We start from the raw sequence: 115,343 nt of genomic DNA, 5'->3' as shown, positions 1-115,343 counted from the left end.
GCTCGATCTCCCCGAGGCGGTGGACCGGCAGGTAGAGCTTGTCGGTGCCCGCGAATTCCAGCTGCACGAAGTCGCCCGGCACGCCGGAGAGCACCAGCTTGCAAAGGCCCGCATAGCGGCTCACGCCATGGGTCACGTGCACCACGTAGTCGCCCACGGCGAGCTGCGACAGGCTCCCCAGCCCCGTGCGGGGGCGGCGGGCCTTGTTCGCCTTGCGGGTGATCTTGCCGAACAGGTCGGCCTCGGAGAGCACCAGCAGGTGGTCGCCGGGCGAGGAGAAGCCCGCCGACAGCTCGCCCGCGATCACCTGCACGCGGGTGGGTCCGCGCGCGGGGCCCTGGAGCGACAGCCCGCTCCCGGTCTCGCTCACCGTTCCGAATGCTTCGGCCGTACGCCGCGGCGGGTCGAGCCGCAGCCCGTAGCCGCGCAGCAGGCTGGTCAGGCGCTCCGCATGGGTGAGGTTGGGCGCGGCGAGGATCACCGACCACGGCTGGCGCAGCTCCCCGTCCTCGTCGCGACCCAGACGGCGCACGTGGTCGATCAGCGGGCGCAGGAGCTCGCCGCCCTTGCGGCTGCGGGCCGCGTCCAGGGCCGCGCGCAGCGGGAGGTTGGCCTCGACCGACAGGCGGATCACCGGGCGTTGGTCGCTGCGTGCCGGGTCGTAGAGATCGGCGCGGGACATGACCACCGGGCACGTCTCGAGCCGCGCCCGCAGCTGCCCCGCATCGACCGAGAACGCGTCCGGTGGCGCCACCAGCCGCAGGTCGGCCACCGCCTTGGCGTGCTCCTGCACGCGCTCCTCGTCCAGGCGCTCCGCCAGCAGGCACAGCGACGCCGGATCCTCCACCAGCCAGCGTGCGTCGTCGGGCAGGTGCGCCCACAGCGGGGCCATCGCGTCGTGGAAGATCGGGGCGAGCGCGTCGATGCCGAAGAAGTCCAGCCCCGCCGCGAGGTTGTCGAGCACCTGGCGGCTCTTGGACGTGGGCACGTTGCCCGCGTCGGCCAGGGCGAGCACACGGCTGCGCAGCCATCCCGGATCGCCGAGGCGGTCCGACGCGGTGGGAATCGTCTCGCGCACCGGGTGCACCGCGCAGGACTCGATCGTCCGGAGGCTTCGCTGCGAGTCCGGGTCGAACAGCCGCAGGCGCTCGATCTCGTCGCCGAACCACTCGAGGCGCACCGGAAAGCGGAGCAACGGCACGAACACGTCCATCACCCCGCCGCGCACCGCAAACGTGCCCGGGTCCTCGACCACGTCGGTGCGGCCGTAGCCCGCCGCGAGCAGGTCCGCGATCGCCTCCTCGCGCGGCCACTCGTCTCCCACCGCGAGGTGCCGGCACAGCCCGGCGAACGCAGCCGGGGGGATCGTGCGACGGACCAGGGCCCGAATCGACGCGATCACCACCCGTGGGGGCGCCACCTCGCCCGTCCCGTTCGTGCGATGCGAGCCTCCCAGTCGGTAGAGCGCCGCGAGGCGACTGCCCACCACCCGCGGATCCGGGGAGAGATCGGCATAGGGGGAGACGTCGACCTCCGGGACGACGAGGATGGGGTCGTCGACCGGAGCCGAGCCGGCCTGGACGTCTTCACCGAGGAAGAACGCCGTATCGGAGGCTACAGTTCTCGCGGTCGCATCATCGGGGACGAGGAAGACGACCGGTCCCGGCTCGGGGCTGCGGGCCGCCGCGGCCAGCAGCAGGCCACGCAGTGCCCCTTCGGCTCCGAGCACCCGCATCGAGCGGCCCTCGGCGAGGGCCTGGGTGACCACGACAGTCGCTTCTCGAGCGGAGGGGTGGGAGGACGGCACGGTGCGCTGGCCAGTCGATGGCGAGGCGGAGGCTAGGCGACGGGTCGGCCAAGAGCCAGACGAAAGCCGGGGGCCAAGCGGGAGCCAGGACGGGAACCGGACCAGAGCTGGACGAGAGCCAGCCGGAAACCACGCGAGCCGCTCCCGACCGACCAAAGCTCGCAAACCCGGATTCGTCCCCTGCCACCGGTGTGACGTGGCCACTCAGTGATAACCCTGATATGGAAGCCCATCATGGGCCGCTCGGGCATCCATGTGACCATCCTTCGAGTAGTTGACTATCCAGGGCGCTTTCACACATGATGGAGTGGTCTCTTCCGATCCGGCCGCCCACCCATGGAGAAGGGTGACGATGGTGGCGAAGTGGCCATGGCCACACGGGTGAGACGACTGACTTGGACTGAGCGAGAGAGAAGACCACCCCAGCACCGCATTCGAGGAGTCGATGGCGGACGAGCTGGGCGCTCGAGGGAAAGAAGAGATCGAGCCAAGCGGACCTCCGGGGGGAACAAAGGTCCGACCGAGCTTGAAGGGTCAGGGGGGGAACGATGATACGCGAGTACTTTGCGCGCCAGGCGAACATTGATCTGGTCGAGCTATCGGTGATGTTCGAGCAGGCATTTGCCTGCGTCGTTCCCACCGATGAACCCAGGTCCACGTCCAAGCTCCATCAGGCCATGCGGCATGCCGCCCAGAACGGAGGCAAGCGCATCCGGCCCCGGCTGCTGCTCGCCACGGCGGTGGCCGCCAACGGAGGTGCACTCAACGAGGACATGGCCGAGCTCACGATCCGAGCCGCCATGGCGGTGGAGTTGATCCACGCCGCATCGTTGGTCCACGACGATCTCCCGTGCTTCGACGACGCCGATCTGCGCCGCGGGCAGCCCACCGTGCACCGGGCCTACGGCGAGGCCTTGGCCCTGCTCACCGGTGACGCCCTCATCACCCTCGCATTCGAGACCCTGGCCGGCTACGACGGTCTGCGACAGCGGCATGCCATGCGGATCGTCCGGATGTTGTCGCAGGCCACGGGCTCCTCCCGAGGGATCATCGGCGGCCAGAGCCTCGAGTTGGCTGGGCCAACGGCGTGGAACGTGCGTGCGATCGACTTCGTCGAGGACTACCACGCCAAGAAGACCGCCGCCCTGTTCGACTACGCCACCCGCGCGGCAGCGATGGCGGTTGGGGTGGATGCCACCGAGCAAGAGCGGTGGGGCGACGTCGGTCTCAAGCTCGGGCTCGCGTTCCAGCTCATCGACGACCTCTACGACATCCACGCGTCGGAGGAGGAGACCGGGAAGACCACGGGAAGGGATCGGGCGCTGCAGCGCCCGAACGGGGCGATCATCGAGGGATCGCAAGGGGCGGTGAAGCGACTGTCGGAGCTGATCGACCAGGCCTGCGAGGGCGTGTTCGGGGTCGCGCGAAAAGCGGAGCCCGTGCTGCGACTGCTGCAGAGCTTCGACACCCTGCTCTGCGGACTGGATGTCGGAGAAAGCTCACTGAGTGCGACGGAGAGCGGGATCTTCTCGTCCCGGGTGCTGGCGATGGGGGTCGCGTGAGATACGCCCAACGGACTGGGTAGGGCTTCCGAGATCCCTTGCACAACCTGACGACGAGACATCTCAACGGATGAGACTGTGGGTCATCGTATCCGCGGCCTTGGAGCTGGCTTGCGGACGCGAAACCATGTCGATAATCTCCAGATTAGGATCCCCATGCGAGACCAGCTCTCACTGGACATCATCAAACAGCCAACGGACGTCCTGTCGTGGGGCACCTGGGGCGAGCTCATGATCACGTTTGCAGTCGAGGGAGAAATGCCCGAATCACGACTCGTGAGCATGCTCGACCGTGTTAGAGATGCCTCCCCCAAGCGCGTGATTGCCGCGAGCCTGGGGCGCTACAAGATGACGAGCGTCCAGCGCAAGCAAACGAGGGAAGCCTACGGCGAGCTGGACCGAATCGCTACTATTACGGACGATCCCATTACTCGCGGCATCATCACGGCATTCGGTTGGCTTGGCATGAATATCAAGAGCTTTCCCTGGACCAACCTTCGGGAAGCCTGCGACTACATCGCTCCTTCTGGCGCCACGGGTCAAGCAGTCTTTGATTCCTTCTCGCACATACGCGAACTCCACATGGCGATCGTCGAGAAGTCGAACCCAAACAACAAGAGCAAAATCTGAGAACGAATGATTTCGTCGCAAGCCAAGCAAGATTGAAAAACTACTGACACAACGGACAACAGAGCAGTCGCTCATGAATCTCGACCTTCTGCATCAAGAAACTGCAACTCTGCTACGACAAGACCTCGGTGACGTGGGACATTCGGAGTACGATGCAGCCTGGGTCGCTCGAGTGCCTCGAACAGACCAGCGCAACATGCCCGAGTTCCCGCGGGTTCTGGAAGAGATTCTTCGGCGCCAATCAGATGACGGCGGCTGGGAGAAGGATGCACGGTACGTCTCCACTCGCATTCAGACGACCCTGGCATCCTGTCTTGCCCTGCTCCAATTCCCCCTGGAGCCGCACTATCTAGAGCGTGCTCGCCACGGTGCTCATTTCACGCAGAAAATGTGGGAGAGACTCCCGCAGGACCCCGAGCCAGCACTTGGATTCGAGTTGGTGGTCGCATCTCTCATCGAGGAGGCGTGCCGAATGGGGCTTCCGCTCTCCCACCTCCGTCAGGACAGTCGCGACATTCAGGCACGGAAGCTAGCGAGAGTCACTCCGGACTTGATCTACAGCCCAAGGCTCAGCATTGGATTCTCGCTCGAGTTCATGCTCGATGATCTGGATGTCGAGAAGGCTCTTCACCTGCGGGTAGCCAATGGAAGCCTTGGCGACAGCATCGCCGCCACCGCACATCATGCGAGACTGTCTGGGGACCCAACCTCCTATGCCTTTCTTCGGCGAATCGTGAACACCTATGGGCCCGCCAGAATCCCATATGCCGAGGGCAATCTATGGGGCACGATTTGGACCCTATACAATCTTGACCTAGCCGGATTACTATCGACACACAAGGACCTGGCGGCACCTCACATCGCGCAGATCGAACAGCACATCCATGACGAAGGCATCTCCTGGTCATCTCATGTAGCCTATGGAGATGGTGACGATACCGCCATTGGCTTCCACGTATTGGACAACTGGGGATCCGAGGTGAACTGGGACCTCCTCAGGCAGTACGAACGAGACGAGGGATTCATCACTTTCCGAGCAGAATCCCACCCCTCGACCAGTACCAATGCCAACGTCCTCACCGCCATCTCCAAGCACCCCTATGACGGAAGCCGGGAGACATCTGAAAAGATCATCCGCATCTTGTTGTCCTGGCGCAACGCGGATGGCTTTTGGACGGACAAGTGGCATGCATCCCCATTCTATCCCACGTCCCGAGCAATGCTCGCGATCATTCGTGCAGAGCGCGCAAACCTACCAGATCTGGTTCCCACGATCGAATGGCTACTGCGCAACCAGCGAGACGACGGTTCGTGGGGCTTCTTCGAGAGCGGCACGGCTGAAGAGACCGCGTATGCCGTGCAAGCATTGACTCATGTCTTCCGCGCGGGATACGATATTCATGACTCGGTGTTCTTGGCTGCCGAGCGCTACCTCATCAGAGCCAATCAACATGGCTATGACGATCACCCCAAGCTATGGATCGCAAAGAGTCTCTATGGACCCATTAGCGTAATCCGCTCGGCGGTCATCAGCGCCCTTGCGCTGATTCAAGGGATTGGATCGAGCGCATCCGCCTAACATCCAATGTCGAAGCAACCAAAGGTTTCCGCAGAGTATCTCGCAGCAATCGATGAACTCACGGACATCGCGCTTGCTCACGAGATTCGTCTGAAGAGGAGCTCTGCAAGGGAGCTTCTCATTCGCCTTGCTCCAACCAATCAAGACCTGACGATAGGACCCATGGCGAATTCCTCCCGGGTCCACGCCTTTCGCATCAAGAGTCTGATAACCCTATGGAACTTCTCGTTGGATGACGAGATCGACGACGCACGAAGCAGTGAACAACTCGATGCCTCCATGCTGGCGATCCGGCAGCGAATACGCCAGGAGAGAACCAGCACGAGAGGTGCAAGGGGCAGCACGGCAGCCCTACTTCATGCATTCGAACTCATCGACCAATTGGCGGGAGCAACCGCAGCCAGAGCCATCGCGACGGACCTCTGGGAGCACGCGATCGGCTTCGAGTACGACCACATCACGAATACTCATCACGAACACTTGCACACATCGAGCTATTTGAGATTCGCAGTACTGAATGCAAGCCCCAAGCCTTTCGTGGCCATCGACCTATCATTGAGCAATCGACCTCTGGCAGGACGGGACTTCATGCTACTTCGCACGGCAAGCGACTTGTTCGCAATGGCCCTGAAGTATGCATCCGACACGGGAACCCACTCGAGGGATCTCCGAGAACACACGGGGAACATCATCGAAATTCGCGCACGGGAAGACGCTCGCGACGATCCCGAGTCTCTGTTCGAGGAAGTTCAAGGAGCCGCGCTCGACACCTTCGAGCAAGGCTTGGCGATCCTACGGGAGGTATCTTCGGATTACGAAACGGACTCATTCATTGCCGCGACGCGCCGCCTGCTTCATCTATACATCCTCCACGACTACTCACTCATCGAGCGCTCCACTCAGCCACAAGACTGACGACATCTGCGGATGCGCCGCGATTCTCTCACCGATGCATCTCCGGAGCGATCACGATGCCAGAGATCATTCCCAACACGAGCAATTTGCCCATCCTTGGCGCACTGCCGAGCTTTCTCTACGATCCAATGGCATTGCTTCGGCGATCTCAGCGGCTCGGTGACATCTCCCGTCTCAAGCTCGGAATGCTCGATGCTGTAGCGCTACACCATCCGGACCATGTAGATCATGTTCTTCGTGAGCATCACCGGCGATACACCAAGGACGGACCCTTCTGGGCGCAACTGCGGGAGATGCTAGGCAATGGATTGCCCACCTCGACGGGTGACGAGTGGCGGCGCCACCGGCGCATGATCCAGCCGCAGTTTCACCGCCAGCGGCTGGAGAGCTTGACCGACATGGTGGTGGAGGTCCTCGCAGAGGCGCTAGACTGGCATGACGTGACTTCGTCGTGGCAGGTCATCGATGTCGGCGCACGCATGCCACACCTGACAATGAGCGTGGTTTCTACCGCGATCCTCGGCTCGCAGGGCTCGAGGGCACGAGCACGAACAATTGCCCAGCAGGCGACTGTCGTCACGGAATACAGCTTTTGGGCGATGATCACTCACCGTTTGCCGAGTTGGCTGCCGTTTCCCGGTAGGGATCGGTTCGCTCGAGGCATGGCCACGATGCGCCGCGAGGGCCTGAAGCTAATAGAGGAGCGCCGGCTGAGCCGTGAAGAAGGGGATGATCTACTCGCGTTGCTCATCGCGGCCACCGATGAAGAGACGGGTGAAGGGATGTCGGACGCCCAGCTCCTCGACGAGACGATGAGTCTGCTGCTGGCCGGCTATGACACGACCTCCAACGGCCTCCAGTGGTCGCTTCATCTCTTGGCCGAGCACCCACGAGCATGGGAACACCTCCGAGAAGAGTGCGATTCGGTACTCCGTGATGCCTCCCCTCGAGCGGAACACCTTCCGCGGTTGCGTTACGCACGTTGGGTGATGCAAGAAGCTCTGCGTCTCTATCCCCCCGCTTGGTGGCTTCCACGATTGGCGACTCGAGACGACCACATTGGAGACCACGCCATCGCCAAGGGCACCATCGTTGCCCCCATGATGTTCACGGTGCATCGCCATGCTGATTTCTGGCCCGAACCCGAGCGCTTCGATCCCGAACGCTTCGATCCCGGGCGCTCGGTGGGGCGTCACCCGATGGCATGGGTCCCATTTGGCGCAGGCCCACGCAAGTGCATTGGCCAAGAGCTTTCACTGATGGAGTCCACACTCGCGCTCGCCATGTTCACCCAGCGCTTCGAACTCCAGTCCGTAGGGCATACCGTGCGCCCGAGGTTCGACACTGCGTTGCGGCCGGGCAATGGCGTGCGTCTCCACGTTCGCCGAAGACGCCCAATGGAGGAAAGCAAGCGTGGGCCTTGCCAAATCTAGTCACGTATCGGTCTGGTCCAGTCCGACCCTAGATGATGCTCCATGCAAACTCGGCATGGTAGCCTGACCCACAATAGGGTTCCGACCAATGCAACCTGCCCGCGACGAAGCCCTCAAGGTCCTGACCCACGACCTCGTCCTCGCCGTCCGCTGGTACGACATCCCTCAGCTCGAGTCCCTCCGCCGCTTCCGTGCGCTCCAGTCCGCCCACTTCGCCCGCACGGCCCCCGCCAAGTCCCTCGTCATCTCCGTCTCCAACGCGTCCGGCGAGCTGCACTTCGACTCCGGCTCGCGTGACCTCGTGCTCGCCCTCGTCGACGATGCCAAGACGCACCTGCTGGGCATGGCGCAGATCGTCACCGGCGAGGGCTTCGGAGCCGCCAGCGTCCGCTCGGTCCTCTCGGGCATCCAGCTCACCGCACGGCCAGACTACCCGGTCAAGGTCTTCAGCGACACGCAGTCGGCCCGCCCTTGGCTCGAGGATCTCCTCCGCGCCGCCAGCCGCCCGGACCTCGCCGACGCCATCGGCACGACCCTCCTCCCCCAGCTCGAGCCCGGTCGCAACCCCGCCCCCTGAGGCCCCTGCGGCCGCCACTGCGCCATCCACCGGCCGCCACCCGGCCGCCCATCGCAAAAGCCGCGCGATCTCCCCCACTTCCGCCCTACCAGTCCCCCGGTGTAGCCCCCCTCACCCCACCCAGCTACGCTACCCCCCGTGCGTTCCCAGGCTCGTCCCGCGGCGAGGGTCGGGCAGGACCGACGGCTGCGCTCCGCCCTCGTGGCCCTCGCGCTTCCCCTCGGCTGCCAGCTCGCCCCCCCGCCGGCGTCCGTCCCGCCTTCTCGCGCGAACTCCGCAGCGCCGGATGATCAGCGAGCCGCGGACCCTCCGGCCCCCCGTCCGCCGAAGAAGGACCCCACCCCCGCCAAGGGCTGGCTCGACGGTGCGACCGCCCAGGCCGAGGCCGATCGCATCCTCGCCGAGATCTCGGCCACCCGGAACCTCCCCGTGACCGCCCCCGTGAACGTGGACGTGGTCGACAAGCCGGGCATCCGCACGTTCGCCCAGCGCTCGATGTACGAGCACGTGACGCGCGAGGAGATCCAGCTGATGGGCCGCATCCAGGCCAGCCTGGGCGTGATGCCACGCGATGTCGACCCCGAGCAGGTGATCCTCGACCTGCTCGAGGACGGAGTCGCGGGCTTCTATGATCCCAAGGAAAAGACCCTGTTCATCGGGGACTTCGTAGACAAGGGCACCCTGAGCATGGTGGTGGGCCACGAGATCGCCCATGGCCTGCAAGACATGCACTTCGACCTGAACAAGCACCAAGAGCCCCTGCGGCACCGCAGCGACGAGGAGAGCGCGAGACGCTTCCTCATCGAGGGCGAGGCCCAGGCGACGTACCTGGCGTGGGTCAGCCGCGGCGGAGGGCTGTCGTCGATCGATGACGCGGTGCTCGACGCGATGGGCAACCAGGTGCTCGATCTGGCGGCCATGACCTCCACCTACCCCGTGCTGGTGCGCTCGTTGCAGCTGCCCTACGCCGACGGCACCGCCACCGTGACCCGGCTGGTGCGCGACAAGGGCTGGGAGGCGGTCGACGCCCTCTACGCCGATCTTCCCCGGTCCTCCGAGCAGATGCTCCACCTCGACAAGCTGCTGGCCCGCGAGGCGCCGATCCCGACCAGGCTCGATGCCGCCGGTCTGCTGGCGATGCAGCCGGGTACCACGGTGGTCTGGCACGACACCCTGGGCGAGGCAGAGCTGCTGGCCATGCTCGCAGATGCCCAGCGCTCCACGGTGGCTCGCCGTGCGGCCGCCGGCTGGGGCGGGGATCACTACGTCGCCATGGAATGGGGCGGCGACCGTCAGGGAACCAATGGGCTCGGCGTTCCTCTGGTCGTGGGCGTGACCGTGTGGGACACCGAGGACGACGCCGAGGAATTCGAGGAGGTCTTCGGCGAGTACCTCGACGCGGCCGTGCCCGATCACGCGATCGACCGCCGCAACGACATGGTCCTGTTCGCCACGGGGATCCCGGCGCAGGTCGACGCGAACAAGCTGGTGTCGACCGCGTGGAAGGGCGTACACGTGGACCGCGACCGCAAGGGCAAGCGCCGGCGCCAGCGAAAGGGGCACGACCCATCATGAGCGGCCCCATGAGTCGGCTGGAGCAGCTGCTGGCCGCGGTCCGTCGACGGCAGCGCATGGCCGACGCTGCGTGGGGTCTGGCCCGCGTGGCCCTGCCCGCGGGGCTGTGGCTGGCCGCGGTGGCGCTGGTGGCGGTGCGACGGCTGGGGCTGCCGGCGGAGCTGCTGTGGGTCACGGCGGTGCCCGTCCCGGCCGTGCTGCTGTGGGCCGGCCTGCGTCGCCGGCCGTGGCGCGAGACGGCGCGGCGCATCGACGAGCACTACCGGCTCGACGATCAGCTCGGCAATGCGCGGGAGCTTCGCGGAGGGTCGGGCCGCACCGGCACCGCACGGGCCGCGGGCGAGGACGAGAATCCCCGCACGGCCGAGATCATCGCGCTGATGCAGGAGCGCGCGCAGACCCTGGCCGCAACCCTGGATCCTCGCCCGGTGGTCCCGCTGCGCGTGCCGCCTCCACGACCGCTCGACGGGGTGGCCGCCGCGGCCGCGATCGCGGCGATGTTCGTGCCGCCACCCGATCCACCCGTGAGCTTCGTCGACCCCGATCCGATCGTGATCGAGATCGACCGCCTGGTGCAGCACCCCAAGCTCGATCTGGCCCTGGCCGAGCCCCTGCGCGAGAACCTTCGCGACCTGGCCGCGACCCACCAGGACACGCCGGCCGAGCTGGCCGAGGCGATCCTCGACGTGCTCGATGCGCTCGAGAAGGGTGAGATCGACCGCGCCACGGCACTCGAGCGGCTCGAGGCGCTCGAGGAGCAGCTCGCCGAAGCGGAGGAGCGCTGGGAGGCCGAGCTCGAGGAGGACCCCGCGATGATGGCCGAGGCCATGCGCGACGTGGCGGCCGCGCTCGAGCAGCAGGAAGTCACCGAAGACGCCGCCAAGGCCCTCGACCGCGGCGACGGCGACGAGGCCGAGCAGGCGCTGAACGAGGCCGCCGAGCAGGCCGAGGCCGACCAGAGCGCCCGCGAGCAGCTCGAGAAGGCACTGCAAGAAGCCGAGCGCCGCCTGCAGAAGGCGGCCGACGCCAAGACCGACACGGACGAGAAGCTCGACGAAGCCGAGCGCCGCCTGCGACGCGAGCAGAAGAAGGAAGCCAAGACCCCGCAAGAGCAAGAGGAAAAGGAGCGCCGACTCCAGCGCATGAAGGAGACGGTCGACCGCCTGCGCCGCCAGCAGGAGCGCGAGCAGAAGGCCCGCGATGCGCTCGACAAGCTACGCCGCCAGGCCAAGGACGCGGCCAGCAAGGGCAGCTCGTCGCAGCAACGCAAGCAGCAGATGCAAAAGCTCGGCCGCGGGGTCAACCAGGCCAGCCGCGCCGGGAACAAGTCGCAGCGCATGGGCCAGGCCCGCGACAGCCTCGACGAGGCCAAGAGCATCATCCGACGCGCCGGTCAGCAAGGCGAGGGCCAGGATCGCCGCCGCCAGCAGATGCGCAAGTTCTCCCAGGCCGCCAAGGGACAGCGCGGCGACGAGGGCAAGCAGGGCGAGGGCAAGGGCAAGGGCAACAAGTCCACCCTGCTGGTCGAGGGCAAGGTCGGCGAGGGCGAGCCCCAGTCGTTCATGGAGATGCCCGGCGAAGGCGAAGGCCAGGGCGAGGGACAAGGCGACGGCGACGGCCAGGGCGAGGGCGAGGGTGACGGCGAAGGTCAGGGCGAGGGCGAGGCCGGCGAAGGCAGCGGCAAGGGCCAGGCCTCGGCCGGCGATGGGATCGGCGATGGCTCGATCGATCCACTGGGCCAGGACTCGACCATGCAGACCAACAAGAAGAACGTACGCGTGCGCGCCAAGGAGGGCCGCGGCGTGAGCCGAGCCGAGGTGATCCGTGACGCCAGCCAAGAGGGATTCGCCAACGAGACCTACAAGGACGTGTACAAGGACTACCGTGGCCATGCCCAGAGCGCGATCGACAACGAAGCCCTCCCCGCGGTGGCACGGCGCCGCATCAAGCGCTACTACCAGATGATCCAACCTCGGGAGTGAGGCCAAGAGCAGGCCCCGCCAAGAGGGCCTCGAGCGCTCTTCCCCCCGCCGTTTCCCCCCGCATTCCATGTCCAGCACCGACTCCTCCGCCGACACCCAACGTGCCCTCGCGGCCCTCCAGCAGGATCTCCAGCGCCTCGTCGCCGAGGTCCAGCGCGTGATCGTGGGCCAAGACCGCGTGATCGAGGGCGTGGTCACCTGCTTGCTCGCGGGCGGCCACGGCCTGCTCGAGGGCGTGCCCGGGCTCGGCAAGACCCTGCTCATCCGCACGCTGGCCCAGGCGGTGCACCTCGACTTCGCGCGCATCCAGTTCACGCCCGACCTCATGCCCGCCGACATCGTGGGGACCTCGGTGCTGGTGCAGGGCGAGGACATCGGCGCGGGCAGCCGGCTCGAGTACCAGCCGGGCCCGATCTTCGCCAACATCGTGCTGGCCGACGAGATCAACCGCGCCACCCCCAAGACGCAGAGCGCCTTGCTCGAAGCGATGGCCGAGGGCACGGTGACCGCGGGCGGACAGACCCGTCGCCTGCCCAACCCGTTCCTGGTGCTCGCCACCCAGAACCCGCTGGAGATGGAGGGCACCTACCCGCTGCCCGAGGCCCAGCTCGATCGCTTCATCTTCAAGATCCGCGTCGACTTCCCCGGCGAGGACGAGCTGATGAGCATCCTCGACCGCACCACCGGCGCTGCACATCAGGAGGTCCGGCCGGTGCTCGATGGCCCGCGCCTGCTGCAGATGCGCGAGCTGGTGCGGGCCATCCCGGTGACGGAGAGCCTCACCCGCTACGTGGTCCGCGTGCTGCGGGCCACCCACCCCGACGATGGCAACGCACCCGAGCTGATCAAGCGCTTCGTTCGCTTCGGCGGCAGCCCGCGTGGGGCCCAGGCCATGCTGCTGGCCGCGCGCGTGCGATGCTGCCTGCAGGGGCGGCTGTCGCCCTCCATCGAGGACGTACGCGCGGTGGCGCCCCAGGCCCTGCGCCACCGCGTCATCCTCAACTTCGAGGGCGAGGCCGAGGGCGTGAGCATCGACCGCTGCCTCGAGCAGGTGCTGGCTGCGGTGCCGACCGACTGATCCAACCCCGACCCACCCGATCCAAAGACCGACGAGCACGAGGGACAGCATCCGTGGGTTGGGCCGATAGGCTACTGGCGCGCAACGAGGGCACGGGGGGCCCTGCCGAGGCCGAGCTGTTCGACGAGGCGTTCCTCGCCCGGCTCGAGCTGTTGCAGGTGATCGCGCGCCGGCTGTTCCGCGGCCGCCAGCGCGCGGAGCGAAAGACCCGCAAGGTCGGCAGCGGGCTCGAGTTCGCCGATCACCGCGAGTACTCCCCGGGCGACGACATCCGCTACCTCGACTGGACGGTGTGGATCCGCCTGCATCACGCGCTCATCCGCCTGTTCGAGGAGGACGAGGATCTCCCCATTCGCATCGTGATCGACGTGAGCGACTCGATGCGCACCAAGGACGGGGCCAAGCTGCGCTATGCGATGCAGGTGGGAGCGGCGCTGGCCTACGTGGGCCTGGCCAACCTCGACCGGGTGGGGATCACGTGCGCGTCGGGCAAGCACCACGGCACGCTGCCCGCGGTGCGCGGCAAGGGACGGATCTTCCGGGTGTTCGAGTTCTTGCGCTCGGCCCCCCGCGGCGGGCCCACCGACATTCGGGCCATGTGCACGCGGGTCGCGGCCGAGAGCCGCCAGCCGGGCCTGACGGTGGTGCTCAGCGACTTCTACGACCTCGAGGGCGCGTTCGAGGGGCTCAACATGCTGCGCTTTCGCAAGCACGAGCCGGTGGCGGTACAGGTGCTCGATCCACTCGAGGCCGATCCCACCGCCTCCGGCCTGCGCGGTGACGTGCGGCTGGTCGACGTGGAAGGGGGCTCGGCGCGCGACGTGACGCTGTCGCCGCGGGCGCTGAAGGCCTACGCGGAGGCCCACCAGCGCTTCTGCGAGCACCTCGAGCAGAGCTGCCGCTCGCGTGGGATCTACCTGGCCCGTGCGCCGATCGACGTGCCGTTCGACGACATGGTGCTGCGGCTGTTTCGACAGGGAGGGATCCTGCGATGAGCTTCGCGGGCCTGTCCCTCGCCCAGCTGTGGCCGCTGTTCGCGGCCGGGGGCGGTGCGATCACGGTGCTCTACCTGCTGCGGATGCGACGTCGCCAGGTGGTGGTGCCGTTCGCGGCGCTGTGGGAGCGGGTCACGCGGGAGAGCGAGAGCCGGCGGCTTTGGCGAAGGCTGCGGCGGCTGCTGTCGTGGCTGCTGCAGATGCTGGTGCTGGCGCTGGTGTGCCTGGCGCTCGGCGACCCGCGACCCGAGGTGTGGCTGCGGGATCCGATCAGCCTCGCCATCGTGATCGATACCTCGGCCAGCATGGCGGGCCCGGCCGCCGACGAGCCCGACACCACGCGCCTCGACCTGGCGCGGCGTCGCGCCGAGCAGGAGATCCTCGCGCTGGGGCCGGCCGATCGCGCGGTGGTGCTGGAGGCCAGCGAGGAGCTCGGAGTGGTGGCGCCGCTGTCGAGCGATCCGGCCAGCGTGGTCCCTCGCCTGCAGCGCCTGACACCGCGCTTTGGTGAGGCCGATCTGCCGCGCGCGCTGGCGCTGGCCAGCCACGCGGTGGGCGAGCGCCCGGGACCGCGGATCCTCGTGCTCACCGACGGCGCGCTCGATCCCGGAGCCGTCGATGCGCTGCGCGCCTGCACCGAGGGACCGATTCCCTGCGAGGTGGCTCGGGTCGGAGGCCCGGCGGAGAACGTGGCGATCACCGCGTTTGCGGCGCGCCGCTACCCCTATGCGCGCGATCAGATCGAAGTGCTCACGGAGGTGCGCAACCTGGGCGACACGCCGGTCAAGGTCGTGCTGGAGATCGAGGCCGACGATGCCGCCGTGGGCAAGCGAACGCTGCACCTGCCCCCCGGCGAGAGCAAGCGCGAGGTGCTGGCCCAGCTCGACGCCGCACGCTCGCGCTTCGTGGCCCGCCTGCGGCACGAGGACGGCAGCGACGCACCGTTCGGCCTGCCCCATGATGACGAGGCCCATGCAGTGGTGCCCCCGCTCAGCCCGCTCGACGTGGTGCTGGTGACCGATGGGACCAACCTGTTCCTCGAGGCGGCGCTGCTGGTGCTCGACGACCACGTGCGCCTGACGGGCATCTCGCCGCAGGAGGCCCGCGAGGGCCGGCGCCCCGAGCTCGCCGAGGCCGACGTGGTGTTCTTCGACGTGGGGTCCGACGTGCTGCCCTCCACGCTGCCCGATGCACACGTGGTGATGTTCGACCCGTGGCGCCACCAGGACCAGGCCGCGCCCTGCCCCATCGCCAAGAAGGCCGACGTGGAGCGGCCGTTCCTCACCGAGCAGGACCGGGACCACCCCGTGCTCGACCACGTGGTGCTCAAGGACGTCAACCTCGCGCGGGGGACCACCTTCGACGTGATCCCGGGCGACGAGATCCTGGTGCGCACGCTCGGCGATCCGATCGCGGTGCTGCGCGAGGGCGAGCACGCGCTGGTGGCGTTCGGCTTCGATCCTCGGCAATCGGATCTGCCGATGCGCACTGCGTTCCCGATGGTGGTCGACAACCTCGTGCGCTACTTCGAGCAGCGCGAGGCCGGGTTCGTGGCCAGCGTCCCCCTGGGCGCCCACCGGGAGCTGGCGCTCGCCGATCTTGGGCTCGCCCCCGAGGGCGTGACGCGGGTGACGGTGCGCGGGCCCGGGCCGGCCACGGACGGGGCCTCTGGCGACGGATCCGCCGGCAGCGAGTTCCCGGTGGAGCGCGGCCGCTTCCGCCTTCGCGCGCTGGTGCCGGGCTTCTACACCATCACCGCCGTCGATGGCCCGCTGGCGGGCTCGTCGGTGGAGCTGGCCGTCAACCAGGCCAGCGTCCACGCATCGGATCTCCATGATGCCCTGCAAGCGCTGGAGCTGCCCGAGGCCGCAGTGGCCGACGCACCGCCCGAGCCCACGCCGCTGCCCCAGGGTCCGCTGTGGACGCTGGTGATGCTGGTGGTCGCCAGCCTGGTGGCGCTCGAGTGGGCGAGCTACCACCGGAGGGTCACCGTATGAGCCTGCTTCGCCGGCCCGCCGTGCTCACGGCCCTGGCCCTCGCGCTGGGGCTCGGCTCGGCCATGGCGCTTGCGTGGTGGGGGCCGCTGCCGGGGGCGCTCACGGTGGAGCTGCCGTCGTGGCTGGCGCAGCGGCTGTCGGACTCGGGCGAGCGCCACGCGGTGCTGGCCCATCCCGAGGCGCTGTGGCTGATGCCGCTCGCCGTGGTGCCGATGCTGGTGGCGGTGCTCGCGAGGAGCCTGGTCGATCTCCCGCGCGTGCAGCTGGGCCTGCAGCTGCTGGCTCGCACCCTGCTGCTGGTGGCCGTGGCCATCGCGCTCGCGTTGCCCAGCCTGCAGAGCCCCATCCAGGGCAAGACCGTAGTGTTCGTGGTCGATGTCAGCGACAGCGTCGACGACGGCCAGCTCGAGCATGCCCGTGCGTTGGTGGCGGCAGGGCTCGATCAGGTTCGCCGCGAGGACGAGGCCGGCCTCGATCGCGAGGACCGGACCCGCGTGGCGCTGGTGACCTACGCCCAGCGTGCCCACGTGCACGAGCTCGAGGACCAGACGCAGCTCGCCCTGGCCCTGCAGCGACCCGATGCGGCCGAGGGCTTGGCCTCGGACCACGCAGGGGCGCTGCGACTCGCCGCCGCGCTGGTCGACCCCGACACCGAGGGGCGCATGGTGCTGGTGACCGACGCGACCGGAAGCCTGGCCGAGCGCGAGGACCTCGCCCTCGCCGCTCGCGAGCTGGCCGCCCGCGGGATCGCGCTGCACACCCGCAGCTTCCCGCCCGCGGCCCGCGAGGACGTGCTGATCGAGGGGGTGTTCCTGCCCGACGAGCTGCGCGTGGGACAGACCTTCGAGGTTCGCGTGGATCTCTCGTCGACCACGCCACGCACGCTCACCCTCGAGCTCGAGCACAACGGCAAGCCCAACGAGCTCGAGCCCTCGCGGCAGGTGGCGCTGCGTGGGGGTACGCAGCAGGTGACCTTGCCCGCGCGCGTGACCGAGGCGGGACCGGTGGTGTTCCGCGCCCGCCTGAGGACCGAAGGCCTGCCCGCGACCGCCAACCGCAGCCCGATGAACGACGAGGCCGCCGTGGCGGCGGAGGTACGCGGCCGCCCGCGGGTGCTCCTGGCGGGCGACACGGCGGGCTCGCCCCTGGCCCGAGCGCTGCGCTCCGACCACCTCGAGGTCGACGCCGTCGATGCCTCCGCGCTGCCTCGAACGGACGAGGAGCTGCGCCGCTACGATCTGGTGGTGCTGCACGACGTGGGCGCCAGTCGTGTGGCCGGAGACACCCGCCAGGCGCTGGTGCGCTACGTCGAGGAGCACGGCGGGGGCTTCATCATGATCGGCGGCGAGAATTCGTTCGGCGTGGGCGGCTTTGGGGGGACCACCCTCGAGCGGATCCTTCCCGTGCGCTTCGAGGGCGAGCGACAGCGCGAGCAACCCAAGCTCGCGCTGGTGCTGGTGATCGACAAGAGCGGCTCGATGAGCGCCGAGGACAAGCTCGACCTGGTCAAGGAAGCCTCCCGCGCGACCGCCCGCACGCTCGATCCCACCGACGAGATCGGGGTGATCGCGTTCGACTCCAAGCCCCACGTGCTGGTTCGAGTGCAGCCCGCTGCCAACCGCATCCGCATCGCGGGCGACATTCGACGCCTGACCTCCGGCGGTGGCACCAACGCCCTGCCTGCGCTGCGCGAGGCCTACCTGCAGCTGGCGGGCAGCAACGCGCTGGTCAAGCACGTGATCCTGCTGTCGGACGGCCAGTCGCCCGAGGGAGGGATCAATGCCCTCATCGGCGACATGCGCGACGCGGACATCACCGTGTCGAGCGTGGGCGTGGGCGCGGGCGCGGGCAAGGACCTGCTGCGCCGCGTGGCCAATCGCGGGCGCGGGCGCTTCTACTTCAGCCAGGACGGTACCGACGTGCCGCGGATCTTCAGCCGGGAGACGCGCGAGGTCACTCGCAACGCGATCGTGGAGCGCTCGCTGCTGCCTCGGGTCGCCAAGAACGTGCAGGCGCTGCGAGGCCTGGACTTCGCGCGCGCGCCCGGCCTGCGGGGCATCGTGCCGGTGAAGGCCAAGCGCATGTCGGAGATGCTGCTCAAGACCCACGAGGGCGATCCGCTGCTGGTCCGAGGCCGCCGTGGTCTGGGTCGCACCGCCGCGTTCGCCAGCGATGCCAAGGCGCGCTGGGCCGCGCGCTGGCTGACGTGGAGCGGCTTCTCCAAGTTCTGGAGTCAGGTCGCCCGCGACACGATGCGACAGGGGGCCACACTGCTCGGCGGGGCGCGGATCCAGCTGTCGTCGGCGGCCGAGCGCGGCACCTACCGAGCCGTGGTCGACGTCGACGCACCCGAGGGCTTTGCCAACGATCTCTACGGCGAGCTCGAGATCGTCGATCCCAACCTGGCCAAGGACGACCCCGCGCGCACCCACACGGTGCCGCTGTCGCTGTCGGCGCCCGGACGATACGAGGCCGAGCTCCGCGACATCGAGAGCGGTCAGCGCCTGGTCAAGGCCAAGCTCTACGACCAGACCCAGTCCCCGCGACGCCTGGCCGCCGAGGCGGTGGCCCAGGTCTCGGTCCCCTACCCCGCCGAGCTCTCGCCGGCGCAGCTGCGGCCCGATCCGCAGTGGCTGCAGACGGTCGCTTCCGCGACCCACGAGGGCGAGGTCGATCCCCTGCTCACCACCCCTGGCGAGGCCAACGGTCGCACGCGCGCCAAGCCGCTGTGGCCGTACGTGCTGTGGGGCCTGGTGATCCCGCTGCTCATCCTGGACCTGCTGCTGCGACGCGTGGCGCTGGGTCGCCGGCGTGTGCTCGCATAGGAGTCACGGTGATCCCTACGCGGTGATCCAGTGTCCTCGGCCACCGCAGATGCACACCTTCCGAGGATTGCAAGCCGCCAATGCGGACCAAGGTGGTCCTCCTACGAGCGCATCGCCGCTGGAGGATGCACAGTGTGACTATGCATGGACGCATTCCCCGGACTGGTGGTCTCCCGCTGCTCGGCGCGCTCCCGAGCTTCCTTCGCGATCCGCTCGCGCTCTTGCAGCGGTCGCAGCAGACGGGAGACATCGGTCACCTCGCGCTCGGCACCCTCGATGCCGTGGTCCTGCATCACCCCGACTACTTCGACCACGTGTTTCGCGAGCACCATCGCCGCTACGTCAAGGAAGGGCCGTTCTGGGAGCAGGTCCGCGCGATCCTGGGCAATGGTCTGCCCACGTCGTCGGGTGACGAGTGGCGACGCCATCGTCGGATGATGCAGCCGTCGTTCGGTCGACGGGGCCTCGAGGGGCTCACGTCCCTGGTGATCGGCGCGCTCGAGGATTCGCTCGACTGGGACGACGTGGGTTCGTCGTGGTCGGTGCTCGACGTGGGCGCTCGCATGCCGCACCTGACGATGAACGTGGTGTCGTCGGCGATCCTCGGCTCGAGCAGCTCGAGGGGCCGGGCGCAGCGAATCGCCGAGGGGATCGCCACCACGACCGAGCTGAGCCTGTGGGCCATGATCACGCATCGATTGCCGCGCTGGATGCCCCTGCCCGGCCGGGAGCGCTTCGCCCTGGCTGCGGCCTCGATGCGCCGCGAGGGGTTGCAGCTGATCCAGGAGCGCCGCCAGCGGCTCGAGGCTGGCGACGACCTGCTCGCGTTGATGATTGCAGCCACCGACGCCGAGACCGGCGAGGGCATGACCGACGACCAGCTCCTCGACGAGACCCTGAGCCTGCTGCTCGCCGGCTACGACACCACGTCCAACGGGCTGCAGTGGGCGCTGCACCTGTTGACCGAGCACCCCGAGCAGCTCGGTCGCCTGCGCGAGGAGTCCGACGCGGTGCTGCACGGGCGGACGCCTCGCGTGGAAGACGTGCGACGGCTTCGCTACGCCCGCTGGGTCATGCAAGAGGCGCTGCGCCTCTACCCGCCCGCGTGGTGGCTGCCCCGCATGGCGGCGCAGGACGACGAGATCGGTGGTCATGCCATCGCCAAGGGCACCATCGTGGCCCCGGTGATGTACACGGTGCATCGCCACCCCGATTTCTGGCCCGACCCCGCACGCTTCGACCCCGAGCGCTTCGACCCCGCTCGCGCCGCGGGGCGTCATCCCATGGCGTGGGTGCCGTTCGGCGCCGGGCCGCGCAAGTGCATCGGTCAGGAGCTGTCGCTGATGGAGTCCACCCTGGCGCTGGCGATGATCACCCAGCGCTTCGAGCTCGAGTCTTGTGGCCACGCCGTGCGCCCCAAGCTCGACACGGCCTTGCGTCCCGCCGAAGGCGTACGTCTGCGGATCCGCCGACGCGTGGCCAGGCCACGATGGATCTCGCTGCGCCCCAGCTCGTCCGACTCGTCGACCGCGATGTGTCTCTAGTGCCGCGCCCCCTGTCGGGGTGACCGTCGGGATGGTCGCCGTACCGGCGGCGCCTTGTCGCGCCCTGGCCCCCGTGCCAGGCTGCCGTGCATGCGCTCGTGGCCCCGTTCTGCCCTCGCTCGTGCTCCGAGGCTGTTGCTGCCGATGGCACTGGCCTGCGAGATCTCGTCGCCGCCGCCTCCGGTCGAGCCTCGCACGCCCCCGGCCGCGGACCCCAACGAGCAAGCCATCGTTCCCACGGCGGTCGAGCCCATCCCCGAGCCTCCGCCCGAGCCCCCCTGGCCGACCGCCGCGGGGCTGGCCTACCGCGAGGTGGTGCTGAACGCGACCGATCCCGAGCAGCCGCTGCCCATGATCGTCGCGCTCCACGGGCTCGGCGACGCGCCCGACAACTTCCGCCACGTATTCGACGACTTTCCCGAGCCCGTGCGCGTGATCCTTCCGCGTGGACTCGACCCCGTACCCGACGGCGGCTGGTCGTGGTTCCCCGTCCGCGCGCGCAATCCCGACGTGGAGGCGCTGTCGTCCGGCATCGCGCATGCGTCCGATCGGATCGCCGAGGGAATCCGCGAGCTGTCCCAGTCACGCCCCACGGTGGGCAAGCCGATCGTCACCGGGTTCTCGCAGGGCGGCATCCTCACCTTCACCCTCGCGGTGCACCACCCCGACGTGGTGGGCCATGCGGTGGCCGTGGCCGGCTGGCTGCCGCCGCCGCTGTGGCCCAAGGGCAAGGGCGACGGCCCCCGCCCGCCCCTCCATGCGCTCCACGGCACGGCCGACGTGGCCGTGCCGTTCGAGCCCACCAAGGCCGCCATCGACGAGCTCGAGGCGCTGGGCCTGCCCGCCTCGCTCACCGTCTACGACGGCGTGGGCCATGCCATCCCCCCGTCCATGCGCCGCGATCTCCACGATCGCCTCGGCGACGCGGTGCACGAGCAGAGCAAGAAGGCCAAGCCATGACCACCTCGACCAGTGGATCGAGAGCGGCGAGTGCAGCAAGGTGACCGGGCTCGAGCCGTAGCGGCACCGAACGTCGTTTCGAGCCCGATCTCACCGATGGCCCGTGCCGGCGCCAAGGGTCGCGGTGGTGCGTCGTTTCCACGGCCGCATGGAGCCACGGACCGGCCTCGGGTAGCATGCGGCCATGGGACGATGGAGTGGCTCGATCGCCGTGGTGCTGGCTCTGGGCTGTGGCAACGACTCCGAGCACAACCCGTTCCTCGACGGGAGCGCGTCGGCCTCGGCCTCGGCAACCACGACGACCACGTCGTCGACCGGCACCACCGCGGGCCAGGAGGCGGGCTCGATGACCGGAGGGCAGGACTCGGCCAGCGACGAGTCGGGCTTCAAGTTCGACACGCCCAGCGGCAGCGACATCGGCCTGCCCACGGGCGAGGGCTGCGAGAAGATCGACTTCCTGTTCGTGGTCGACAACTCGGGCTCGATGGCGGTGCACCAGGCCAACCTGGTGGCGAACTTCGGCCCCTTCATCGACACCATCGAGGCCAACGTGGCCGGGCACGACTACCACATCATGGTGGTCGACACCGACTCGTGCCCCACGATGGGCAACTGCACGCCGATGGGCTGCGAGGACACTCTCGGCGCGGGGGCGGTGCACGGCTGCCCGATGCCCCCCGAGCGCTACTTGACCTCGCAGATGCCGATCTCGGACATCAAGTCGTCGTTCGAGTGTGCGGCGGAGGTCGGCGACTTCGGCTCCGCGTCGGAGATGCCCATGGACGCGATGATCGCCGCGACCACCATCGAGTCGGCGGCGGGCGGCTGCAACCCCGGGTTCCTCCGCGACGACGCGGTGCTGGTGGTGACGATCATCAGCGACGATCACCCGGGCTGGTTCGGTCCCGACAACGCCACCAGCATCGGAACGCCCGGGGAGTGGTTCGATGCGATCGTCGCCGCCAAGAACGGCCACGTGGACCACCTGGTCGTGCTGGGGCTGCTCGCCACCCCGGGCGACGAGAGCTGCCTGGGCTTTTGCCCCTGCAACGCGGACAAGTTCATCGACTTCGTGGACATGTTCGGCGCGCGCGGCATCGTGGCCAGCGTGTGCCAGCCAGACTACGACCAGTTCTTCCAGCAGGCGGTCGAGCTCATCGACATGGCATGCGACGAGTTCGAACCGGCGGGGTGACGGGGGTGCCTGCGCCTACGGGCGTGGCCTCGCGATCCGGATGGCGCCCGCCATTGTGACCTGGAACAGCCCCGCCGCCACGAACAGGCCGGTGTAGTCGAGCGCCTCGAGCACGGCGGGCGCGGCCGGAGCCACGACCGCCCTCGGCAGGTTGAGCAGGGCCATCAGCACCGCGAAGTGGCTGGCCCGCAGCGCGGGCTCGGTGGCATCCATCAGCATCGCGTGCACGCCCACGAGGAACACGGCGGTGGCGAGCGCCTCGAGTGCGGCGAAGCCCACGACGAACGCGAACGCATCCCACAGGCCCGGCACCAGCCCAAAGCCCACCCAGAGCATGCCCAGCGCGATCGAGCCGAGCGCCGCCGCGCGAGCATGGCCGAGGCGATCGACGGTGAAGGTCGCCAGCCCATAGGCGACGAGGTTGACCACCAAGAGCAGCGGCGCGAGCTTCGTGCTGAGGTCCTCCACCGACCACCCGAGCCGCTGCACCCAGAACTGACCGCTGATGGTACCGGTGAGCACGTTGGCGGCCATCAGGAGCGCGGCCACCACCGCCACCGCGAAGGTACGGCGGCTCTGCAGCAAGGCCCGCAGCGTGCGACCGAGCGCCATCGACCCGACCGACCCGACGGGGGTCGTGCCCTCGCGACCCGGCCACCGGGGCAATGACAGCGGCAGGCCGGCCAGCACGAGCATGATGGCCGCCTGCCCCCAGAGCGCGGCCGAGAGCCCCTGCGAGGCGACCACCAGGCCCAGGCCCAGGCTCCCCACGCCCTCGGCCCCCAGGTGGTGGCCGCCCAGGAGCACGCCGTTGGTCAGGCCGCGCTCGCCCGGCGGGACGAGGTCCAGCGCCAGCGCATCGGTGGCGACGTCTTGCAGCGACAGCGCCACGTTGAGCAGCAGCCACAGCCACGCCACCGTGGCCGGCTCTTGCACGAGGCTCTGCCGACTGGCCAGCACGGCGAGGCTGCCCGCCATGCCGAGCATGGCCACGGCGGCGAACCAACGGGCTCGGCCGCTACCCACGCCCCCCAGTCGATCGAGCACGGGTGCCCAGAGGAGCTTGAGCACCCATGGCAGCCCGGCCAGCGCGAGGATCCCGGCCTGAGCCTCCAGCGCGACCCCGGCCGCCGCGAGGCTGGGCACCAGGATGAAGGTGCCGAAGCCGTAGACGATGCCCTGCGCGAGGTATAGACCCCCGAGCCCCACCAGCCGTCGCGCCGCCCCCTCGCTGGCCACCACGGGCACTATCCCGCATCGAGGACGGACGCGCATGCCGCCGTGCTATTCTCGAGGCGTCATGACCCTGGGCGCTCACGCCGAGGCGAGCCCCGCACGCCCGATGAGGCTCGAAGACTGGGAGCGGCTGCCCGAGGACGAGCCCGGCGAGCTCGTCGGGGGCGTGCTGGTGGAGGAAGAGGTGCCGAGCTATGTGCACGAGGCAACCGTGGTCTGGCTGATGGGCCTGATGCTGCCCTGGTGCCGCCAAAACGGTGCGCGCGTGATCGGCTCGGGGCTCAAGTTCGTCCTGCCCAACGAGAGCGGTCGCCTCCCGGACCTCTCGCTGTTCCTGCGCGGCGCCCCTCGCCCTCCCGCCCATGGGGCAGCTCGCACCCCGCCGAGCATCGCGGTCGAGGTGGTCTCGTCGACCCCGGCCGACGCCCGCCGCGATCGCATCATCAAGCTGTCGGAGTACGCCGAGTTTGGGATCTCCTGGTACTGGCTGGTCGACCCCGAGCTTCGCAGCGTGGAGATCCTGCAGCTCGATTCCCAGCGCAAGTACGTCCACGTGGTGAGCGCCACGGAGGGCACGGTGACCGAGGTTCCCGGCTGTCCCGGGCTTTCGCTTCCGATCGACGAGCTGTGGCGCGAGCTCGACGAGGCGATGGCCGAGGCCGCCGAGCCGACCGAGTAAGGAGGTCGTTGTCGCCGGTCGGTGAGGCCAACCGACACAGGCTGAGCGGACCTCAGCCGCGCCGGCGTCCCATCGCCCGCAGCCGTGACCACCAGGTGATCCCGGCCTCGCGAAGATCGTCGAGGAACGTGTACATCACCGGCACCACCAGCAAGGTGAGCACGGTGGAGGTGATCATGCCGCCGACCAGCGTCTTGCCGAACGGTCCGTAGGGAATGCCCTCGCCGGTGGGCTCGGAGAACGCAAGCGGGATCATGCCGCCCACGGTGGTCAGCGCGGTCATCATGATCGGACGAAAGCGCAGCCGCCCCGCCTGCACGAGGGCCTCGGTGCGCGACAGTCCCTGCGCGCGGGCTCCGTTGACGAAGTCGATGAGCACGATCGCGTTGTTGACCACCACGCCGATGAGCAACACCATGCCGATGCCCGCGAGCCCATCGATGTTCTCCCCGGTGAGATAGAGGAACCAGTAGACCCCCACGAACGACAGCGGGATCGAGGGCAGCACGGACAGCGGCAGCACGAACGACTCGAACAGAAAGCCCATCAGCAGCAGGATGAAGATGGTGCCGAGCCCCAGCGCACCGGTGAGATCGCGCTGCATCTCGTCGACGCGGCGGCTCTCGTGATCGGCGTCGAACGAGAGCCCCTCGGGCAATTGATAGCCCCGCAGCACCGTGCGCAGCCGATCGACGGTGGGCTCGCGATCGTCGGGATCGAGGTCGAGCCGCACCAGCGCGCTGACCCGCTTGTTGAACCGCTGCAGGCTGGCCTCGCCCTTGGTGACGCGACGATCGGCGAGCACCGCGATGGGCACGGTGTCGCCGGCCATGGTGGAGACGGGAAAGCTCATCAGCTCCCGCACGTCCTCGCGGTCGGCCTTGCGGTAGCGGATGCGCACGTCGACCTCGCGCTCGTCGGTGTGGTAGCGCGGCAGTGGAGCGCCACGGATGGTGTAGGCCACGGTGTTGGCCACCACGGTGGCGGGCACCCCGAAGCGCTCGGACATCTCGCGCGACAGGGTCAGCGACAGCTCGTCGCGGCTGCGATCCTCGGTGCCGGAGTCGTGCACCCCGATCACGCCCTCGACGCGCAGCAGCGCCTCCTCGAGCTCGTCGCGCGCCTTCTGCACCGACTCGTGATCGCTGCCGTAGAGCGCCACGCGGAAGCTGTCGTCGCGGGCGCCGTCGCTGTCGCCGAGCTGCGAGGTCTTGCGCCACCCCGGTCGCTCGGGCAGCGCATCGACGACCGCACGGGCCATGTCGTCGAACGAGGGCTGCCCGGGCTCGGGGTCGTCGAAGAACACCTGCACGTCGGCCCGGTCGGCGCTGTAGCCGATGTACTGCCCTTGAACGCTCAGCTCGTCGGCGCGCCGCTCGAGCATGGCCTCGACGGCGGAGAAGAACTCCTTGGCCTCCTCGAGCGTGGTGTCCGAGGGCATCGCGTAGCGCACGGTCACCCGGCGGGTGCCGAAGTTCTCGCCGTTGACGCAGCGCACGTTCATCGCGGGCACGACCATCGAGCCCATCGCGAACAGGGTCACCATCACCACGTCCATGCGGCGGTGGAGGGCACGCCGCAGAAGGCGCGCGTAGCCGCGGTTCAGCGCCCCGAACGTGGCCTCGTAGGCCCGCTCGAGCACCGCCTTCCACAGCGCGTCGGCGCGATGGAGCACGCCCACCACGCCGTCCTGCCGTCGCACCCGCGAGGCATCGTCGTCGCCGAGCGCCGTGACGCTGGCCAGCGGCACGAGCACCACCGCCACGAACAGGCTGGCCAACAGCGACACGCACACGGGCGTGACCATGCGGACCATGAAGAACTGGGTGGGGCCGTCCGACAGCAGCGCGGCGGGCAGGAACACCACGATCGTGGTCATCGTGGCCAGCGTGATCGCCAGCGCCACCTCGCCCGTGCCCTGCAGCGCCGCGGCATAGGGGCCCAGGCCCCGGCGCCGGAATCGACCGATGTTCTCGGCCACGACCACCGAGTTGTCGACCACGAGGCCGATGCAGATCATCAGGCCGATGAGCGAGACCAGGTTGATGGTCTGGCCCGAGAAGTACATCACCGGCAGCGACAGGAACAGCGACAGCGGGATCGCCAGCGAGATGATGAGGGTCAGGCGCAGTCGACGGAGGAAGAACAGCAGCACGAAGATCGCCAAGAGCCCCCCCTGCTTGCCCGAGTCGATCACCTGGTCGAGCGAGAAGCGAATGGTGTCGCCCTGGATGAAGATCTTCTCGATCGTGAACTGCTTGAGGTCGGGGTGGAGCGTGGCCTCCTCGATCGCGGCCTTGATGGCATCGCTGACCTCGACGGTGTTGGCCTGCGATTCCTTGACCACGGCCATGACCAGCGAGGGGTGCCCGTTGTAGCGATCGTAGCGCTCGACGTCGGGCGGGCGCATGTCGATCTGGGCGATCTCCCGTAGGCGCAGGCCCTGCGGGCTGACCACGACCTCGCCGATCTCCTCGACGCGATCGAACGAGGCCAGCGATCGCAGCAGGTACTTGCCGTCGCGATCCTGCACGGTGCCGCTGGCCATGGTGAAGTTGGCCTGGGCCAGCCGCTGGACCAGGTCGACCATCTCCACCCCGGCGGCGTCGGCCAGGGCTCGATCGACCTCGATGTAGACCTCGGGCTGGGTGCGGCCGAGCAGGTTGACGACCCCCACCCCGTCGATGCGCTCGATGGGCCGCGCGAGGTGCTTGTCGATGAGCGCGGCCGGGTCGGCGATCTCCTCGTCCCAGATGATCCCGTAGAAGGCCACCGGCAGGCTGGCGCCCGACTCCTTGCGGATGTTGACCACGCGCACGTCGTCGGGCAGGTCGGGCCGCACTCGCGCCACGCGATCGCGGACCTCCCGGTAAGCCACGTCCATGTCGGTCTTGGACTTGAAGGTCATCACCACGCGGGCATTGCCGGCGCTCGAGATGCTGGTGATCTCGTCGACGCCGGGCGTGGTCGAGACGGCGCCCTCGATGAGCTGGGTGATCTTCTCCTCGACGTCCTTGGCGGTGGCGTCGGCGTACGGGACGGTGACGCTCATGAACGGGGGCGAGAACCCCGAGGGGATGAGCTCGAGCGGGATCCGAGCCAGCGCCACGAACCCCAGCACGATGGCCGACAGCAGCACCATCACCATGGTGATGGGCCGGCGCAGCGACAGCCGCACGATGCCGCTGTCGGACAGCGCGGGGGTCATCGCGCCTCGCCCCCGGGCTCGGACTCGGGCTCGGGCTCGGACTCGGACTCGTCCTCGTGCTCGGGGGTGAGCTGCTCGGGGCGCACGGCGGCGAGCTCCTGATCGAGCCGCTCGGCCATCTTGCGTCCGGTGTCGGCGCTGCCGGTCACCCGATCGACGCCGGCGTAGAGCGTGGGGATCACCACCAGGGTGAGCACGGTGGACAGGCCCAGGCCCGCGATCACGGTGACGGCCAGGGGGGCCCGGATCTCGGCGCCGTCACCCATCCCCAGCGCCATGGGCAGGAGGCCCAGCATGGTGGTCAGCGTGGTCATGAGGATCGGCCGCAGCCGCACGCGACCGGCCATCTCGAGCGCGGCGGCCGTGGGCATGCCCCGCGCCTTGAGCTGTCCGGCATAGTCGACCAGGACGATCGCGTTGTTGACCACGATCCCGGCGAGCATGATGGCGCCGAGGAACACGACCACGGAGAGCGGAATCTCGAGCCACAAGAGCGCCCCGATCACCCCGACCAGGGCCAGGGGGATCGTGAACAGGATCAGCAAGGGGTAGATCAGGCTCTCGAACTGCGAGGCCATGATCACGTAGACCAGGAAGATCGACAGACCCAGGGCCAGGTAGAGCGAGCGCGACGAGGTCTCCCACTCCTGGCTCTGGCCGGTGACGGCCGTGGTCACGCTCTCGGGCAGCGAGAGCTCGCGCAGGGTCTCGGCGATGCGCCCGGCCACCGCGCCCAGGGCCGCGCCCTCGACGTTGGCGGTGACGACTCCGACCCGCTGCTGACCAATGCGTCGGATCTCGTTGGGCCCGCGCGACACGGTGATGTCGGCGACCGCATGCAGCGGGACGGGCTTGCCCAGGCCCGGGTTGACCACCAGCTCGCGCAGCTCCTCCACGGTGGCCTCGGCGGCGCCGGACAGCCGCACGCGGATGGGGACCTTGCGATCGCCGCGGCTGAGCCGCGTGGCCTCGGTGCCCTGGACCTCGTCGCGGATCCGCTCGGCCACCGTGCGCACGTCGAGCCCGAGGCGAGCGATCGCATCGCGGTCGTAGACGATGTGGATCTCGGGGCTGCCGGGGCGGATCGAGGCCTCGACGTCGCGCAGGCCCGGCACCCGGCGCAGGCGCTCGGCGACGGCGGTGGTGGCCTCGGCCAGCTCGTCCAGATCGTTGCCGCGCACCTCGACCTCCACCGGGGTCTTGAACGAGAACAGCACGGGGCGCGAGACGGTCACGCTGACGTCGGGTAGGCCCTGCAGCGCCTTGCGCACGGCGACCAGGGCCTCTTCTTCGCGCTCCTGGGCCTGCGCACGCGAGGTCCCGGTGGGCAGGCGAAGCCGGCTGCCCGAGGCGCCGGCTTCGGAGCGCGAGGCGTCGCCCTGGCCCTGGCGCTCGAGCGTGAGCCGCAGCCGGGCCGTGTGCTCGCCTCGATCGCTGCTGTCGCCCTCGTCGCGCTCGCTGCCGATGGCCACCGTCAGCGACTCGAGGTGCGGGACGTCCTCGAGCAACCCGGCCTCGACCGGAGCCACCACCGCGTCGGTCTCGGGCAGCGGAGTGCCCACGGGCAGCCGCAGATCCACGTTGAGCTCGCCCTGGTGCAGCTCGGGGATGAGCTCGGTGTCGAGCCTCGGCGCACCCTGGACGACCACGCCGAACGACGCGACGAAGCCCAGGTAGACCACGATGCGGTTGCGCAGGCACCAGCGGATGATGGGCGGATAGATCGCCTCGAGCGCGTCGATGATGCGAGAGAACACCCACAAGAGCGGACGGACCAGCAGCCCCACCAGCTTGCCGAGCACGAGCACCGTGCCGAGCACCACCACCCCGAACGCGACCGCCCCGGTGACGATGACCTTGCCCAGCAGTTCGAACACGACGTGCAGGCCAAAGCGCAGCAGCGCATAGGGCAGCCCGATCACCCGCCAGGGCCGGCGCCGCACGCCGCGGAAGTGCTCGACGAGCTCGGCGACCGACGACCAGCGGGCCCACGTGCGGCCGAGCCCTCGCACCACCCCGACCGCGGCCGCGCCCTCGCCCGCGGCGAGCCCGGTGCGCGAGGCCAGCATGGGGATGAGGAACAGCGCCACCGCGAGCGAGGCGAGCAGGCTGAACACCACGGCCAGGCCGAGGTCGCCGAACATCTGGCCGGCCACGCCCTCCACGAACACCATGGGGAAGAACACGGCGATGGTGGTGAGGGTGGAGGCGACCACGGCCGAGCCGACCTCGGAGGTCCCGCGCAGGGTGGCGGAGACGAGCTCGTCGCCTTCCTGACGACAGCGGTGGATCGACTCGAGCACGACGATCGAGTTGTCGACCAGCATGCCCACGCCCATGGCCAGACCGCCCAGCGACATGATGTTGAGCGAGACGCCGGCGATCGAGAGCGGGGCGAACGTGACCAGCACCGACACGGGGATCGAGGCGGCCACGATCAGGGTGCTGCGCAGGTCGCGGAGGAAGAAGAACAGCACCAGCACGGCGAGCAGGCCGCCCACGACCGCGGTGTTGCGAACCTCGGCGATGCTGGACTCGATGAAGCGCGAGCGGTCCGAGGCAACCTCGATGACGGCGCCGTACTGGTCCTGCAGGCGCGGCTCGACCTTGGTCTTCAGCTTGCTGCGCACCGCGTGGGCCATCTCGACGATGTTGGCGTCGGCCTCCTTGTAGACCTCGATCTCCACCGCCTCGCGCCCGTCGACACGGGTGATGACCTCGCGATCCTCGTAGCCGGGCTCGACCCGCGCCACGTCGCGCAGCCGCACGTCGCGGCCGTCGCGGCGCACCACCACGATCTCGCCGATGTCGTCGAGATCGCGGAACTCGTTGACCGTGCGCACCAGGTAGCGCGTACGGCCGTCGCGCATGGTGCCGCCCGCGAGGTTGATGTTCTCGGCCTCGAGCCGCCGGATGATGGTGTCGATGCCGACCCCGGTGCGCCGCAGCTTGCCCTCGTCGAGCTCGACGTGGACCTCCTCCTCGAGGCCGCCCTTGATCTTGACCGCGGCCACGCCCTCGACCGGCTCGACGAGGCGTCGGACGTCGCGCTCGGCGATGCGCCGCAGGAGCTTGAGACCGGCCACGCCCTCGAACCGCGAGCCCTCGCCGCCCAGCGAGAGCGTGAGCACCGGATCGAGGGTGGGGTCGTAGCGGAGGATGAGCGGCTGGTCGACGCCGTCGGGGAGGTTGGGCCGCACGGCATCGAGCTTCTCGAGCACGTCCTGGCCGGCCTCGTCCATGTCGGTGCCCCAGGCGAACTCGAGGATCACGTCGCTGTAGCCGGCCCGCGACACGCTCTCGATGCGGGTCAGGCCGGTGACCACGCCGAGCATCTCCTCGAGCGGGCGCGACACGTTGTTCTCCACCTCGCCCGGCGCCGCCCCGGCGAACTCGGTGCGCACGGTGAGCTTGGGATACGAGATGTCGGGCATCAAATTGATGGGCAGCAGGCGGATCGAGAACCCGCCGAACACCATCACGGCCAGGAACACCATGAGCACCGCCACCGGACGGGTGGTGGTGAAGTGGAGGCGCGAGCGCATGCTCCTGCCCTCGCTCGAGGGGGGATCCGAGGGAGGACTCGGAACCGGCTCGCGCGAGGAGGGAGGAGCCGGGCTCTGCGGGCTCATGCGCCTCCGTTGGAGGCCCCGGATTCCTTCTTGGCGCCCTTGGCCTTGGCCTTGGCCTTGCGAGGCGCGGTCCCGGCCTTCGTGGTCTCGTCGGCCGCCGCGGCCTCCGGGGGGGTGGGGGCTGCGTCGGGCTCGGCCGTGGTCGGCACGGCGGCGGCCGGCTCGGCTGGCGTGGGCGCCACGGCCTCGAGCCCCCCGACCGGCGTGCCGTTCTCGTCGACGCGCGTGACGAGCCCGCCGTCCTTGAGCCCGGCGTGGCCGGCCAGCACGATCTCGTCGCCCACCGCGACGCCCGAGACCACCTCGGCGTGATCGCGATCGGTCAGCCCCAGCTCGACCTTGACCCGCGCGACGCGGTCGTCCTTGGCCACGAACAGGTAGGGCTGCTCCTCGTCGTAGACCAACGCCTGCTTGGAGACCAGGGTGGCCTTGGGCCGCGTCTCGGTGGTGAGCGTGACCTCGGCGTACATGCCGGGCAGAAAGCCCGCGTCACCGCCGGTGAGCTCGGCCGGCAGCCCGATGGTGAGCTTGACGGTGCCGGTGGTGGCATCGACCACCGGAGCGATCCGCTCGAGCTTGCCGATTCCGGAGCGCCCCTTGGCGGCCTTGCCCATGACGAGGGCGTCTTGGCCCACGCGCAGGCGATCGAGCTCCTTCTCGGGCACGTAGACGCGCGCCACCAGGGTGTGGAAGTCGACGATGGAGAGGATCTGGGCCCCGGTGGTGACGAACGCCCCCTCGGACACGAAGCGCTCGGTGACCGTGCCCGCGAACGGAGCCTCGATGCGGGTGTTGCTGACGTCGCGCTTGCGATCGCGAACGTCGAGTTGGGCGGTCTGGTAGGCCAGCTCGGCTTGATCGAGCTCGGCCTGCGAGGCGACGCCGCGCGCGTGGAGCTGGCGGATGGTGGCCAAGTCGCGCTCGGCCTTGTCGAGCGAGGTGGAGGCGCGATCGAGTCCGCTGCGCTGCACGTCCTGCTTGATGCGGGCCAGCAGCACCCCTTCCTTGATCTCGTCGCCTTCTTCGAAGGTGATCGCGGTGATGCGCCCGGTGGACTCGGCATGCACCGTGACCATCCGCTCGGCCTCGATGGTGCTGGTGGCCCGGATCTCGGCGCGGATCTCCCCCTGCACCACGCGCCCGGTGACCACCGGGGTGGGGACTTCCTCGTCGTCCTGCTTGGCGTCGCGCTCGGAGGACTCGGCCTGGGCCATCGGGCCGCAGCCCGACAGCGGCACCGCCAGCGCACCCAGGCACAGAAGGCCGAGGCCAATGCTGCGACGGGTAGAGGATCGAAGGCGCATGCAGACCACCAGGGCTCGGCGCTGACATAGCACGAGCCGCGTCACGCGCCATCGTCATCCCGGCCGGGAGGCCCCGATGGTCGTGCGGCGGCTTGGACCCGGCTTCGGGGCTTCGGGTGTCAACCAGCGCCGCATCAGGGACGAGATCGCTCCCCGTGGAGGCAGAGCCCGTGGATCCACTGAACCATTGCATTTTACTTCACGGTTACCTCCCGAGCGCTCCGTGGCATCGCGCCAAAGCTCGAGGGGCACCTCGATGATCCGAGGCACGACAGCGCTTCGTCGTGCGATCGACCTCATTCGTCGCAATGGTACTGCGCTCGGTGTTGACGAAGACCTCGAGCGCTCACTAAACCATTGCGATCAGCTTCACGATCACCTCCTCGCTCCGTTCGCCCCTTCGGTCCGGCACCCACCCCTCCCCCGGCACGCGCCCATCGACCCCACCGCCTATCTCCGTCCGCCTCGCCTCGGCATCGCCAGCGGGCTATCGCTCTCCAAGATGCTCCTCGTCCGCGTGCCCAAGAAGCCGGGGCCGGCGGTGATCATGGCGGCCAAGGCCCTCGCGGCGACGGTCGTCGCCACCGAGGCCGACTGGAAGGTACGGGTCGAGCAACGGCCGGCCAGCAAGGCGCGAGCGGCCGATGTCCGCCTCGATCGCGCATGGTCGGTGGTGCAGCGCCGGCTCGTGGATCACGAGGCCTTCGCCGCCGACGATTCCGATCGCCTCCGCAGCACGGCGCTCGCCCTTCGCCTGTTCCCCGGCGGCCTGTCGTTCACGCAGCTCAAGTTCGTCGAGGAGCACGCGAAGCCACACATGACGATGACTATGCCCTGCCCGAGGATGCCCCGGCCCCCGACGCTCCGGTGCCGGCGGTGCCAGAGGAGTGAGCGACGAGGCCGACGCAGATCATGGCGGCAACGAAGGGCCGGGCGCATGCGCTCGGCCCTTCGTGCGTCCTGGCCATGCTCGATCCTGTTCGCGTAGCGAGGCGAGCTGGGTCGATGGCGCCAAGTCTCGTGATTGCTGCGCAGCGCTGGCGACGACTCGAACCCTCGCGTAACGGCGCAGAGGATGGTCAGCCGGCTTGCCAAGGATGGCCACACGGGTTGGCGGTCGAAACGGGCAAGTGCCCGAGTTCACGGAGCGCGAGTGTGCACCGAAAAAGTGACCGTTCATGTCTGTTCTCATTTGACCAGCTCATGAACGTGCCGTAGCCCGCCCATGGTCACTCGAGGGCGCTGTGCTCTCGAGCCGGCCCGCCAGATTCGTCATCCAGCGAAGCCTTCGTCGTGGTACGACGGGTGGTCTTTCGGTGTGCTCGTTGGAGGATCCATGCCGATTCGTTCTCTTGGCGCCACGCTCACGATCGCCACGCTCGCGCTGCTGTTCGCTTCGGCGTGCGGCGGTGGCCCCTCCGCGGTCGAGGTCGCGCCACGCGGAGGCGTGGCACCGCCACCGCCAGCGCCACCACCCCCGGTCACGCTCGCGGACGAGGTCGAGCAGCTTCGCGGGCAGGCCGTTGTGTTCGATCCTTCTACGGAGGTCGGCACGCTGCCCGGGCGCTCCGGGGTCACGCCGACCGGCCAGGCCGTCTACTCGATCCCGCTCGACGTCGCGCCGGGCGTGGGGTCGATGACGCCGGAGTTGTCGCTCGAGTATCGAAGCACCACGCAAGACGGTCCGCTCGGCGTCGGGTTCTCGCTTGGGGGGATCGCCCCGCCGATCCGTCGCTGCAACCGCTCGCTCGCGCTCGACGGTACGAATGGGCCCTTCGAATTCGAGCAGGCCGATCCGCTTTGTTGGGGCGACGAGCGCCTGGTGCTGGTTGCGGGCGTGCATGGCCTCGACGGGGCGGAGTACCGCACGCGTCGCGATCCCTTCGCCAAGATCGTCCAGCACGCCGATACCCACGCTCGCGACAGCTACTTCGAGATCTTCACCAAGGATGGCCGGATCCTCACCCTGGGCCAGTCCGGTGCCATGCTGTTTCACGAGATCGACGGCGATCCCGTGCCGTGGGTCTGGGCGCTGCGCCACACCGAGGATCGCTTCGGCAACGGCATCGAGTACCGATATCACGCTCCCAAGCCCGCCCGGGGGCTCCGATGCGTATACGTTGCGGCTCGACGAGATCGCCTACGCGGGCAAGGGCTCGGAGGCGAGCCGACGACACGTTCGCTTCGACTATGTCGCTCGCACCGATGTCTCGTGGGGCTACGTGGCGGGCGTGGTGCAGGGTCGCACCGAGCGGCTCGAGACGATCACCGTCGAGGGGCCCTACGCGCAGGTGATCGCGACCTACGTGCTGAACTACGATGTCGACCCGCTCTCCGGCCGCAGCCGGATCGAATGGGTCAAGAAGTGCGATACCGCGGGTGCATGCCTGCCCCAGACCACGTTCGAGTGGAGCGCTCCGGGCGGGGCTGCGGGTTCGCTCTCGATGAGCTTCGTCCCGTACGGCGTGTTCCTCGGGCCCGACGCCGAACTCGTCGACGATCCGGTGCCGTTCGCCAGCTCGCCCACGCGGCTGGTCGGCGACTTCGACGGCGACTCCGATCACGACCTGCTCTACTTCACCGACGCGGGCTGGAGGATTTGGGACGGCACCTCGCAGTTCGACCTGCTCGACACGCCGGTCGTCGTGTCGTGGCCCACGGTGCTGCCCGAGGGCGACGCGTACGTGGAGGCGCTCATCGAGGCCGAAGTGGACGCGGCCCTGGCCGCGGTGCCAGACGACGAGGAACTCACCGCCGAGGAGGAGCAGGCCCTCGTCGATGCCGCCGCTGCGGTGCACCTCGACCGGCTCCAGCCGGGGTTCTCGATCATGGTGATCGAGGCCAACGGCGATCTACGCGATGATCTGCTGATCCCCCGACGCGACCTCACGGGCGGGCCATGGGTCGACGCATGGGGGTACCGTTTCGCGCAGGACGTGGTCGTGGCCGTCGCCGCCACACCCGAAGGCGAGTCCGCCCCGCCCGGTTTCAGCGAGCCCGTGTCGTTCGTCGAGGAAGATGCAGGGCTCACGAGTGCGCCGATCTACACCGTGGTCCCGCTCGATCACGACGGCGACGGCCTGACCGATCTGTGGTTGTGCCAGGGCGACGGCTACAAGAGCGGGCGCTGGGTGCTCGCCAAGCGCGGCCCCGACCCGGCCGCGGCCTCGGGCCACTACCACTTCACCACCTACGACAGCGGCGTCGGCTGCTCGGTGCACGACGAGCTGCTCGTGACCAGCCTTCGGGGTGGTCGACAGGAGCTGTTGGTGGTTCCTGCCTACGCGACGGGTCCCGGCATGCCGGTCCCGGCCGACTTCGCGAGCCCGCAGGCGTATCACGAGGAGTACCTGCCGCTGTCCGAGGATCAGCGCACCGACTACCTCGCGCTCGCGTTCGAACCCGGTGGTCCTCCCGGCTCGCTGAAACCCACGGGGCTGCCGCGTGATCAATACCAGCGTTGGCACGACCGTCGCTGCCGCAACGGCCTGGCGGGCGCGGCCTTCGGTCGTCCGCTCGCCAGCGCGGGGCTGGGGCTCGACAAGCTCGCCGACGTCAACGGCGATGGTCTGGTCGACGTCGTGCGCTACGAGCTCGCGTCGGGCGACCACCCCGGCAACCCCGAGCTGCCCCTCGGCCTTCACGACGGCGCGCACTGGGACGACGGGATTCTCTGTGGCAGCGACGTGGAGGCCAACATCCCCACGGTGATCCGCCCCTACGTCAACACCGGCGACGGCTTCGTGCCGGGCTCGCCGATGCATGTCTTCCAGGGCAACCCGCACGCCAACCTGTGGCTCGGCTTTGTGGCCGCGCAGCTCTACGACTTCGATCTCGACGGGATCGTCGACCTCTTGCTGCCCTCGTCGGGCGCGGGCGGCGACTGGACGGCCGTGGTCTCCAACGGTGATGGCACGTACACCGATCATGCCGTGGGAGGGATCCCATCGGGGTGGCCCGCGTACACCGACGACGCCACCTGGCGCGAGCGGACCGAGGCGGCCACGCGGCTCCAGGTGATGACGCTCGCCCCAGCCGTCCACGAGCGCGCGCAGATCACCTTCCTCGGCTACGTCGAGGACAACCCCACCGACTGGCCGTACCTCATCAACACCTTCGCCACCAACTACAGCAAGCCGCACAACCGCGTCACGACGATCACCAACGGGCTCGGGGCGATCGTGGAGATCGACTACGAGACCGTCTCCACGACGGGCGCGCACGGCATCTCGGGCCCGCACACCTACCCGCGGACGGGCGCCAAGGGGGCGATGGCCGTGGTCACCCGGCATGCGACGCAGGCCAACCCGCAGGCCGACCTCGAGGTCGACCGCTACGCCTACCACGATGCCGTGGTCGACGCGTGGGGCCAGGGCCTGCTCGGTTTCGGCGAGGTCGAGCGCTGGCGCGAAGGGCAGCTCGAGCACCACACGTGGATCCGCTACGCCTACGATCGAGACGACCAGCACGCCGACTATCCCACGGCCGGTCGCCCGGTGGAGCAACTCGAGCAGCGCCGAGTCGTCGACGACGCGGGGGCGGTGCAGTACTGGCTCACCCGCACGCAGCAGCAACTCGAGACCGTGGTCGAGCCTCGCCTGGGTGGCGACACGCTATTCACCTACCCGGCACGCCAGGACGTGGACGTGTTCGTGCGGGACGTGAGCTGCACGATCGACTGCGAGTTCAGGCCCAGCGAGCGCTTCCAGTGGCTCACGATCGAGCAGGAGCGCGATGGCCTGGGCACGATCGTCTCCTCGACGACCACCAACGACGCCGAGCAGCGGATCTACGAGGTCGATGCGATGCTCGACGATCAGGCCGCGTGGATCGTGGGCCGTGCCGAGGCGTGGAGCGAGCAGAGCTGCGTGGGTGGTGGGTGTGTCGAGCGTGCTCACACCGCAACCTACGATCCGGCCACCGGGGCCGTCACCAGCTCGACCTTTGCTCCCAACGACACGGTGGCGCGGCTCGACACCACGTATGGGTACGACGGCCGTGGCAACGTGATCACGACCACCCTGACCAACCTCCAGGACGACGTTCGCACAACCACCACCACGTGGGACGCCGAGGGCGTGCATCCCGAGTCGATGATCAATGCGGCGGGGCACGAGAGCTGGGTGATCCACGAGCCCGGCACGGGGGTACCCGTCGCCGAGGTCGCCGCCGACGGGGTGACCTGGGTGCATCGCTACGACGGCTTCCTGCGACCCACCCGGCACGAGCGACGCGTGTCGCCGATGGGATTGCCCGATGGGCACGTGACCACGATCGAGTACGCGCTCGGTGGCCCGGTCCACGATGACACGTTCCAGATCGAGTCGGCGCTGCGCGTGCGGACGACCGCGCCCGATGGCCAGGAACTCACCACCGACTACGGCGCCACCGGTCACGTGATGCAAGAGGCGTGGTGGGGCATGCAGGCGCTCGACGAGGTGCCCATCAACACGGGCGGCCATGGGGATGAGGTCTACGTCAGCACACTCTACGACGGGCGCGGTCGCGTGCATCGTCGAAGCCTCCCCACCTGGGCCTCGGAGCAGCCGAGCGCCTACATCACCACCGAGTACGACGGCCTCGATCGGGTGACCGACGTCGAGCACCCCGACGGCGACCACGAGTACTTCGCCTACGGACTGCTGGCGAAGGGATTGCAGATCGCCCACACGGACGAGAGCGACGCGACCTCGCTGTTGCAGACGGATGCCGCCTCGAGAGTGGCGGTGAGCATCGATCCCCATGGGACGAGCACCTGCTTCGAGTACGGCGCCTTCGGGGTGCTCGGCGAGGTCCGTCGGGATTGCACCGATCCGCACACGCCCTGGGTCAGTACGTACGAGCACGACGTGGCGGGCCGGATCGTCGCCGAGACAGATCCATCGTTCGGCACCCGAACCCGCCTCTACAACGGCTTTGGAGAGTTGCTCGAGCAAAGCGACGGTGCCGGCGAGGTCATCGGGTTCGAGTACGACGCGCTCGGCCGCGTGCTCGAGCGCCATGACACCGACGGCGACACCACGCACACCTACGACGTCATCAGGCCCGGCCGACTCCACACGAGCGAAGGCCCCGACGACATCCTGACCACCTACGGCTACGACGCCTCCGGGCGCCTGGACACGGTCACGGTGTCCGACCTCATGCTCACGGTGCCCGGGGCGCTGGAGCTGCACTTCGACTACGGGCTCGGCGACAGGTTGCAGACGCTGCACTACCCGTCGGTGGATGGAGACCGTGGCCTGCGCGCCGACTATGATTACGATGGAGCCGGCTATCTGCGCCGAGTCAGGGTTGGCGGCGCCACGGTGCTGTGGTCGGCACTCCAGGCCGACGAGGCCGGTCGGCTCACGCTCGAACGCTTCGGCAATGGTCTCGAAACCACCCGGACCTACGAGCCGCTCACGGGCCTGCCCACCACCGTGCAGACCGACAGTCCCGGCAACCTGGTGCAGAGCCTGGATTACGACTGGCACCCGTGGGGCGAGATCGAGCAGCGCTCCGACCTCGTGAGTGGGCAGCAGGAGGCGTTCGAGCACGACGACCTGCGGCGGCTGACGCAGGCATCGGTCACCGCCGCGCTCGGGGGCAGCGTCGTCGACGTCTCGTACGACGACGTCGGCAACATCACCCACAAGACCGACGTGGGCAGCTACGTCTACGAGGACGGGCGGCTCTTCGCCTACGGCATCGGCGTGCCCGTGCTGATGGGCTACGACGCCCGCGGCAACGTCGTCGACCACGGCGGCCGCACGCTCACGTACACGCCGTTCGACAAGGTGCGGCAGATCGTCGATGGGGCCGAAACGCTCGACTTTCGCTACGACGCGCAGGGCAATCGTTTCTCGCGGCACTCGGCGCTCGAGGACGATCTGACGGTAGTGGTGCAGGGCCTCTACGAGCGGCGCGAGGTCGCGGGCGCGCTACGGCTGACGTACCGCGTGCCCGCGGCCGGGCGCACCGTGGCGCAGATCGTGCGAACGCCAGGGCTCGGGGGATTCACGGAGTTCGGGAAGCCGGCGGGATCCGGGGTGTGGAACGATGCGATCGAATTCCTGCACGACGACCACCTCGGCTCGACCGACGTGGTCACCGACGATACCGGTGCGGTGCTCCGCCGCGCGTCGTTCGACCCGTGGGGCCAGGCCCGCGACGCGGAGGACTGGACGCAGCCGATCGACGAGGACGTGCTCGATCTGCTCGGCGTGGGCTTCACCGGCCACCCCGCGCGGCTCGACGCCGGCCTGGTCGACATGGGCGGTCGCATGTATCACCCGCGGCTCGGGAGGTTCTTCCTCCCGACCCGCTGGTGGTCTCACCCCTCGACGGTCAGGCCTACAACCGCTGGAGCTACGTGCACAACCGGCCGCTCGTGGCCACCGATCCCACCGGCTACGCCGCGAGCTTCGGTGGCTCGGACGACGACGTCCGGGCGCTGCCGAGGCTGTGCGGCGCCGAGACCCACTGCTACCGCCCGATCGTCGTGCCCGATCCCAACTCCCCGAGCTCCGCACTGGACTCGTGGAACCGCGCCGTGGCGATGTTCGACGCGTACAACGGCATCGGCCAGGGCGGCCCGAGCCACAACCCACACACGGCCGGCCACACGCGTCACGGCAGCGACGCTGGCCAACCGGGAGGCACACCCGAATTCACGATCCGAGTGACCCCGGACATGTGTGCCGAGATCTCCGCGTGCTCCGGCAGCGTGACCAAGCGCGGCCCGGTCTACATCTGGGACGCCCCGATCGACGACTGGGCCCGCACCGCGGTCGACATCGGGACCGACTTCATCCCCATCGTGTCGACGCTGAAGTCGGTGTACGATGCCGTCCAGCGGCTCGACAATGGCGAGGACACTTTCGACGTGCTCATGTCCTCCGGGGCGGAGGGGCTACTCGGCCTCATCCCCGGCGGCAAGGCAGGCAAGCGACTCGGGGATGCCGTCGATGCGGCCGCGGACGTCGCAGACGCGGCCGGGGACCTGCGGAAGGCGGCGAGGGGCTCCCATATTACGAGTGGCGCCAAGCAAGGGCGCCAGAACCGCGTGGACTGGTTGGAGGTCAACGAGTTTGAGCCGACGCAGCCCAAGCATGTTCGCGGATGGTTGAAGAACGAGCGTAGGCGTATCGAGTCGGGCAATGGCTCGCCTCTACCGAGAAACCCTCCAGGCTACGTTCAAGCGCATGGCCGCTCCACGCCGGCGCGCGAGGGGTTCGACTACAGCAACTCCAGGCTCCAGCATACGGACTTGAACCGACTCGAAGAATCCGTTCGGCGGCGCACGAGGCGCCCATAGGGGAGACGAGCAATGTCCTGGCCCATTGGCATAGATGCGATTCGTGCGACGGAAGAGAACCTCGGAGTCCGGTTCCCCATCGACTTCGTTGTTGGAATGAAGAACCGAAACGGCGGTGAAGTACAGGCCCTCGACGACCTTTGGAGTCTTCACCCGTTCCTGGACACGAGCGACAGAAAGAAGATGGTTCGAACGTCCAACGACATCGTTCGTGAAACCATGAGCTTCCGAGAGATGGAGTGGTTCCCTCAAACCGGGGTCGTGCTCGCGAGTCTGAATGGAAGCTGCCTCCTTCTCTTGCCCGAAGAAGGCGACCCAACCCGGCTCAAGGACGAGGTATTCGTTTGGCGCATGGACGAGGATGGCGTCGAGACCGTCTTCCGCTCGACCGCCGAGATGCTCAATCGGAGAGAGTGACAACCACGGCTGCGGATGCCGCAGCGAACGGGTGGCTGCGAACGCTCTGGGAAAGGGCCCACTGATCAGTCACGGTCCGCTACGACGCCGAGGGCAATCGTTTCTCGCGGCACTTGGCCGAAACCCGGGCCCATTCCCCCGCACCAGCCCCCCGTCCCCCTCGCCACCGCCGAGCTCCGCCACCGCCTCCGGATGCACCTCGAGCTCCGCCACCCCCCCGGGAATCACCAGCGCTACCACCGGCGTCCCCTCGGGGGTCACCTTGCCATCACGATGGGTGATCACCGGCACCGGATGCTTCTGCTCGTGCGCCTCGAGCTCCCGCTCGAGCACCGCCTGCTCCGCCTCGTCGATGCTGCTCCACGCCTGACGCCCGCGGCACTTGGGGAACCTCGAGCACCCCAGCCACGGCCCTCGCTTGCCGCGGCGCAGGTTCAGCGGCGCCTCCCACTTGGGACACGCAAGCTCCGTGAGCAGCGGCGGAGGCACCGGATACTTGATGCCCCCCTTCTTGTCGAGGTTGATGACGTAGGTGGTCTTCGGATAGTCGACCGACGCGAGGAACGGACCGAAGCGACCGTTGCGGATCACCATGTCCGACCCGTCCTCGGGGCAGCGCATGTCGACCAGCTCGGGCAGCAGCGGCCACGGGATGTGGGCGGTCAAGGGGTCGGGTGAGGAGGGAGCCGGTAGGTCTGCCGACGATGGCGGGGTCGGGTGAGGAGGGAGCCGGTGGGTCTGCCGGCGATGGCGAGGTCGGGCGAGGAGAGAGCCGATCGGTCTGCCGACGACGGCGAGGTCGGGGGCAAATGCGGATGGTCGGCCTTCGACCCGACGCGGGGGTGGGGCAACGAGAAACGGGGGCGAGCACGGATCGACACCGGGGTCGGGTGCAGAGAGAGCGGGTCGAGCTTGGACCGACGCTGCGGTCGGGAGCCGAGCGAGCCGGCCGTCCGGGGGGTTGGGCACCGTCGTGTAGCCGCGCATCCTCCGCAAAATCGGCAAACGTGTGCCGATTTGGCGCAACCGCCGCATCCGCTGTGAGGGGGCGCCGAAGGATCGCGGGGAGTATTCGTCCGGGAGAGCATGCTTGCGTCCTGGAAATCGGGTGTCCTGCTCGATTCTCATTTGACCCGCTCAAGCGCGTACGTAGCCCGCCCATGGTCACTCGAGGGCGGTGTGCTCGTCAGCCGGCCCGCCAGATTCGTTGTTCAGTGAAGCCTTCAACCTCGTCCAGAGCCTGGGCTACGACTGGCACCCGTGGGGCGAGCTCGAGCAGCGCTCCGACCTCGTGCACGGGCAGCAGGAGGCGTTCGAGCACGACGACCTGCGGCGGCTGACGCAGGCATCGGTCACCACCGCGCTCGGCAGCAGTGTCGTCGACGTCTCGTATGACGACGTCGGCAACATCACCCACAAGACCGACGTGGGCGGCTATGTCTACGAGGATGGGCGGCTCTTCGCCTACGGCATCGGCGTACCCGTGCTGATGGGCTACGACGCCCGCGGCAACGTCGTCGATCATGGCGGCCGCACGCTCACGTATACGCCGTTCGACAAGGTGCGGCAGGTCGTCGACGGCGCGGAGACTCTCGACTTCCGCTACGACGCCCAAGGCAATCGGTTCTCGCGGCACTCGGCGCTCGAGGACGATCTCACGGTGGTGGTGCAGGGCCTCTACGAGCGGCGCGAGGTCGCGGGCGCGCTACGGCTGACGTACCGCGTGCCCGCGGCCGGGCGCACCGTGGCGCAGATCGTGCGAACGCCAGGGATCGGGGGATTCACGAAGTTCGGGGAGCCGGCGGGATCCGGGGTGTGGAACGATGCGATCGAATTCCTGCACGACGACCACCTCGGCTCGACCGACGTGGTCACCGACGACACCGGCGCGGTGATCCGCCGCGCCTCGTTCGACCCATGGGGCCAAGCCCGCGACGCGGAGGACTGGACGCAGCCGATCGACGAGGACGTGCTCGACCTGCTCGGCGTTGGCTTCACCGGTCACCCCGCGCGGCTCGACGCCGGGATGGTCGACATGGGCGGCCGCATGTACCACCCCGTGCTCGGGAGGTTCTTCTCGCCCGACCCGCTGGTGGTCTCGCCGCTCGACGGTCAGGCGTACAACCGCTGGAGCTACGTGCACAACCGGCCGCTGGTCGCGACCGATCCCACGGGCTACGCCGGGAGCTTCGGCAGCTCGGACGACGACGTGCGGGCGCTGCCGCGACTGTGCGACAGCGAGACCCACTGCTACCACCCGATCGTCGTCCCCGATCCCAACTCCCCGAGTTCCGCGCTGGACTCGTGGAACCGCGCCGTGGCGATGTTCGACGCGTACAACGGGATCGGCCAGGGCGGCCCGAGCCACAACCCGCACACGGCCGGCCACACCCGCCGCCGCGACGACTCCGGCCAACCGGGAGGCACACCCGAATTCACGATCCGAGTGACCCCGGACATGTGTGCCGAGATCTCCGCGTGCTCGGGCAGCGTGACCAAGCGCGGCCCGGTCTACATCTGGGACACCCCGATCGACGACTTGGCCCGCACCGCGGCGGACATCGGGACCGACTTCATCCCGGTCGTATCGACGCTGAAGTCGGTGTACGATGCCGTCCAACGGCTCGACAATGGCGAGGACACCCTCGACGTGCTCATGTCCTCCGGGGCCGAGGGGCTGCTCAGCCTCATCCCCGGCGGCAAGGCTGGCAAGCGACTCGGGGATGCGGTCGATGCGGTGGGGGACGTCGCTGACGCGGCGGGCGACGTCCATCGAGCGACAAAGGGGAACGTCCTCAAGCGCGATCTCACACAAGGGCCTCATGCGCCGGATACTCCGATTGGGAAAGTCATCGACCGTGCACAAAGCACGAAGAAGCCACAAGGGCGTTGGACATCCGTCGACGCCGCAGAGCGTGCCGCGGGCAGAGCGACTCCCGGTCAGAAGACCGTCCCAATCTCGCCTGGAGACGGGCAAGTCATCCATGCACTACCAAACGGAGGGGTCATGATTCGAGAGGCAACCCAGGCCATTACGGTTCCCAAGAAGGGCGGAAGACAACCTGTTTGGCACACGTACCCGATTGAGTAGGTCCAATGGGAGCCCCCCTGGTTGGAAACGCATTCACGGTCGCGTTCGACACGCGGGCGATCACTGCTGAGCACCCGATTACCATGTCGGGTCCAGAGATCATGGACCGGATGGTAAAGAAGGGCTTGATCGCCTTTCAGCTTTCCTGGGAGCGAGTGTTCGTAGCCCAGCTTGCCGTGGAGGACGACATCGTCTTTCTGTGTGACGCGCTAGACGACCTTCCCGGCCTTGTCGCAGGGCAATATCCGCATTTCGTGCACATCGGGGACGGAGAGTTGGAAGTTACGAGCACTCTCGTCCAGGACGAAGTTCGTATGAATGTCCTGCACACACCTCACCTGGACCGCCGATTCCTTCACCAATATACCTTTACAGCACTATTGAAGGATTATGTGTCTGCGTGGAGATCTCTTGTTCATCAACTCGAGATCCACGCGACGTAGCGAACTAGCAACGCCGTTATTGCCAGGTTCCCTGACCGCAATTTTCCAGGCATCGGCCCTGCGGCAGCGGAGTAGCTCGCACACTTGGTCTTCCCGGTCTGGGCAACGAATGTTCGCACGGGTGCCAGCTCGCAATACAAGGCCATCGGTTGCAGCGAAGGCGCAGCCAGGTGGCATCTGCAAGGCGGCAGCCTTGGTCAAGAGGGCGTCGCGAACATCAAGTACGAGATCCGCCAATAAACTCACCACGGCCGCGCGGACCCGTGGTATTCGATGCTCGCATGACCATGACCCAGGACGAGATGATCGCTGCCTTCGAGGCGCTCTGGCGTGATCTGGGGATCGACCCCGCCGCGGCCGCGGACGCCTCCGACTGGTGGTCGACCAACCTCGAGGGACGGACGGTCCAGGGCGGCGTCCACCACGACGACATCCGGATCTTCATCAGCGTCTCCGACGTCGACGTCGACGCCGACATCGACGCCCTCTACGCCGACATCGCCGCCAAGAATGCGGCCCTGCCCAAGAGCGCCAACGTCGGCTACGTCGAGGAGGACGGCTACATCCAGGTCCGCGGCCTGATCCCCCTCGCCGACGTCACGCAAGCGGGGATTCGCGCGCTCTTCAAGGCGTGCATGACCGTGGCCGACTCGGACGCGGCCGCGGCCCTCGGTGCCAAGTACCAGTCCTGGTGATCGGCGCTCGCTCCTAGAGCAGCTTCTCCAGCCCGATGTACTCGAGCTGATGCGCCTCGGCCACGGGTGCGCACACGCACGCGCCCTTGTACGTGTTCAGGCCGCGCGCGAGGTGCACGGAGGCCCGAGCCGCGGCCTCGACCCCGTGACCGGCCAGGGCCAGCGCCCACGGCAAGGTGGCGTTGGTCAGCGCGGTGGTGGAGGTCTGCGGGACGGCGCCCGGCATGTTGGCCACGCAGTAGTGGACCACGCCCTCTTCCACGAAGGTGGGGGCATCGTGCGTGGTGGGCCGGCAGGTCTCGATGCAGCCGCCCTGATCGACGGCGACGTCGACGACGACCGAGCCATCCTCCATCGAGCGCAGGTGCTCGCGGGTGATGAGCCTGGGCGCCGCACCGCCGGGCACCAAGACGGCACCCACGACCAGATCGGCCTGGGCCACCTCGACTTCGATGGCCCCCGGGTTGGAGTAGAGGGTCTCGATGCTGTTGCCGAACACGTCCTCGAGGTAGTTCATGCGCTCGGCGCTGACGTCGAACACCGTCACGCGTGCGCCGAGGCCGATGGCGATGCGAGCAGCGGCCGTCCCCACGACGCCGCCGCCGAGGATGACCACGTGGCCGCGACGCGTGCCCGGGATCCCGCCGAGCAGCAGGCCCTTGCCGCCCTTCTCGCGCTCGAGACAGGATGCACCGACCTGCGAGGCCATGCGGCCCGCGATCTCGCTCATGGGACGCAAGAGCGGCAGCCCGCCGGCATCGTCGGTGATGGTCTCGTAGGCCACGCCGGTGACCTTCTTGGCGAGCAGCTCGCGGGTGAGCTCGGGGAACGCGGCGAGGTGCAGGTAGGTGTAGAGCACCAGCCCTTCGCGGAAGAACCCGAACTCGGCGGGCAGCGGCTCCTTGACCTTGATCACCATGTCGGCCGCCCATGCGTCGGCCGCATCCTCGGCGATGGTGGCCCCGACGGACTGGAAGGTCTCGTCGGAGAAGCCGGAGCTGATGCCCGCGGTGCTCTGCACCTTGACCTGGTGCCCGGCCGCCACGAGCCGACGCACGCCTTCGGGGTTGATGCCCACGCGGTACTCGTGGGTCTTGATCTCTTTGGGGACGCCAATCAGCATGACAAACACCTGCCCGTCGCCACGTCGGCCCAACGGCGCGCGCAGACTACCGATGCAGCAAGGCGGCGGCTACCTCGAGGAAGCCCTCGGCCTCGCCGCCCTCAGTGACGTAAGCGGGTAGGAAACGAAATGCCGCCCGCTGCGACGGCACGTCGGCCGTGCCCACGGTGACCCCGAAGCGACCGGGGCGGAACAGCCCCTCGTCGTTGGGGGCATCGCCGATCGTGAGGATCGTCGCGGGCTCGAGCCCATGGTCGCTGGCGAACCGCAAGAGCCCCTGACCCTTGTCGGGCGGTTGGGGAGTGAGGTGCACGTGGACGCTGGACCAGATCATGCACACGCCCAGGGCCGCCGCCTCGTCGCGCAGGCGCTGCAGCTCCTCCTGGCCTCGACCGTCGCGCTCGTAGGCCACGTCGCCCAGCCGAAACGGGTGGTCGGGCGCCAGCCGCAGGCCAGGGTCGAGCCGCTCCCCCGCGGCGCGGAGCTGGGCCTGGTCGGTGGGCTCGGCCAGCCACCGGGGGGGGCGATCGGGGATCACCTCGAGCAGGCCGTTCTCCGCGATCGCCCGGGTCACCCCCGGCAGATAGCGGCACAGGCCCAGCACCTCGCCGGCGGGGCGGCCACTGATGGGCACGACCTCGACGCCGGCGGCCGTCAATGCGGCGATGACGCGAACGACCTCGGGGTCGAGCGCGCCGTGGCGGGTGAGGGTGCCATCGACGTCGGTGGCGACCACGCGGATCGGACCGAGCCGGCGGCCGCGCGTGGGGACGTCGAGGCTGGAGAGCGGGACGAGCACCGGGTCGGAGGAATCGAGGGCCATGTCGAGGTCGGGGATACGTCCCCCGGGCCGGAAGAACGCCCGGAGCCGGAAGAACGATGATAGGGTCGCGAACCGGGGCCCAAGAGGTACAGCACATGCCGCTCGATCTCCAGCCCGGGGACGTCTACGCCGGCAACATTCGGATCCATCGCGTGCTGGGGACGGGCTCGTTTGCGCACGTCTACGAGGTCGAGACCCCCGGCTATCCCGAGCGACTGGCGCTCAAGCTCACCCGCGAGCCGGTCAGCTCCGGTGAGCAGGCCCAGCGGGCGCTGCGGGAGATCACGATCCTGCGCTCGCTGACCAACCCGCACGTGGTGCGCACGTTCGACTGTGGGCTGCGTCCCGACGGGCACATCTACCTGCTGATGGACTTGCTGTACGGTCAGACCCTCGAGCAGGAGCACCGGTTCGACGAGCCGCTCGACCCCGTGCGCGCGGTGACCATCGTCCACCAGGCATGCCTGGGCCTGGCCGAGGCCCACGCGATGGGGGTGGTGCATCGCGACGTCAAGCCCGAGAACGTGTTCATCGAGCACGACGGCAAGGTCAAGATGCTCGACTTCGGGCTGGCGCGCTCGTGGGACGGCAGTCCGGTGGTCGGCATCGATGCCTCCGAGTCCCACCTCATCGTGGGCACGCCCCACTACTCGCAGCCCGAGCAGCTGCGGACCCGCGTGCTGACGCCGGCCAGCGACGTGTACAGCCTGGCCACCATCCTCTACGAGCTGCTCACCGCGAGGACGCCGTTCTTTCCCCAGACTCCCCTGCCCGCGCTCCGAGAAGAGCTGCGGCACAAGCCGACCGAGTGGCTGCGGGCGCACGCCCGACGCCCCGCGGTGCCGCTCGATCGATGCCCGGGTGGAGAGGGCCTGCCCGACTCGCTGGTGCGGGGAGTGGCGCGGGCGCTGGACAAGGATCCCGACAAGCGGCCTCCCAACGCCGGTGCATTCGCCAACGTGCTGGGCCTGGTGCTGCACCGAGACATGGGCATCCACGTGGCCGCCAAGCTCCGGGTGCTGAACCCCGACGACACGGTGGTGGAGCGGCTGTTCCTTCCGGGGAGCTACCGCATCGGCAGCGGGCGACGGTGCGAGATCAAGCTGCGCGACGACTCGGTCCCCCGCGTGCACGCGGTGCTCGAGTGGGGCGGCACACCCGGCCGGCCGCACCTGCGACCGCTGCACGACGACGGCTCGGTCAAGGTCAACGACCGCGTCGTCCACACCGCGGTGGAGCTCGGCCGCGAGGACGAGTTCTCGGTGGGCTCGACGCGCATGGCAGTGGTGACTGGTTAGGCCCCCCGCAACCGTCGCGGGCAAGCTAGCCCCGCCCTTGGGCCGCCGCCCTTGTCCGTGAGCGCCGCATAGGGCATAGGCCGACTCGTCGAAGCGCAGCGACCGGCCGGACTCCGCCGCTACCCGAGCCAGGAACAGGTCGGCGAGCAGCGTGATATCCCCGCGTCCGCGCTCCCGTAGCGGCGGGACGCCGCCCTTGGGCTCGCCCCGCCGCCCTTGGCTCGTAGGCCGCTAGTGCGCCGGGGCAAATCGGCAAACGTTTGCCGATTTAGCGGCAAAGGCGCAGGGGCTCGGGGCTCCGGGGGCGGTCCGTGACCTGGGGGCGGGCCTTCCATCTGGTCATGGGGGGCTGGGAGCGGTCATGGAAGCGGCGACCCCCGGTCATGGGCGGCCGGAGGCGGTCATGGAAGCGGTGGCCCCCGGTCATGGGCGACCGGAGGCGGTCATGGGAGCAGCGACCCCCGGTCATGGGCGGCCAGAAGCGGTCATGGGAGCGGCCACCCCGGTCATGGGCGGGCGGGTCAGTCGCACGAGCTGTCGCTCCAGTCGACGTCGAGATCCTGACCCACGGGCCACTCGATCTCGATCACGCAGTGCCCCTCGTCGAAGAACGGGAGCCTCAAGACCTCCGAAGACTCGATGGGTCCTCTTTCGAGCGCTGGCCATCGGGGCGGGTCAGCTCTTCACTCATGGGCAATCGCCTGCGATCGTGACGGCCATGGGGGAAGGATCGGCCCCATCGGCATCGCGCGAGAATCGGAGGGAGTAGCGGCCGGCGGGTAGCCAGACCTCGAAGTCGAGCTCACGGTAGGGCAAGGCGACGAAGCGCGACGAACATCCGAGTGCGCACTCCTTGATCTCGATCATGCCGTGGGCGTCCCCCGTGGGGGCCGCTTGGATGCGGTAGTCGCCATCCGTGGGGATGTCGATTGCGACGTAGCCGAAGACCTCATCGTCGCGTGGCCCCAAGGCCGTCGTGGACTCGCAGCCAAGCGAGATCCCAACCGGGATTGCGATGTCGCCATCGCAGCGCGGACGCAGTGCTTCCGGGGCGTCGCACGGATGGAGCGGATATCGGAACCAGAGGGGTTGCTCGCAAAACGGATCGAAGGCTTCCAGGTCGGCGATCATGTCGTCGAACGCCAAGCCGGTCGATTCCTCGAGAGCCGCGATGGCCTCGTCCTGGGTTGCGTTGCGTGGCACCGTTCGCATCAACTCGTCGGTGGCGTGTGCTCCGTGGCGGCGGCGCAGATAGGCATAGAGGTGCCCCGCTCGCGGGTACCAGCGGTCCGCGAGCGGCACGCCGCCGGCGCACGACTCGAGCCCGTCGCGGATGGACCCCCATGTGGTCGGGTCGTTGAAGGCCCGCTTGGCATCGCCCCCGAATGCCACGGCCTCGCCCTCCTCGAAGAATCGATAGGCGGATGGATCGGATTGCCGTGCCGCGTGGATCAGCTCGTGCTCGTGCGGGGCTTGGCTCGTGTAGATCGTGTCACCGAGCTGGCAAGCAATGGCGTTGCACGGGTTCGGTTCTTCCTCCGAGCCGAGCACGTAGAGCGTACGTGGAACCTCGACGTCGAGCGCTGCACCAGCAAGACCCATGTATCGATCCATGTAGGGCAGCGTACCGGCACACACCTCGGCGGCGGCGTCCTGCGGCGCAAAGTCGAGATGCTCGCCGCTCCAGACGATTGGGGGGCTCTCGTCCTGCGGGGGAGCACAGGCCATGCCGCAGCACACGGCGACCCCGGCCCACCGCGACATCCTCATCCGTCGAGCTGCCACTGTGTGTTGCCAATCTGGACCACCGCGGCTGTCTCGCCGTCACTGACGATGACATCGAACGGCAGCACGAGCCATCCATCGGGTTCCTGCGCGATGGTGATGGCCGTGGCATTCGTGAGGTCGTCGACGTATCGGCTCTCGCCCAGCGCAGATACACCAGCGACGAATCGCGCAGTGCCCGGCGCGATGGACAGGGTCGACGCCTCCCCAACGCCGTCGGCGCGTTCCCATAGACGGAGATGGGCACCATCGAGGGGGATCGTCATTCCTTGGGCAGTGACGAGCGCTTGCGACGAGTGCAGCGAGAGCTCCTCGAGCGCGCCGTCGCTGATCGCGAGGGTGCTCGCCGTGTCGAGCACGGCGCTTCCACCGATGGATGGGCCATCGACCGACGCGCTGCCGGCGACGAGGTGCAGCCCGACCGCATCGTCGGGCGGATCGACCTCGCGGAATAGCGTTCCGTCGTTTTCGTCCGCTGACGAGCAGACCTCCGGACTGGGTGGGTCGATGGGAGAGATGCCGTACATCTCCGCAGCCGCGATCGAGATCGACACGTTCTGTACGAGACCCGGAGGATCGAAGGACCAGGCGCCGACTTCGAGCAGACCGCCGAAGTCGAGGCTGTTGCCGTCGGCGCTGCACGCTGGCGGCGTGCTGGAGAGCCCGGTGTCGTCCCGGAATGCGACCACGCAATCGACCTGATGCTCGTCAATGTACTCGGCGATCTTCAAGACCGCAGTGCGCTTGGCCGTGTCGATTGCGTCGGGGAAGGCATTCCATGCGTATGCCTCGATCTTGTCGGGCATCGAGCGGCAGCCCTGCTCGACGAGGTCGACCCAGCATGCGTGGTCGTGTGGCTGCGCGCAGTACAGATCGTTGTTCCGATACAATGGGCAGCAGCCCATCACGAGCGGATCGGCATAGCTGTCGCCATCGGCGTCGGGGCCGAAGACGAGATCTGCCCAGCCGATCTCGGGGGATCCCTCGAACGGATGCTCGACCACGAAGTCGACGGCCACGAAACCGTCGCATTGGTATCGATACCCGTAGAGATCGTCGATCGGATCGAAGAGGCAGAACGCTTCGACTGCTCGTGGTCCACCATCGTCGGCACCGTCATCGAGTGCGCCGCCCGTGGTCCAGAGGCCGTCGGTCGCGGTGACGGTCTCATACTCCGGGTCCTCCGCCTGGGGCGGCCCGCCGCATGACAGAGTAGTGACGAGCGGCACGAAGCGGACCGCCGTTGGAACTACCTGGCTACGCATGGCTGCCACCGTTCGCCATCGTCACCGGCGTGCAACCCCCGATGTTCATTCCCCGGCGACAGGTACGGCGACCCCAGTCTGGCCGTGATCCATGGCGCGGCGGGAGTCCATGCGAGGCTCGGCGATGAACGCGTCGCTCGATGGGGCTCGCTCGTGTCATTCTTTTCTCGCCACACGAGCCTGCACCATCGTTGGCACGTGGCATCTGCGATTACCCGAAGAGCGTCGACTCGACATGAGCGCCGACCGGATGGCTGTTTCAGTTCCAATACATGGATGGGCGGAGTCGACGTCTCGGACGTCGTCATCGCCCTTCGCCATCAAGCAACCCCTGAATCGGCCTTCCGTGCTCGTGTGATCCGGCGTCGTCCGCCGCGCCGATGTCGCGGCCGCCGCCGCTCACCCGACCAGCGCCTGCGTCGGCCCCCGCATCACCCCCGCCACCTTCCCTTCGAACACCGTCCCCGCGCGCCCGACCCCGCCTTCGCCGACGAACGGAGCCAGATCCAGATCCTCCACCTCGATCCCGAGGCTCCCCGCAACGTGCTCGACCATCATCTCGAGCCAACGCCGCTGCTCGTCGTCGAACCGCCGCCCGCTGGCGTCCTGCTCGACCAACCACCGTTCGAACCGCCCGCGTACGCCCACCGAGAACGGCACCAACTCCGTCTCCCGTCCGATCGCGAACCGCACCAGCGGCACCCAGTCGGCCAGCGTCTTGCCCTCGAGCTGGCGATCCAGATCGATCGCCTCGGCCAGCCCATGCGTAATCTCGCGCAGCGACTGGCCGCCGCCCGGTCCTCGGCCGAGCAGCGTTTGTCGAGGCTGCCCTCGCGGCGCGGAGCTGGGTCAGCATCTCGTGGACGGAGATGTAGAGCACGTCGTGCCCTGCCCGACCACGCACGTGGCCCTGGTCACCGCGCTCTCGCGCACATACCGCCCCGGTTGCAGCTCGTCGGCGTAGAGCACCACGCGATCGCGGCGCAGCTCTTCGTGGCTCATCCAGTACCCGCAACACAGCACGCCGAACGCCTGCACCTCGGTCCCTTGGCCCAGCCGCGTGTCGATGGCTTCGAGCCCGGCCGGCAGCGGCACCTCGATCGCGAGCTGCGGCGCGTCGGTCTCCACCACCACCTCGAGCGCACAGCACTGGCCCGCCTCGAGCGCGACCCCATCGAGCTCGGACGATGAACCGTGCTCACCGTCAGCGGCCTCGGACTCGCGATCCCCCTGACCGCCGAGCCGCCACCCCCCTGGACCCCGTCGAAGTCGACGAGTACCGCCGCCTCGCGCTCGTCCGGTGCGTGTGCCTTCGGAAAGGGGCCCCCTGCTGCGGTGATCGTCGTCGGGATGCTCTGGCGATCACCGCAGCAGCGAGATTTCCTGTCGGGGCGAGAGGATTCGAACCTCCGACCTTTCGGTCCCGAACCGAACGCGCTACCAGACTGCGCTACGCCCCGATCGGGAGGCGGCTTCTAGCAAGGGGGGATGGGGTCCGTCAACGGGGTTCCGGCCATTGCGGCAGCACAGCGCTCGTGCGCGGAGAGCCCGCACTCAACCCTCGAGCGTCCCCTGGACTCGCTGGCCCCTGCCCATGGCCTCGGTCACGGCTGCGAGCCCGACCCCGGCCAGATCCACTCGACGACGCTGCCCCCCACGAAGGTCTCGACGGCCAGCATGGGCAACAGACCCAGCGCGCTGCCGGCCACGAACGAGGCGAAGCGAACCCGCGAGACCCCGAACATCAGCTGCATGGGGCCGAAGGTGAACAACAGAAGGCGCATGGTGAGCACGGTGCGAAAGCCCCGAGTGGCCAGGCGCTCGTCCCAGGGCCGCAGCTTGCCAGGCAGGCGGGCCTGCACGAATTCGCGAGCGACGTAGCGGGAGAAGCCAAAGGCCACGCAGCCAGCCGCGAGCGCGCCGATCCACGAGGTGGAGAGCGCCACCCAGGGCGACCACACCAGCGCGGCGACGACGACGAACAGGTGCGAGGCCATGCCCAGGGGCTGCAGCAAGGCGAACGCGATCACGAACGCCAACAGCCCCCACCCACCGGCCTGCCGCAGCCACGCCTGGCCCTCGGCCGCGGAGACGTCGAGGGCCACGACCACGCAGAACAGCGCGAGGTAGAGCAGGCCCACCAGGAGCCGGGCGCGGCGTGGACCCACCACCGCCGACCCTAGCAGCACGCCGCGCGGCGTCCAGGGTCGATTGCCCGGGGCGGTCGACCCGGGCTCCCAACCTCGTTTCGAGGCGAGCGCTCGGCGCCGATCGGGCGAGCGGTCAGTAGCCGCGGCGCGGCTCGCTGCTGCTGCTGTTGCTGCGACCGGGCAGCATGCCGCGGATCCACGGCGGGCCGTCCGTGAACAGGTGGTCGCGCACCGCTCGCGCGGCCCCGCCCATGCCTCGGGGAAACGCGCGCAACAGCACGTCGAGGTGGCCGTCGTCGCTCTCGACCCCGTGCACGGTGACCACGCTGGAGACCAGCCCCAGCACGCGTCGAGCCACGCGGTTCTTGCCGATCGCCGGGTGCTTCATCAGGTCGATGACGAGTCGGTTGCCGGTGGACTCGCCGAGCAGGCGCGAGAGCCCGGGCAGGTGGGCGGCCAGGTTGCCGCTCTTGGTGAGGTCGAGCGCGCCGGACTTGATGAGGGCGGCGACCGGCGACTCGGCGTCGCCGAGCACGGTCATCGTCGTGCCCTCGAGCCGGACCTCGAGCCGCAATTCCTCGGCCGACATGAGGATCCGATCGATGTAGATCTTGGTCTGCGCCCGGACCATCGTGCCCATCAGCTCGACCGTGGCGGCCACCGAGATGCCCGGCGGGCACGGCTCGATCACCACGTCCTTGGGTCCGCCGTCGCCGGCCTGGCCCGCCAGCCAACGAAGCCCTGCGATCGGAACCCCGAAGCGAAGCCCGAGCGCATTGCGAAGGATCCGGGTCAGCTCCTCGGGATGAGCACGAAGGTAGGAGCTTGCGGCGTGCAGCAGGGCGTCCCGGGCGTTCATTGGTCCTGAGGATACGCCGACCCCGGGGCCACGACATACCCCGATCCACCGCGCGCCCGCGTTCACGCCCAACCCATGCCCTCCGGGGGCAACCTCGCTCCCTGCTCGCAGCTCGCCGCCTGCGGGGCGATCCGAGTAGAGCCTCACGAAATGCCCAACCCATGCCCCCTCCGGGGGCAACCTCGCTCCCTGCTCGCAGCTCGCCGCCTGCGGGGCGCAAAACAAGAAAGGCCGTCACGCGTTGCGTGACGGCCCTTCGGCTCTACGCGCGGGCCACGAGACCCACGCAGGAGGTCGCGCCTACAGGTCGTGCGGGCGCACGGTGCTGCGGTTGTTGCCCTGGCAGCGCGCGATGGCGGCCTCGAGCAGCTCGTGCACCTTGTCCGAGACGGCTTGGACGAGCTCACCATCGGAGCGGAGACCCGCCTCCTTGATGACTTCCTTTACCTTCGAGCCGACGACGACGATTTCCTTGGGCTTGGACGCTTTGGCCATGATGTGTTGATCCTGAGCGAGTACGCTGAGTCGTGGTGTGTTGGTGGCCTTGCGACCTTGGGGGCCCTGGGGCCACGATTCGTGGGATTGGGGAGCGGTCGACGGCTCCGCGGGGTGGCGGAGCGCTCAGCTCGGAGCGGACGATAAACCCGCCCCTACGGGCTTGAAAAGCGAAAAACCGCGGGGCCAAGCCAAAAATTCGGGCGCTAGGGAGGCCCCCGGGCGAGATCCTCCCGCCGTTCGCAGGCCCGCCGTGGGCCGTCCCGCGGGTCGGCAATGCGTTCGTCGTGCGAGCCGGATCACGATGATGACGATCGACCGCGACCCGCTCGCGGGCCGTCATGGACGGCGCCCATGGGCCAACGAGGGTGGGTCGGCTCGACCGATCGCCCGCTCCCACGCCGCCACCAGAGCCCGTGGACGCTCGCCGGTCGGTCTCACGATCAGCGTTCTATGGGCCAAATTCGTGGAATCCAGGCCGATCTCGATCCAGAGGGCGGACGCGGGAGGGTCGGCCCAGAGGTCGGCCCACTCGACCACCAAGACGACCGGGGTCGCCCCGAACTCGAGGGGTTCCCCCTCGATCATGGCGGCCAATCCCAGGGCCTCGAAGGCGGCGGCACCCACCGAGCCGGCGACCGGTCCCTCGTCGTCGGCCAAACGGAAGAGATCCACGTGCACCAGAGATCGCGGCCCGTGGTGGACGAGGCAGAGGTTGAACGTGGGGCTCCGCACCCGGTCGGGACGATCGACCCCCAAGCCCTCGGCCAGCGCTCGGGTCAAGGTGGTCTTGCCGGCCCCCATGGGCCCTCGCAGCAGCACCACGTCGCCGGGCTGCAGCAGCGCGCCCAGGGCCCGGGCGGCTGCGGTGAGCTCGGGCTCGGACAGACCTGCGCGCTCCATCGCGGGCGGGAGCTTACTCCCGGCGCTCGCGCTCGGGGAGCCCGATCGGATCGCGGGCCCTCCCGTCGCGCTCGGATGCACTCAGGACGGCGGCTCGAGCACCTTCTCGAGCAGCTCGGCCTGGGAGTGGACGCCGAGCTTGGTGAAGATCGACTTGAGGTGGTTTCGAACGGTGTGATGGCTGATGTAGAGGTCCTTGGCGATCGACATGGGTCGCTTGTGATTGACCAGACCGCGCAGCACCTCGCGCTCCCTCGGCGACAGCGTGCTCAGCTCGACCAGCTCGCGCAGCCGTCGCTCTTCCTGGACGCCCACCGAGAGCAGCGAGGCGACGCGCTCGAGCTCCTGGGCGATCTTCGACAGCACGTCGCGGGCCAGCGTCAGCTGCCGTGCCGCGTCCTCGGTCACCGGAGTGGGCTGCCGCGCCTGCCCCAGGGCGACGCGCACGGCCGCGAGCACCTGCTGCGCCGTGAACGGCTTGACCACGAAGCCGGCGGGGGCGATCCGCTGGACCCGCTGCATGGTGGCCTCGTCGGAGCGGCCCGACACGAACACGATCGAGGTCTGCTCGGGGATCACATCGGACTCTGCGAGATCGAGCCCGGCCGTGTCGGTCTCCATGCCGATGTCGAGCAGCAGCACGTCGGGCCGATCGCGCTCGAGCGCCGCGATGAGATCGGTGCTGCGCCCCACGGTACCGACCACGTGATGACCGGCATCGATGAGCAGCTGTCCGAGCAGACGCGCGATCACGGGATCGTCCTCGGCCAGGAGGATGGACGCGACCAGCTCGTTCACGGGCTCGTCCTCTCGTGCGGGGCACCGGCGATGCGCACGTGGGCGATTATCAGCCCAAGCAACGGTGCGGGGCCAGGGCCAGGGACCAGGCCAGGGCCAGGCCCCGAGACCAGGCCAGTGCCGGACGCGCATGAGGAGGTTGACACCGGAAGCCCGTTGCCCCCACACCGCCCCCGGTGTACGCATCGGGCGTGGATCCGGCACGCACGCGGCGGTGGGCCCTGGCGCTCGCGGGCGCCCTTGGGGCCTGTGCTCCGTCCCCGCCCCCGCCCCTGCCGCATGCGCCGGTCCCCGAGCCCACCGATCCGCTACGGCCAGCCGATCGGCGGGGGCCCATCCCCCCGAAGGCGCGGGTGGCCGACTACGCGCTGACGGCCCGCTACGACGAAGAGCTGCATCAGATCGACGGCCGCGCCCGCATCACGTGGCGCAACCACGGACCGGCACCGGTCGATCGGATCCCGTTCCACCTCTACATGAACGGCTTTCGGGCGCCCGACACGGCGTGGATGCAGCAAGCCCGCGGCAAGCACCGGGGGCAGGAGCTCGACGCCGAGCATCCGTGGGGCTACGTCGACGTGCGCACGGCCGAGCGCGTGGGCGGCGACGGGGGCAGCGATGGCGAGCCGGCCCGCATCTCGCTGCGCCACGCCGAGGCCGACGAGCCCTCGCTGATGACGGTGTGGCTCGACCAGCCCGTGCCGCCCGGCGAGGCCGTGGAGCTCGAGCTCGCGTTCATCACCCAGCTGCCGCGGGTGTTCGCCCGCACGGGCTTCCACGAGCGCTACGTGATGGCGGGCCAGTGGTTCCCCAAGCCGGGCGTGCTGATGCCCGACGGAACGTGGCGCGCCCACCCCTTCACCCTCTATAGCGAGTTCTTCGCCGACTTCGGGCACTACGACGTCGAGCTCGATCTGCCCGGCGATCTGGTGGTGGGCGCCACCGGAATCCGCGTGAGCGAGGCGCACGAGGGCTCGCGGCAGCGCCTTCGCTACCGCGCGCAGATGGTGCACGACTTCGCCTGGACGGCGGGGCCCGATCTGGTGGAGGCCTGGGACGACTACGAGGGCATTCGCATCCGCGCGCTGGTGCCTCGCGATCATGCGGACACGGCTCACGTGCACCTTCGGGCCCAGCGCGCGGCGCTGGCGAGCATGGAGGCGCGCTTTGGGCCCTACCCGTGGTCCACGATCACCCTGGTGGAGCCGCCCGAGGGGGCCGAGGGGGCGATGGGCATGGAGTACCCCACGCTCTACACCACCAGCCCCGTCAAGCCGCTGCCGCCGCTGCTGCAGGGGCTGGGGTTCTCCGAGCGGATGAGCGGGCAGTTCACCACCATCCACGAGTTCGGGCACCAGTACTTCCAGGGACTGTTGGCGAGCGACGAATTCTCGCAGCCGTGGCTCGACGAGGGGCTCAACACGTTCAGCAACGGGCTGGTCTACGTCGACTGGTACGGGGCGCAAGAGGACGGCGATCCATGGCTGGCCACGGTGGCCGGACACCCGCTGCGACTGTCGGAGGCGATGCGGCTGGCCCAGGGCCGCCATGGCTTCCTCGAGCCGGTGGATCAGGCGGCGGATCGGTTCTCGCCGCTGGTGGGCAGCTACTCGGGCTCCACCTACCAAAAGACGGCGGCGACCCTGATGACGCTGCGGCGTCTGGTGGGGGCCGAGCGCTTCGACGAGGCGATGCACCGCTACGCGACGCGCTTTGCCTTCGAGCACCCCACGGGCGCGGACCTCGAGGCCACGTTCATCGAGACGCTGGGCTCGTCGGTGACGCTGGGCCACGGCGAGGACGGCCAGCCCATTGCGCTGCGGCTGTCCGAGTACTTCGACCAGGCGCTGCGCTCCGAGGTGGTGCTGGACTTTCGCATCCACGCGCTCACCAACCGGCCCATGCTCCACCCGGAGGCGGGCTGGCGACGCGACGAGCACGATGCGCTCGTCGGCGGTGAGCCTCCTCCGCCCCCGCCCGACGGGGGCTGGCCCGCACAAGATCTCGAAGGCATCGTGGTCGTGTACCGCCGCGGCGAGTTCGTGATCCCGGTGGAGGTCGAGGTCGAGCTGTCCGACGGGACGCGCGAGCGCGTGCTGTGGGACGGGCGCGGGCGCCATCGGGTGCTGCGATGGCCGGGCCGACGCGTGGTGCGAGCCACCCTCGATCCCGATCGCAAGCTGGTGCTCGAGGCCCAGCGCCACGACGACACCCGCTACGCGGAGGACGAGCGTCCCCCGCGGTCGACCCCCGAGGCCCTGGGCCGGCTCGCCGAGGCCTCGGCGCTGGCCCTGGGAGGAGCGTTCGGCCCATGAGCGCGGCCATGCACGCGGCCATGCACGCGGCCATGCGCACGGTGGTCGGGGGGCTGCGCCGCCTGCTGGGAGCCCCGGGCCTGTGGCTCGGCTCGTGGGGGCTGATGCTCGTCATCGCGTGGTCGGCGGGCGCCCATGTGGAGGTGGTGGTGAGCGCCCTGCTGGGCCCGTTCGACGCGCTCGATCCCGATGCGATGGTGTTCGCGGTCATCGACCTGATGCGCCTGCATCCCGCGGCGGGGGCCGGGTTCTCGATGGCGGTGCTGGGCGGGACGGTGACCTCGGCCCTGGCCTGGGTGGTGCTGTCGCCGTTGGTGATCGCGCGGCTGGCTGGGCATCGGTCGGCGGAGGCGCTGGGCTCGCGGGCGCTGGCCAAGGTGCCCGCGGTGGTGGTGCAGTCGCTGTGGCACGGGCTGCTGCGGGCGGTCCTGATGCTGGCGGTGGTGATGGCGGCCCGCTCCCTGCCGCCGCTGGCGCTGGCGATCGCCGCCGGGCTCGCGTGGCTGTGCGCGGGCGTGGCCCTCGATGCGACGCGCGTGGCCGTGGTCGAGCACGACGCGGCGCCCTGGCACCCGCGGACGGCGTGGCGCGGGTTCGTCCGGGTGCTCCGGCGACCGCGGCTGCTGATCCCCGGGGTACTGCTGGGGCTCGGCCAGCTGGCGACGAGCGCGACGATCCTGTGGGTGGGCCTGGCGGGCTTTGGCGGCGGCTCGCCGTGGATCCCACGCATCCTGGCGCTGGTGAGCCTGGGCCTGGGACTCTGGCGGATCGGCATCGTCGTCGAGGACGCCGCGGCCGACGCCTAGACGACGCGCGCGGGTCGGTCGGCATCGCCTCGTGAGAAAAACCGCCTCTTCGCGGCTCCGCGGGTCGGCGCTATTCTTCGCGCGCAGCGCCGAACCTGGTTTCGGCCTGTTCGATCCATGGGTGTCGCGTCCGAGCCCTCGGCCACTCCGGCCGCCGATCCGCTGCGCCACGCTGCGCCGCCGGTCGACGACGTCGAGGCACGCCGGGCGCGAACCTCCATCGAGAGCCGGCTGTTCGGCGGACCGCCGCAGCCGGTCCGGGTCGGCCGCTATCGCATCGAGGGCCGCATCGGCGCGGGAGGCATGGGGGTGGTGTACCGCGCCCACGATCCAGAGCTGGCGCGCGACGTGGCGGTGAAGCTGATGAGCTCCGATGCCGCCCACACCAAGGACCCGGCCACGGCACGCGCTCGACTGGTGCGCGAGGCCCGGGCGATGGCGAGGCTGGCCCACCCCAACGTGCTGCACGTGTATGACGTGGGCACCACCGACGACGGGGTGTTCATCGCGATGGAGCTGGTCGAGGGCCGCAGCCTCGCCTCGCGGTACGAGGCCGAGCGCCCGCCGTGGCGCGAGATCGTGCGCCACTACGTGGACGCGGGCCGAGGCCTCGCGGCGGCGCATGCAGCCGACGTGATCCATCGCGACTTCAAGCCCGAGAACGTGCTGGTGGGGACCGACGGGCGCGTGCGCGTGTGTGACTTCGGGCTGGCGGGTGGCCCCGCGGCGCAGGGCAGCACGACCTCGGAGGACAGCGAGCTCGATCGCGATACCGGCGATCTGCACGGACCCTCGGGCAGCCTGACCAAGACCGGCGCCCTGCTGGGCACGCCCAAGTACATGGCGCCGGAGCAGGAATCGGGCGGGCTCGCGAGCGCCCGCAGCGATCAGTTCAGCTTCTGCGTGGCGATCTACGAGGCGCTCTACGGGTTCCCGCCGTTCGCGGGCACCACCGTGGCGGAGTACCGCCACAACGTGCGGCACGGTCGCGTGCTCGACCCGCCGCCCGAGAGCAAGGTGCGGGGATGGGTGCACGCCGAGATCGTCCGCGGGCTGGCCGTGGATCCGGCCGACCGCCACCCGGCGCTCGATCCCCTGCTCGACCGCCTCGAGGAGGCGCTGGTCGATCCCAACGTGGCGCGACGACGGCGGCGCCGGGCCCGGGTGCTCTCGCTGGCGGGCGGGGTGGCGGGCGTGCTGGTGGCCGGGGTCCTGGGCGTGATGCTGGCGACCGACGACGACGCCGCAGTTCCGACGGCCGCCGCCTCGACCCCCCAGGCCTCGGTCCCCGCGCCCTCGAGCGTGACGACCGAGCCCGCGCTGCCGGCCGAGCCTGCTGTCGAGGACATCGAGGGGATCGAGGGCATCGCGGCCCGAGCCGCCGAGCCCAGCGAGGCGCTCGTGGTGGGACCACCGCCTGCATCCTCCGAGCTCCCGGCATCGACCGAGCCCGATCCATCGACCGAGCCCGACGAGCGCGCCCGCCCAACCACGAGCAAGCGCAAGCGCGACGGCGGCACCTGCTACTTCCAGCAGGACAAGTTCAACTACCTGCAGCGCACGCGCAAGACCACGCGCTTCGTGACCGCCAAGGATGGGCGCTGCTACGACTGCGGGGTGGAGGCGCCCGACTACCGTCGCGCCCAGCTCAGCCCCACCGACTGCGCCCGCTACTATCTCTGCGTGGCCGCCGACGAGGACCAGTGCAAGGGCTGAGCACCGGCGGCCGGCTGGCGAGGACGCTGGGAACCATCGTGGGGGCCGTGCTGGCCCTGTGGGTGGTGCTCGGATTCACCACCGCGGCCCGGGCCGAGCGCTATGGCGTGGTCACCCTCGACCTGCGCCCCGAGGCCGGTGACGTGCCCACGCACCTGTGCGTGGTGAGCGAGGCCCACAGCGCGCGCACGCGGGAGACCCTGGCCGAGCTGCTGGCGCCCGACCCCGACCCGCCGTCCGCCGATGCGATCAACGGGCGCATGACATGGCTGGTACGACCGGCGCTGTGGGGGGGTGACGACGACGCCGCGCAGGCCCAGCGCTGCGCGGAGGATCCGGTGGGCGACTGTCGCCCGCGGGTGGAGCTCCCCGAGGGCCTGGGACGGGCCAGCGATCTGTTCGTGGCCTGCAGCTCCGACAGCCTGGCCGCCGCCGAGGCCAGCACCGATCCGCGGCCGCTGTTCATCCTGCTCGAGCACCTCGAGGGCTCGCCGCCGGCCGTGGACTCGGTGCGCCTGACCGGGGGTGTCGCGACCATTGGAGTGCGGGCCGACCTCGATCAGGTGGTGGTCACCGCCCGCAGCCTGGGCGGCTACTACGTGCCGCATCCCCGCAGCGAGCGGGCGGCCGAGGAGGCGGTCGGTGCCGAGGGCGAGCCCGCGCGCAAGCTGGTCTCGCTGGTCATCACCCCGCGCTGCCACGTGATCGAGATGACGCTGCCCCGCACCCGGCTCGAGCCGGGCGATCGCGGCCGCCTCGCGGTGCGCGTGCACGGGGTCGACCTCGACGTGAAGCGCTGCGTGGGCAAGCTGACGGGCACGGGCACGCTCCAGGTGCGAGTCCCCCAGGCACCGCTGTCGGTGGGCACGATCGACATCGATCTGGCGGCCACGAGCGCCGGCAAGGCGGCCGCCCGCTTTGGCGCGCGCTGGGAGGGCCGCTGGCCGCGGGCGCCGTTTGCCCTGCAGTTCAACCAGGTGAGCTTCTCCTGGCGCCGGCCGGAGTGCATCTATCCCGAGGACACCTGCCCGGCCGTCACGCTCGAGACCGGCACCGCGTGCGCGGCCACGGTGACCGAGGAGGGCTGCGACTATCGCTGCCCCGGCACGGTGGACGACTCGGCCCTCGACCTCGAGCTCCCGCTGGCGGTCACGTTCGAGAAGGAGCGGCCCAACCAGCGCTGGACCGACACCCTGGCCGTCAACGGCCAGACGCTCAGCAGCTACGTGCCGGCCGATCAGATCTACCTCAACGCCAACGTCAACTCGTGGCAGACCGAGATCCCCGGCAGCCGCATCACCGACGTGGCGCTGTTCGGCGAGGATGCCGAGGTGCACCGCTACGGCGTGACGCACGTGCCCAACCTCCAGCTCAAGGTACCGGGGGCCTCGTGCGAGCCCATTCGCTTCCTCCCGCGGGGCGACCGCGACTACGACGAGGCGCTGGCGACGGTCAAGTCGGGCTCGATCGAGTTCGGCGATCCGCAGCGCACGGCCCGACGCACCGCCTTCAAGGTCTACTTCGCATCCGGAGGTGGCCCGGCGTGGTCGGATACCTTCGGCCCCACCGACGTCCCCCCCGTGTACTTCAGCGCGCTGGGCCAGCTGGCCCTGCAGTTTCGCGCCCGCAAGCCCGGCTGGTCGCGGGTGGGCTGGGAGCTGCGCATGGGCGGGACCCTGGGGCGATGGGGCTCTCGCCTGGTCGAGCGCGGCACCACCGACGAGGATCAGCCCAGCGACACCACCACCACCCAGACCGACGAGCAGCTGCGGGCCTTTGGCTGGGCGCGGGTGATGTTCGAGCCCGGGATCGTGGTGGCCGGCACCTCGCGCATCGAGGTGGGCTCGGGCTTTGGCCTGGGGTTCTCGTTCCCCATTCGCCAGGACGAGGATCTCACCGGCGATCGGATCAACTTCATCTGGACCCCGTCGCTCGACGCCCGCTACAAGGTGCGCCGCTGGGCCGCGCTGATGCTCCAGTTCCGCGGCGTGTTCGGCGAGCGAGCGTTCACCGTGCCCGGCAGCACCTTCACCGGCACCATGGGCGAGGATCCGTTGGAGCCCGAGGAGGCCAAGGCCCGCTCGCTGCTGGTGCTGTTCGGAACGGCGCTGTCGTTCTGATCAGAGCGTCAGGCTGCGGCGCACGCGGCGTGAGCGTAGATTGCGAACTCGTAAGCAAGACTTACGAGTTGCTCCCTCTCTTGGCTTGCTGCGGGTCCTCCCGGTCCTCTTCAGTAATCGGGGTGGTCGCAACAACACTGATAGAGGGCGAAGGAGCCCTCGCCCGAGAACACGAGAGGCGCGTCGCATGGCCCTTCGATGCGCTCGACCGCGGCCTTGACGTCGGGGGTGCTCTCTCCGCACACGCTGATCGCTTCGATCTCCGTCCCTGGATAGCCGAAGGCGGTGGCGCCCTCGCAACCGTTCTCCACGCAGAAGAACCCGCGGCTCGCACACACCTCGGTGCAGTTGCCTTCAGGGCTGGATTCGATGACGCATTCGATGGGCGTGGGGCTGCACTTGTCGTCGACGCAGCGACCAATGCCCAACGAGCCGATGCACGTGCGGTCGCCACACGCAATCGGGCACGAGCCCTCCTCGCATCCCTGATCGGCAACGTCGGGTTCTACGTCGTCCTCCCCATGCTCGTCCTCCACCCGCAGTCCACAGGCGGTGACGACCAGGCAAAGCAGACAACGAAGCGTCAAGGTCTCGACCATCGGGGCCGTCGATGATTTCTTCATGGAAACTCCGCCGGATTCGTGGGAAAGGCGCGCGGTGACGCGAGGACTTCTCCCCAGTGCAAGTCGGCCATCGGCGGCAACCCTACGTCCGAAGCTCGCACGATGGTCGCGGGCTCGCTTGCGATCAGTGTACCGTCGGCATGCCGATCGAGCTTGACCAGCATCACTGCGCCTTGGTTCATGTCTTCGCCCGGTACGCCTATCACCAGCGCCTCGTCGGACTCGACGTTCATGGCCCCCACCGATTGACCAAATCGATCACCGGGGTCATCGTCGTCTGGAACCTGCAATGTCTGCTGCTTGAAAGAGTTTGCCTGGGAGGTCATTGGCCCCGTGCTGCTCCCCGGGATCGCGTGAACCCGCCCGCCACCGTCCCCCGGGGCCCCAATGGCGAGGTCGTGGAACCCGTCCTCGTCGAACGCAAAGCCTACCAGCGCCGCGCCGAACCGATCGCCCGCAGCGCGAGCACCGGGCATCCCGTCCTCTCCCGGTCGTAGGATTGGCCCAATGATCACGAGGTTTCCCGGATCGCCGTAGAAGATCTGTACTTCTCCACGATCGTCATCCTCATTGGGCGTACCCACGGCCAAGTCCCAGCACGACCACGGTACCGAGGCATCGACCCGCCGGCCGTTGAAGTTGCCCACGGTGAGGACCTCGCCGAATCGATCGCCTGACTCGGGCGTGCCTTCGCTCCCGAACGCCCCCTGAGTGAGAACGATCGTACCCTCCACCCCAATCCCGAGCGGGCCACCACGAAAGACATAGACGGCTCCGGCGTCCTCGAGGAGCTGCCCATTGCCGGCGACCAAGTCGGCGCCCGGAGCACCGACTGCGAGGTCATCGTACCCGTCGCACGAGAAGTCGCCGACGACCATGGATCGACCGAATTCCTCGCTGGCAAAGCCTCCGGCCAGCGTACGCAACCGAGGGAAGAGGGCCCCCCCGCCACCCCCACGATCGCAGATCCGCGTGCCAGACAGCTCCTCTCCCGACCAAAAGTCCCAAAGACGATAGGCGGAGCCCGTATAGATGTGAACGCCACCGCTGCCGTTCCAAAGTGGCGCTCCGATCGCAAGGAATTCCGACGAGCGCTGCCTCCAAAGGTGGGCGCTCGAGACGTTGGTGCGTTCGAAGACCCCAACTCCGAGCGAAGCGCCGTAGTTCGTGCCGAGTTCGTCTCCCGAGAGCACCCCACTACCCGGTGAGCTGGCGAAGCTGGCGCAACTTCGGCAGCCGAGGTAAGGGACCGTTGGTCTTCGATGATGTCGGAGTGATAGTACGGATGGGACACCACCCCCTGCCCGGGCTCCGAGGCAAACACCGAGACCAACCCAGCCCTGGTAGCTTCATCCACGGTTGCCGAAGGCGCACCCACGAGCAGGGAAAACCGATCGGCGATCAACGGGAGACGAAAGATCCCCTCGCCTTGTCCGTCATCGATGGTGGGAGGAGGGGGTGCCGTCGGCCCTTCCCCGGTATCCAGCGCGGGGCCTTGATCCGTCGTGACGACGCAGCTTCCCATCGAGCCGAAGAGCGCGAGTCGAGAGAGCACGATGCTCATGACTCCCCGCCCCATCGGACGAGGCTAGGCAACGGCTCCTGGGCCGTCAACGGAACGAACGCGAGATCCATCCCACCCTGGCGCACGCAACCGTGGAATCGGGCTGGAACACCCCTGGCTGGATTGCTCGGATCCGAGCGGGGATTCCTAGTGACCCTACCGCGCCCGTCGTCGACATGCCGCATCGAGAGCAGCCGCCCAGCCCGCCGGATCCGGCGTCCTAGGCTGAAGGGCGATGTTCCTCGATCGATCGCTCCTCGGTCTCGCGCTCGCGTCGCTCTGGCTCGCCGCCGCCTGCGGTGGAACTCGGCCCCCGGCGCCGCCCCCCAGCGGCCTGCTCATCGACATCCCCGGCGACGCTCCCACCAACGCGTCGTCGTGTGACGAGCGGCTGGGCTTTGCTCGCGATGCGATGGATCGGCTGGTCGACGCGGCCAATGGACCGTGCTCGAGCGACGCCGACTGCACGATGGTGTTCGCCGAGACGCAGTGCGAGGGCGCCTGCCAGGCCCCGATCCTGGTCGATCGCCTGCAGGGGTTCCACGACACCCAGGTCGCGATCGACGAGCGCGTGTGCACGGGCTACGTCGAGGCGGGATGCCTCTACTCCACCCCGGCGTGCCTGGCGGTCGAGGCGGTCTGCGATGCCGGGCGCTGTGCGCTGGCCGAGCCGGCGTGACCCCAACGCCTCGCGCCCTGCATCGACGGCGATCAGCGGCGCACGAGCCCGGCCACGAGGGTCACCAGCGCGATCGCCAAGAAGGCATAGAACAGGATCTTGCCGATTTCCACGGCGCCCGCTGCGATGCCGCCAAAGCCGAACACGGCGGCAACGAGGGCGATGATGAAGAACACGATGGACGCTCGAAGCATTGGAGTTCCTCCTGCTGCTCCATCCCTGACACGGCACGTCGCCGCCGCAAGCCGCCACGGCAGACGGCGGGCTCGTCAGGTGTCCTCGTCGGCCGGCGGCTCGTCGTCCCCGGCCGGCGGCCCCATCACCTCGCGCAGCTCCCGGGCCCAGCGACCGAAGTCGTCCATGGTGCTGCGGCGCAGATCCTCGGACTCGGCCAGCTGCCCGATCTCGGCGTCGAGCCGCGCACGCGCGCGCTGCAGCCGGCTCTTGACCGTGCCCACCGGCGTCTCGAGCACCTCGGCGATCTCGGTGACGGTGAGCTCCTCCCAGTAGAACAGCTCGAGCGCCACCTGCATCTCGACCGGCAGCCGCCGCAGCGCGAGCAGGAGCAGCCGCTGCTCCTGGTGCCGCGCCACCGCCCGCGAGGGCGAGGCCAGCCCCAGATCGCCCGCGAGCTCGGCGACCGAGCTGGTGCCCCACGGGGCGGCGTCTTGATCGCGCTGGGCCTTGCGCAGGTACGAGTAGAGCCGCTTGCGTGCGATCGTGAACAAGTAGGTGCGAAAGCTGGCCTCGCCGCGGAATCGATCCTTGCCCTGGACCAGCCCCATGAAGGTCTGCTGGGTCAGATCCTCGGCGGCGTCGTCGACCTTGTTGCGAAAGAAGCGATAGACCGAGTCGAAGTAGCGGGAGAACAGCACCCGGCCGCAGCCCTCGTCGCCGTCGCGCCAGGACTCGAGCAGTGCGAAGTCGCTGGGCTCGCCGTCCGTCATCCGCCGCCCCCTGCGTCCGCCATGCTCGCCGCCTGCTTCGGCCCGGCTAGAGCAGACGCGCGCGCTCGAAGTGGGTCAGCCGCGAGAACGCCATGAAGCGCTCGTCGATGGCCCGGTGGTCGAGCCCCGCGAGGCGATCGTACGAGAAGCCCTCGACGCAGTAGCTGGCCATCACCGAGCCGTAGATCATGGCCGAGCGCAGGCTCTCGCCCGTGGTCTCGCCCACCCGCGCCAGGTAGCCCATGAAGCCGCCCGCAAAGCTGTCGCCGGCCCCGGTGGGATCGATGACCTCCTCGAGCGGCAGCGCCGGGGCCGAGAACACCTCGCCCTCGTGGAACAACAGCGCCCCGTACTCCCCGCGCTTGATCACCAGGCTCCGGGGACCGATGTCGTGGATGGCCCGCGCGGCCCGGACCAGGTTGGGCTCGCCGGTGAGCTGCCGCGCCTCCTCCTCGTTGATGGTGAGCAGGTCGACGCGCGCGAGCACCTTCAGCAGATCGTCCTTCGTGTGCTCGATCCACAGGTTCATGGTGTCGAGCCCGACCAGCCGAGGCCGCGGGTCCATCTGGTCGAGCACCCGCAGCTGGAGCGCGGGCTGGATGTTGGCCAGGAACAGGTACTCGCTGCCCCGGTAGCTCTGCGGCAGCCTGGGATCGAAGTGCTCGAACACGTTCAGCCGGGTGTCGAGCGTGTCGCGGTGGTTCATGTCGTCGTGATAGCGGCCCTTCCAGTGGAAGGTGAGGCCGTCGGGCACGACCTCGAGCCCCTCGGTGTCCACGTGGGCCGCACGCAGATCGGCGAGGCTCTGCTCGGGGAAGTCCTTGCCGACCACGCCGCACAGGCGCACGGGGCCGAAGTAGGACGCGGCCATCGAGAAGAAGGTGGCGGAGCCACCCACGCTGCGCTCGCGCTCGGCCTTGGGGGTGATGACCCAGTCGATGGCGACGCTGCCGACCACGACCACGGAAGGGGTACGCTCGATCATGTTCGTTGATCTCACTCGCTACGTTTGGTTGCTCGGGCCTTGGCCCTACCGGGGCGGGAGCACGTGCCCGACGATGAGGTCGAGCCGGCGCCGGGCGTCGACGCCGACGTGCTCGGGTGCGGTCATCAGCGCGCCCCGTACCGCCCGCGGATAGGGCAGGTCCTCGGTGCGCTCGGGCAGCCGCGCCGCGAGGGACACCAGGGTCTTGCGCGCGTGCTCGATGTTCTTGGCCATCACCGCCATCACGGCGTCGACGCTGACCTCTTCCTCGTGCCAGCAGTCGTAGTCGGTCGACAGCGCGAGCATGGTGTAGGCCAGCTCCGCCTCGCGGGCGAGCTTGGCCTCGGGCAGCGCGGTCATGCCGATGATCGAGGCGCCGAAGGACGGCGAGCGATACAGCTCCGACTCGGCCCGGGTGGAGAACGCCGGGCCCTCCATCACGATGCAGGTGCCGCCCTCGTGCACGGTGGCGCCGCCATCACGGGCGCAGGCGGCCACCAGGGCGCGCAGGCGATCGCAGGTGGGGCGGCCGAACTGCACGTGACCGACCACGCCGTCGCCGAAGAAGGTGCTCGCGCGCACGCCCTTGGTGCGATCGATGAATTGATCGGGGAGCACCAGGTGGCCCGGCGCGACCTCCTCGCGCAGCGAGCCCACCGCGGAGACGGACACCAGGTGGGTCACCCCGAGCTGCTTGAGGCCGTGCACGTTGGCGCGGTAGTTGATCTCGGAGGGCAGGAGCCGATGCCCCGCGCCGTGACGCGGCAGGAACACGGCCGTGATCGGGGGAGCGTCGGCCCGCGGCAGGGTCCCCACCGTATAGGCATCGCTCGGGGTGCCAAAGGGCGTCTGCAGCTCCACCCGCGTGGGGTTGGCGAGCGCGTCCATCTGGTAGAGGCCCGAGCCGCCGATCACCCCCAGCACCACGGTCGTTCGGCTCTCGGGAGCCGCGGGATGCGCGCTTGCCATCGGGCCGGGAGCATACCGCAACCGGTGGGGCCATGCGCCCAGGCAGCGGGCCCGGGGTCCAACCCCGGCACGAGCCGCTCGCCGCGGGTCACGAGCCGGAGGCCCGCTCGGCCACCAGCACGACGACCAGGTAGCCCTCGACTCCGCCCGACTCCTTGGTTCGCGCCAACCCCACGCCCACGTCCGCCTCCTGGGGCACGCCCGACGTCCACATCTCGGCCTCGACGATCGCATCGAAGCTGATGCTGGAGAGTACGTTGGACTCCACGCTGGCGTAGCCCAGCGAGCCCACCTCGGCCGTCCACCCCTTGGGGTCGGCACGGCCGCGGCTGCGTGCATCGGCCAGGCGCTGGGCGATCGCCGACAGCCCGTCGCTCCACGAGATCGGGGGCTTGGCCTGCTCGCCCCGCGCCTCGTCGACGGCCCCGCGCAGCGTGGCGACGCCCAGCTCGCCCGAGGCGGTCGCGGCCCGGTCCTTCTTGAAGAAGTTCTGGGTCAGGTACACGGGGCGTCGATCGTCGGCGGGGGCATGCGGGTCGAACACGGCGCCGATCCCCACGTGGGTGACGTCGGGGGCCAGGATGTTCACGCGGTGCAAGGGGCTGCGCATCAGGCTGTCGTGGATGCCCTTGGGACCGAAGTCGAGCGCGACGTTCTCGCGAACGACCCGGGCCACCACCCCGGCCGCGAGGAAGCGATCGGTGGTGCCCCCGGTGGTGGGCGACTTGTGGCCCACGAACCCGTGCTCGGCCATGTCGAGGCTGTGCGCCTCGGCGATGGCCGCCGCCTCGGGATCCCACGAGAGCGGCGCGAGCCCTCGCTCCTGCCGGGCCTCGTTGAGGTAGAGGAAGTTGGCGCGCGCCACCTGGGCCGCGGTCACGGAGGGACCCAGCACCTCCACGCGGGCCGTGAGCGCGTTGGGTGGCGACACCCCGCAGTACACGGGAAAGTTGGCCGCCACCTCGGGGCCATAGGGGCCCTCGGCGAACACCTCGACCTGGTAGGCCCCCTGGCCGTCCTTGCAGCTCACCTTGGACGAGAAGCGACCGCTGACCGAGAGGCTCACCGGCATCGATTCCCAGCGACCGTCCGGGCCCACCAGCTCCACCCGCGGCTTGGTGCGGGGTCCCAGCAGCTTGCCGCCGAGGGTGAACGTGCCCTTGCCGCGCAGCACCGAGGGCACCGGCTCGAGCTCGACCGCGCGATCGAGCAGCGCCACCAGCATCCGCGTGGTGCCATCGTCCATGGCGACGACCCCCACGCCGATCAAGGTCGACGAGCCCTCGGGCACCGCGGCCTCGACCTGCTCGACCAGCGAGGCCAGCGCATGCTCGCAGCCCGGGGCGATCGCGGTGGCGCACCCGAGGGGATCGCGGGGCAGATCGGCCTTGATGAGCCGCGGGTAGGGATCGGGCAGCCCCAGCCACGCCATCAGCTCGCCCACCACCGAGGGGATCGTGTCCCAGTCGGGCGCGCTCTGGGCGAGGGCTCGCACCATGCGGCTGAGCGCGGGGAGGTGGGTCACGGGCAGCCCGTTCATCGCATCGAGCACCGCCTTCTCGGGCCCGGTGAGGGCGTGCTCGACCTTGCCCCCGTACTTCTTGGCCATCGGGGTCTGGATGCGGATCTCCACCATCCGCAGCTCGATCCCCTCGAGGTCGGCGGGGCTGGGGGCCACGGCGTGGTGCTCGGCCACCGCGGGGGTCGAGCGGCCGCGTCGGGTCGACGGCGGCGACGTGCCCTTGGCCGGCGGCGATGGCGGACAACCAACGAGCAGCCCGACCATGAGCAGGCATGGGAGTACGAGCCCGATCCACCGCATCGTCATGATGGCCCAACGAGCTCTAGCACGGCTGCGTGCTCGGACGCGTGGAAGTCGGGCACCCGCGGCGGGCTGAGGGCCAGGCCGACCGGGGGGCGGCCCTCGGGGCGCTCGAAGCGGAACGCGTTGATGCGCAGGGTCTGGCCCGCGCCGACGGGGCAGGTGACATCGGTATGGGCGCAGATCTCCGTCCATGGGATCGCCAGCTCGGCGCTCCAGCCCTCGTCCCGGTCGCGACGCTCGTCGAGGGTGCCGCGCAGATCGACTGCGGACCGCCAGGTCCCATCCCAGGCCTCGTCGCCCTTGCGATGGTGCTCGAAGCGGGCGTCGAAGGTGACCCCGCGCGGCGACACCTGGAGCTCGAGATACCCGGACTGCCGGGACGCCCGACCACGCTGGAGCTCGCCCTGCTTGGCGGCACCGAACACGAACAGCTCGAGCACCTCCTGGTTCCATAGCGGATCGTCGTGCTGCACGAGGTCCGACCAGACGTCGGGGTCGACGATCTCCGCGCCCAGGTAGAGCGCCTGGGCATCCCAGGCCAGGCGGACCGTGCCGGGGCGCTCGTCGTAGGGCTCGCCGTCGAGGCTGTGCACCAGCGGGTGCGCGACCGCAGCCGCCCACCCCGGCTCGTCGAGGCGGCCGTCGAGCACCGGGGGCGAGGACATGGGCACCGCCTGCACCAGGGCGGGGCGGGGTGTCACGTCGATCAGCGCCAGCATGGCCCGCCCATCCTCCCGCGCCGGCCCCTCCTCGACGGGGATCCGCGCGTCGCCGTCGAGCAGCTCGAGAGTCACCAGCACCTGCGAGGGAAACCATGGCCGGGGCAGCGTGAACTCCAGGCTCTGCGTCCCCTCGGTCAGAGGCACCTCGAGCACCGAGGCTCGGGGATCGAGGGGGACGTCGACCGGGGGGGCCCCCACCCCTCCGAGCGCCACCTGCCGCGCGCCGGCGCGCGGCGGCCATGCCACCACCCGCGCCCGCAGCCCCTGCGCGGGACCGTGGACCACGAACGACACGGGCAGCCCCTCGCCAGGCGCGACCTGGTCGGGCGCACGCACGTCGTCGATCCGTACGCCGCCCCGAAAGCGCACCGCGTGCGACCAGCCCCCCGCGGGCAGCTCGGCCTCCACGATCGGGTGGGGCAGGCGGACGGGCTCGCCGCACGCGGTCGTGAGCACGAGGGCCAGGGCCCCGGCCATCGTGGGGGTCGATCGCGGGATCGATCGGGGGATCGATCGCGGCATCAAAAGCGCAGCGCGCCCATGCCCCGCGAGCCGGGGGTGGCCGTGAAGGCATCGAGCGCGTCGGGCTGATCGTCGCGCGCGGCCTTGATCGCGATCGCGGCCACGGCGGCCGCGCTGGCCGCGATGGCGCCGACCGTCACCCAGAAGTACCACTTGGTCACGATCCTCTCGGGCGTGGGCGGAGGTGGCTCGGGCTCCGGCTCCGGCGTCGGGTCGGGCTTGGGTGGCGGCGGCTCCCAGCGAGGGTCGAGTTCCTCGCGGTGGGTGGAGGCGGGCTCGTCGGGCACCGTGCCCCGAGCCTGCGCCTTGACGCGGACCAGGCCCTGCTCGGCCGCCGTGGCGGCCGCGGCGTCCTCTCCGGCCGCGGCCTTGGCCGCCCGATACGCCTTGGCTGCCTCGCGGTAGTCGCCCGCATGCTCGAGCACCTCGCCCTCGCGCTGCCACGTGGCCGCCGTGGGCTCGGCCTCGCGAGCCTCGCGAGCGAGCGCCTTGGCCGTGGTCAGATCACCAGACTCGAGCGCCCCATCGATGGTGGTCGCCTCGGTGGGGTCCGCGGCTTCGGGCCCGGCCGCCAGCGCAGCCGACGAGGGCACGGCCCACGGCGTGGCGTGGACGGGTCCAGCCCACGACGCCAACGCACCCACGAGCAAGACGCATGGCAGCCGTAGCAACGGGGACGGAGCGAGGCGGGCGGGGCTAGTCGTAGACATCGTCCTTGAGCTCGGGCGGGGCGGGCGGCTGGCGCTTGGGTCGCGGACGTCGAGCCCGCGAGGGCTTGGGCGGCTCGACCGATGTTCTATCACCGCTGGCCGAGGTGGGGGTAGGTTGGGTCTCGGGCTCCGGCGCGCGCTCGATCTGCCTGGGCTCGGGCTCGACCGCCGGCGTCGGCGACGGTGCCGGTGACGGCACGGGCGCGTCCGCGACGGACATGGGCGCCTCCTCGCCCGGCGAGCCCACGACCTCGGCCGGAGCGTCGTCGACCGCCGCCCCTTCCGCGGCCGCGGAGCCCGAAGCCTCTCGCTGCTGCAGCGCGACGAAGGACCCGGCCGCGCCCAGCAGCACCACCCCCACCGCGCCCGCCACCCATGGCAGCCAACGCCCGCGCGTCGAGGTCGAGCGCCCCGACGAGGTCGAGTGCACGGGAACCAGCGCGGCCGCGCTGGACTCGGCCGGCGCCACCGTGGGCCGCTGCGCGAGATCGCCGAGCTCCACCGTGCCCTGACCGACGGCCGTCGCCATGCGGGGCCCCGTGGCCACCGCCTCGATCGCCGCCGCCTCGCGCACGAGCAGCGCCTCGAGCTCCTCGGCCAGCGCCGTGCCGTGGGCGGGGCGTTGGTCGGGCTGCTTGGCGAGCAAGCGCATCGTCAGCATGCACACCCCGGGCGGCAGGCTTCGATCGGGCGCCGCCTGGCGCGGGTCGAGGGGCTGCGCCTGGATGTGCTGGGCCAGGATCCCCATGAAGCCGTCGTCGTCGAACGGCACCATGCCCGTGAGCATCTCGTAGAGGATCACCCCCAGGCTGTAGAGGTCGGCCCGCCCATCGAGGCTGCGACCCAGCGCCCGCTCGGGCGCGAGATAGTAGGGCGTGCCCAGGAGCATCCCCGCCTGGGTCTCGATGCGGGTCACGTCGGCCGTGATCACCTTGGCGATCCCGAAGTCGAGGATCTTGGGCTGGACGCGTCCCCCTTCCCACCCGTGACGATCGCGGGGATCGACGTGGAGGAACAGATTGGCCGGCTTGATGTCGCGGTGCACCACGCCGGCATGGTGCGCCGCGTGCAGGCCCCGGGCGATCTCGGCCACCCATCGCAGGCCGTCGGCGAGCCGGCCCGGCGCCTCGAGCCAGTCCTCGAGCGAGCGGCCGTGCAGCCGCTCCATCGCCAGGTAGGTGGTGCCCTCGGGCAGCTCGGCGAAGTCGATCACCTGCACGATCGAGGGATGCCCCACGCGGCTCGCCGCCTTGCCCTCTTGCTTGAAGCGCGCGAGCTGGTCGTCTGCGCTGCGTTCGCGGCGAAGGACCTTGAGCGCCACCGTGCCCGCGCCCCCCACGACCTCGGCCTCGTACACCCGGCCCATGCCCCCCTCGCCGAGGAAGCCCACGATGCGGTAGCGCGGGCCCACCATCGATCCCGGTCCGAGCACGGGATCGCGATCGAGTGAGCCGACCATGATCTGGGTGGTGGGCCCGAAGCGAAATGGCCGGGACTTCGATCCGCCGTCGACGGGCGCGCCCGTGCCCCCGGCCACGCCCGTGCCTGCGGCCGCGCCCGTGCCTGCGGCCGCGCCAGTGCCCGCAGCCGCACCCACCCTCGGAGGAGCGCCCACCGGTCCCTCCGGACGCCACATCGCCGTTGCGGACCGTGCAGATGCCGCAACCGGAGCCTCCACTCCACCACGGTACCACCCCGGCGGCGGCGGGTGCTATATGCGAGCCTCGTGACGAAGGCGACCGAGAAGATCGATGCCCTGCTGGCACGCCTCGAGCAGACCGGCGCCGATCCGGAGCGGCTCGAGGCCCTCCGCCGAACCCAGCGATTCAAGCGTTCCTGGGTCGATCTCGCGCAGACCCTGGTGGAGCTCCGACGCGGCCGTGCCTACGAGGCATGGGGCTACGAGGACTTCTACGCCTACTGCACCCAGGAGCTGTTCCTCAAGCGCCCCACCGTCGACAAGCTCACCATGTCGTTCTCCACCCTGCAGCGGCTGGCCCCCTCGGTGCTCCAGTGGGATGGCGTCGAGCGCGAGATTCCGAGCTACCAGGCGGTCGACTACTTCGGGCGCGCCATGGGCACCGCGGGCGGCAAGGCCGACGGCGGCGCGCGAGCGGCCAACGATCCGGCTCCAGGCGCCCCGCCGCCGCGCGAGGTGATCAAGGATCTGCGGCATGCGGTGTTCGACGAGGGGCAGTCGGTGGCCGAGCTGCGGCGGCGCTTCGATCCGATCCTGCACCCCAGGCCCGCCGGCTCCGAGCAGCTCGAGATCCTCCACAAGGCCATCGCGACCGCGCGCAAGCTCGCCGAGCTGCTGCCCGACGTCGATGGCCTGACCGACAAGCGCGTGGCGGTCACCGAGAAGGCGCTCGGGGGACTGCGCCAGGACCTCGAGGCGCTCGCCGAGCCGCTTCGGGAGAAGCTCGAGCGCGCCAAGAAGCGTACCGCCAAGAAGTCGGTGCAGGCCGAGGGCGGCCCCGCCAAGCACAAGAAGGCACCGCCCCGTCCGGGGGGTGCCACGGAGGCCGCGGGCCGCGGCTAGCAGGGGGCCGCCGCGATGGCCAACGACGTGCCAGCCGACGATGCCCTCGACGACGCGCCAGTCGACGATGCGCCGGCCGACGATGCGCCCGCCGCCGACGCCCTCGAAGACAGCGACGACAGCTCTCCCACCATCGAGCCCGCCACGTCGGCCTCGAGCCGCGCCGATCCCCTGGCCGGGCTGCGCACGCGCATCACTCGTCTGCGGGCCAGCCTGGTCCCGCGCCTGCCCGAGGTCGAGCCCACGCGCTGGCGCCGGGTGTGGCTCTTGTCCTTCTTCGTGCTGCGGCGCTGGATCATCGAAGACCGCTGCGGAGGCATGGCCGCGCTGCTCACCATGCACACGCTCTTGTCCACCGTGCCCTTCCTCGGGGTCACCCTGCTCATCGTGGGGCTGATGGATCCGGTCTCGGGCACCGCCTTGCTCGAGGACATCTTCCGCTCGCTGGTGCCCGAGACCGAGCGCGCCGCCCAGATGGCCACCGCCGCCATGGGCCTGGCCGCGCGGGTCAACGTGGGCAACCTCGGCGCGTGGGGCTTCTTGGTCACCCTGTCGATCGCCTTCGTGCTGTTCTCCACCCTCGAGCAGACCTTCAACCGGATCTGGCGGGTCTCTCGCAAGCGCAGCGTGCTGGTGAAGTTCACCATGTTCTACACGCTGGCCACGCTCGGCCCGGCGCTCATGCTCTACAGCCTGGCGCAGCCGCTGGTGGCCGGGGTCACCCGCATGGTGGGCCTGCCCGTGCTCACCACCGGGGCCGGCCTGGTGCTGCTGAACCGCTACATGCCCCACACGGCCGTGCGCTGGGGCCCGGCGCTCACCGGAGGCCTGGTGACCGCGGTGCTCATCGAGATCGGCAAGGTGGTGTTCGGCATCTACGCCACCCGCTTTGCGCTGCAGACCTACGAGGGCCTCTACGGCCCGCTCGCCGTGTTCCCCATCATCATCGTGTGGTCCTATCTGTCGTGGATGGTGATCCTGCTGGGGGCCCAGATCGCATTCGTGGTGCAACGGCGGCGCTACATCGCCCTGCAGGGCTACCTGAACCGCTACGTCCGCGAGCGCATCGAGGTCCCCAACGACTCGGGGCGCACGGCCGCGCGCCTGCTGCTGGCGATCTGCGACCGCTACTCCCGTCGGGGCCGGGGCCTGTCGCCCGAGGAGCTCGGCGAGCGCTTTCGGCTCGCGCTCGATCGCGTGAGCGAGCTGCTCGGGCAGCTGCACAAGCATGGCTACATCGTCGACACCGACACCGACGACGAGGCGCAGGTGTTCGTGCCCGCACGCCCGCTCGACCAGATCAAGCTCATCGACGTGCTGGTGCTGTTCGATCACGAGCAGAGCCAGCAGACGCGCGCCGATCTGCTGGGCAAGGTGTTCGAGGACCTCGACGAGGCGCGGCTGCGGATCGTGGCCGAGACCAGCTATGCGGAGCTGGTGAGGAAGCCGCGGGGGTGAGCGAAGGCTCACGCGTGCCGCTCGCCGTCCCGAGGCGCCGCGCGCGGTGGATCTACGGCCCAAGGGCCCTAAGATGGCGCGTGCGTTCGGCATCGAATGGGACAGGCTACCCCCGCCAGTCCCATGCGCGGTCGCATGCATCCCAACCCACTCGAGGGCACTCCGTTTTGGAGTGACGTGATCGCGTGGGGCGGGGTCACCCCGCGGTTGTTGCCGCGGGTGGCGCTGTTCGGGCTCTACGCGCTGGGAATTGCCTTCGCCCATGGAGTCGTGGGGTGGCAGGGCATCCACCCGATCCACCTGGGCTACACCGGCGCCTTGCTCGCCGTACTGCTCGTGTTGCGCACGAACTCCAGCTACGACAGATGGTGGGAGGCGCGAAAGCTGTGGGGGGCAATCGTCAACCAGTCCCGCAACCTCGCGATTCAGTGCCTGGAGTATGGCCCCAACGATGCGGCCTGGAAGGAGACCCTGGTACGCGGTATCGAGGCATTCTGCCACGCGGCACGCTCGAGCCTCCGGACGGAGCTGGGCCGAGCACCGAACGAGCGGGATCGAGCGGTGCTCGAGCGGGTGCTCGGTGACCAATCGCTCGCCATTCGCGTCGAGGACGCCCGCCACATGCCCAGCGCCGTTGCACGCCACTTGGCGCACCATTTGGCGCAGGCGCGCATCGACGCCGGGCTCGACGGCTTCGCGTTCCACGTGGCCGAACGCGAGCTGGCTCGGCTCGTCGACCACGTGGGAGGGTGCGAGCGCATCCGTTGCACGCCGCTGCCGCGGGTGCACGCGATCAAGCTGCGAAGGTTCATCGTGATCTATCTGCTGGGCCTGCCGCTGGCCTTGGCGACCGACTCCATATGGGTTCTGCCCCTTTCCACCATGCTCGTGGCCTATGCATTGCTGGCGATCGATCAGATCGCCCACGAGCTTCAGAACCCCTTCAGCCAGCAGAGCGCGAGTCACCTGCCCCTCGATGAGATCTGTGCGATGATCGAGGGAGATCTGCGCGCGCTGCTCGCAGCGCGACGCTAGGACCACACGGCCGATGTGCGGACACGCCGGACGCCCTCGTGGTCGGCCTCACGACGGCGCGCCCGAAGAGTCTTCCCGGACCAGGGCCCCCACTGCAGCCCCCAACGAAGCCCCATCGATCGGCTTGGTCAGGTGCATCTGAAAGCCGGCACCGAGCGTTCGCTCGCGATCTTCCCGGGCTGCCAGGGCGGTGAACGCAGCCACCGGGATCGTCCCGCCGTGCTCGGGATCGCGGCTTCGCAGCTTGCGGATGAATCCATAGCCGTCTTCCACCGGCATCGCGATGTCGCAGAGGATCGCATGGGGCAGCTCCTCATCGATTGCGGCGAGGCCCTCGGCCACCGAGGACGCGGTGCGAACATCGGCGCCGAGCTCACCGAGCACGGTGGCAAAGACGGCGCGTGCATCGTCGTCGTCCTCGATGAGCAGCACGCGGATGCCCTGGATGTCGGTGGCCAACGCTCGTGGCGCATTCGGGGTGTCGAGCTCGGTCTCGCCCAGCAGTAGCGGGAGCACCACCCGGAGCGTCGTCCCCTTGCCCAGCCCCGGGCTCTCGGCCTCTACCGTACCTCCGTGGACCCGCACGAGGTGCCGAACGATCGCCAGCCCCAGCCCCAGACCACCGTGCGCGCGGCTCATCGTGTCTTCGGCCTGAACGAAGCGGTCGAACAGATGCGGGAGGAGGTCGGGATGGACGCCGATCCCGGTGTCGCTCACGACGAGCTCGGCGTGCCCGTTCACAGCCTCGAGGTGGAGGGTGATCCTCCCCCCTCGGGGTGTGAACTTGACCGCGTTGCCGAGCAAGTTGGCGACCACCTGCTGCAGGCGACTGGGATCTCCGCGAACGAGCCCGGCCGACTCGTGGATGTCGACCACGAGCTCGAGGTCCTTGGCCGCCGCGGACGGGCGCGCCACCTCGAGCGCGTCGCGGACCACGACCGCGAGCTCGACGTCTTGGAACTCCAGCAGGAGCTTGCCCGAGACGATGCGCGAGATGTCGAGGAGCTCGTCGATCAGCTTGTTCAGGTTGGCCGCGGCCCGTCCGATCGAGGCCGTGGCCCGTCGTGCTCGATCGTCCCCTTGCCCGACGCTCTCGAGGATCTCCCACGACATCAGGATCGTGGATAGCGGCGTGCGCAGCTCGTGCGAGAGCGTGGCGAGGAACAGATCCTTCGCTCGATTGGCCTGCTCCGCGCCGAGCCGAGCCTCGCGCTCCGACTCCTCCAGCTGTCGGCGTGTGGTGATGTCCTCGAGCGCGACCACGGCCAGGCTGCCCTGCTCCCGAGGAATGGGCGACCCGTTGAGCGACAACAGTCGACGTCCCGACTTCGGGAGCGCGATCTCCACCTCGACGCCCCGGAGCGGAGCATGGTCGGCCACGAGGCGCTCGAGCACCTCCCGCAGGCCCGACCCATCCCATGCGCCCGCGGTGAGATCGAACAATCCCTTGCCCTCCACCATCCACGGATCCAGCTCGAAGCCGCGGCAGAACGCATGGTTGGCCGATACGATGCACATGCTCGCATCGAGCACCAGCAGCGGAATCGGCACCGTCTCCACCACGCCCCGAGAGTAGTCGCGTGCTCGCTCGGCGTCCTGTAGCGCTCGCTTGAGCACGTCCACGTCCACGAACGACAGGATCGCGCCGTCGGGTCGATGGCTCGTGGTGTGGTACGGGCGAATCCTCAGCCGTCGCCAGTTTCCCTCACGGGTCTGGATCTCCCACTCGTTCTCGCGTCCCGTCGTCATCACGTCGTGGATCCGCTCGACCAGATCGTCGACGTCGAGCTTGAGCTTGATCTCTTCGATCGGCCGGCCCACGTCGGCCGGGAGGATCCACGAGATCTCGCGGGCCATGGGCGTGAAGCGTCGGATCCGGAGGTCGTGGTCGACGATGACCACCGGAACGTCGATGCTCTCGAGCACCCCTCCGAGATCCGCCGCCACCAGGTCGAGCTCCTGGTTGCGGTTGCGTAGCTCGTCGTTGACGGTCGTGAGTTCCTCGTTGGTGGACTGGAGCTCTTCCTTGGCGCTCTCGAGTTCCTCGTTGGTGGCCTGGAGCTCCTCGTTCGCGGCCACCATCTCCTCGTTGGCCGCAGCCAGCTCCTGCGTGGTGAGCTGGTGCTCGGCGAGGGCCACCTGGAGATAGTCGCGGGTGGCGGCCAGCTCGGACTCGAGCCGGCGAAGCTCCTCGGCGGTCGAACCCTCGGAGGGGGCGCTCCACGCCTTGCCCGTGGGCTCGCGATCGCCCGCCTCGCGCGCCTCGACCTCGTCGAACAGCACCAGGAAGTAGCGCTCGGTCTCGTTCACGCTGGCCAGCGGAATGACCTCGAGATCGATCGTGCGAGGGACGCCGTTGCCGCTGACGCGCACTCCCTGGCGCAGAGCCGTCACCGACTTGGACTTGGCCTCCTCGATGGCTTCGTGCAGCAGGCCCACCAGCCCCTCCCGGGCCATGCGCAGGATGTTCATCTGCGGCTGGCCCGGCGGCGGCTCGAGGAATGCGCCCGTACGCCCACGAAACTGCACGACCTCGAGCTGCTCGTTGATGACGGCTCCAGGCGGCGCATACCGGGCCAGCAGCAGGTGATCGGCCTGCCGCTGGACCTCGCGGGACGGCACGCGGCGCGGGACCAACGAGCGCAGCACCAGGGGGTGCTTGGTGGTGTCGCCGGGCACCATGCGGTGCTCGATCCGGGGGCTCTCCCCCACCTTGATGAAGAAGCGATGCCGGCCGTCGACCGGGGTGAACAGGCCGCCGAACGTGCCGATCGACTCGCTGCGCCCCAGGAACAGGTAGCCATGGTCATCGAGGCTGTGGTGGAGCATCGGGATGATGCGACGCTGCAGCTCGTTGTCGAAGTAGATGAGCACGTTGCGACAGCTGATGAGATCCAAGCGCGCGAACGGAGGATCCCGCGCCAGGTCGTGCCTGGCGAACACGCAGACCTCGCGGATGCGTCGATGCACGCGGTAGGCCCCATCGGTGCGTTCGAAGCAACGCGACCGGCGCTCGGGTGCGACGCCCGCGAGCTCCTGCTCGGAGTAGAGGCCCATGCGAGCGACGGTGATCGAGTCCTGGCTCACGTCGGAGCCGAAGATCTTGATGGCGATCGATCGTCCCTTCCGTTCGAGGTGCTCCAGGAAGCACATGGCGATCGAGTACGCCTCTTGACCGGTGGAGCAGCCAGGAACCCATACCCGCACGACGTCGCCGTCGCCCTTGCGCTCGATGATCCGGGGCACGATCTCCTGCTCGAGCACGGTGAACGCGCCGTGGTCGCGGAAGAACGAGGTCACGTGGATGAACACGTCCTGGGCCAGCGCCAGGGCCTCCTCGGAATCTTCGACGACCAGCTTGGCATAGGCGGCCAACGACTCGGACGAGCGCAGCGCCATCCTCCTGCCGATGCGCCTCATGATCGTGGAGCGCTTGTAGTCCTTGAAGTCGATCTTCGCGTACCGGAGCAGCGCGGCCATGATGGTGGCCAGTTGCTCCTCCTCGCTCGACGAGAGCGACGACCCGACGCCCTCGGTGGACGACGGCAGGACGAGATACGGATGGTGGCCGACCCGTCGCAGCTGCTCTCCGATCCCAGCAGGAACGTCGTGGAAGTCGACAACCCCCGCCGCGATCGCGCTCTCGGGCATGCTGCGAAATTGGGCCGACGCTGGATCCTGGGCGAAGGTGATCCCCCCTGCCGCTCGGATGGCTCGTAGGCCCTCGGTCCCGTCGGAACCGGACCCCGAGAGCACGACTCCGATGGCGCAACCCGGCCGATCCCTTGCGAGCGCAGCGAAGAAGGTGTCGATCGGGAGGTGGAGGCCTCGACCCGGCTCGCGATCGATGAGGACGAGCGTTCCTTCCCGCAGGCCGAGGTCGGCGTCGGATGGGATCACGTACACGTGGTTGGGCTCCACGGCCGTGCCATCGGTCACGTCGAGGACGGGCATCTCCATGTCGGTGCCCAGGACGGAACTCAGCATGCTCGGTCGCCTGGGATCGAGGTGCTGGATCACGACGAAGGCCATGCCCGAATTGCTCGGCACCTGAGCGAAGAGCTGGCGCATCGCCTCGAGGCCCCCCGCCGAGGCTCCGATTCCCACGATGGGTATGCGTGATGGGGCCGATGATCTCGGCTCGTCCTCGGTGGCGACCATTCGGAGAGTCTCGGGTCGGCTGCGAAAGCCATCCAGACGAAGGGGTCTCCGAATGGAGTCGCGGATGCGACGTTCGTAGGCGGGTGCGGAGACTCTAGCAGCTCCGTACGATTGTGGGGGGGTCATCGAGCCAAGGCCGCAGGGCCGATCCCCATGCCGAGGTCCCCCCGCTGGCGATGCGAGCGCCCCGCGCGGCAATGCTTCGTGCGAACATCAGCCAATGGAGCGCACGAATCGCTCGCGATCGGGCTCAGCTCAGCTGTCGGCATCGCCGGCACAAGCGGTGCCGTGACCCCGTGGATGTCGTCGTCATCCTGCGCGGGGAGGGCCGTGGCCGCCATGGCCAGCGTCAGCTCGTTCTCTGCGTTGGCGACCCGCTCGGTCGCGTTGCAGATGAGTCGTGAGAACGCCGTGTCGGTCATCGAGTCGCGCTCCGATCGATCGTGCATGCCTTGGCGATGCCAGCCATCGAGCCCCGCTCGCTGCGAAGCTCGATGAGCAGAAGATCCGGGTCCAAACCAAGTCTAGTAGCGCCGGCCTCCGGTACGGCCGCCGCCGCCGCCCCCGTGGCCACCGCGACCACCGCTGCCGCCGCCGCGCTCACTGGCCTCGTTGACGCGGATCGACCGGCCATCGAGGATGCTGCCATCCAACTCGCGCGTCGCGTTCTGGGCCGCGCTGCCGTCCCCCATGGTCACGAACCCGAAGCCACGCGAGCGACCGGTCTCTCGGTCCATCACGACCTTGGCTTCGACGACCGAGCCATGCTGGCCAAAGGCGTTCTTGAGCCCTTCGTCGTTCGTGTCCCAGCTCAATCCGCCTACAAACAGTTTGTTCGACATTTCGTACTCTTCCGTCGAGCGCCACGCCCTTGGCGTGGTGCTCGTTCTTCGTTGTTTGACACCAGGCATCATCGCCATCGGCCTTCGTCCTCGTCAGCTCCAGCGTGGGAGCTCGCGAACGAACGCCATCGGCCATCAATCCGAGCGAATGACCGTTCATACCCTTGGATCGGGCAGGTTGCACGCTCGCGCCCCCGTGAAGCGACTCACGGAGGGGTCCATTTGGCCGCTCCTGGCCTCCAGCGGCCATGCGGTGGCCAGCATGGCCTGCGCTCGCGCCGGTCCCACCGACCGCACGTGTAGAGGTCGGCGGCCGCGTTTTCACACGGTTCTTCGCTCGCCGAACACCGGCCAGCTCGACGTGGCGACCCTCGAGCGGTGCAATTGCGCGGGGCACTCCCCAAAACTATTCTCCGGCCCGTGCGAGACGTCCCCCTGCTGTCCGGAGCCGAGCTGCTCGGGCACACGCAGGAATTCAGCAACCAGCCCCTGTCGCTGATGCAGCGGTTCAATCGCGAGCTGGGAGACATGGGACGGCTGCGATTCGGATCCTCCAGCCTGTTGGTGGTCAACACACCCGACCTGGCCAACGAGCTGCTGGTCAAGCGGCACTCGCACTTTCGCAAGTCGCGAGCGCTGCGGGCGGGGTTCTACCCGCTGATGGGAGACGGCCTGTTCACGAGCGAGGCCGGGCTGTGGCGACGGCAGCGCAAGCTCATGGCACCGATCTTCCATCCCGGGCACGTCGCGGACTTCGACGCGTGCATGACCGAGTGCGCCGCCCTTCGGGCAGGGGCATGGGCCGACGGACAGACGCTCGACGCGGTGCACGAGATGACCACGATCGCCATGAACGTCGCCAGCCGAGCGCTGTTCGGGGCCGACACCCACGAGGCCGTCGAGCTGGGCGCAGCGCTCACGGTCGGGATGGCGTGGGCGGTGAACCTGATGAGCTCGATGCCGTTCGCGCTCCAGATCGAGCTGGCCGACTGGCTCGAGCGAGCCGCGTCGCGCCTGCCCCCTGCGCAGCGCTCCACCGTCGAGCGGATCGTCGGGCGAGTCGAGCGCCCGATCCTGTGGCCCGCGGCCGCGAACCGGCGGATGCGGGCCGCGGTGCGGGTGCTGGACGACTACGTGGCTCGCCTGCTCGCCGAGCGCCGGGCAGCCGGATCGCAGCCGCGCGAGGACCTGCTGTCGCGGCTGCTGCATGCGCACGAAGGGGTCGATGATGCGGCCATGAGCGACCGGCAGCTCCGCGATGAGATCCTCACGCTGTTCGTGGCCGGACACGAGACGACCTCGACCGTGCTCGCCTGGTCCCTGTACCTGTTGTCACGCCATCCCGAGGTTCGCGACGCGCTCGAGCACGAGGCGGACTCGCTCGGTCACGGGTTCCCCACCGTGGCCGATCTGCCCCGGCTCCCCCTCGCGACGCGGGTCTTCAAGGAAGCGCTGCGGATGTATCCACCGATTCCGGTCTACGAGCGGCAGGCACGCGAGCCGGTGGAGGTGGGCGGGGCCAGGCTCGACGTCGGCGACTACGCGGCCGTGTTTCCGTGGGCGCTGCATCGCCGCGAGTGCCTGTGGCCGCAGCCGAGCCGCTTCGACCCCGACCGCTTCCTTCCCGAGGCCGAGACCGCGCGTCACCGCTACGCGTGGCTCCCGTTCGGGGCGGGGCCGCGCGTGTGCATCGGCAATCACTTCGCGCTGCAGGAGGGTCCGATCATCCTGGCCACCATCGTCGGCCGCGCGCGCCTCGAGCTGGTCGGCACCGCCGAGATCGAGCCCGACCCGAGCACCGCAACCCAGCGCCCCCGCGGCGGGCTGCCGATGCGCGTGCAGCTGCGGCATCCATGATGTCGAGACCAGTCTCGCGCCAGCGACATCCATCGACAGGAGAGTCGCTCCGTTCTATTCTCCTCACCTTCTACCAGCTTGCACAAGGTGAACCATGCTGTGGCCAGAGGCTGCGGTCGTCGAGTCGGGACTGAGACTTCCACCAGGGATTCGCGCGCGCTCGCTCGCCCGCGAAGACGTACCGGCGGTGATCGAGTCGCTCGGTGCGTGGTACCCGAGCCTCGCGATGGCAGAAGAGCACTCGCTGCTCGACGGCACCTTCTACGAGACAAGGGTCGCCCTCGCGAGGGAGCAGCGGGACGCGGCGATGCGCCCGGTGCACGTGCTCTTGCTCGAGGCCGAGGTCGCGCCGGTCGGGTACCTCGCGATCGAGTATGACGCGCACAGTCGCACCATGCTGGGACGGCTGTCCGTCGTGGATCCGCGCTTTCGTGGCCTTGGTCTCGGCGGCGCGCTGGTCCAGGCCTCGGTCGACGTGACCCGGGCGATGGGCATTGCGTCGATCTTCGGACTCGTGGAGCTCGACAACCGAGCCCAGTGCGCGAGCCTCGATCGGGCTGGGCACCTGCTGTGTGGAATCACGCCCGACTCGGATCGCAAGCCGGTCGGGCCCTCGACCATCCGGTACGTGCCAGAAGCGGTCTACGTCAACCTCCTCGTGCCTCCGGACGAGCTCGTCTGGCCCGACGCGGAGGCCTTGCGCCCGGCAACGGCCGCACTCATGAAGCTGCTGTTCGATCACGGTGAGCCCCCGGAGTCCTCGGCGTCCCCCGTGACGATGCCGCGGCCGCGGCTCGGCGAAGCCGCGGCCGCTCGCTGCAGAGCCCGACCCGAGGGCACATGGCCGGACATCCGCTGGCTCGCGGAGGATCTTCATCTGCCCCCGGGGGTCACCGCGCGGACGCTCGCGCGCGCGGACGTTCCTGCGCTCATCGGCATGCTTGCGGCGCTCGATCCACGGCTCGACGAGGCGCCCGACCCTCGCCTGCTCGATCCCTCGTTCTACGAGCAGCACGTGGCCCTCGCCGGGGAGGACGCCAGCATCGAGCGCCGGCCCGTGCATGCGTGGGTCGTCGAGCGCGAGGGAAGGATCGAGGCCCTGCACCACGCCACCCACGATCCCGAGCGCTCGACCCTCACCGGGCGGCTCTCGACGCCGGCCTCGCGCCGCACGGGGGCCGAGCTCCAGGCCCTGCTGCCGCGATGGCTCTCGCTCGTCGGTCCCCTGCTCGACGTGGAGACGCTGCTTTGCTGGGTCGACCTGCGCGAGCGCAGCGGCCAGCTCGCATGCGAGCGCAGCGGGCTCCGGCTGCTCGGGTTCTATCCCGCCTCGGACCGCATCACCGTCGCCCCCGGGGTCGTACGCCACGGGTTCCATGCGATCTACGGCGCCTCGCAGGTGTCCCCCGAGCGGTCGCACGTCCCGGCTCGCTCGGCCATGTCACCCCGCGTGGCCGCGCTCGCGGACTTCGTGCTGGGCCGGGCCCCCGCGTGATGGTCCACCGTGGTAGCCTGGCCGCGTGAAGCACGTCGTCTCGATCTTGCTGCCGTTCCTCGCCATCGGGACCGCCTGCGGCACCAAGAGCGACGAGCCCGGTCCCGGTTCCAGTTCCGACACCTACAATAGCTACTGCATCGCCGCCGGCACCCGGGTCCACACCCCCGACGGCACCTGCCCGATCGAGTCGCTCGAGGAGGGCAGCGTGGTCCTGGCGGTCGATCCCGTCTCGGGCGAGGCTCGGCCCACCCGGGTGGTGGCGGTGCGCAGCGCCGAGCGCGAGTGCCTGCGCCTGCGCCTGCCCGGCGACGAGGCGCTCGTGTGCACCGGCGATCACCCGCTCTACGATCCCGACGCGAACGAGTACGCCCCCGCCACCGACTGGGTCGACGGGCGCCGCCGCCACGTGGCCATGCTCGTCGACGGCCGGCTGCGACCGGTGGCGGTGGAGGGACACGATCGCTACGTGGGCGTGCGGCGGGTGTACGACGTGAGCGTGGAGGGGCAGCCGCACAACTTCGTGGCCAGCGGCTGCCTGGTGCACAACAAGAGCGTGTTCTACTGCGACACGAGCTACGCCTACGATGATCAGGGCAATTGCGTGATGCTGAGCTCGACCGGGATCGGCGACGCGACGTACGGCGAGACCGACACGGACGGCGGCACCTCGGGCTCGGGGACGGCGGACGGCAGATGGCTCGACCACCGATGATGGCACCTCGGGCTCGACCACCGATGGCGGTTCGTCGGGCTCCGGGTCGAGCTCCGACGGGGGCTCGTCGGGCTCCGGCTCGGACAGTGGAACATCGGGTGGCTGAGCTCGACTCGACACACGGTCAGGGGAGCGCGTCTCGGCTCGCCCTCACTTGCACGCCACGGTCCTGGTCACCGTGGTGACAGCCCCTCGCGCGTCATGGGCGACGAGCCGCAGCTCGTGGTCCCGGGTCATCGGCAGGGCGGTGACGTCCGGGTGCACGAGCACGTCGTCGACGTGCCAGCGCAGGTGATCGAGGTCGCCATCCGGGTCCGCCACGCTCGAGGCCAGCGGGAGCATCGTGGGGCATGGGACCGCGGCGGGTGTGGTGATCGCGGCGATCGGTGGCTCGCCGAGCACCGACTGCGTGGTGAGGTCGAAGCGGATCGTCAGCGGGAGCACGTCGTCGCCACAGGGGATCGGGACGCTGGCGTCGAGCTTGGCCGCGAACAGGCCGGCGTCGCCCGCCGTGAGCGTGACGACCTCCTCGTTGACCCCGCGGACGGTGTACGGGACATCATCGACCATGACATCGGCCTGCAGCAGCAGCGCCCCCGCCGGGAATGCCTTGGTGTAGGAATTCGCGTCGGCGATTCCCATCGCGGGCTGTAGCAGCTGGACGTCGAGGTCGCCGACGTCCAGCAACAGCGGCGTACCGTCCGGGCACGTGTCGGCGATCGTTGCCTGGTTCGTGCTCGTGAGGAACAGCGAGCCCAGGTAGAACGGGCAGGTGGTGCCGGTCTCCCCGTCGGGGCACACGGAGTAGCCGAGCTCGCCGCTCAGGTTCATCGAGGTGATCGCGTTGGGCGTGATGAACTCGACCCGGCTCCCGTCGTCGTCTCCGCCGAGCGCGAGCAGGTGCTCCTCGCCACGGTGCAGGGGTTGGCGCGCTTCGGTGGTGCGCTTGGCCCTTGCCGCGCAGACTGCCTCGTCGAAGACCTCGCAGCAGTCGCCCTCGAGATCGCACGCGAGCGCCTGGCCGGGGAAGATGCCGTGGCCGTCGGCCAGCGAGTCGGGGATCTGCTGGGTTGGACCGATGGCCGAAGTGAGGCGTAGGGACGGGGTCGCGAAGGCGCCCGGTGCGGTGCAATTCGCATGCACGTCGTGATCGTCCGACCACTCGAGCTCGCATGCCGCGACACAGGCCTGCGTGATGAGATCGAGCTCTTCGGCGGTCGGGTGCTTCGGGTCGAGCACCCAGCCCTTGGGTGCGTGGACGACCCAGCCCTCGAAGGAATCACCGGGAGGCCCGTGGACGGTGGGCACCGCGACGGGGGAAATGGTGGTGGAGCCGCAAGTCCCTTTGTCGGGCTCGACCAGACACGACTTCTCGACGGGAGCGAGCCCGGCCGTCGCGGGGCAGTCCCACGCCGTGTCCTGGTAGCCAGGCGCAACGAGGCCCATGCTCGAGGGATCCCGGGTGAATTCGATCGTGTCGACGAGTACGTGCTGCGCCTGAGCCGACGAGAACCGCAGGCGGATGGCACCGAGGTCCTCGATGGCGATCGGCGCGAAGCGGGTCAACGGAATGCGGATCGTCTGCATGAAGTGGTGCGCACGACAGTTGGTGTTTCCCTGGTAGGTCGTCAGCTCGTCGTGCGGCTCGAGGATCGGCTCCGTGACCACCGTGCTCGCCTGCGCCGCGCCGCTCTGGTCCACGAGATCGATCTCGAACGAGAGCGCGGCATGCTCGGACTTGCACTCCTCCGGGTCGAGGTTCTCGTAGATCCGGCCCGCTCGCAGGCTCAGGTGCGTGAAGCCGCCGATTCCCGAGAGAGGTGTGCCGTCGTCCTCGAGCGACCACTCGACGACGAGCTCATCCATGGGGTTGCCGCCATAGTCGACGCGCAGCGCCGCGGTGTCGTGCGAGAAATAGCTGCTGTCCGAGAGGTCGTCGTAGAGCGCAGGGCCGAAGTTGGTACACGCGTTGCCCCCCGAGCCGGACACGGTCACCGCTCCGCCCAGGGTCGAGGCTCCCAGGTTGGGGCCGCACCCGAAGATCGGGCGATGGAGGTTGTCGATCATGAACCGGTCCGCACCGGGCGGCGCATGGCCTTGCGTGTAGTCGATGAACGTCAGAGGTCGCTGCTGCACGACATCGTGAAAGTCGACGAGGTGGCCCTGCCAGTCGACGCTCGTCAGTGCGCAGTGGAATCCATCCGCAGGGTTGCCACCCTCGGGAGGCAGATCGGCGGAGCGGAGGATCTCCTCCCGCGCGGTGGCGTCCTCGAAGATCGTCCATGCTGCGAACCGCCCCACGAAGAACGGGCCGAGGGCGTCGCCGAGCGCCCGTCCATAGTGCGAGCCGACTGTCCTGACCACACCACCCCAGTCGGTGTGGGTGACGCCGAAAACGTTGGCGAGCACGGCGTCGTTCTCCGCTGCAGCCGCGGGATCCTGGGGAGAGCTGAACGCATCGTCGGAGAGGCGGTTGTCGTACGCGGCGACTTGATCCCCGAGCGTGTCGTCGTCGATCGATCCGAGCAGGCCGAGAAACGGCGGGGAGCTCACATCCGTGATGGGCCCGACGTCGGTGGGGTCTCCGGCGCCAACCATGGTGCCGTCGCCGTACCGCTGCGCGATCGCGGCATGGCTGCACAGCTCGTACTCACCGATGGTGGTCGACATCGACGTCGCGTACGTGTCGATCGATGCGGGCAACAAGTACGCCCCCGAGCCGCTACGGCTGTGGCCGACCACGAACGTGCTGTGCGCGAGCCGTGGAGGATCGTCGCCGACCCCCGACCAGGGACTGGTCGCATTGGGATCCCGCGCCCAGTGCATCGCACACGCCAGGGCCTTCTCGCGCTTCTCGGAGCTCCAGTTCGAGTTCGGAGGAGGCTGAACGCTGAACACCACGATGCCCCGGCGAGCCAGCTCCTCGGCGAGTGTGTCATAGAAATGCTGACCGGGAGACAGCGGCGGCATCGCCTCCGGAAACACGGAATTCAAGCCATTCCCAGGCCCCAGGAACGCACTGGGGAACCCGATGTCGCTCGGAGGCCACGTGTCGGGCGGGTTGTCGTGGGTGTTCTGCGGGTTGCACTCATCGGGCGGTGCGCCGACCAGCGGCGCGGGGTGATGGACGACGATCTCGAAGTCGTTGGGCTCCATGAGGCCATTGAGCTTGGGACCCACGCCCACCTGCCACAAAACGCCTTCTGGTCCGCAATCATCCTCGACGACGATTGGATACCGTGTTTCCTCGAAATGGGCATCATAGGCGCCGTACATTCCGGCCATTTGGCACGGCACTTCGGCCTGCGGAAACCCACCGGTCTCGTCGGTTCCGGCTGTCTCGTCGAGCGGGCCGGAATCTTCGAAGACGCTCGTAGAACCCCCACCATCGGCCACGGAGGTCGAGAAATTGCCCGGCGCGTCGATGTCCCCACCACTGCACGCGAGCACCATTCCGAGCACGATCGCCAGGAAGGGCCGGATGCAGTTTCGTTTGCTCATGCTGCGCTCCATGCTCGCCACTGTCCTCGCCGGGCACGCCGCCACCTCCACGCACGCTCACCACGACGCGTGCGCACACCCGCTCCGCTTGGCGGTCTACGACCTACGGAACGGAGAGCAAGGCGATCCCATCTCGAGGCTTGGCTTCACTCTCGGGATCCTTGAGGAGCATGTCCGTCAGCCCATCCCCATTGAGATCGGCTACGGCATACAGGCCCAACCCATCCGCACCCTCGATGGGACGAAGACGTACGGGATCCGGTACCGGCTCGAGTGGGGCGACGAAGTAGTCGCCGTCGATCCATACGAACAAATCCGACCGGCCGTCTCCGTCGAAGTCAGCGACCTCCACGAGTGAATAGTTCATCCCCTCGGGCGCCTCGTACACCACGGGTTCGTCGAACGAACCGTCCCCACGCCCACGAATGAACGAGACCCCGCGATAGACATCGAAGATCAGATCGAGGTTCCCGTCCTCGTCGAAGTCGACCCGGTACATGCCAATGGCGTGCGTCCCTCCGGCCGGGAACGACCCCACGTACTCGACCGTCTGCAGGCTCGGCCGCGTCAGGAACACATAGAAGCGCCACCACTGTGGGTCATAGTCCGCAACGTACGGGTCGCAGACGTCTCCGAACTCTCGAACCACGAAGTCGTCGACGCCGTCCCCGTCGAAGTCGCCGAAGAGCGACTCCCCGAAGCTCTGGCACCCGGAGAGTTCGATCGGCCCCTCGATCCCTTGCCAGGTCTCCCCCTCCCGCTCGAAGATCCACCCTCCGCGGACCTCTCCGGGCATCCACATCGTCGCCACGATCTTCTCGAGCTCGCCGTCTCCGTCGCCATCGATCGGCACGGGCAGCCCGCTGGCCAGCCAGTCGTCATCTCCGTACCACGTGTTCGCGAGGTGCGTGACCGGGGCGAGCGTGCCGCCGAGATTCTCGTGGTACGAGACGATGCCTGGGCCGTACTGGAAGAGGACGTCCGGGTCACCATCGCCGTCGAGATCCCGATCGGCGCTGGCCACCCCGAAGCTGCCGACCCCCGGCTCGGTCTGCCAGCGCTTCACGAAGCGCCCGTCTTCGTACACGATCGACATCATGTCGGGAAACGGGTCGCCGATCGGCCTGGCGAGCGCGAGCAATTCGTCGCGGCCGTCCTGATCGAGATCGGTCGTCACGATGCGTGGGGCCGACAAGAACTCGATGTCGAGGTCGGCCCACACCACGCGCTGCTTCGCATAGCAGAGCTGCTCCGGATCGACGATCCCATCCCCGCACCCCTCGGGCAGCGGCTCACCGACGTCCGGTGGCACATCCTCGCTGTCACTCATCGAAGTCGAGCTCGGCGAGGGCGGTGGCAGCACCGAGGATCCGAGCGCCACCTCATCATCGGAGCCGCACGCGCTCGCCACGAGCGCCACTACCAACGCCGCGAGCGCCACCTCGCTGCGCATCGTAGCTCCGCGGCTGCCCGGCGCGTCCATCGATCCCCATTGTTGGCCACCACCGAGGGGTGGCAACCCACGCAATTCGGTAGTGCTCTACCCTCCCGAGAATCGCCTCAGCACCCGTGCGAGGTCGTCGCGGCGCACCGGCTTGCTCAGATAGTCGTCCATGCCCGCGTCGAGGAATCGCTGCCGGTCGCCGTCCATCGCGTGGGCCGTCACGGCGACGATGGGGATCCGCGGCCCGTCGGCGGGCTCCCGCTCGCGGATCGCCGCGGTGGCGGCCACCCCGTCCATGTAGGGCATCTGGATGTCCATGAGGATGAGCTCGTAGGAGACCGAGGCATCCTCGAGCCGGCGCAGGGCCTCGGTGCCGGACTCGGCGATGTCCGGGTCGCAGTCGAGCTGGCGCAGCAGGTGCATGGCCACCCTTTGATTGATGGGATTGTCCTCGACCACGAGCACCCGCGTGCGCGCGGTGGGGCGGGGCTCGCCCGCATCCGAGGGCGTGGCGCTCGGATGCGCCGCGTGCACGCGCGGCTCGGTGCTCGACGGCCGTACCGTCAGCAGCGCGGTGGCCAGCTCGCCGCGGCGGACGGGCTTGCCGATGCGCACGGCCTGGGCCAGCGAGGGCGCACCCGCCTCACGGTACGAGCGCGTCATCCAAATGACCGCCGCATCCGCCCCCGGCCGCGGCCCTCCGTCGCCCGTCGGCTCCGACGCGAGGACGACGGCATCGGGGCGGGCGCGGCCCGGCCGTGCCCGCGCGCGATCGAGGGCCGCGGCGACCGAGGAGCAAGGCTCGACCTCGGCGCCCCACGCGGTCAGCAGCTCGGTCAACGCGCGTCTGGCGGGCAGGAGCGGCTCGACCAGGAAGACCCGAACGCCGTCGAGGTCGGCCGCGGGCTCGTCGGTCGCCGACGCGGGCGCGAGCGCGAGCTCGACCACGACCCGAAACTCCGAGCCCTGGCCCGGCGTGCTCTCGAGGGTCAGCTCGCCGTTCATGAGCTCGACCATGTGCTTGACGATGGCCAGGCCCAGGCCCACGCCACCGTGAGCGCGAGCTGGCGAGCCGTCGACCTGCTGGAACCGATCGAAGACCCTCGCCTGGTCGGCCTTGCCGATGCCGATGCCGGTGTCGATCACCGACAGGACGACGGTGGCGCGATCGGTGGAGTGCATCTGGCACTCGACCTGGAGCACGATGTGGCCGGACGGAGTGAACTTGATCGCATTCGTGGCGAGGTTGACCAGGATCTGGCGGATCCGGGTGGGGTCTCCCACGAACCCATCGGGCGTCGTCGGCGGGTAGTGGACGACGATGTCGAGGTCCTTGTCCGCCGCCTGCACCGCGGTCTGATGCGCGACGTCCTCGACCAGCGCGCGCAGGTCGAGCGGCATCTGCTCGAGCACGAGCTGGCCCGCCTCCACCTTGGAGATGTCGAGGATGTCGCTCAGGATGTCGAGCAGGCTCTGCCCGGAGCTGTGGGCGATGCGCAGGAAGTCCTGCTGCTCCTCGCTCAGCGGGGTCCGCTCGAGCACGCTGAGCATGCCGAGCACGCCGTTCATCGGCGTGCGTAGCTCGTGGCTCATGTGCGCCAGGAACACGGACTTGGCCTGGTTGGCGGCCTCGGACGCGTCGAGCTGGTGCTGGAGGAGGCCGACCCGAACGCTGATGCGGGTGAAGTAGACGAGCACCATCGTCACGGCGGCTCCGGTGAGGGCCACGGTGATGACCCGCAGGGCGGCGCCCTGGGCCGGAGGCAAGGCCAAGGGCGCCTCGCCGAAGTGGCCGACCGCGCCCAGAGCCGCAATCGCGATGGTCGTGACGATGATCGCCAGGCACGTGCGCGAGTCCTCGCGCTCGAGCACCAGGAAGGTGAGCGTGACGGCCACGAAGTAGGCGGTCTCGAACAGGCCCGTACCGAAGTTGTAGGTGTTGACGAACAAGCAGCCGCACAGCGCCATGATGGCCAGCCACGCCGCCAGTCGGCGTCGCCCCCGTCGAGCGAGGACGTAGCCGGCCGCGAACCCGGCGGCCGTGATCGCACATCCCATCACCAGCGCCACCTGACCGATGACGACGAAGATCGGCACGGCGCCCACGACGAAGATGGCCATCAGCAGGTAGATGACCACGCGCAGGCGCCAGCGCTCGAGGGTCGGACCCACGAGCTGGTCCTCCGACGCTGGAGGCATCGTGAGGCGATTCCACAGCCGGCCGATGGACATGCGCAGGATGGACAATCCTACCGCCTCGCGGACGCATCGGGGCCGGGCGTTCGAGACCTCGACTCAGACGTTGCGCCGCCGGCGACGAGCGCCGAGCACCACGAGCCACGGCCCCCAGGCGCCCGCATCCGCGCCCCGACACCCGCACCCGCCCGCATCCGCGCCACCTCCGAGCCCAACGGTGGTGCCATCGTCGCTGCCACCCTCCCCGGTGGTGCCCACCGGCGGCGGCACGCCTGCGGTGGTGCCCACCCCGGTGCCGTCCGCTCCGTCCTCGGAGCTCGCAGGCGCCCCCGTCTCGTCCACCGCCCCGCCGCTGCTGCTGCTGCCGCCACCGCTGCTCCCGCCGTCCCCGGTGGTCCCGTCGCCGCTGTCGCCTCCGCTGCTGCCCGCCCCCGTGTTGCTCACCACCAACAGCGGCGCCAGCAAGAACCCGTGCACCCCGCCGGGCTCGGCCGTGTACTCGGCCGTGTTGGTCACCACCGTCTGGTCCGGCACGTCATCGAGCACCACGTCGATCACCACGTCGGCCGTGCCCCCGACCGGCAGCGGCACCTCGAGCACGGTGGCCGTGTTCCCCACGCTCGCGTCGACGCCTCCGCCCGCATCCACCAGCGTCCAGCTCGCGGCCTGCGGCGGAATCGGATCGGAGAGCATCACCTCGCCGTCGGCATTGCCGGTGTTCTCCATGTGGATCGTGTAGCGCACCACGTCGCCCGGCGAGGGCACCCCGTCGCCGTCGGCGTCGTCGTGCAGCACCCAGCTCTTGCTGCTCGGGCCGTGGATCACCGGCTCGAACACGTTGACCCCCACCACGTCGTAGACCAGCCACCACTTGTCCATGCCCGCCGTGTAGCGCACCTGCAGCGCGGTGTCGGTGGCCGCCAGCGCCGCGTCGATCTCGAAGCGATCGATGTCCACCCCGATGAGGTTGGTCTGCGGCGGCATCGTGGTGGTGATGGTGTGGTTCATCGGGTTGTCCGGCGGGTTGTAGGCGTCGCTCAGCAGGAGCGTCCCCCCTCCGGGGAGCCCGGTGACCTCCACGCTCTCCCCTGCCCCGCCCCCCACGTCGCCCTCGAGCACGTACCAGGTGAGATCGCCGCTGGGCGGCGCATCGATGTCGAGCCCGTCGAGGGTCAGGATCTCCTCGGGGTCGATCGCGCTCGACATGGTCAAGAGCCCGTCGTAGAGCGCCACCCGTCGCGGCGGCAGCGAGGGCTCGTCGTAGACCAGCACCAGGCTGAACGAGGCGTTGCTGGTGCTGCTGTTGTTGATCAAGGCGCTGAAGCCATCGACCACGTAGGTCCCCGCGAGCCCCGTGACCAGCGGCGTCACGTCGGCCCGACAGGCCTGCACGTCATAGCTGCCCGCGGCCGCGTCCGAGCAGAAGCAGGCGTCGGCCACCACCGCGGTCACCGCTCCCCCCGGCGGCGTGAAGTCGACGGTGTCGTCGACCGCAATGGGGTTCAGACACGCGCTCTCGACGATCGAGCCGCCCCAGTAGAGGAAGGCCCGTCGCACCTGGGCCATGGCCGGCACGTCGGGCGGTCCCACCATCACGTTGGCCGGCTGGGCCAGCGTGTCGGCATTGGTGCCGTCGGCATCGGGGCCGTCCACCGCCATCGGAGCCCCGGTGGCAAAGAAGCCCACGTGACCGCTGAAGGTCTGGCGCAAGACCACCGGCTCGTCGGCGCGAACCGACCCCGACAGCAGCAGCCCGCCCGCGAGCGCCGCTGCACCCACGCACGCTCCGAACCCGCCCGAGCATCCATGATCCAACGCCCCTCGCATGCCAACCATGAATCGGAACATAGGATCGCAGCATACGCGACGTGCCCCCCACGACAACGCCCACGGAGCGTCACGGTTCGGTTACCAAACGGCGCGCACCAGGCCCGACTCGTGGATCGCGTCGTCCTTGGTCACCAGCAGCGCATCGTGGGCCAGCGCCGTGGCCACGATCAGCCGATCCGCCGGATCGCCGTAGAACGGCAAAGAGGCCGCCCGTACCGCGATCTCCGGCTCGAGCGGCAGCAGCCGCATCGAGGGACCGGCAAGCGAGTGCCGAATCCAGTCGGGTGCGGGCCGGTCCAGCACCACGCGCCCGTGCTTGACCAGCATGGCCAGCTCCCAGCAAGAGATCGCGCAGACTCCGATCCGGTCGGCACGATCGATCGCCTCGGCGGCGTTGCGTCCCAGACGCCCCGGTTCCGAAACCAGCCACAGCCACGCGTGCGTGTCGAGGACGATCACCGGTCGATGTTCTCGCCGTCGAAGGACCACGGTCCGGACCCGGCCGACGCTCCCTGCACGTCGCCGACGACCCGCACCGAGCCGCTGAGGGTACCGAACCGCTCGGGATGCGCCAGCACCTCGTGGCCGGGGCGGGTCGGGTGTGCGGCGGGCCCCCGCGCCCGACCACGCGCATGGAGACGCTCGACCACGGCGAGCACGGCCCGCACGTCCTCGTCATCGAGGCCGGCAATGCGACGAAGGAGCAGCTCTCGTGGCGTCATGGCTCACACCGCATCGCTTCCGCTGGCCAGCTCGAACTCCGAGACCACCAGCGGTGGCACCACCATCACCCGTCCACGCGACAGCCCCGCGCGCTGCGGACGGCCGAGCGCGACCACCTTCTTCAGCACCGACAGCGGGCTGTCGTTGAAGCGGAAGTTCCGAATCGGCTCGACGATCTTGCCCTTCTCGACCCAGAACGTACCGTCGCGGGTGAGGCCGGTGACCAGCAGGCGCTGCGGGTCGAGCATGCGATTGTACCAAAACCGGCTGATCAGCACGCCGCGATCGAAGCCGGCGATCAAGGCCTCCAGCTCGTCGGTGCCTCCGTCCATGTGCAGCGACGACGGCGTGGGCAGATCCGGGAGCTTCTCGCGATCGGCCCAGTAGCGGCTGGCGTGGAGCGCTCGCAGCTCTCCGTCCACCACCCAGTCCACCTTGCCCTGCGCCCGCCCCTCGCCCTCGAACGGATCGGCGGGGTTGGCCGGATCGGTGGGGTCGCTCCACAGGTGCACGCGCCCGTCGAACAGCGTCTCGCCCACCAGCGTGCCGGTCCCCTTTCCCGCCCCCTTCCCCCCACCCGGTCGGGAGAACGCGCTGCGCCCCTCGCCCGCGCGGCGGGCATCGAGCGCATGCACCAGGAACTCGAGCAGGTCGGCCACCGCCTGCGAGGTGAGGATCACGGGGTAGCGCCCCGGGTCCCGCTTGCCGGGCAGCTGCGACGCACTGGCCCGCGTGGCCGCGTCGCTCACCAGCGCCTCGGGGACCAGCCCCCGCAGCGCATGGGACACGTAGCCACCGCGCGCGCTGCCGGTGCCGTCGTCGGTGCGGCAGGTCGCCGACAGGCTCACCTCGGTGCGCGCGTGGTACACGAACAGCCCCGCCCGGTTGCCCACCGCCTCGGCGTGGTGCTCGTGGTCGAGCAGCCCGGCCACCTCCACGCGATCGCCCTCGGCGCGACGGATCGCGCGCCCCACCAGATCGGCGCGGACCTTGGCCGACATCCCCTTCACCGCCCCGTCCTCGGCCTTGACCTTCGGAGGCTTGCTCGCGGAGAGCGGCGGCATGTGCTCGGGATCCACCGGAGACAGCCCGGCCAGGCCCTCGGCCCGCTGCACCAGCACGGCCACCGCCGCCTCGTCGGTGCGGCTGCCGGTCACGGTGGCCGTGCGTCCGTCCTTGCTCGCGGTCACCTCCACCGTGACCCCATCCACGTCCCCCGCGGTGGTCGGGCATCCCGCGCCGAAGCGCAGGTGCCCGCGCGTCGACGCGGTCACGCGCACCCGCACGTCGCCGAAGCTGGCCTGGGCCAGCACCAGATCCACGAGGCGCTTGGCCTCCTTCTTCCCCATGCTCATGGCTCGCCTCCCGTGGTGTCGATCACGTTGGCCATGAAGCGGGCCGGGGGGCAGCCATGGCTGACCGCGTTGCTCTGCATCGGCTGGCCCTTGCCATCGCCGAAGGTTCCTCCCAGGCGGTAGGTGCCCTTGCCCCCGATGAGATCGCACGAGCGCCAGAACTCGACCGAGTTGGCCTGGTAGGCCACGTCGCGCAGCGGCCGGGTGAGCCGCCCGCGCTTGATCTCCCAGAACATCTGCCCCGAGAACTGGAAGTTGTGGCGCTGCTGGTCGATGGACCAGCTCCCGCGCCCCGTGATGTAGACCCCGTCCTCGGTGGAGTTGATGATGTCCTCGGTGGTGTACCCCTGCGGGCCCGGCTGCAGGCTCAGGTTGGGCATGCGCTGGAACGGCACGCCGTCGTGGCCCTCGCCATAGCAGCAGCCGCGGCTCTCGTTCTCGCCGACGAAGTGCGCCTGGTCGCGCGTGGTCTGCCAGCCCACGAACATGCCCTCGTCGACGATCGGCCAGCGCTGGGCCGCCACCGCCTCGTCGTCCCAGCCCACCGTGGCCAGCCCGCCGGGCTGGGTGCGATCGGCAAACAGGTTGACGAGCTCGCTGCCGATCCGCAGCTTGCCCGCGTCGTCGGGGCGGATGTAGCTGGTCCCGGCCAGGTCGGCCTCGAGCCCCAGGGCGCGATCGAGCTCGGTGGGGTGCCCGATGCTCTCGTGGATCGTCAGCCACAGGTTGCTGGGCGCCAGGATCACGTGCTTGTGGCCGGGGGACACGCGGCCGGCGTGGAGCTTGCGAACCGCGTCGTGCCCGATGGACTCGGCCTTGGCCGCAAGCGGCAGGTCGCGAAGGTACTCCCAGCCCGCGAGCATGGCCGGGGCCTCGTGGGCGCGCGAGCTGAAGCCGCCGCGGCGTCGATCGACGGCGGTGGCCTGCAGCTGCGGCGCCACCCGGAACAGGATCTGGTGGATGCGAGAGCCCTCGCTGGTCACCAGCAGCTTGTCCTCGGCCACCGCCTCGAACGAGGCCTCGCAAAAGCTCACCCCGGCGACCTTGCGCACCGCCGCCGACAGCTCGAGCAGCAGCGAGGCCTTGTCGAGCGGGGCCACGTCGAACGGGTCGATCTCGTGCGGGGTGACCCAGCTGCCCTCGACCACCGGCGTGGAGGCGAGCTGCACCGGAGGCTGCCCCAGCTCGTCGCGCAGCGTGCCGCCCACGCGGGCGCTCTGCACGGCGCGCTGCGCCGCCTCGACCACCGCGCGCTCGCTCAGCGTCTGCGTGGCCGCAAAGCCCCAGCCGCCCGCCGCCACCGCGCGGACGCCCAGGCCATAGCGCTCGCGCAGGCGAACCGGCTGCGCTCGATCGTCGCGCACGCCGACCCGCTCGCGCCGCATCAGCACCAGGCGCGCGTCGGCGTACGTCGCGCCGGCCTTCATGGCTGCCTCGACCGCGCGCACCGCCAGGGCCGCGTCGCTCGGCACGGGGCTGGCGGCGAGGGCCTTGGCCGCCACGTCGTCGTAGGGGCGCGTGGTCGCGGGCGCGGGGCTCCGGGCGCCCTTGGGGGCATGGGCCGAGGCATGGGCCCCCGCAAGCCACGCCGCGGAGCCCAGGCTCGAAACCGCGAGGAACTGCCGTCGGGAGGTCGGCACCAACTTGGGCATGGTCCGGCGGATGATACAGGCCAGGGCTCCCGCTGGCGATCGCAGCCCAAACCAGCCATGCTCCGGTCATCGCGCATGCGCGCACACGGGCCACCGAAGGCCCGTGCTCGACGAAAGGACCACCCCGATGTCCCGCACCACCCTGCTCCTGGCGGCGCTGCTCGTGGCACCCGCGTGTGATGGCGCCTCCAAGGATGCCCCCAAGACTGCCGCAACCAAGGACGAGACGAAGCCCGCGGCCAAGCCCGATCCCGCGGCCAAGCCCGACGAAGCAGCCAAGCCCGATCCCGCGGCCAAGCCCGATCCCTGGCAGGAGCAGCTCGACGGGCGCGTGCTCGCCCAAAGCGGCCTGGGCCAGGACGGCAAGCTGATCGCGTTCGAGATCGTCAACTGCGAGTCGGGCGAGCAGTACTGCCAGGTCTGCAAGTTCGGCGGCAACCCCAAGCTCATGGCGGTGGGCAGCGCCGACGACGAGGCGTTCCACGAGGACCTCAAGAACCTCGACGCGCTCGTGCAGAAGTACGGCGACGACAAGGTCAAGGCATTCGCCGTGATCACCGAGATCGTCGACGGCAAGGGCGTGACCCCCAAGGACGTGGCCAAGGCCCAGGCCGACGCCAAGGCGCTGCGCGAGAAGCTCGCGCTGTCGATCCCGGTGGTGGTGCCCGCGCAAAGCGACGGGGGTGCCCCCAATCGCGAGTGGGACGAGTACTACAACATCACGCAGAGCCGCACGGTCATGTTCGCCGACGGGCGCAACATCGTGAAGTGGTCGGCCGTCGCCCCCGGGGACTGGTCGGGGCTCGACGAGGCGATCAAGTCGATCGCGGCGGGCTGACGCGCTCGAGCTCGGCGTCGTCGCCTACGCCTCGGCGACGAGGGACGGCGGCTCCGCCTCGGTGGCACCGGGCTGCGGCTCCGCCTCCGAGGCGGCGATCTTGGCCGCGGGACGTCACGGCTCGTACCAGATCGGGCTCGTCCACGCCCGCTCCTGGATCGCGGTGGGCAGCTCGTTGCACACCGTCGGCGCCATCGCGCCCAGCGACTGGCAGTCGGCCACGCTCCAGCGGCAGCGCGGGTTCTCGAGCACGCGCACGTAGTAGTACGCGGGCACGCCGGGGTCGAACGCGGGATCGGTCCACACCGTGCACAGCGAGTCCTCGCCCGCGCCCTGCGGCTCGCAGGTCAGCGGATCCACGCTGGCTCCGTTGTCGCCCCCGACCGCGTCGAACACCTCCACGTGGGCGAGGCCCGAGCGATCGATCCACCCCTTGATCACCTGCGCCCGCTGGAGCGGCAGCCCCTGCGGGTCGCGCAGCGCCGAGATCGCGATGCGGGGCGGGCCCTCGTCGTTGGTCGGCAGCTGTCCGCCCATCGGCACCCCGGTGGCATCGGCCACCCCCACCAGATCGGCCTGCTCGCACAGGTCCTGTGGCAGGCTCGCGCCGCCGAACACCCGCACCGCCATCCGCGGGCCGCTGGTGCCGTAGGTCTCGCGCCGCCGCAGTGCCTCGAAGATCGCATCGCGCGAGTTCTCCGCGGCCCACACCGCCACCAGCCCCCCGGGGCCGTTGCGCGGACCGGCGGGCACCTGCCCGGTCAGGCGTGCGATCGCGTCGCCGTCCTCGCGCCCCACGTGCCCCACGAACGCATCCTCGTCCACCAGGCCCGGCGTGCCGTTGTGGGTGTCGGTGCTGGCGATGAAGCCGAGCCGAAACGGGTTGACGCCGATCCGCACCTGCTCTTGCAAGCCCTCGAGCAGCGCCCCCCGCACGAAGTCGCGCCGCGACACGCAGCCGCCGCCCACCATGCCGTTGCTGCCGATGCCGTCGAGGCAGTCCTCGAACGGCGGCACGCGCAGCTTCTCGAACTCGCACAGCTCGTCGGGCGCCCCCAGGATCCCCGAGAGCCCGTTGCTGCACTCGCTGTCGCCCTTGTGCTGGAACACCTCGACCAGCGGCTCCATCGCGGCCCGGGCCGCGGCCTGCTCGGCCTCGCTGCCCGCCCCCGGGTACTCCACGCGGAACAGCCGGCCGTTGCTCCAATTGGAGTTGTGGGGGATCGCCAGCACGTCGCAGCCATCGAGCCCGTCGAGGCACTGGGCCCGCAGCCCGTCCCACAGCGCCTGCGCGCTCGGAGCCTCGTAGTACGACAGCGGAATCGCGGGCACCGAGTCGTTCCTGAAGATCACGTTGCGGTGCAGGTTCGACAGCGCCTGCATGCCGCTCCACTCGTAGCCCACGAACGCGGTGAACGTGCAGGCCGAGGTGGAATCGTGGTGGGTCTGCGCGGCATCGATGGTGCGCTGCCAGACCTCCTCCACGAGCGCGGTGCAATCGACCCCGCCGTCCTCGCAGATCGGCGCGAAGCGAGTGGGCGAGGGCTGGCCGAGCTGCAGACCGAAGTTGACCAGCGCGCCGTTTTGGTTGGCCCGGTAGTCGGTGCACAGCGTGGAGTCGTAGGCCGTCGTGCCCGGGGTGGTGCAGGCCTGTACCTCGGCGAGGAACTCGGAGTGATCGGTCACGGCCACGAAGTCGAGCGGGCGATCGAGCTGGACCGTCTGAGTCGGCTGGCCGCGCGCGTCGAGCGGGGGCAGCCCGATGGCCTCGCCCTTGGCGAAGCGGTAGGCCTGGTCGGGATCGGTGCGCACGTCGTGCAGCCAGGCGTCGAACGAGTAGCCGGTGTGCACGTGAAGATCGCCCCAGTAGAGCTGACGCAGGGGGTCGTGGGCGTCGCAGGTCGCCCCCAGCACGCCCTGGTCGGACTGCGGCGGGTGCTGCAGGTCGATGCCGGTGTCGTCGAGGCTGTCGGCGGTGGTGCTCGTGGTCGAGGTGCCGGGGCCGGTGCTGGTGCCGATGGCGGGCGGCGGTGGATCGTCGGGACAGCCGACCAGCAGCAGCAACGGCAGCAGCGGCAGCGGCAGCAGCCGCGGGGCGGGGAGCCGGGGGACGAGGTGATGCGGGGTGGATCTCGTGCTCATGGGACGACGCTCCAGAACTCGACGACGCGCTGCAGGGTGAGGGCCACGGCCACGGAGCCCACGGCGAACGCCAGGCCCCTGCGCAGGCGCTCGCGGATGGCCGACGTGCGGGGGACGAGGGCGGCCAGGGTCAGCAGGGACAGCACCACCGCGAGCTGGCCGGCCTCCACGCCGAGGTTGAAGCCGAGCAATGCCCAGCCGCGCTGTGCGGGGGGCAGGCCGAGCTGCGCGAGCGCGCCCGCGAAGCCCAGGCCGTGCACCAGGCCGAACGCCAGCGCCCAGGTCCACGCGCGGCCGCGCGGGGGGTGGCGAGCCTGGGCGCTGATGGCCGTGATCGCAATCGAGGCGCCGATGCAGGCCTCGACCCAGGGGCCCGGCACCGGCAGCGGGTGCAGCGAGTGGCACAGCAGCGTCAGGCCGTGGCCCACCGTGAAGGCGGTGATCGTGCGCAGGTGATCGAGGGGCCGTCCGCCGAGCAGCAGCAGCGCCACGAGGAACAGCAGGTGATCCCAGCCGCCGAGGATGTGCTCGCCCCCGATCCCGAAGTAGGTCGCGATCGCGGCGCCCGGGCCGGCCACCGCCGCGCCCCGGGGGAGGACGACGGAGGGCGAGTCGGGCTCGAGACGGGTGCGCAGCTCGCTGCCGTCGGGCCAGCGCACGTGCACCAGCACGTCGACCGGATCGGACGCGAGCCCGGCCATCGACAGGGTGCCCGTCAGGCCCTGCCCGCCGCACGACCAGCGGTGCGGTGCCACGGCCTCGCAGTGCGGCGGCGGCACGGGCTGCAGCGCCGCCGAGGTGGGCCCGCGCGCGGTGACGGCCGGAGGAGCGAAGCGCACCGTGACCTCGCCGCCCTCGTGGGCCCGCAGCGCGAGCGTGGCCGGGCGAAACTCGTGCGCCCATGCCGGGGATGATGCGAGCGCGAGCACGAGCACGAGCCGCCACGGGCCCGCGATGGCGCCGATCCACCGCACCGCGCACCACCTCCTCATGGGACCGGCGCCTCCACCTCGACCACCGCGCGCTCGCGCAGCGCGGCCACGCCTCGTGCGAGGTTGTCGGCGCGTCGCTGCTGCTGCCAGTCGGCGAGCACCCGCGCCCGGATCTCCGCGAGCGCGGGCAAGCGACCGGGGCGCTCGTCCTCGATCCGCAGCGCATGCCAGCCGAAGCTGCTGCGGGCCACCACCACGCGATCGCGAGGGGCGGCGGCCACCGCCTGGGCGAGCGGCTCGCCATAGCGACGCACGAGCGCGTCGTGATCGGCGGGTCCCTGCACGTGGCCGTGGGCAAAGGGATCGCCCAGCGTCGCGGGATCGTCTCCTCGCTCGAGCTGGCGGGCCAGCGCATGGGCCCGCGCCTCGGCCTCGGTCCCTTGCCCGGCCACGAACGCATGCGTGAACCCGCGCCGCGGGGGCCGGCGATGCGCGTCGGCGTGCGCGGTCAGCCACGCCTCGAGCACCTCGTCGCCGGGATCCTCGATCGGCTCGGCCTCCTCGAGCACGAACTGCATCTTCTGGATCAGGCGACGGCGCACGATCGGATCGGCGAGGTCGAGCCCCTGCGCCCGGGCCTCCCGCACCAGCAGCTCCTGCTCCACGTGCTCGTCGACCAGCGCCGTCAGCTCCTCGGCCGAAGGTGGTCGTCCATGCTGGGCCTGCCACGCGCTGCGCAGGGCCGACACCGTGGGGGCCGACACGACCACCGCATCGAGCTCGGGGCCCGTCGCCAGGCGATGGGCGACCCACAGCAGTGCACCCACCATGAGCGTGGCGAGCCATGGGCCTCGCTCGGGGCCTCGCTCGCGGCGGCTTCGTTCGGGCGGCCCTCCCACGACGCGCTCATCCTCGCACGTCGAGGAGGGCAGAGGGACCGGGCCAGACGAATGTGATCGTCCGGCGCCACCATCGGTGACGCCGGACGATCCGGTTGCGACTCGGTGCGGGCGAGTCGCGCAAGACGTGGCCCGGGCTAGCCGAACTGCTGGCCGCCGCGCTCGGCATCGCCATGCGGACGGCGATGCTTCTTCTTGCCCCCGCGGCGATGCTTCTTCTTGCCGCCATCGCGACCGGCGTGCAGGCCCAGCCCCCGCGGACCGTCCTCGCGGATCCGCTCGGCGACCAGCCCCCGCTGCTCGGCGGTCAGCAGCTCGTGGATCGCGACGACCTGCGCATCCATGGCCGCGTGCTCCTGCACCCGAGCCTCCGCCGCGGCGTCGAGGTAGGCCCGCACCGCGGCGTCCGACAGCCCATCGCCGCGGAACGCGTCGGCCAGGGCCGCGCGAGCGTCCTGCGAGACCTCGGCCGGCTCGGGGCGCTCCTGCAGCACGGCGGCGAGCTCTTCCTGCTGCTGCTCCGAGCACGACAGGGGCCCGCACACCTTCGCGGCCTCGTGCGCCGCCCGATCGGCCAGGGCCTCGTCGTCGCGATCGTGCCCGCGCTTGCCCCCGCGCTTGCCCTCCCACTTGTTGCCGCGCCCGCCCGCGAACGGCAGGCCATGGCGCTCGATCTTCTCGGCCAGGGCCTCGCGCTGGGTGGGATCGAGGATTCCGTGCAGCTCCACCACCGCGGGGGCCAGGGCATCGGCGCGAGCACCCGGCTCGGGCCAGGCGGTGGTGCGCCAGGCCTCGAGCGCGGCGGCCGTCAGCCCGTCACCCGCGAACGCATCGGCGAGCGCCTCGTTGGCCGCATCGACATCACCCTTGGCCCGCTCGCCCCGAAGGTTGGGGGCGAGGCGATCGGCGAGGCCCTCGATCCGGGTGCGCTGATCATCGGTGCACTCGAGCTTGTCGCACAGCCGCATCAGCTTGTCGCCGCCGCCCTCGTGATGACCGCCGCCGTGATGACCGCGAGCGTGGCGGCCATGCTCGCGGGGGGCGAGCTCGTCGGCGGGCGGGGCGGCCTCGGCCACGCGATCCTCGAGGACCTCGGGGTCGGGCGCTTGGCCTTGGTCGCACGCGACCGCGAGCAGCAGGGCACAGGGGAGCAGCGACAGCAGGGACTTGGCTCTGTTCATGGGGCTCTACGACCTCTCGCAGCCACAGAGTGCCCGGGCCGAGGGGCACAGGCCAGCGCGAGCGCGTGAAGGTTCCGTAAAGGTCGATGCCAATTCGCTCCAGTCTGGTCCTGGTCTCGACGGGCGGGCGGCGATCGGCGGGCCCTCGGCGGAGGCGCGCCCAAGGCGCGTTCAGCGAGATTCGGCGTTCCCTTGGCCTGCCCAGCCGAGCTCGGCGATGCCCACCCCGGGGACGCCGTCGAGTTCGAAGGTAGCGATGCCCTCGTGGATCACGTAGGCGCCGTCGTCCATTGCGAATTCGAACGCGCCGTCGGTGGTCAGCACCAGGCGGTGGCGTCGTCCGCCGCGGGCGGTGAGCCACAGCTCGGCCGTGCGGGGCACCTGGCCCGGGGCGCCGAAGATCTCGAACGGCGAGGTCTCCTCGATCGCCACCGGCTCGCCGCCGCCGCTCTGCAGGAATCCGGCGACCAGCGGGCCCACGAAGTCGTAGCGGATCCGGGTGGCGTTGAACGAGCGGCCGTCCTCGCACAGCCCCGTGAACCAGAAGTGACGGCGCCAGCTCGACCAGCGGCGGCGGCCAAAGCTGTGATCGCGAAGCGACGGCACGTCGATCGCGTGCTCGTGGCCACCGAGGGTGATGGTGCCGGTGAGGCGGCCCGCCTGCTCGTAGTGGATCGTGCGGATCTCCTCGAGCTGCTCGAAGAAGCGGCGCGACCACGGCTGCGCGGCCAGGGCCCGGGCGAGGGTGGCGGGGGCGACCGCATGCGAGAAGTCGACCAGCGCATGGTCGGAGCGGAACTGCAGCGAGGCCTCGCAGTCGATCGAGCGACCGTCGCGCCGCAGCGGCCCGCTATACTCGATGCGCCAGCGCTTGCCGGGCTCGAGCACGTCGAGGCGCAGGCCTCCGGCGGCCATGCCCTCGTCGTGGGGGTGCAGCGGGGGCTCCACGGCCGCGATCGGCTGGCCGGGCGCGCGAAACGAGAACCAGACCTCGCTCTTGGCGTGGGTGCGAATCGACAGGCGGGCCACCAGCGCGGTGCCGTCGGAGCCGCGGCCCCACAGGTACGAGCTGTCGTTGTAGCCGGGAGCCTCGGGCCGAAGGTGCAGCGACTCGAGCTGTGCCGTGGACGAGCCGTGGCCGCGACGGGCCGAGACCAGCGCGGTCATGAGGGCACGCTTGAGCCGGGTTCGCACCGGGCGGGAGGGTAGCACCGCGCGTCGACCGGGGGGCGAGCCGGGGGATGGGCGAGTGGACGGGTGGATGGACGAGCGGTGGCGTTGCAATGCGCAGGCGGTGGGCCTATACGGGCGGCATGAGCACCGACGTCGAGCTTCGCTGCGCGTGTGGGACCGTCCAGGGCGTGGTCATCGAGAGCTCGGCCCGCACCTGCAACCGGGCCGTGTGCTACTGCGACGACTGCCAGACCTTCGCGCACTTCCTGGGGCGCGACGACGTGATGAACGAGCGCGGCGGCACCGACATCCTGCAGGTCGCTCCCTCGCGGGTGCGATTCTCGGCCGGCCAGCAGGAGCTGCGGTGCATGAGGCTGTCACCCAAGGGCGTGCTGCGCTGGTACACCACGTGCTGCAAGACGCCGGCCGGCAACATGCTGCACTCGCCACGCTCGCCCTTCGTCGGGTTCGCGATGCGCTTCGTGGCGCCGCAGGGCAGCGCGCTCGATGCGGCGGTCGGGACCCCGCGGGGGAGCTTGCACGGGCGGTATGCGATCGGTGGCTGCCCCGAGGGCGTGCCCGCGCGGGTGGGGCTGGGGTTGCTCGTGCGCAGCGTCGGGTGGGTGCTGGGCAATGCCGTGGCCGGGAGGCACCGCGGTTCGCCGTTCTGGACCGCGAGCGGGGAGCCGATCTCGGCGCCGGAGGTGCTGACGCTCGAGCAGCGCAACGAGCTTCGGGCGGCGGTCGCTGGCGCGAGCACGAGCACCGAGCGGTGAGCGTGCGAATGCGTGGGTGATCGACGGCTGCGGCTTCTCGTGCTCCAGGGGTGGGGTATCGTGGAGGCGGTGTCGAGCTCGCGCGATCGACTGGGGCTTTTGCTGCCGCTGCCGGCCTTGCTGGCCGCAGGTCCGGCGTCGGCTCGGGCATCGGAGCCCGGGGTGGCGCCCGTGCGACGGGAGGCGGCGGAGGATGATCCATCTACCGCTGTGGAGGGGCGCCGCGAGGGTGCGTCGGAGCGGGAGTCGGAGCCGGAGCCGGAGCCGGAGCCGGAGCAGCAGGAGCCAGAGATCGAGCTCGAGCCGGAGCCCGAGCCCGAGGAGAACTCGACGGCCACTTGCTTGACCGTGTACGAGTTCGAGCCGTGCCTGGTGGCACTGCCCGTGACCGAGGCGGCGGCGGGTCCCTGCCTGGTGCCGCCGCATGAGCCCGAGGCCGGCTGTGCGCACCGTCGCGACACCGCGGCGCTCGGGCTGCCGCTGCTGATGCTGGGCCTGCGCTCGCGCCGGCGTCGCGACGCCATCGAGCGCGTGGCCGATCGTCTGCCGGCCGACGTGATCGCGAAGCTGCGGGATCGTCGATGAGCGAGACGCGACGCTCCTGGGGCGGCCCCTACGGGATCATCGGCGGCGGCTGCCAGTCGGGCAGACCGGCCTCGACTGCGGTCACACACGCGCCGTCGTTGGACATCAGGCAGCGGCCCTCGGTCTCGCACTCGGGCCGGCCGATGCAGGCGCCGCCGAGGTGCACGGGCCCCTCCCCCGCGCAGGCGATGCCCTTGCGGGTGCAGCGACCAAAGGCCTTGCACTCGAGGCTGGCCTCGCAGTGAGCGTCGTCGGTCGCGCCGCACAAGGGCGTGGACCGCCCCGGGTAGGCGCAGCGCCCCTCGACCGCGCACGCGACCGAGCGGGCGCAGTGGTCGTCGTTCTCGGGCTGGCAGATGCCGTCGATCCGCGTGCAGTCCCCCCGCGCCCAGCACAGCCGCCCGCACGCCGTGCGCCCGTCGTAGCAGCCATCGCCACCATCGACCGCGGTGCACCAGCCGTTGAGCTCGCAGTCGCTCGAGGCCGCGCATGCCTCGTCGCTCGCGACGCAACGATCGCCGTCGAGCGTGCACTGGCCGGTCCCGCGGCACTGGCTCGACTTGGCGCAGTGCTCGGCCCCGGTGGCAACGCACACCCCGTCGCGCAGCTCGCAGGCCCCCGAGAACCTGCAGCTCGCCTTGCACTCGGCCGGCCCCGCCACACAGCCGCGCCCATGCTCGTGGGCGCAGATGCCCGCGTCGCGGCACGCGTCCGTACGCGCACAGTCGGCCGGCTCGGCCACGCACTCACCGAGCCGACCCAGGCTGCACTTGCCCTCGCGCGCGCAGCCCGTCGACGCACGGCAATCGAGATCGGTCAGGGCCACGCAGCGATCGGGGGTGATGCCATCGTAGAGGTGACAGCGTCCCTCGTCCTTGCACACCCGCGACTGGGCACAGTCGTTGCCGTCGCGCACGAAGCAGCGCGCATATCCGTCGCCGGCCCGGTAGGTCCGCTTGCCGCACTCGCCCACGTCGGCGCACTTGGGCTTGCAGTCGGGGTTGAGCCCGCCGCACTCGGGCACGCAGGCCGTGAGGAAGAGCAGCAAGAGGGCGAGCGAGCGGAGCGAGTGCATCGGGGTGGAGTATAGGGGAGGTGGGGAGTAGAGCCGAGGGTCGACGAGGCGCCACCCCCGATTCATGCGTCTCGTACGAACCGCTCCAAGAGGACGTGACGGGCGCCTGAATCGAACTCGATGGTGAGCTTCACTCCGGATGATCCTTCCTCGGTTCTGATCACCCGGCCTTCGCCGAACTTCGGATGTACGACGCGACGTTCGCTGGTGGTGATGGTTCGCGGCTGGCCGCTGCGCCCATCGTCGTCCCAAACGTCGGCGAAGTCGGCCCAACGCGGTGTGTGCTCGATCCCGTCGACCGGACGGAGTTGCAGGACCCAATCGGGGAGGAGGGAGTCATCTTCGTGCTCGAGAACGAACAGGCGGCCTTCGTAGGCCCCGTTCGCGACGCGGACGCACAGGTCGGCGTACTCGTTGCGGCGATGTGGCCAGCGTTGCGGCGGAGGGAGTTGCGAGAGGTCTCCGAGGTAGACCTCGCCATGCCGCACACGAAGCCCAAAGACGAAGGGGACGCCGGCAGCACGAGCCTCCTCGGAAGTCATGGCCTCGCCCGTGACGCGAACTCGATACTCGCCATGGTCGATCCGCAGCCCGAAGACGAGGCCATCGTCGAAGAGATGCTCTCCCTCTGGGCCGTCCAATGCCGAGTACCCCGAGCACCCCGAAGCGTCGGCGTCGTCGATGTCGGGAAGATCCAATGGATGCACGATGGCGAATCCCATCTGATTGCCATGCACCACGACCGACTTTTCCTGGACGGGACCTATACGCCGAGCATGGAGTGCATGGTCGGCGCTCGCAAGGGGCCGCGCCTCGAGCCGGGTTCGAGGTCGGCATGAGGGATGGAACGCGGGCATCGGTCGAGCCGAGGTGATGGTCCACACCCCGAATTTCGCCGGCTCTCCGCTCCCCCCGAGTCCTGGCGTTCGCACGACCAGGCCGGCGTCGAGCCGCGTTCCATCTGTGCGTCTCCGCCACCGGACAGCTCGCGAAGACTTCCAACACGGCCTCGAGCATCTACGTCACGCGGCCTTTAGCAGCCATTCTCAGGCTGCGGTTTGCAACACTGGGGTCTACAGCAGATCTGTCATGGGTTTCGATATCCGTCTTCCTGTGCTAGACACCAACGTCGTGCAGGGGAATGAAGAATGCGCTTGACCTGTGCCTTACTCACAATGGGACTTGCGAGCGCAGCACAGGCTCGCACGCCTTCCCAATCGATGGACGATTTCATCGCGACCGAGATGCCGATCGCGGGCGCGCCGGGTCTCGCCTATGCGGTCGTTGAGGACGGCGAAATCGCTTCAGGCGCTTACGGAGAGATCCTGGCCGGCAGCGGCAGACCTGTGACGCCCGATACGCCGTTCCTGATTGGCTCCATCACCAAGAGCTTCACCGCCATGGCGGTGATGAAGCTGGTCGAATCGGGAAGAGTCGATCTCGACGCCGAAGTGTCGCGCTATCTCGATGTCTTCAAGGACCGCCCCTCCGGCGCCACGACCATCCGGCAATTGCTCAGCCACACCAGCGGTTTTTCGACCTGGCAGGGCAACGACACCCACATCGACGGGCCCCGGAGCGGGGATGACCTCGAGCGCCAGGTCGAGCGCATCGCCCAATGGTCTCCGCGCTACGCCCCTGGCGCCCGCTGGCAATACTCGAACGCGAACTACCTGATCTTGGGCGCTGTCATCGAAGCAGTGAGCGGCCAGGATTTCGCGAGCCACATGGAAGCCGAGATTCTCGAACCAATCGGAATGGACGAGAGCTTCGTGGCCGTCGGAGAGAGTCACGACGCAATGGCGGTCGGGCATCAGCCCTGGTTCGGTTCGAAGCGCCCGCTTGGGGACAACAGCACAAGTCGCGCTGGTGGGCCGGCGGGCGGTGTCGTCGCCACCGCCTCGGACCTGGCGTTGTATCTGGCGGTCATGATGAATGGGCAGGACGACGTCATCAGCGCAGAGAGCAAGGCCGCCATGTTGCGCCCGGCCAGCGCCGCATCTCCCCTTTATGGCTTTGGCTGGTCCATCGACGCCAATGACGGCACCTTCTACCATTCAGGCCTCACGCCCGGGGTCGAGACGCTTGCGGTCCTGTCGCCGACGGAAAGAAGAGGCGTCGTCGTCCTCGTCAATGCGAACAGCGGACTTGGATTTGGAGAGAACAACGGACTCTTCGGTGGCATCGTCGCCAGAGCCCTCGGCCGCGATGACCACAGCGGCGAAAGCAGCTGGGGCCCAAGGTCCTTGTTCCTCATGTTTGCGCTCCTGCCCGTGATCTTCGTGATCGGCATCGTTTGGGCGGGGCTTCACCGGGCCGGGCTGCGCGCCAAGTCCGGAGCATCTGGTGCTTTCAGTCTATGGTTTCCGCTGTTCACGACGCTCGCGCTGGCGTGGACGGCCACATATCTCATCCCGCAGCTCTTCGGCGTTCCCTTGAGGACGTTGTCTCTCTACCAGCCCGACTTCGTCTTGCTGCTGGTTGCGACTGCCGCAACGGGCGTCCTCTGGGCGGTATTCAGGCTTGCGGTATTCTACAGCGGCAAGTCGTCTCCCGGTGCTGGCGCCGTTGCCGAGACCTGAACGCGGAGCGTCATCGACGACGCGTGCCGCGAGCACCTCGGCATCATCGTCGTGCGTCGCCGCTCATCCGGCCGTCACGGCACCGCTGCTCGGGGCCCGCAGCCTCGAGCGGCTCGATGCGCGCCTCATAGCCCCCGCACTGGACTTTCCGGTCGGGTGCCCCGTCGCCTACCATGCGACGCATGCGAAAGGTCGGTCGGCTCGCACTCGTGCTCTCCATCGTCGCGTGCGGGCCACGGTCGCCCCGGGCCGAGGTGGCGGAGCCTCCCCTCGTGCCACCACCCCCTGCCCCTGGCGCGGCCGACCGCCCGACCGTCGCCGACGACCAGCCGATCGAGTTCTGCGGCTGCAGGTGGCCGCGGGAGGAGATCGTCGTCGAGTGCCACGATCCCGAGGTCGAGGTGGTCGACGTGCTGCTGGGCCTACGCGAGCTGCTGGCCGTCGATCTCCGCGGCACGAGGGTCCGCGACGTCGCCGTGCTGAAGGGCCTGCCCGAGCTCGAAGACCTGTACCTCAACGAGACTCCCATCGAGTCGCTCGCCTCGGTCGCGGGCCTTCGCATCGAGCTGCTGGACGTGAGCGAGACGCCCATCGCCGACCTCGCGCCGCTGGCCGAGCTGCCGGAGCTCGAGGAGCTCCGCCTGAGCAGCACCAAGGTGGCCGACCTGCGGCCCCTGGCGGGCTTGTCGAGGCTCGCGGTGCTCGATATCCGCTACACCGAGGTGGCCGACCTGCAGCCCCTGGCCGAGCTCCCGGCCCTCCGCGAGCTGAAACTGATGGGAAGCCTCGTAGAGTCGCTCGAGCCCCTGCGAAGCATCACGAGCCTGGAGACGCTCGACCTCTCGTCCACCGACGTCCAGACCATCGCGCCGCTCCGCGAGCTCCCCCGGCTCAAGACCATCTACATGAGCACCTCGCAGGTGCTCCCCGCCGAGGTCGAGGCCTTCTCGCGAGCACGACCCTCGGTCGACATCAGCACCTACTATTATTATCACTGAGCGCCCCCACCCAGCGGCCGCGGCAAGCGGTCGCGGTCAGGGCTCGCGGCCGGTGCCGTCCAGGCGGCGATGACGAGCCCACGCTTCCGCACGACGATCGGGCTCGGCCCGCCGCACGGTCCGCCCGGCTCGCCACGCTCGATCTCGGGATGGCAACATTGCAATTGCTAGAGCTTGCCCCCAGGGTTGGCTGCCCGCGGAGCTCCGCGGGCAGCTCGTCTCAGCGCGTCACGCTACCACGCGGCGTTGATGTACCAGTTCGTGGACTCACCCCCCGGGTGATAGACCCAGCCACGGTACTGTCGCGTCGAGCCGCTCGAGCGGTAGTAGTACCCTTCGTTCAGGGAAAGGTCGTAATACGCGACCTGGTGCCACGAATCGTTGGCATTGACCCGATAGTGGACCTGGAACTTGCCGTTGGGCCCCACGTTGAGCCCATGGTTGCAGCCGCCCAGGGCCCGTGCGGAGCTGTAGTCGGTGTAGAAATAGAGTGCGACTGCCCAGTAGGCGCCCGAGGCCTCCGACTGGCCGGAGGGCATGTAGCCCGACGTCCACTCCGACCACGTGTACGTGGACGGCCAGATCTCGGACATCCACGTCTGCCAACTCGGGCAGCTCTTCTGATAGCTCTCCCGGGTGACCCGCAGGTCCAGGGAGTCGCGGGGCTGCGGCTCGGCGCGGCCTGCCTCGACCTGTAGGTCGTGCTCCTTCTCGAGCACTTCGGGTACCTCTGCCTCGGGAGCGACGGCGAGGAAGATCTCGAGCGGCGTGGCCTCTTGCTCATCGAAGGCCACGACGGCTCCCAGCGTGGATTCGCCGATGAAGCCCATGCCCACCACGACGTCCTCGACGCCATCTCGCACGGAGGTCTCGTCGTAGAAGATGATCTTGCCGTCCCCCACCGCGAGCTCGGCGATGACGGGCGCAGACTCTTCGACGTGATCCGGGCTGGCGATCGGGGCGTCGAGATCGACCCAGTTGGCCTCGGTGATCTGCTCCGCGCGCTCGGACTCGGGCTCGATCGCGGGATCACACGCCGACAGCAGCGCGATGCAGGTGACCGCGCCCAGGGCCTCGAGGGTGAAATTGGAGATGCGCTCTTGCTGATTCATGACTACTCGACTGTTCTTCCATCGCGCCCGGCCGTGCTCCGTCGCGGTCTGAGCGGCAATGGAGTGGGATCGGACGAACGTCCGTTGGTTGGGTTCGACACGGCTGCCGCGGACCGAATGACCCGAGGCCTGGCCACCACGCTCACGAGCCTGGCGGCATGGGATTCCGTGCTCGTGTCATCTCTAGTGCCCGCTGCCCCCGACCTGGATCACCGGTCCGCCAAGAAAAGCCGCAAGACCCGGTTGCCGAGCTCGTGGCACGATGAGATCGCATCAGGGCGATGCGCAATGTGCGCTCCACGACCCGGTGCCTCTCGCGTCACCGGCGGGATGCTCGGCCGCCCACCCGTCTTGTAGAAACCCTCGCACAGCTCCTCGACGTAGCGGTCGAACCCCTGCGCCTCGAGGATCTTCTCGAGCAGTTGGTCGATGTGCTTGGGCTTCGTTCCCAGCAGCTTTGCGCCTTCACGGTACGCAGATCGGGCACGTCGTCAGTTCCGGCTGTCGTTGTTCACGATCATGACCCACCCGTAGCCGGGGTTTGTTCACGACCATGGCCCACCCTGGGGGCGGGTTGTTCACGA

Annotated in this window: 86 protein-coding genes, 1 tRNA gene and 3 pseudogenes (1 of these 90 running past the window's edge); 41 read left to right on the top strand and 49 right to left on the bottom strand. The window is 69.4% G+C overall.

The window, feature by feature from the left end; all coding sequences use genetic code 11:
* Positions 1 to 1,768 carry the 5' end (the start) of a transcription-repair coupling factor gene (gene mfd, locus OEB96_RS05750; RefSeq protein ID WP_266214431.1) on the bottom strand. Its footprint begins 1,859 nt before the window's first position, so 1,768 of the gene's 3,627 nt are visible here — the first part of the coding sequence; its start codon is at positions 1,766 to 1,768; the stop codon falls past the left edge of the window.
* Between the two features lie 587 nt (positions 1,769 to 2,355).
* Between mfd and OEB96_RS05745 the strand changes: the two genes are divergently transcribed.
* The 15 genes from OEB96_RS05745 (at position 2,356) to OEB96_RS05675 (ending at position 22,654) form a co-directional block, all read left to right on the top strand.
* The gene (locus tag OEB96_RS05745; RefSeq protein WP_266214430.1) at positions 2,356 to 3,369 is read left to right on the top strand and encodes a polyprenyl synthetase family protein; all 1,014 of its coding nucleotides are present in this window, start codon (positions 2,356 to 2,358) and stop codon (positions 3,367 to 3,369) included.
* A gap of 156 nt (positions 3,370 to 3,525) precedes the next feature.
* Positions 3,526 to 3,999 (top strand): hypothetical protein, encoded by a 474-nt coding sequence (locus OEB96_RS05740; RefSeq protein ID WP_266214429.1) that lies wholly within the window; start codon positions 3,526 to 3,528, stop codon positions 3,997 to 3,999.
* Positions 4,000 to 4,072: 73 nt separating this feature from the next.
* The gene (locus OEB96_RS05735; RefSeq protein WP_266214428.1) at positions 4,073 to 5,578 is read left to right on the top strand and encodes a prenyltransferase/squalene oxidase repeat-containing protein; all 1,506 of its coding nucleotides are present in this window, start codon (positions 4,073 to 4,075) and stop codon (positions 5,576 to 5,578) included.
* Between the two features lie 6 nt (positions 5,579 to 5,584).
* The gene (locus tag OEB96_RS05730) at positions 5,585 to 6,493 is read left to right on the top strand and encodes a hypothetical protein (RefSeq protein WP_266214427.1); all 909 of its coding nucleotides are present in this window, start codon (positions 5,585 to 5,587) and stop codon (positions 6,491 to 6,493) included.
* A 56-nt stretch (positions 6,494 to 6,549) separates the two neighbouring features.
* Positions 6,550 to 7,926: a cytochrome P450 gene (locus OEB96_RS05725; protein WP_266214426.1), complete on the top strand. Its 1,377-nt coding sequence runs from the start codon at positions 6,550 to 6,552 to the stop codon at positions 7,924 to 7,926.
* A gap of 88 nt (positions 7,927 to 8,014) precedes the next feature.
* Complete coding sequence (locus tag OEB96_RS05720; RefSeq protein WP_266214425.1) at positions 8,015 to 8,503, top strand: hypothetical protein; 489 nt, start codon at positions 8,015 to 8,017, stop codon at positions 8,501 to 8,503.
* 138 nt (positions 8,504 to 8,641) lie between these two features.
* Positions 8,642 to 10,078 carry a hypothetical protein gene (locus OEB96_RS05715; RefSeq protein ID WP_266214424.1) on the top strand — a complete coding sequence of 479 codons (1,437 nt, stop codon included), beginning with the start codon at positions 8,642 to 8,644 and terminating at the stop codon, positions 10,076 to 10,078.
* An 8-nt stretch (positions 10,079 to 10,086) separates the two neighbouring features.
* Positions 10,087 to 12,060 carry a hypothetical protein gene (locus tag OEB96_RS05710; protein ID WP_266214423.1) on the top strand — a complete coding sequence of 658 codons (1,974 nt, stop codon included), beginning with the start codon at positions 10,087 to 10,089 and terminating at the stop codon, positions 12,058 to 12,060.
* A 67-nt stretch (positions 12,061 to 12,127) separates the two neighbouring features.
* On the top strand, positions 12,128 to 13,138 hold the full coding sequence (locus OEB96_RS05705) for an AAA family ATPase (RefSeq protein WP_266214422.1): 1,011 nt from the start codon (positions 12,128 to 12,130) through the stop codon (positions 13,136 to 13,138).
* Between the two features lie 53 nt (positions 13,139 to 13,191).
* Positions 13,192 to 14,133, top strand: coding sequence for a DUF58 domain-containing protein (locus OEB96_RS05700; RefSeq protein ID WP_266214421.1), 942 nt, complete (start codon positions 13,192 to 13,194; stop codon positions 14,131 to 14,133).
* Positions 14,130 to 16,130 carry a vWA domain-containing protein gene (locus OEB96_RS05695; RefSeq protein WP_266214420.1) on the top strand — a complete coding sequence of 667 codons (2,001 nt, stop codon included), beginning with the start codon at positions 14,130 to 14,132 and terminating at the stop codon, positions 16,128 to 16,130. The genes OEB96_RS05700 and OEB96_RS05695 overlap by 4 nt, the downstream gene beginning before the upstream one ends.
* Positions 16,127 to 18,955 carry a VWA domain-containing protein gene (locus OEB96_RS05690; RefSeq protein ID WP_266214419.1) on the top strand — a complete coding sequence of 943 codons (2,829 nt, stop codon included), beginning with the start codon at positions 16,127 to 16,129 and terminating at the stop codon, positions 18,953 to 18,955. The genes OEB96_RS05695 and OEB96_RS05690 overlap by 4 nt, the downstream gene beginning before the upstream one ends.
* A gap of 140 nt (positions 18,956 to 19,095) precedes the next feature.
* Entirely contained in the window at positions 19,096 to 20,499 is a 1,404-nt protein-coding gene (locus OEB96_RS05685) for a cytochrome P450 (protein WP_266214450.1), read from the top strand.
* Positions 20,500 to 20,643: 144 nt separating this feature from the next.
* Positions 20,644 to 21,459: an alpha/beta hydrolase gene (locus OEB96_RS05680; protein WP_266214418.1), complete on the top strand. Its 816-nt coding sequence runs from the start codon at positions 20,644 to 20,646 to the stop codon at positions 21,457 to 21,459.
* 184 nt (positions 21,460 to 21,643) lie between these two features.
* Positions 21,644 to 22,654: a hypothetical protein gene (locus OEB96_RS05675; protein ID WP_266214417.1), complete on the top strand. Its 1,011-nt coding sequence runs from the start codon at positions 21,644 to 21,646 to the stop codon at positions 22,652 to 22,654.
* 15 nt (positions 22,655 to 22,669) lie between these two features.
* Here OEB96_RS05675 and OEB96_RS05670 read toward each other — a convergent pair whose 3' ends face one another.
* Positions 22,670 to 23,893 carry an MFS transporter gene (locus OEB96_RS05670; protein ID WP_266214416.1) on the bottom strand — a complete coding sequence of 408 codons (1,224 nt, stop codon included), beginning with the start codon at positions 23,891 to 23,893 and terminating at the stop codon, positions 22,670 to 22,672.
* A 61-nt stretch (positions 23,894 to 23,954) separates the two neighbouring features.
* Here OEB96_RS05670 and OEB96_RS05665 point away from each other — a divergent pair, with 61 nt between their 5' ends.
* Positions 23,955 to 24,569, top strand: a complete 615-nt coding sequence (locus tag OEB96_RS05665; RefSeq protein ID WP_266214415.1) for a Uma2 family endonuclease — start codon at positions 23,955 to 23,957, stop codon at positions 24,567 to 24,569.
* 52 nt (positions 24,570 to 24,621) lie between these two features.
* Here OEB96_RS05665 and OEB96_RS05660 read toward each other — a convergent pair whose 3' ends face one another.
* From OEB96_RS05660 to OEB96_RS05645, 4 genes are all read right to left on the bottom strand, one after another.
* Complete coding sequence (locus OEB96_RS05660) at positions 24,622 to 27,777, bottom strand: efflux RND transporter permease subunit (RefSeq protein WP_266214414.1); 3,156 nt, start codon at positions 27,775 to 27,777, stop codon at positions 24,622 to 24,624.
* Entirely contained in the window at positions 27,774 to 31,322 is a 3,549-nt protein-coding gene (locus OEB96_RS05655) for an efflux RND transporter permease subunit (protein WP_266214413.1), read from the bottom strand. Before OEB96_RS05655 ends, OEB96_RS05660 begins: the two co-directional genes overlap by 4 nt.
* 83 nt (positions 31,323 to 31,405) lie before the next feature.
* Entirely contained in the window at positions 31,406 to 32,758 is a 1,353-nt protein-coding gene (locus tag OEB96_RS05650; RefSeq protein WP_266214412.1) for an efflux RND transporter periplasmic adaptor subunit, read from the bottom strand.
* 442 nt (positions 32,759 to 33,200) lie between these two features.
* On the bottom strand, positions 33,201 to 33,518 hold the full coding sequence (locus OEB96_RS05645; protein WP_266214411.1) for a hypothetical protein: 318 nt from the start codon (positions 33,516 to 33,518) through the stop codon (positions 33,201 to 33,203).
* A 420-nt stretch (positions 33,519 to 33,938) separates the two neighbouring features.
* On the opposite strand from OEB96_RS05645, the pseudogene OEB96_RS46610 reads away from it, so the two are divergent.
* From OEB96_RS46610 to OEB96_RS05625, 4 genes and pseudogenes are all read left to right on the top strand, one after another.
* Positions 33,939 to 34,739: pseudogene (locus OEB96_RS46610) on the top strand (SpvB/TcaC N-terminal domain-containing protein); the annotation flags it as partial.
* 94 nt (positions 34,740 to 34,833) lie between these two features.
* Positions 34,834 to 40,380 carry an RHS repeat domain-containing protein gene (locus OEB96_RS05635; RefSeq protein ID WP_266214409.1) on the top strand — a complete coding sequence of 1,849 codons (5,547 nt, stop codon included), beginning with the start codon at positions 34,834 to 34,836 and terminating at the stop codon, positions 40,378 to 40,380.
* Between the two features lie 41 nt (positions 40,381 to 40,421).
* A complete protein-coding gene (locus tag OEB96_RS05630) occupies positions 40,422 to 41,012 on the top strand; it encodes a hypothetical protein (protein WP_266214408.1) in 591 nt (196 codons plus the stop codon).
* A gap of 12 nt (positions 41,013 to 41,024) precedes the next feature.
* Entirely contained in the window at positions 41,025 to 41,429 is a 405-nt protein-coding gene (locus tag OEB96_RS05625; protein WP_266214407.1) for an SMI1/KNR4 family protein, read from the top strand.
* A 69-nt stretch (positions 41,430 to 41,498) separates the two neighbouring features.
* Here the strand turns inward: OEB96_RS05625 and OEB96_RS05620 are convergent, their stop codons facing one another.
* On the bottom strand, positions 41,499 to 42,095 hold the full coding sequence (locus tag OEB96_RS05620; protein WP_266214406.1) for a DNA topoisomerase family protein: 597 nt from the start codon (positions 42,093 to 42,095) through the stop codon (positions 41,499 to 41,501).
* Positions 42,096 to 42,636: 541 nt separating this feature from the next.
* Here OEB96_RS05620 and OEB96_RS05615 point away from each other — a divergent pair.
* The 3 genes from OEB96_RS05615 to OEB96_RS05605 all read left to right on the top strand — a co-directional run bounded on the left by OEB96_RS05615 (position 42,637) and on the right by OEB96_RS05605 (position 45,658).
* Positions 42,637 to 44,520 carry an RHS repeat domain-containing protein gene (locus OEB96_RS05615; protein ID WP_266214405.1) on the top strand — a complete coding sequence of 628 codons (1,884 nt, stop codon included), beginning with the start codon at positions 42,637 to 42,639 and terminating at the stop codon, positions 44,518 to 44,520.
* A 5-nt stretch (positions 44,521 to 44,525) separates the two neighbouring features.
* A complete protein-coding gene (locus OEB96_RS05610) occupies positions 44,526 to 44,963 on the top strand; it encodes a hypothetical protein (RefSeq protein ID WP_266214404.1) in 438 nt (145 codons plus the stop codon).
* 281 nt (positions 44,964 to 45,244) lie between these two features.
* Positions 45,245 to 45,658, top strand: coding sequence for a hypothetical protein (locus OEB96_RS05605; protein ID WP_266214403.1), 414 nt, complete (start codon positions 45,245 to 45,247; stop codon positions 45,656 to 45,658).
* Positions 45,659 to 45,671: 13 nt separating this feature from the next.
* Here OEB96_RS05605 and ald read toward each other — a convergent pair whose 3' ends face one another.
* Positions 45,672 to 46,781, bottom strand: a complete 1,110-nt coding sequence (gene ald, locus OEB96_RS05600) for an alanine dehydrogenase (protein ID WP_266214402.1) — start codon at positions 46,779 to 46,781, stop codon at positions 45,672 to 45,674.
* Between the two features lie 46 nt (positions 46,782 to 46,827).
* A complete protein-coding gene (locus OEB96_RS05595) occupies positions 46,828 to 47,604 on the bottom strand; it encodes an HAD family hydrolase (protein ID WP_266214401.1) in 777 nt (258 codons plus the stop codon).
* A gap of 56 nt (positions 47,605 to 47,660) precedes the next feature.
* Between OEB96_RS05595 and OEB96_RS05590 the strand changes: the two genes are divergently transcribed.
* On the top strand, positions 47,661 to 48,902 hold the full coding sequence (locus OEB96_RS05590; protein ID WP_266214400.1) for an FHA domain-containing serine/threonine-protein kinase: 1,242 nt from the start codon (positions 47,661 to 47,663) through the stop codon (positions 48,900 to 48,902).
* A gap of 687 nt (positions 48,903 to 49,589) precedes the next feature.
* Here the strand turns inward: OEB96_RS05590 and OEB96_RS05585 are convergent.
* Positions 49,590 to 50,666, bottom strand: a complete 1,077-nt coding sequence (locus OEB96_RS05585; protein WP_266214399.1) for a hypothetical protein — start codon at positions 50,664 to 50,666, stop codon at positions 49,590 to 49,592.
* A gap of 2 nt (positions 50,667 to 50,668) precedes the next feature.
* Positions 50,669 to 51,493: a hypothetical protein gene (locus tag OEB96_RS05580; RefSeq protein ID WP_266214398.1), complete on the bottom strand. Its 825-nt coding sequence runs from the start codon at positions 51,491 to 51,493 to the stop codon at positions 50,669 to 50,671.
* A 39-nt stretch (positions 51,494 to 51,532) separates the two neighbouring features.
* Here OEB96_RS05580 and OEB96_RS05575 point away from each other — a divergent pair, with 39 nt between their 5' ends.
* On the top strand, positions 51,533 to 51,895 hold the full coding sequence (locus tag OEB96_RS05575; protein WP_266214397.1) for a hypothetical protein: 363 nt from the start codon (positions 51,533 to 51,535) through the stop codon (positions 51,893 to 51,895).
* Between the two features lie 456 nt (positions 51,896 to 52,351).
* Here OEB96_RS05575 and OEB96_RS05570 read toward each other — a convergent pair whose 3' ends face one another.
* The 8 genes and pseudogenes from OEB96_RS05570 to OEB96_RS05535 all read right to left on the bottom strand — a co-directional run bounded on the left by OEB96_RS05570 (position 52,352) and on the right by OEB96_RS05535 (position 57,157).
* Positions 52,352 to 52,666 carry a type I restriction-modification enzyme R subunit C-terminal domain-containing protein gene (locus OEB96_RS05570; RefSeq protein WP_266214449.1) on the bottom strand — a complete coding sequence of 105 codons (315 nt, stop codon included), beginning with the start codon at positions 52,664 to 52,666 and terminating at the stop codon, positions 52,352 to 52,354.
* A gap of 135 nt (positions 52,667 to 52,801) precedes the next feature.
* Positions 52,802 to 53,146, bottom strand: a pseudogene (locus OEB96_RS05565) (alpha-2-macroglobulin family protein); the annotation flags it as partial.
* 192 nt (positions 53,147 to 53,338) lie between these two features.
* A tRNA-Pro gene (locus OEB96_RS05560) sits at positions 53,339 to 53,412 on the bottom strand.
* Positions 53,413 to 53,556: 144 nt separating this feature from the next.
* Positions 53,557 to 54,120: a TVP38/TMEM64 family protein gene (locus OEB96_RS05555; RefSeq protein WP_266214396.1), complete on the bottom strand. Its 564-nt coding sequence runs from the start codon at positions 54,118 to 54,120 to the stop codon at positions 53,557 to 53,559.
* Positions 54,121 to 54,235: 115 nt separating this feature from the next.
* Positions 54,236 to 54,961, bottom strand: a complete 726-nt coding sequence (locus OEB96_RS05550; protein ID WP_266214395.1) for a hypothetical protein — start codon at positions 54,959 to 54,961, stop codon at positions 54,236 to 54,238.
* A gap of 300 nt (positions 54,962 to 55,261) precedes the next feature.
* Positions 55,262 to 55,456, bottom strand: a complete 195-nt coding sequence (locus tag OEB96_RS05545) for a hypothetical protein (protein WP_266214394.1) — start codon at positions 55,454 to 55,456, stop codon at positions 55,262 to 55,264.
* A 339-nt stretch (positions 55,457 to 55,795) separates the two neighbouring features.
* Entirely contained in the window at positions 55,796 to 56,359 is a 564-nt protein-coding gene (gene tsaE / locus OEB96_RS05540) for a tRNA (adenosine(37)-N6)-threonylcarbamoyltransferase complex ATPase subunit type 1 TsaE (RefSeq protein WP_266214393.1), read from the bottom strand.
* A gap of 81 nt (positions 56,360 to 56,440) precedes the next feature.
* On the bottom strand, positions 56,441 to 57,157 hold the full coding sequence (locus OEB96_RS05535; RefSeq protein WP_266214392.1) for a DNA-binding response regulator: 717 nt from the start codon (positions 57,155 to 57,157) through the stop codon (positions 56,441 to 56,443).
* A gap of 191 nt (positions 57,158 to 57,348) precedes the next feature.
* Between OEB96_RS05535 and OEB96_RS05530 the strand changes: the two genes are divergently transcribed.
* The 4 genes from OEB96_RS05530 (at position 57,349) to OEB96_RS05515 (ending at position 64,114) form a co-directional block, all read left to right on the top strand.
* A complete protein-coding gene (locus OEB96_RS05530; protein ID WP_266214391.1) occupies positions 57,349 to 59,472 on the top strand; it encodes a M1 family metallopeptidase in 2,124 nt (707 codons plus the stop codon).
* Positions 59,469 to 60,278 carry a hypothetical protein gene (locus tag OEB96_RS05525; RefSeq protein WP_266214390.1) on the top strand — a complete coding sequence of 270 codons (810 nt, stop codon included), beginning with the start codon at positions 59,469 to 59,471 and terminating at the stop codon, positions 60,276 to 60,278. Before OEB96_RS05530 ends, OEB96_RS05525 begins: the two co-directional genes overlap by 4 nt.
* A 117-nt stretch (positions 60,279 to 60,395) precedes the next feature.
* Positions 60,396 to 61,994: a protein kinase domain-containing protein gene (locus OEB96_RS05520; protein ID WP_266214389.1), complete on the top strand. Its 1,599-nt coding sequence runs from the start codon at positions 60,396 to 60,398 to the stop codon at positions 61,992 to 61,994.
* Complete coding sequence (locus OEB96_RS05515) at positions 61,982 to 64,114, top strand: hypothetical protein (RefSeq protein ID WP_266214388.1); 2,133 nt, start codon at positions 61,982 to 61,984, stop codon at positions 64,112 to 64,114. The genes OEB96_RS05520 and OEB96_RS05515 overlap by 13 nt, the downstream gene beginning before the upstream one ends.
* Positions 64,115 to 64,224: 110 nt before the next feature.
* On the opposite strand, the gene OEB96_RS05510 is transcribed toward OEB96_RS05515, so the two are convergent.
* The 3 genes and pseudogenes from OEB96_RS05510 to OEB96_RS46605 form a co-directional block, all read right to left on the bottom strand.
* Positions 64,225 to 64,713 carry a hypothetical protein gene (locus OEB96_RS05510; RefSeq protein ID WP_266214387.1) on the bottom strand — a complete coding sequence of 163 codons (489 nt, stop codon included), beginning with the start codon at positions 64,711 to 64,713 and terminating at the stop codon, positions 64,225 to 64,227.
* A 20-nt stretch (positions 64,714 to 64,733) separates the two neighbouring features.
* Positions 64,734 to 65,384: an integrin alpha gene (locus OEB96_RS05505; RefSeq protein ID WP_266214386.1), complete on the bottom strand. Its 651-nt coding sequence runs from the start codon at positions 65,382 to 65,384 to the stop codon at positions 64,734 to 64,736.
* Positions 65,385 to 65,507: 123 nt separating this feature from the next.
* Positions 65,508 to 65,615 (bottom strand): annotated as a pseudogene (locus OEB96_RS46605) (hypothetical protein); the annotation flags it as partial.
* A gap of 921 nt (positions 65,616 to 66,536) precedes the next feature.
* Here OEB96_RS46605 and OEB96_RS05500 point away from each other — a divergent pair.
* Positions 66,537 to 66,980: a hypothetical protein gene (locus OEB96_RS05500; protein WP_266214385.1), complete on the top strand. Its 444-nt coding sequence runs from the start codon at positions 66,537 to 66,539 to the stop codon at positions 66,978 to 66,980.
* Between the two features lie 32 nt (positions 66,981 to 67,012).
* Here the strand turns inward: OEB96_RS05500 and OEB96_RS05495 are convergent, their stop codons facing one another.
* The 8 genes from OEB96_RS05495 to OEB96_RS05460 all read right to left on the bottom strand — a co-directional run bounded on the left by OEB96_RS05495 (position 67,013) and on the right by OEB96_RS05460 (position 75,296).
* Positions 67,013 to 67,174 carry a DUF1328 domain-containing protein gene (locus OEB96_RS05495; protein WP_266214384.1) on the bottom strand — a complete coding sequence of 54 codons (162 nt, stop codon included), beginning with the start codon at positions 67,172 to 67,174 and terminating at the stop codon, positions 67,013 to 67,015.
* Positions 67,175 to 67,249: 75 nt separating this feature from the next.
* Entirely contained in the window at positions 67,250 to 67,927 is a 678-nt protein-coding gene (locus tag OEB96_RS05490) for an RNA polymerase sigma factor (protein WP_266214383.1), read from the bottom strand.
* A 46-nt stretch (positions 67,928 to 67,973) separates the two neighbouring features.
* A complete protein-coding gene (locus OEB96_RS05485; protein WP_266214382.1) occupies positions 67,974 to 68,912 on the bottom strand; it encodes a PfkB family carbohydrate kinase in 939 nt (312 codons plus the stop codon).
* Between the two features lie 45 nt (positions 68,913 to 68,957).
* Positions 68,958 to 69,881, bottom strand: a complete 924-nt coding sequence (mtnP, locus tag OEB96_RS05480; RefSeq protein WP_266214381.1) for an S-methyl-5'-thioadenosine phosphorylase — start codon at positions 69,879 to 69,881, stop codon at positions 68,958 to 68,960.
* Positions 69,882 to 69,969: 88 nt separating this feature from the next.
* Positions 69,970 to 71,667: a CAP domain-containing protein gene (locus OEB96_RS05475; protein WP_266214380.1), complete on the bottom strand. Its 1,698-nt coding sequence runs from the start codon at positions 71,665 to 71,667 to the stop codon at positions 69,970 to 69,972.
* Positions 71,668 to 71,705: 38 nt separating this feature from the next.
* A complete protein-coding gene (locus tag OEB96_RS05470) occupies positions 71,706 to 72,905 on the bottom strand; it encodes a carbohydrate-binding family 9-like protein (RefSeq protein WP_266214379.1) in 1,200 nt (399 codons plus the stop codon).
* A 44-nt stretch (positions 72,906 to 72,949) separates the two neighbouring features.
* A complete protein-coding gene (locus OEB96_RS05465) occupies positions 72,950 to 73,594 on the bottom strand; it encodes a hypothetical protein (protein WP_266214378.1) in 645 nt (214 codons plus the stop codon).
* Positions 73,595 to 73,646: 52 nt separating this feature from the next.
* Entirely contained in the window at positions 73,647 to 75,296 is a 1,650-nt protein-coding gene (locus tag OEB96_RS05460) for a serine/threonine-protein kinase (protein ID WP_266214377.1), read from the bottom strand.
* 90 nt (positions 75,297 to 75,386) lie between these two features.
* Between OEB96_RS05460 and OEB96_RS05455 the strand changes: the two genes are divergently transcribed.
* The 3 genes from OEB96_RS05455 to OEB96_RS05445 all read left to right on the top strand — a co-directional run bounded on the left by OEB96_RS05455 (position 75,387) and on the right by OEB96_RS05445 (position 78,695).
* Complete coding sequence (locus tag OEB96_RS05455) at positions 75,387 to 76,202, top strand: hypothetical protein (protein WP_266214376.1); 816 nt, start codon at positions 75,387 to 75,389, stop codon at positions 76,200 to 76,202.
* A 15-nt stretch (positions 76,203 to 76,217) separates the two neighbouring features.
* Positions 76,218 to 77,660 carry a YihY/virulence factor BrkB family protein gene (locus tag OEB96_RS05450; protein ID WP_266214375.1) on the top strand — a complete coding sequence of 481 codons (1,443 nt, stop codon included), beginning with the start codon at positions 76,218 to 76,220 and terminating at the stop codon, positions 77,658 to 77,660.
* A 135-nt stretch (positions 77,661 to 77,795) separates the two neighbouring features.
* On the top strand, positions 77,796 to 78,695 hold the full coding sequence (locus tag OEB96_RS05445) for a bestrophin family protein (protein WP_266214374.1): 900 nt from the start codon (positions 77,796 to 77,798) through the stop codon (positions 78,693 to 78,695).
* A gap of 48 nt (positions 78,696 to 78,743) precedes the next feature.
* Here the strand turns inward: OEB96_RS05445 and OEB96_RS05440 are convergent, their stop codons facing one another.
* From OEB96_RS05440 to OEB96_RS05430, 3 genes are all read right to left on the bottom strand, one after another.
* Entirely contained in the window at positions 78,744 to 82,856 is a 4,113-nt protein-coding gene (locus OEB96_RS05440) for a CheR family methyltransferase (protein WP_266214373.1), read from the bottom strand.
* Between the two features lie 122 nt (positions 82,857 to 82,978).
* Complete coding sequence (locus OEB96_RS05435; RefSeq protein WP_266214372.1) at positions 82,979 to 83,278, bottom strand: hypothetical protein; 300 nt, start codon at positions 83,276 to 83,278, stop codon at positions 82,979 to 82,981.
* A 102-nt stretch (positions 83,279 to 83,380) separates the two neighbouring features.
* Positions 83,381 to 83,776: an RNA recognition motif domain-containing protein gene (locus tag OEB96_RS05430; RefSeq protein ID WP_266214371.1), complete on the bottom strand. Its 396-nt coding sequence runs from the start codon at positions 83,774 to 83,776 to the stop codon at positions 83,381 to 83,383.
* A gap of 342 nt (positions 83,777 to 84,118) precedes the next feature.
* On the opposite strand from OEB96_RS05430, the gene OEB96_RS05425 reads away from it, so the two are divergent.
* From OEB96_RS05425 to OEB96_RS05415, 3 genes are all read left to right on the top strand, one after another.
* Entirely contained in the window at positions 84,119 to 85,555 is a 1,437-nt protein-coding gene (locus tag OEB96_RS05425; RefSeq protein WP_266214370.1) for a cytochrome P450, read from the top strand.
* A 94-nt stretch (positions 85,556 to 85,649) separates the two neighbouring features.
* Complete coding sequence (locus OEB96_RS05420) at positions 85,650 to 87,050, top strand: GNAT family N-acetyltransferase (protein WP_266214369.1); 1,401 nt, start codon at positions 85,650 to 85,652, stop codon at positions 87,048 to 87,050.
* Between the two features lie 25 nt (positions 87,051 to 87,075).
* Entirely contained in the window at positions 87,076 to 87,765 is a 690-nt protein-coding gene (locus OEB96_RS05415; RefSeq protein WP_266214368.1) for a Hint domain-containing protein, read from the top strand.
* A gap of 150 nt (positions 87,766 to 87,915) precedes the next feature.
* Here OEB96_RS05415 and OEB96_RS05410 read toward each other — a convergent pair whose 3' ends face one another.
* The 8 genes from OEB96_RS05410 to OEB96_RS05375 form a co-directional block, all read right to left on the bottom strand.
* On the bottom strand, positions 87,916 to 91,266 hold the full coding sequence (locus OEB96_RS05410; protein WP_266214367.1) for a hypothetical protein: 3,351 nt from the start codon (positions 91,264 to 91,266) through the stop codon (positions 87,916 to 87,918).
* Positions 91,267 to 91,369: 103 nt separating this feature from the next.
* Positions 91,370 to 92,749, bottom strand: coding sequence for an FG-GAP repeat domain-containing protein (locus tag OEB96_RS05405; protein WP_266214366.1), 1,380 nt, complete (start codon positions 92,747 to 92,749; stop codon positions 91,370 to 91,372).
* A gap of 57 nt (positions 92,750 to 92,806) precedes the next feature.
* Positions 92,807 to 94,909 (bottom strand): ATP-binding protein, encoded by a 2,103-nt coding sequence (locus tag OEB96_RS05400; RefSeq protein WP_266214365.1) that lies wholly within the window; start codon positions 94,907 to 94,909, stop codon positions 92,807 to 92,809.
* Positions 94,910 to 95,005: 96 nt separating this feature from the next.
* Entirely contained in the window at positions 95,006 to 96,733 is a 1,728-nt protein-coding gene (locus OEB96_RS05395) for a hypothetical protein (protein ID WP_266214364.1), read from the bottom strand.
* A gap of 81 nt (positions 96,734 to 96,814) precedes the next feature.
* The gene (locus OEB96_RS05390) at positions 96,815 to 97,195 is read right to left on the bottom strand and encodes a type II toxin-antitoxin system VapC family toxin (protein WP_266214363.1); all 381 of its coding nucleotides are present in this window, start codon (positions 97,193 to 97,195) and stop codon (positions 96,815 to 96,817) included.
* Positions 97,192 to 97,458: a hypothetical protein gene (locus OEB96_RS05385; RefSeq protein ID WP_266214362.1), complete on the bottom strand. Its 267-nt coding sequence runs from the start codon at positions 97,456 to 97,458 to the stop codon at positions 97,192 to 97,194. Before OEB96_RS05385 ends, OEB96_RS05390 begins: the two co-directional genes overlap by 4 nt.
* Positions 97,459 to 97,461: 3 nt before the next feature.
* Positions 97,462 to 98,814, bottom strand: a complete 1,353-nt coding sequence (locus OEB96_RS05380) for a TldD/PmbA family protein (protein ID WP_266214361.1) — start codon at positions 98,812 to 98,814, stop codon at positions 97,462 to 97,464.
* Positions 98,811 to 100,466 carry a TldD/PmbA family protein gene (locus OEB96_RS05375; RefSeq protein ID WP_266214360.1) on the bottom strand — a complete coding sequence of 552 codons (1,656 nt, stop codon included), beginning with the start codon at positions 100,464 to 100,466 and terminating at the stop codon, positions 98,811 to 98,813. Before OEB96_RS05375 ends, OEB96_RS05380 begins: the two co-directional genes overlap by 4 nt.
* Positions 100,467 to 100,593: 127 nt before the next feature.
* Here OEB96_RS05375 and OEB96_RS05370 point away from each other — a divergent pair, with 127 nt between their 5' ends.
* A complete protein-coding gene (locus OEB96_RS05370) occupies positions 100,594 to 101,304 on the top strand; it encodes a hypothetical protein (RefSeq protein WP_266214359.1) in 711 nt (236 codons plus the stop codon).
* Positions 101,305 to 101,418: 114 nt separating this feature from the next.
* Here the strand turns inward: OEB96_RS05370 and OEB96_RS05365 are convergent, their stop codons facing one another.
* The 5 genes from OEB96_RS05365 to OEB96_RS05345 form a co-directional block, all read right to left on the bottom strand.
* Complete coding sequence (locus tag OEB96_RS05365) at positions 101,419 to 103,446, bottom strand: DUF3604 domain-containing protein (RefSeq protein WP_266214358.1); 2,028 nt, start codon at positions 103,444 to 103,446, stop codon at positions 101,419 to 101,421.
* Entirely contained in the window at positions 103,443 to 104,438 is a 996-nt protein-coding gene (locus tag OEB96_RS05360) for a HupE/UreJ family protein (protein ID WP_266214357.1), read from the bottom strand. Before OEB96_RS05360 ends, OEB96_RS05365 begins: the two co-directional genes overlap by 4 nt.
* Positions 104,435 to 105,208 carry a peptidylprolyl isomerase gene (locus tag OEB96_RS05355; RefSeq protein WP_266214356.1) on the bottom strand — a complete coding sequence of 258 codons (774 nt, stop codon included), beginning with the start codon at positions 105,206 to 105,208 and terminating at the stop codon, positions 104,435 to 104,437. The genes OEB96_RS05360 and OEB96_RS05355 overlap by 4 nt, the downstream gene beginning before the upstream one ends.
* A 206-nt stretch (positions 105,209 to 105,414) precedes the next feature.
* Positions 105,415 to 106,458, bottom strand: a complete 1,044-nt coding sequence (locus tag OEB96_RS05350) for a Spy/CpxP family protein refolding chaperone (RefSeq protein WP_266214355.1) — start codon at positions 106,456 to 106,458, stop codon at positions 105,415 to 105,417.
* A gap of 171 nt (positions 106,459 to 106,629) precedes the next feature.
* Complete coding sequence (locus tag OEB96_RS05345) at positions 106,630 to 107,652, bottom strand: DUF7064 domain-containing protein (RefSeq protein ID WP_266214354.1); 1,023 nt, start codon at positions 107,650 to 107,652, stop codon at positions 106,630 to 106,632.
* A 119-nt stretch (positions 107,653 to 107,771) separates the two neighbouring features.
* On the opposite strand from OEB96_RS05345, the gene OEB96_RS05340 reads away from it, so the two are divergent.
* Positions 107,772 to 108,407, top strand: a complete 636-nt coding sequence (locus tag OEB96_RS05340) for a DUF6151 family protein (RefSeq protein WP_266214353.1) — start codon at positions 107,772 to 107,774, stop codon at positions 108,405 to 108,407.
* Positions 108,408 to 108,476: 69 nt separating this feature from the next.
* Positions 108,477 to 108,992 carry a hypothetical protein gene (locus OEB96_RS05335; RefSeq protein ID WP_266214352.1) on the top strand — a complete coding sequence of 172 codons (516 nt, stop codon included), beginning with the start codon at positions 108,477 to 108,479 and terminating at the stop codon, positions 108,990 to 108,992.
* A 28-nt stretch (positions 108,993 to 109,020) separates the two neighbouring features.
* Here OEB96_RS05335 and OEB96_RS05330 read toward each other — a convergent pair whose 3' ends face one another.
* Positions 109,021 to 110,067 (bottom strand): hypothetical protein, encoded by a 1,047-nt coding sequence (locus tag OEB96_RS05330; RefSeq protein ID WP_266214351.1) that lies wholly within the window; start codon positions 110,065 to 110,067, stop codon positions 109,021 to 109,023.
* 62 nt (positions 110,068 to 110,129) lie between these two features.
* Positions 110,130 to 110,807 carry a hypothetical protein gene (locus OEB96_RS05325; RefSeq protein ID WP_266214350.1) on the bottom strand — a complete coding sequence of 226 codons (678 nt, stop codon included), beginning with the start codon at positions 110,805 to 110,807 and terminating at the stop codon, positions 110,130 to 110,132.
* A 480-nt stretch (positions 110,808 to 111,287) separates the two neighbouring features.
* On the opposite strand from OEB96_RS05325, the gene OEB96_RS05320 reads away from it, so the two are divergent.
* Together OEB96_RS05320 and OEB96_RS05315 are read left to right on the top strand one after the other, a co-directional pair.
* The gene (locus tag OEB96_RS05320; RefSeq protein ID WP_266214349.1) at positions 111,288 to 112,649 is read left to right on the top strand and encodes a serine hydrolase domain-containing protein; all 1,362 of its coding nucleotides are present in this window, start codon (positions 111,288 to 111,290) and stop codon (positions 112,647 to 112,649) included.
* Between the two features lie 182 nt (positions 112,650 to 112,831).
* Complete coding sequence (locus OEB96_RS05315) at positions 112,832 to 113,647, top strand: leucine-rich repeat domain-containing protein (protein ID WP_266214348.1); 816 nt, start codon at positions 112,832 to 112,834, stop codon at positions 113,645 to 113,647.
* Positions 113,648 to 113,880: 233 nt separating this feature from the next.
* On the opposite strand, the gene OEB96_RS05310 is transcribed toward OEB96_RS05315, so the two are convergent.
* Positions 113,881 to 114,759 carry a hypothetical protein gene (locus OEB96_RS05310; protein ID WP_266214347.1) on the bottom strand — a complete coding sequence of 293 codons (879 nt, stop codon included), beginning with the start codon at positions 114,757 to 114,759 and terminating at the stop codon, positions 113,881 to 113,883.
* Positions 114,760 to 115,343 lie beyond the last annotated feature (584 nt).

The organism is Paraliomyxa miuraensis (genome assembly GCF_026337845.1).
Classification (GTDB): Bacteria; Myxococcota_A; Polyangia; order Nannocystales; family Nannocystaceae; genus Paraliomyxa; species Paraliomyxa miuraensis.
The sequence above is the reverse complement of the archived record's forward strand: the minus strand, read 5'-3'. Positions and strand labels throughout refer to the sequence as shown.

Bases quoted from the DNA above. Each gene is read 5' to 3' on its own strand.
- OEB96_RS05405 (WP_266214366.1), bottom strand. From the start codon at position 92,749: ATGGACGCGCCGGGCAGCCGCGGAGCTACGATGCGCAGCGAGGTGGCG.
- OEB96_RS05730 (WP_266214427.1), top strand. From the start codon at position 5,585: ATGTCGAAGCAACCAAAGGTTTCCGCAGAGTATCTCGCAGCAATCGAT.
- OEB96_RS05690 (WP_266214419.1), top strand. From the start codon at position 16,127: ATGAGCCTGCTTCGCCGGCCCGCCGTGCTCACGGCCCTGGCCCTCGCG.
- OEB96_RS05610 (WP_266214404.1), top strand. From the start codon at position 44,526: ATGGGAGCCCCCCTGGTTGGAAACGCATTCACGGTCGCGTTCGACACG.
- OEB96_RS05475 (WP_266214380.1), bottom strand. From the start codon at position 71,667: ATGGTCGGGCTGCTCGTTGGTTGTCCGCCATCGCCGCCGGCCAAGGGC.
- OEB96_RS05490 (WP_266214383.1), bottom strand. From the start codon at position 67,927: ATGACGGACGGCGAGCCCAGCGACTTCGCACTGCTCGAGTCCTGGCGC.
- OEB96_RS05320 (WP_266214349.1), top strand. From the start codon at position 111,288: ATGGACGATTTCATCGCGACCGAGATGCCGATCGCGGGCGCGCCGGGT.
- OEB96_RS05655 (WP_266214413.1), bottom strand. From the start codon at position 31,322: ATGCGCTCGCGCCTCCACTTCACCACCACCCGTCCGGTGGCGGTGCTC.
- OEB96_RS05705 (WP_266214422.1), top strand. From the start codon at position 12,128: ATGTCCAGCACCGACTCCTCCGCCGACACCCAACGTGCCCTCGCGGCC.
- OEB96_RS05725 (WP_266214426.1), top strand. From the start codon at position 6,550: ATGCCAGAGATCATTCCCAACACGAGCAATTTGCCCATCCTTGGCGCA.
- OEB96_RS05330 (WP_266214351.1), bottom strand. From the start codon at position 110,067: ATGCACTCGCTCCGCTCGCTCGCCCTCTTGCTGCTCTTCCTCACGGCC.
- OEB96_RS05735 (WP_266214428.1), top strand. From the start codon at position 4,073: ATGAATCTCGACCTTCTGCATCAAGAAACTGCAACTCTGCTACGACAA.
- OEB96_RS05585 (WP_266214399.1), bottom strand. From the start codon at position 50,666: ATGTCGCGGTGGGCCGGGGTCGCCGTGTGCTGCGGCATGGCCTGTGCT.
- OEB96_RS05550 (WP_266214395.1), bottom strand. From the start codon at position 54,961: ATGAACGCCCGGGACGCCCTGCTGCACGCCGCAAGCTCCTACCTTCGT.
- OEB96_RS05380 (WP_266214361.1), bottom strand. From the start codon at position 98,814: ATGAGCATGGGGAAGAAGGAGGCCAAGCGCCTCGTGGATCTGGTGCTG.
- OEB96_RS05590 (WP_266214400.1), top strand. From the start codon at position 47,661: ATGATAGGGTCGCGAACCGGGGCCCAAGAGGTACAGCACATGCCGCTC.
- OEB96_RS05685 (WP_266214450.1), top strand. From the start codon at position 19,096: ATGCATGGACGCATTCCCCGGACTGGTGGTCTCCCGCTGCTCGGCGCG.
- OEB96_RS05400 (WP_266214365.1), bottom strand. From the start codon at position 94,909: ATGCCTCCAGCGTCGGAGGACCAGCTCGTGGGTCCGACCCTCGAGCGC.
- OEB96_RS05350 (WP_266214355.1), bottom strand. From the start codon at position 106,458: ATGAACAGAGCCAAGTCCCTGCTGTCGCTGCTCCCCTGTGCCCTGCTG.
- OEB96_RS05375 (WP_266214360.1), bottom strand. From the start codon at position 100,466: ATGCCCAAGTTGGTGCCGACCTCCCGACGGCAGTTCCTCGCGGTTTCG.
- OEB96_RS05495 (WP_266214384.1), bottom strand. From the start codon at position 67,174: ATGCTTCGAGCGTCCATCGTGTTCTTCATCATCGCCCTCGTTGCCGCC.
- mtnP (WP_266214381.1), bottom strand. From the start codon at position 69,881: ATGGCAAGCGCGCATCCCGCGGCTCCCGAGAGCCGAACGACCGTGGTG.
- OEB96_RS05440 (WP_266214373.1), bottom strand. From the start codon at position 82,856: ATGGTCGCCACCGAGGACGAGCCGAGATCATCGGCCCCATCACGCATA.
- OEB96_RS05520 (WP_266214389.1), top strand. From the start codon at position 60,396: ATGGGTGTCGCGTCCGAGCCCTCGGCCACTCCGGCCGCCGATCCGCTG.
- OEB96_RS05510 (WP_266214387.1), bottom strand. From the start codon at position 64,713: ATGGTCGAGACCTTGACGCTTCGTTGTCTGCTTTGCCTGGTCGTCACC.
- OEB96_RS05460 (WP_266214377.1), bottom strand. From the start codon at position 75,296: ATGTGGCGTCCGGAGGGACCGGTGGGCGCTCCTCCGAGGGTGGGTGCG.
- OEB96_RS05315 (WP_266214348.1), top strand. From the start codon at position 112,832: ATGCGAAAGGTCGGTCGGCTCGCACTCGTGCTCTCCATCGTCGCGTGC.
- OEB96_RS05660 (WP_266214414.1), bottom strand. From the start codon at position 27,777: ATGACCCCCGCGCTGTCCGACAGCGGCATCGTGCGGCTGTCGCTGCGC.
- OEB96_RS05675 (WP_266214417.1), top strand. From the start codon at position 21,644: ATGGGACGATGGAGTGGCTCGATCGCCGTGGTGCTGGCTCTGGGCTGT.
- OEB96_RS05580 (WP_266214398.1), bottom strand. From the start codon at position 51,493: ATGCCCGACAAGATCGAGGCATACGCATGGAATGCCTTCCCCGACGCA.
- OEB96_RS05605 (WP_266214403.1), top strand. From the start codon at position 45,245: ATGACCATGACCCAGGACGAGATGATCGCTGCCTTCGAGGCGCTCTGG.
- OEB96_RS05720 (WP_266214425.1), top strand. From the start codon at position 8,015: ATGCAACCTGCCCGCGACGAAGCCCTCAAGGTCCTGACCCACGACCTC.
- OEB96_RS05695 (WP_266214420.1), top strand. From the start codon at position 14,130: ATGAGCTTCGCGGGCCTGTCCCTCGCCCAGCTGTGGCCGCTGTTCGCG.
- OEB96_RS05595 (WP_266214401.1), bottom strand. From the start codon at position 47,604: ATGGCCCTCGATTCCTCCGACCCGGTGCTCGTCCCGCTCTCCAGCCTC.
- OEB96_RS05545 (WP_266214394.1), bottom strand. From the start codon at position 55,456: ATGGCCAAAGCGTCCAAGCCCAAGGAAATCGTCGTCGTCGGCTCGAAG.
- tsaE (WP_266214393.1), bottom strand. From the start codon at position 56,359: ATGGAGCGCGCAGGTCTGTCCGAGCCCGAGCTCACCGCAGCCGCCCGG.
- OEB96_RS05470 (WP_266214379.1), bottom strand. From the start codon at position 72,905: ATGGCCGGGGCCCTGGCCCTCGTGCTCACGACCGCGTGCGGCGAGCCC.
- OEB96_RS05365 (WP_266214358.1), bottom strand. From the start codon at position 103,446: ATGAGCACGAGATCCACCCCGCATCACCTCGTCCCCCGGCTCCCCGCC.
- OEB96_RS05740 (WP_266214429.1), top strand. From the start codon at position 3,526: ATGCGAGACCAGCTCTCACTGGACATCATCAAACAGCCAACGGACGTC.
- ald (WP_266214402.1), bottom strand. From the start codon at position 46,781: ATGCTGATTGGCGTCCCCAAAGAGATCAAGACCCACGAGTACCGCGTG.
- OEB96_RS05395 (WP_266214364.1), bottom strand. From the start codon at position 96,733: ATGCGAGGGGCGTTGGATCATGGATGCTCGGGCGGGTTCGGAGCGTGC.
- OEB96_RS05745 (WP_266214430.1), top strand. From the start codon at position 2,356: ATGATACGCGAGTACTTTGCGCGCCAGGCGAACATTGATCTGGTCGAG.
- OEB96_RS05360 (WP_266214357.1), bottom strand. From the start codon at position 104,438: ATGAGGAGGTGGTGCGCGGTGCGGTGGATCGGCGCCATCGCGGGCCCG.
- OEB96_RS05680 (WP_266214418.1), top strand. From the start codon at position 20,644: ATGGCACTGGCCTGCGAGATCTCGTCGCCGCCGCCTCCGGTCGAGCCT.
- OEB96_RS05665 (WP_266214415.1), top strand. From the start codon at position 23,955: ATGACCCTGGGCGCTCACGCCGAGGCGAGCCCCGCACGCCCGATGAGG.
- OEB96_RS05310 (WP_266214347.1), bottom strand. From the start codon at position 114,759: ATGAATCAGCAAGAGCGCATCTCCAATTTCACCCTCGAGGCCCTGGGC.
- OEB96_RS05355 (WP_266214356.1), bottom strand. From the start codon at position 105,208: ATGGTGGGTGCACTGCTGTGGGTCGCCCATCGCCTGGCGACGGGCCCC.
- OEB96_RS05710 (WP_266214423.1), top strand. From the start codon at position 10,087: ATGAGTCGGCTGGAGCAGCTGCTGGCCGCGGTCCGTCGACGGCAGCGC.
- OEB96_RS05370 (WP_266214359.1), top strand. From the start codon at position 100,594: ATGTCCCGCACCACCCTGCTCCTGGCGGCGCTGCTCGTGGCACCCGCG.
- OEB96_RS05420 (WP_266214369.1), top strand. From the start codon at position 85,650: ATGCTGTGGCCAGAGGCTGCGGTCGTCGAGTCGGGACTGAGACTTCCA.
- OEB96_RS05340 (WP_266214353.1), top strand. From the start codon at position 107,772: ATGAGCACCGACGTCGAGCTTCGCTGCGCGTGTGGGACCGTCCAGGGC.
- OEB96_RS05450 (WP_266214375.1), top strand. From the start codon at position 76,218: ATGGCCAACGACGTGCCAGCCGACGATGCCCTCGACGACGCGCCAGTC.
- OEB96_RS05485 (WP_266214382.1), bottom strand. From the start codon at position 68,912: ATGATCGAGCGTACCCCTTCCGTGGTCGTGGTCGGCAGCGTCGCCATC.
- OEB96_RS05445 (WP_266214374.1), top strand. From the start codon at position 77,796: ATGCATCCCAACCCACTCGAGGGCACTCCGTTTTGGAGTGACGTGATC.
- OEB96_RS05385 (WP_266214362.1), bottom strand. From the start codon at position 97,458: ATGACGCCACGAGAGCTGCTCCTTCGTCGCATTGCCGGCCTCGATGAC.
- OEB96_RS05430 (WP_266214371.1), bottom strand. From the start codon at position 83,776: ATGGCGATGATGCCTGGTGTCAAACAACGAAGAACGAGCACCACGCCA.
- OEB96_RS05525 (WP_266214390.1), top strand. From the start codon at position 59,469: ATGAGCGCGGCCATGCACGCGGCCATGCACGCGGCCATGCGCACGGTG.
- OEB96_RS05500 (WP_266214385.1), top strand. From the start codon at position 66,537: ATGTTCCTCGATCGATCGCTCCTCGGTCTCGCGCTCGCGTCGCTCTGG.
- OEB96_RS05435 (WP_266214372.1), bottom strand. From the start codon at position 83,278: ATGACCGACACGGCGTTCTCACGACTCATCTGCAACGCGACCGAGCGG.
- OEB96_RS05410 (WP_266214367.1), bottom strand. From the start codon at position 91,266: ATGAGCAAACGAAACTGCATCCGGCCCTTCCTGGCGATCGTGCTCGGA.
- OEB96_RS05625 (WP_266214407.1), top strand. From the start codon at position 41,025: ATGTCCTGGCCCATTGGCATAGATGCGATTCGTGCGACGGAAGAGAAC.